Source organism: Paraburkholderia sp. MM5496-R1, assembly GCF_050436205.1.
In the GTDB taxonomy this organism is placed as follows: Bacteria; Pseudomonadota; Gammaproteobacteria; order Burkholderiales; family Burkholderiaceae; genus Paraburkholderia; species Paraburkholderia tuberum.
In genome coordinates this window covers 2,288,521-2,402,125 of the sequence record NZ_JBNDLT010000002.1, presented here as the reverse complement: position 1 = coordinate 2,402,125, position 113,605 = coordinate 2,288,521, and the positions used below count along the sequence as shown (strand labels likewise).

General features: G+C 64.2%; 103 protein-coding genes, 1 tRNA gene and 6 pseudogenes (2 of these 110 running past the window's edge). 49 read left to right on the top strand and 61 right to left on the bottom strand.

Features of this window, described 5'->3' with window-relative positions; genetic code table 11:
• On the bottom strand, positions 1 to 74 hold the start of the coding sequence (locus OKW38_RS18045) for an exonuclease (protein ID WP_090802665.1). 559 nt of this gene lie to the left of the window's left edge; only the first 74 of its 633 coding nucleotides appear in the window; it begins with the start codon at positions 72 to 74; its stop codon lies beyond the left edge, outside the window.
• Positions 71 to 715: an MBL fold metallo-hydrolase gene (locus OKW38_RS18040; protein ID WP_429335604.1), complete on the bottom strand. Its 645-nt coding sequence runs from the start codon at positions 713 to 715 to the stop codon at positions 71 to 73. The genes OKW38_RS18045 and OKW38_RS18040 overlap by 4 nt, the downstream gene beginning before the upstream one ends.
• Positions 716 to 1,364: 649 nt before the next feature.
• Between OKW38_RS18040 and OKW38_RS18035 the strand changes: the two genes are divergently transcribed.
• Entirely contained in the window at positions 1,365 to 1,970 is a 606-nt protein-coding gene (locus OKW38_RS18035; protein WP_429362557.1) for a septal ring lytic transglycosylase RlpA family protein, read from the top strand.
• 120 nt (positions 1,971 to 2,090) lie between these two features.
• Here the strand turns inward: OKW38_RS18035 and rsmI are convergent, their stop codons facing one another.
• Positions 2,091 to 2,975 (bottom strand): 16S rRNA (cytidine(1402)-2'-O)-methyltransferase, encoded by an 885-nt coding sequence (gene rsmI / locus OKW38_RS18030; RefSeq protein WP_429362555.1) that lies wholly within the window; start codon positions 2,973 to 2,975, stop codon positions 2,091 to 2,093.
• 88 nt (positions 2,976 to 3,063) lie between these two features.
• Between rsmI and OKW38_RS18025 the strand changes: the two genes are divergently transcribed.
• From OKW38_RS18025 to OKW38_RS17985, 9 genes are all read left to right on the top strand, one after another.
• Complete coding sequence (locus OKW38_RS18025; protein ID WP_187612055.1) at positions 3,064 to 3,486, top strand: YraN family protein; 423 nt, start codon at positions 3,064 to 3,066, stop codon at positions 3,484 to 3,486.
• Positions 3,487 to 3,628: 142 nt separating this feature from the next.
• Positions 3,629 to 4,216, top strand: coding sequence for a phosphoheptose isomerase (locus OKW38_RS18020; RefSeq protein WP_184068788.1), 588 nt, complete (start codon positions 3,629 to 3,631; stop codon positions 4,214 to 4,216).
• Between the two features lie 26 nt (positions 4,217 to 4,242).
• Positions 4,243 to 5,034: a BON domain-containing protein gene (locus tag OKW38_RS18015; protein ID WP_090802672.1), complete on the top strand. Its 792-nt coding sequence runs from the start codon at positions 4,243 to 4,245 to the stop codon at positions 5,032 to 5,034.
• A complete protein-coding gene (locus OKW38_RS18010; RefSeq protein WP_429362553.1) occupies positions 5,034 to 5,387 on the top strand; it encodes a c-type cytochrome in 354 nt (117 codons plus the stop codon). The genes OKW38_RS18015 and OKW38_RS18010 overlap by 1 nt, the downstream gene beginning before the upstream one ends.
• Before the next feature lie 64 nt (positions 5,388 to 5,451).
• Positions 5,452 to 5,527, top strand: a tRNA-Ala gene (locus tag OKW38_RS18005).
• Between the two features lie 1,153 nt (positions 5,528 to 6,680).
• Positions 6,681 to 7,094 (top strand): IS66-like element accessory protein TnpA, encoded by a 414-nt coding sequence (gene tnpA, locus OKW38_RS18000; RefSeq protein ID WP_090801995.1) that lies wholly within the window; start codon positions 6,681 to 6,683, stop codon positions 7,092 to 7,094.
• The gene (tnpB, locus tag OKW38_RS17995) at positions 7,091 to 7,438 is read left to right on the top strand and encodes an IS66 family insertion sequence element accessory protein TnpB (RefSeq protein ID WP_090801994.1); all 348 of its coding nucleotides are present in this window, start codon (positions 7,091 to 7,093) and stop codon (positions 7,436 to 7,438) included. The genes tnpA and tnpB overlap by 4 nt, the downstream gene beginning before the upstream one ends.
• Before the next feature lie 41 nt (positions 7,439 to 7,479).
• Positions 7,480 to 9,021 (top strand): IS66 family transposase, encoded by a 1,542-nt coding sequence (tnpC, locus tag OKW38_RS17990; protein WP_429361925.1) that lies wholly within the window; start codon positions 7,480 to 7,482, stop codon positions 9,019 to 9,021.
• 2 nt (positions 9,022 to 9,023) lie between these two features.
• Positions 9,024 to 9,617, top strand: a complete 594-nt coding sequence (locus OKW38_RS17985) for a plasmid pRiA4b ORF-3 family protein (RefSeq protein ID WP_429332306.1) — start codon at positions 9,024 to 9,026, stop codon at positions 9,615 to 9,617.
• 518 nt (positions 9,618 to 10,135) lie between these two features.
• On the opposite strand, the gene OKW38_RS17980 is transcribed toward OKW38_RS17985, so the two are convergent.
• Positions 10,136 to 11,122 (bottom strand): DNA-methyltransferase, encoded by a 987-nt coding sequence (locus tag OKW38_RS17980; protein WP_429362551.1) that lies wholly within the window; start codon positions 11,120 to 11,122, stop codon positions 10,136 to 10,138.
• Between the two features lie 60 nt (positions 11,123 to 11,182).
• On the opposite strand from OKW38_RS17980, the gene OKW38_RS17975 reads away from it, so the two are divergent.
• Positions 11,183 to 11,419, top strand: coding sequence for a helix-turn-helix domain-containing protein (locus OKW38_RS17975; protein WP_429362549.1), 237 nt, complete (start codon positions 11,183 to 11,185; stop codon positions 11,417 to 11,419).
• Complete coding sequence (locus OKW38_RS17970; protein ID WP_429362547.1) at positions 11,416 to 11,979, top strand: restriction endonuclease; 564 nt, start codon at positions 11,416 to 11,418, stop codon at positions 11,977 to 11,979. The genes OKW38_RS17975 and OKW38_RS17970 overlap by 4 nt, the downstream gene beginning before the upstream one ends.
• Positions 11,980 to 12,088: 109 nt before the next feature.
• On the opposite strand, the gene OKW38_RS17965 is transcribed toward OKW38_RS17970, so the two are convergent.
• The 5 genes from OKW38_RS17965 to OKW38_RS17945 all read right to left on the bottom strand — a co-directional run bounded on the left by OKW38_RS17965 (position 12,089) and on the right by OKW38_RS17945 (position 16,897).
• The gene (locus OKW38_RS17965) at positions 12,089 to 12,991 is read right to left on the bottom strand and encodes a PIN domain-containing protein (protein WP_429362545.1); all 903 of its coding nucleotides are present in this window, start codon (positions 12,989 to 12,991) and stop codon (positions 12,089 to 12,091) included.
• Between the two features lie 127 nt (positions 12,992 to 13,118).
• Positions 13,119 to 13,895, bottom strand: coding sequence for a GIY-YIG nuclease family protein (locus tag OKW38_RS17960; protein ID WP_429362543.1), 777 nt, complete (start codon positions 13,893 to 13,895; stop codon positions 13,119 to 13,121).
• 35 nt (positions 13,896 to 13,930) lie between these two features.
• On the bottom strand, positions 13,931 to 14,926 hold the full coding sequence (locus tag OKW38_RS17955; protein WP_429362541.1) for a restriction endonuclease: 996 nt from the start codon (positions 14,924 to 14,926) through the stop codon (positions 13,931 to 13,933).
• Between the two features lie 127 nt (positions 14,927 to 15,053).
• Positions 15,054 to 15,197: a hypothetical protein gene (locus OKW38_RS17950; RefSeq protein ID WP_429362539.1), complete on the bottom strand. Its 144-nt coding sequence runs from the start codon at positions 15,195 to 15,197 to the stop codon at positions 15,054 to 15,056.
• Between the two features lie 516 nt (positions 15,198 to 15,713).
• Positions 15,714 to 16,897, bottom strand: a protein-coding gene (locus OKW38_RS17945) for an IS3 family transposase (RefSeq protein ID WP_429359704.1) whose coding sequence is annotated in 2 segments (ribosomal slippage) — positions 15,714 to 16,642 and positions 16,642 to 16,897 — 1,185 coding nt in all. Because the reading frame shifts where the segments join, the coding sequence is not laid out codon by codon here.
• Between the two features lie 80 nt (positions 16,898 to 16,977).
• Here OKW38_RS17945 and OKW38_RS17940 point away from each other — a divergent pair.
• A pseudogene (locus OKW38_RS17940) lies at positions 16,978 to 17,316 on the top strand (plasmid mobilization protein); the annotation flags it as partial.
• A gap of 608 nt (positions 17,317 to 17,924) precedes the next feature.
• A complete protein-coding gene (locus OKW38_RS17935; RefSeq protein WP_429362537.1) occupies positions 17,925 to 18,272 on the top strand; it encodes a hypothetical protein in 348 nt (115 codons plus the stop codon).
• Between the two features lie 187 nt (positions 18,273 to 18,459).
• Here the strand turns inward: OKW38_RS17935 and OKW38_RS17930 are convergent, their stop codons facing one another.
• Positions 18,460 to 20,256, bottom strand: a complete 1,797-nt coding sequence (locus tag OKW38_RS17930; RefSeq protein WP_429362535.1) for a DNA methyltransferase — start codon at positions 20,254 to 20,256, stop codon at positions 18,460 to 18,462.
• Between OKW38_RS17930 and OKW38_RS17925 the strand changes: the two genes are divergently transcribed.
• The 3 genes from OKW38_RS17925 (at position 20,255) to OKW38_RS17915 (ending at position 23,349) form a co-directional block, all read left to right on the top strand.
• Positions 20,255 to 20,611, top strand: a complete 357-nt coding sequence (locus OKW38_RS17925; RefSeq protein ID WP_429362533.1) for a helix-turn-helix domain-containing protein — start codon at positions 20,255 to 20,257, stop codon at positions 20,609 to 20,611. The two genes, OKW38_RS17930 and OKW38_RS17925, sit on opposite strands and share 2 nt — an antisense overlap.
• Positions 20,611 to 22,095, top strand: coding sequence for a HEAT repeat domain-containing protein (locus OKW38_RS17920; RefSeq protein ID WP_429362531.1), 1,485 nt, complete (start codon positions 20,611 to 20,613; stop codon positions 22,093 to 22,095). The genes OKW38_RS17925 and OKW38_RS17920 overlap by 1 nt, the downstream gene beginning before the upstream one ends.
• Positions 22,096 to 22,425: 330 nt before the next feature.
• Positions 22,426 to 23,349, top strand: a complete 924-nt coding sequence (locus OKW38_RS17915) for a helix-turn-helix domain-containing protein (RefSeq protein WP_429362529.1) — start codon at positions 22,426 to 22,428, stop codon at positions 23,347 to 23,349.
• A 6-nt stretch (positions 23,350 to 23,355) separates the two neighbouring features.
• On the opposite strand, the gene antC is transcribed toward OKW38_RS17915, so the two are convergent.
• Genes antC through antA form a run of 3 tightly spaced genes read right to left on the bottom strand, consistent with a single transcriptional unit; the run spans position 23,356 to position 26,276 of the window.
• A complete protein-coding gene (antC, locus tag OKW38_RS17910) occupies positions 23,356 to 24,384 on the bottom strand; it encodes an anthranilate 1,2-dioxygenase electron transfer component AntC (RefSeq protein WP_429362527.1) in 1,029 nt (342 codons plus the stop codon).
• 15 nt (positions 24,385 to 24,399) lie between these two features.
• The gene (antB, locus tag OKW38_RS17905) at positions 24,400 to 24,888 is read right to left on the bottom strand and encodes an anthranilate 1,2-dioxygenase small subunit (RefSeq protein WP_184026235.1); all 489 of its coding nucleotides are present in this window, start codon (positions 24,886 to 24,888) and stop codon (positions 24,400 to 24,402) included.
• Positions 24,885 to 26,276 (bottom strand): anthranilate 1,2-dioxygenase large subunit, encoded by a 1,392-nt coding sequence (gene antA, locus OKW38_RS17900; protein WP_429362525.1) that lies wholly within the window; start codon positions 26,274 to 26,276, stop codon positions 24,885 to 24,887. Before antA ends, antB begins: the two co-directional genes overlap by 4 nt.
• Before the next feature lie 333 nt (positions 26,277 to 26,609).
• On the opposite strand from antA, the gene OKW38_RS17895 reads away from it, so the two are divergent.
• Positions 26,610 to 28,142: a sensor domain-containing diguanylate cyclase gene (locus tag OKW38_RS17895; protein WP_429362523.1), complete on the top strand. Its 1,533-nt coding sequence runs from the start codon at positions 26,610 to 26,612 to the stop codon at positions 28,140 to 28,142.
• Between the two features lie 149 nt (positions 28,143 to 28,291).
• Entirely contained in the window at positions 28,292 to 29,599 is a 1,308-nt protein-coding gene (locus OKW38_RS17890) for a solute carrier family 23 protein (RefSeq protein ID WP_090802728.1), read from the top strand.
• 62 nt (positions 29,600 to 29,661) lie between these two features.
• On the opposite strand, the gene OKW38_RS17885 is transcribed toward OKW38_RS17890, so the two are convergent.
• Positions 29,662 to 31,317, bottom strand: a complete 1,656-nt coding sequence (locus tag OKW38_RS17885) for a Na+/H+ antiporter (RefSeq protein WP_429362521.1) — start codon at positions 31,315 to 31,317, stop codon at positions 29,662 to 29,664.
• 314 nt (positions 31,318 to 31,631) lie between these two features.
• Here OKW38_RS17885 and OKW38_RS17880 point away from each other — a divergent pair, with 314 nt between their 5' ends.
• A complete protein-coding gene (locus OKW38_RS17880; RefSeq protein ID WP_090802732.1) occupies positions 31,632 to 32,918 on the top strand; it encodes an EAL domain-containing protein in 1,287 nt (428 codons plus the stop codon).
• 35 nt (positions 32,919 to 32,953) lie between these two features.
• On the top strand, positions 32,954 to 33,670 hold the full coding sequence (locus tag OKW38_RS17875; protein ID WP_429362519.1) for a copper homeostasis protein CutC: 717 nt from the start codon (positions 32,954 to 32,956) through the stop codon (positions 33,668 to 33,670).
• A 17-nt stretch (positions 33,671 to 33,687) separates the two neighbouring features.
• Here OKW38_RS17875 and OKW38_RS17870 read toward each other — a convergent pair whose 3' ends face one another.
• From OKW38_RS17870 to OKW38_RS17835, 8 genes are all read right to left on the bottom strand, one after another.
• Complete coding sequence (locus OKW38_RS17870) at positions 33,688 to 37,275, bottom strand: indolepyruvate ferredoxin oxidoreductase family protein (protein WP_429362517.1); 3,588 nt, start codon at positions 37,273 to 37,275, stop codon at positions 33,688 to 33,690.
• Positions 37,276 to 37,518: 243 nt separating this feature from the next.
• Positions 37,519 to 38,481 (bottom strand): ion channel, encoded by a 963-nt coding sequence (locus OKW38_RS17865; protein WP_090802736.1) that lies wholly within the window; start codon positions 38,479 to 38,481, stop codon positions 37,519 to 37,521.
• Between the two features lie 226 nt (positions 38,482 to 38,707).
• Positions 38,708 to 38,953, bottom strand: a complete 246-nt coding sequence (locus tag OKW38_RS17860; RefSeq protein WP_184051250.1) for a hypothetical protein — start codon at positions 38,951 to 38,953, stop codon at positions 38,708 to 38,710.
• A 77-nt stretch (positions 38,954 to 39,030) separates the two neighbouring features.
• The gene (locus OKW38_RS17855) at positions 39,031 to 39,261 is read right to left on the bottom strand and encodes a hypothetical protein (protein WP_018419210.1); all 231 of its coding nucleotides are present in this window, start codon (positions 39,259 to 39,261) and stop codon (positions 39,031 to 39,033) included.
• Between the two features lie 153 nt (positions 39,262 to 39,414).
• Positions 39,415 to 40,323, bottom strand: coding sequence for a carbohydrate kinase family protein (locus tag OKW38_RS17850; RefSeq protein WP_429362515.1), 909 nt, complete (start codon positions 40,321 to 40,323; stop codon positions 39,415 to 39,417).
• Positions 40,320 to 41,621 (bottom strand): AGE family epimerase/isomerase, encoded by a 1,302-nt coding sequence (locus OKW38_RS17845; protein WP_090802741.1) that lies wholly within the window; start codon positions 41,619 to 41,621, stop codon positions 40,320 to 40,322. The genes OKW38_RS17850 and OKW38_RS17845 overlap by 4 nt, the downstream gene beginning before the upstream one ends.
• A complete protein-coding gene (locus tag OKW38_RS17840; RefSeq protein WP_090805561.1) occupies positions 41,618 to 42,604 on the bottom strand; it encodes a LacI family DNA-binding transcriptional regulator in 987 nt (328 codons plus the stop codon). Before OKW38_RS17840 ends, OKW38_RS17845 begins: the two co-directional genes overlap by 4 nt.
• A gap of 369 nt (positions 42,605 to 42,973) precedes the next feature.
• Entirely contained in the window at positions 42,974 to 43,999 is a 1,026-nt protein-coding gene (locus tag OKW38_RS17835) for a bile acid:sodium symporter family protein (protein WP_429335642.1), read from the bottom strand.
• A 554-nt stretch (positions 44,000 to 44,553) separates the two neighbouring features.
• On the opposite strand from OKW38_RS17835, the gene OKW38_RS17830 reads away from it, so the two are divergent.
• The 4 genes from OKW38_RS17830 to icmF all read left to right on the top strand — a co-directional run bounded on the left by OKW38_RS17830 (position 44,554) and on the right by icmF (position 51,263).
• Positions 44,554 to 45,090: a hypothetical protein gene (locus OKW38_RS17830; protein ID WP_429362513.1), complete on the top strand. Its 537-nt coding sequence runs from the start codon at positions 44,554 to 44,556 to the stop codon at positions 45,088 to 45,090.
• A 504-nt stretch (positions 45,091 to 45,594) separates the two neighbouring features.
• Positions 45,595 to 46,680, top strand: a complete 1,086-nt coding sequence (locus OKW38_RS17825; protein ID WP_429335644.1) for a porin — start codon at positions 45,595 to 45,597, stop codon at positions 46,678 to 46,680.
• 151 nt (positions 46,681 to 46,831) lie between these two features.
• Positions 46,832 to 47,764: a LysR family transcriptional regulator gene (locus tag OKW38_RS17820; RefSeq protein ID WP_429362511.1), complete on the top strand. Its 933-nt coding sequence runs from the start codon at positions 46,832 to 46,834 to the stop codon at positions 47,762 to 47,764.
• A 118-nt stretch (positions 47,765 to 47,882) separates the two neighbouring features.
• Positions 47,883 to 51,263, top strand: coding sequence for a fused isobutyryl-CoA mutase/GTPase IcmF (icmF, locus tag OKW38_RS17815; RefSeq protein WP_429362509.1), 3,381 nt, complete (start codon positions 47,883 to 47,885; stop codon positions 51,261 to 51,263).
• A gap of 46 nt (positions 51,264 to 51,309) precedes the next feature.
• Here icmF and OKW38_RS17810 read toward each other — a convergent pair whose 3' ends face one another.
• Positions 51,310 to 52,269 carry an NAD(P)H-dependent flavin oxidoreductase gene (locus tag OKW38_RS17810; protein WP_429335647.1) on the bottom strand — a complete coding sequence of 320 codons (960 nt, stop codon included), beginning with the start codon at positions 52,267 to 52,269 and terminating at the stop codon, positions 51,310 to 51,312.
• Between the two features lie 285 nt (positions 52,270 to 52,554).
• Here OKW38_RS17810 and OKW38_RS17805 point away from each other — a divergent pair.
• Positions 52,555 to 53,446: pseudogene (locus OKW38_RS17805) on the top strand (alpha/beta fold hydrolase).
• Positions 53,447 to 53,495: 49 nt separating this feature from the next.
• Here OKW38_RS17805 and OKW38_RS17800 read toward each other — a convergent pair.
• Positions 53,496 to 53,966 (bottom strand): Lrp/AsnC family transcriptional regulator, encoded by a 471-nt coding sequence (locus tag OKW38_RS17800; RefSeq protein ID WP_090802753.1) that lies wholly within the window; start codon positions 53,964 to 53,966, stop codon positions 53,496 to 53,498.
• A 112-nt stretch (positions 53,967 to 54,078) separates the two neighbouring features.
• Between OKW38_RS17800 and OKW38_RS17795 the strand changes: the two genes are divergently transcribed.
• On the top strand, positions 54,079 to 55,017 hold the full coding sequence (locus OKW38_RS17795) for a DMT family transporter (RefSeq protein ID WP_429362507.1): 939 nt from the start codon (positions 54,079 to 54,081) through the stop codon (positions 55,015 to 55,017).
• A 298-nt stretch (positions 55,018 to 55,315) separates the two neighbouring features.
• On the opposite strand, the gene OKW38_RS17790 is transcribed toward OKW38_RS17795, so the two are convergent.
• From OKW38_RS17790 to OKW38_RS17710, 17 genes are all read right to left on the bottom strand, one after another.
• Positions 55,316 to 56,233, bottom strand: a complete 918-nt coding sequence (locus OKW38_RS17790) for an MBL fold metallo-hydrolase (RefSeq protein WP_429362505.1) — start codon at positions 56,231 to 56,233, stop codon at positions 55,316 to 55,318.
• On the bottom strand, positions 56,230 to 56,703 hold the full coding sequence (locus OKW38_RS17785; protein ID WP_090802757.1) for a MaoC family dehydratase: 474 nt from the start codon (positions 56,701 to 56,703) through the stop codon (positions 56,230 to 56,232). The genes OKW38_RS17790 and OKW38_RS17785 overlap by 4 nt, the downstream gene beginning before the upstream one ends.
• Positions 56,700 to 56,945, bottom strand: a complete 246-nt coding sequence (locus OKW38_RS17780; RefSeq protein WP_090802758.1) for a DUF1289 domain-containing protein — start codon at positions 56,943 to 56,945, stop codon at positions 56,700 to 56,702. Before OKW38_RS17780 ends, OKW38_RS17785 begins: the two co-directional genes overlap by 4 nt.
• A gap of 5 nt (positions 56,946 to 56,950) precedes the next feature.
• A complete protein-coding gene (locus OKW38_RS17775; RefSeq protein ID WP_090802760.1) occupies positions 56,951 to 57,472 on the bottom strand; it encodes a YbaK/EbsC family protein in 522 nt (173 codons plus the stop codon).
• A 34-nt stretch (positions 57,473 to 57,506) separates the two neighbouring features.
• Entirely contained in the window at positions 57,507 to 58,433 is a 927-nt protein-coding gene (locus OKW38_RS17770; RefSeq protein WP_429362503.1) for a hydroxymethylglutaryl-CoA lyase, read from the bottom strand.
• 116 nt (positions 58,434 to 58,549) lie between these two features.
• Positions 58,550 to 59,491 carry a 2-hydroxyacid dehydrogenase gene (locus tag OKW38_RS17765; protein ID WP_429362501.1) on the bottom strand — a complete coding sequence of 314 codons (942 nt, stop codon included), beginning with the start codon at positions 59,489 to 59,491 and terminating at the stop codon, positions 58,550 to 58,552.
• A 528-nt stretch (positions 59,492 to 60,019) separates the two neighbouring features.
• A complete protein-coding gene (gene bioB / locus OKW38_RS17760) occupies positions 60,020 to 61,120 on the bottom strand; it encodes a biotin synthase BioB (RefSeq protein WP_429362499.1) in 1,101 nt (366 codons plus the stop codon).
• Positions 61,121 to 61,172: 52 nt separating this feature from the next.
• Positions 61,173 to 61,913, bottom strand: a complete 741-nt coding sequence (gene bioD / locus OKW38_RS17755) for a dethiobiotin synthase (RefSeq protein ID WP_429362497.1) — start codon at positions 61,911 to 61,913, stop codon at positions 61,173 to 61,175.
• Positions 61,910 to 63,094 (bottom strand): 8-amino-7-oxononanoate synthase, encoded by a 1,185-nt coding sequence (gene bioF / locus OKW38_RS17750; protein ID WP_429335656.1) that lies wholly within the window; start codon positions 63,092 to 63,094, stop codon positions 61,910 to 61,912. Before bioF ends, bioD begins: the two co-directional genes overlap by 4 nt.
• Complete coding sequence (gene bioA / locus OKW38_RS17745; RefSeq protein ID WP_429362495.1) at positions 63,094 to 64,455, bottom strand: adenosylmethionine--8-amino-7-oxononanoate transaminase; 1,362 nt, start codon at positions 64,453 to 64,455, stop codon at positions 63,094 to 63,096. Before bioA ends, bioF begins: the two co-directional genes overlap by 1 nt.
• 351 nt (positions 64,456 to 64,806) lie before the next feature.
• Positions 64,807 to 66,114, bottom strand: a complete 1,308-nt coding sequence (locus OKW38_RS17740) for a dienelactone hydrolase family protein (protein ID WP_429362493.1) — start codon at positions 66,112 to 66,114, stop codon at positions 64,807 to 64,809.
• A gap of 618 nt (positions 66,115 to 66,732) precedes the next feature.
• Positions 66,733 to 67,188 carry a YchJ family protein gene (locus OKW38_RS17735; RefSeq protein WP_429362491.1) on the bottom strand — a complete coding sequence of 152 codons (456 nt, stop codon included), beginning with the start codon at positions 67,186 to 67,188 and terminating at the stop codon, positions 66,733 to 66,735.
• Between the two features lie 7 nt (positions 67,189 to 67,195).
• Positions 67,196 to 68,326 carry an acyl-CoA dehydrogenase family protein gene (locus OKW38_RS17730; protein ID WP_429335660.1) on the bottom strand — a complete coding sequence of 377 codons (1,131 nt, stop codon included), beginning with the start codon at positions 68,324 to 68,326 and terminating at the stop codon, positions 67,196 to 67,198.
• Positions 68,327 to 68,359: 33 nt separating this feature from the next.
• Positions 68,360 to 69,037 carry an SDR family oxidoreductase gene (locus tag OKW38_RS17725; protein ID WP_184026369.1) on the bottom strand — a complete coding sequence of 226 codons (678 nt, stop codon included), beginning with the start codon at positions 69,035 to 69,037 and terminating at the stop codon, positions 68,360 to 68,362.
• A gap of 28 nt (positions 69,038 to 69,065) precedes the next feature.
• Positions 69,066 to 70,274 carry an acetyl-CoA C-acetyltransferase gene (locus OKW38_RS17720; RefSeq protein ID WP_184051305.1) on the bottom strand — a complete coding sequence of 403 codons (1,209 nt, stop codon included), beginning with the start codon at positions 70,272 to 70,274 and terminating at the stop codon, positions 69,066 to 69,068.
• A gap of 72 nt (positions 70,275 to 70,346) precedes the next feature.
• Positions 70,347 to 72,164: a bifunctional isocitrate dehydrogenase kinase/phosphatase gene (gene aceK / locus OKW38_RS17715; protein ID WP_429362489.1), complete on the bottom strand. Its 1,818-nt coding sequence runs from the start codon at positions 72,162 to 72,164 to the stop codon at positions 70,347 to 70,349.
• A 39-nt stretch (positions 72,165 to 72,203) separates the two neighbouring features.
• Positions 72,204 to 72,608, bottom strand: coding sequence for a MerR family transcriptional regulator (locus tag OKW38_RS17710; protein ID WP_090802783.1), 405 nt, complete (start codon positions 72,606 to 72,608; stop codon positions 72,204 to 72,206).
• Between the two features lie 158 nt (positions 72,609 to 72,766).
• Between OKW38_RS17710 and OKW38_RS17705 the strand changes: the two genes are divergently transcribed.
• Positions 72,767 to 73,840 carry an MBL fold metallo-hydrolase gene (locus OKW38_RS17705; protein WP_429362487.1) on the top strand — a complete coding sequence of 358 codons (1,074 nt, stop codon included), beginning with the start codon at positions 72,767 to 72,769 and terminating at the stop codon, positions 73,838 to 73,840.
• Between the two features lie 100 nt (positions 73,841 to 73,940).
• Here OKW38_RS17705 and OKW38_RS17700 read toward each other — a convergent pair whose 3' ends face one another.
• From OKW38_RS17700 to argS, 9 genes and pseudogenes are all read right to left on the bottom strand, one after another.
• Complete coding sequence (locus OKW38_RS17700) at positions 73,941 to 74,384, bottom strand: lysozyme inhibitor LprI family protein (protein WP_429362485.1); 444 nt, start codon at positions 74,382 to 74,384, stop codon at positions 73,941 to 73,943.
• Between the two features lie 182 nt (positions 74,385 to 74,566).
• The gene (locus OKW38_RS17695; protein ID WP_429362483.1) at positions 74,567 to 75,910 is read right to left on the bottom strand and encodes an IS4 family transposase; all 1,344 of its coding nucleotides are present in this window, start codon (positions 75,908 to 75,910) and stop codon (positions 74,567 to 74,569) included.
• A 226-nt stretch (positions 75,911 to 76,136) separates the two neighbouring features.
• Complete coding sequence (locus OKW38_RS17690) at positions 76,137 to 76,691, bottom strand: hypothetical protein (RefSeq protein WP_429362481.1); 555 nt, start codon at positions 76,689 to 76,691, stop codon at positions 76,137 to 76,139.
• A 155-nt stretch (positions 76,692 to 76,846) separates the two neighbouring features.
• A complete protein-coding gene (locus OKW38_RS17685) occupies positions 76,847 to 78,433 on the bottom strand; it encodes an ABC transporter substrate-binding protein (RefSeq protein ID WP_429362479.1) in 1,587 nt (528 codons plus the stop codon).
• Positions 78,434 to 78,715: 282 nt separating this feature from the next.
• Positions 78,716 to 79,535, bottom strand: a pseudogene (locus OKW38_RS17680) (helical backbone metal receptor).
• 3 nt (positions 79,536 to 79,538) lie between these two features.
• The gene (locus OKW38_RS17675) at positions 79,539 to 80,312 is read right to left on the bottom strand and encodes an SDR family oxidoreductase (protein ID WP_429362477.1); all 774 of its coding nucleotides are present in this window, start codon (positions 80,310 to 80,312) and stop codon (positions 79,539 to 79,541) included.
• Between the two features lie 15 nt (positions 80,313 to 80,327).
• A complete protein-coding gene (locus OKW38_RS17670; protein ID WP_090802791.1) occupies positions 80,328 to 80,966 on the bottom strand; it encodes a thiol:disulfide interchange protein DsbA/DsbL in 639 nt (212 codons plus the stop codon).
• Positions 80,967 to 81,142: 176 nt separating this feature from the next.
• Positions 81,143 to 81,958, bottom strand: a complete 816-nt coding sequence (locus OKW38_RS17665; protein WP_429362476.1) for an SPOR domain-containing protein — start codon at positions 81,956 to 81,958, stop codon at positions 81,143 to 81,145.
• Between the two features lie 79 nt (positions 81,959 to 82,037).
• Positions 82,038 to 83,828, bottom strand: a complete 1,791-nt coding sequence (argS, locus tag OKW38_RS17660; RefSeq protein ID WP_429362475.1) for an arginine--tRNA ligase — start codon at positions 83,826 to 83,828, stop codon at positions 82,038 to 82,040.
• Positions 83,829 to 84,274: 446 nt separating this feature from the next.
• Here argS and OKW38_RS17655 point away from each other — a divergent pair, with 446 nt between their 5' ends.
• On the top strand, positions 84,275 to 84,601 hold the full coding sequence (locus OKW38_RS17655) for a DUF1840 domain-containing protein (RefSeq protein WP_018419249.1): 327 nt from the start codon (positions 84,275 to 84,277) through the stop codon (positions 84,599 to 84,601).
• A 131-nt stretch (positions 84,602 to 84,732) separates the two neighbouring features.
• Here the strand turns inward: OKW38_RS17655 and OKW38_RS17650 are convergent, their stop codons facing one another.
• The 7 genes and pseudogenes from OKW38_RS17650 to OKW38_RS17620 form a co-directional block, all read right to left on the bottom strand.
• The gene (locus OKW38_RS17650) at positions 84,733 to 84,930 is read right to left on the bottom strand and encodes an acid-shock protein (protein WP_429335670.1); all 198 of its coding nucleotides are present in this window, start codon (positions 84,928 to 84,930) and stop codon (positions 84,733 to 84,735) included.
• A 189-nt stretch (positions 84,931 to 85,119) separates the two neighbouring features.
• A pseudogene (metH, locus tag OKW38_RS17645) lies at positions 85,120 to 87,849 on the bottom strand (methionine synthase); the annotation flags it as partial.
• A 77-nt stretch (positions 87,850 to 87,926) separates the two neighbouring features.
• Positions 87,927 to 88,997, bottom strand: a complete 1,071-nt coding sequence (locus OKW38_RS17640; RefSeq protein WP_090802800.1) for a homocysteine S-methyltransferase family protein — start codon at positions 88,995 to 88,997, stop codon at positions 87,927 to 87,929.
• 293 nt (positions 88,998 to 89,290) lie between these two features.
• Positions 89,291 to 89,548 (bottom strand): BTH_I0359 family protein, encoded by a 258-nt coding sequence (locus OKW38_RS17635; protein ID WP_062125693.1) that lies wholly within the window; start codon positions 89,546 to 89,548, stop codon positions 89,291 to 89,293.
• Between the two features lie 118 nt (positions 89,549 to 89,666).
• Positions 89,667 to 90,455, bottom strand: coding sequence for an alpha/beta fold hydrolase (locus OKW38_RS17630; RefSeq protein ID WP_090802803.1), 789 nt, complete (start codon positions 90,453 to 90,455; stop codon positions 89,667 to 89,669).
• 150 nt (positions 90,456 to 90,605) lie between these two features.
• Positions 90,606 to 91,919, bottom strand: a complete 1,314-nt coding sequence (locus tag OKW38_RS17625) for a DUF3108 domain-containing protein (protein ID WP_187612534.1) — start codon at positions 91,917 to 91,919, stop codon at positions 90,606 to 90,608.
• Positions 91,920 to 91,961: 42 nt separating this feature from the next.
• Entirely contained in the window at positions 91,962 to 92,888 is a 927-nt protein-coding gene (locus OKW38_RS17620; protein ID WP_187612533.1) for an IclR family transcriptional regulator, read from the bottom strand.
• Positions 92,889 to 93,036: 148 nt separating this feature from the next.
• On the opposite strand from OKW38_RS17620, the gene OKW38_RS17615 reads away from it, so the two are divergent.
• The 6 genes and pseudogenes from OKW38_RS17615 to rfaE2 all read left to right on the top strand — a co-directional run bounded on the left by OKW38_RS17615 (position 93,037) and on the right by rfaE2 (position 98,674).
• The gene (locus OKW38_RS17615) at positions 93,037 to 94,020 is read left to right on the top strand and encodes a fumarylacetoacetate hydrolase family protein (RefSeq protein WP_090802809.1); all 984 of its coding nucleotides are present in this window, start codon (positions 93,037 to 93,039) and stop codon (positions 94,018 to 94,020) included.
• A 223-nt stretch (positions 94,021 to 94,243) separates the two neighbouring features.
• Positions 94,244 to 94,828, top strand: a pseudogene (locus OKW38_RS17610) (ABC transporter substrate-binding protein); the annotation flags it as partial.
• A gap of 54 nt (positions 94,829 to 94,882) precedes the next feature.
• Complete coding sequence (locus OKW38_RS17605) at positions 94,883 to 95,740, top strand: enoyl-CoA hydratase/isomerase family protein (protein ID WP_429362473.1); 858 nt, start codon at positions 94,883 to 94,885, stop codon at positions 95,738 to 95,740.
• A gap of 82 nt (positions 95,741 to 95,822) precedes the next feature.
• The gene (locus OKW38_RS17600) at positions 95,823 to 96,614 is read left to right on the top strand and encodes a PhaM family polyhydroxyalkanoate granule multifunctional regulatory protein (RefSeq protein WP_429362471.1); all 792 of its coding nucleotides are present in this window, start codon (positions 95,823 to 95,825) and stop codon (positions 96,612 to 96,614) included.
• Positions 96,615 to 97,152: 538 nt separating this feature from the next.
• The gene (locus OKW38_RS17595; RefSeq protein ID WP_184026492.1) at positions 97,153 to 98,031 is read left to right on the top strand and encodes a ferritin-like domain-containing protein; all 879 of its coding nucleotides are present in this window, start codon (positions 97,153 to 97,155) and stop codon (positions 98,029 to 98,031) included.
• 160 nt (positions 98,032 to 98,191) lie between these two features.
• A complete protein-coding gene (gene rfaE2, locus OKW38_RS17590) occupies positions 98,192 to 98,674 on the top strand; it encodes a D-glycero-beta-D-manno-heptose 1-phosphate adenylyltransferase (protein ID WP_187612530.1) in 483 nt (160 codons plus the stop codon).
• 67 nt (positions 98,675 to 98,741) lie between these two features.
• Here the strand turns inward: rfaE2 and OKW38_RS17585 are convergent, their stop codons facing one another.
• The 3 genes from OKW38_RS17585 to OKW38_RS17575 all read right to left on the bottom strand — a co-directional run bounded on the left by OKW38_RS17585 (position 98,742) and on the right by OKW38_RS17575 (position 100,915).
• Entirely contained in the window at positions 98,742 to 98,981 is a 240-nt protein-coding gene (locus OKW38_RS17585; protein ID WP_090802818.1) for a hypothetical protein, read from the bottom strand.
• A gap of 159 nt (positions 98,982 to 99,140) precedes the next feature.
• Positions 99,141 to 99,980, bottom strand: coding sequence for a type III pantothenate kinase (locus tag OKW38_RS17580; RefSeq protein ID WP_429362469.1), 840 nt, complete (start codon positions 99,978 to 99,980; stop codon positions 99,141 to 99,143).
• On the bottom strand, positions 99,977 to 100,915 hold the full coding sequence (locus OKW38_RS17575) for a biotin--[acetyl-CoA-carboxylase] ligase (RefSeq protein WP_429362468.1): 939 nt from the start codon (positions 100,913 to 100,915) through the stop codon (positions 99,977 to 99,979). The genes OKW38_RS17580 and OKW38_RS17575 overlap by 4 nt, the downstream gene beginning before the upstream one ends.
• 146 nt (positions 100,916 to 101,061) lie before the next feature.
• Here OKW38_RS17575 and OKW38_RS17570 point away from each other — a divergent pair, with 146 nt between their 5' ends.
• The 10 genes and pseudogenes from OKW38_RS17570 to OKW38_RS17525 all read left to right on the top strand — a co-directional run bounded on the left by OKW38_RS17570 (position 101,062) and on the right by OKW38_RS17525 (position 109,797).
• Complete coding sequence (locus tag OKW38_RS17570; protein WP_090802823.1) at positions 101,062 to 102,195, top strand: MlaE family ABC transporter permease; 1,134 nt, start codon at positions 101,062 to 101,064, stop codon at positions 102,193 to 102,195.
• Entirely contained in the window at positions 102,192 to 103,070 is an 879-nt protein-coding gene (locus tag OKW38_RS17565) for an ABC transporter ATP-binding protein (protein ID WP_090802824.1), read from the top strand. Before OKW38_RS17570 ends, OKW38_RS17565 begins: the two co-directional genes overlap by 4 nt.
• A 46-nt stretch (positions 103,071 to 103,116) precedes the next feature.
• Positions 103,117 to 104,085 carry an MlaD family protein gene (locus OKW38_RS17560; RefSeq protein WP_090802825.1) on the top strand — a complete coding sequence of 323 codons (969 nt, stop codon included), beginning with the start codon at positions 103,117 to 103,119 and terminating at the stop codon, positions 104,083 to 104,085.
• 30 nt (positions 104,086 to 104,115) lie between these two features.
• Positions 104,116 to 104,742, top strand: a complete 627-nt coding sequence (locus OKW38_RS17555; protein ID WP_429335678.1) for an ABC-type transport auxiliary lipoprotein family protein — start codon at positions 104,116 to 104,118, stop codon at positions 104,740 to 104,742.
• Positions 104,743 to 104,773: 31 nt separating this feature from the next.
• Positions 104,774 to 105,931: a VanZ family protein gene (locus OKW38_RS17550; protein WP_429362466.1), complete on the top strand. Its 1,158-nt coding sequence runs from the start codon at positions 104,774 to 104,776 to the stop codon at positions 105,929 to 105,931.
• 104 nt (positions 105,932 to 106,035) lie between these two features.
• Positions 106,036 to 106,361: pseudogene (locus tag OKW38_RS17545) on the top strand ((2Fe-2S) ferredoxin domain-containing protein).
• A gap of 26 nt (positions 106,362 to 106,387) precedes the next feature.
• Positions 106,388 to 107,032, top strand: a complete 645-nt coding sequence (locus OKW38_RS17540; RefSeq protein ID WP_090802833.1) for an alpha/beta hydrolase — start codon at positions 106,388 to 106,390, stop codon at positions 107,030 to 107,032.
• A 321-nt stretch (positions 107,033 to 107,353) separates the two neighbouring features.
• Positions 107,354 to 108,583 (top strand): D-alanyl-D-alanine carboxypeptidase family protein, encoded by a 1,230-nt coding sequence (locus OKW38_RS17535; protein ID WP_429362464.1) that lies wholly within the window; start codon positions 107,354 to 107,356, stop codon positions 108,581 to 108,583.
• Positions 108,584 to 108,596: 13 nt separating this feature from the next.
• Positions 108,597 to 109,556 carry a D-amino acid aminotransferase gene (locus OKW38_RS17530; protein WP_090802837.1) on the top strand — a complete coding sequence of 320 codons (960 nt, stop codon included), beginning with the start codon at positions 108,597 to 108,599 and terminating at the stop codon, positions 109,554 to 109,556.
• Entirely contained in the window at positions 109,528 to 109,797 is a 270-nt protein-coding gene (locus OKW38_RS17525) for a DUF493 family protein (protein WP_018419275.1), read from the top strand. Before OKW38_RS17530 ends, OKW38_RS17525 begins: the two co-directional genes overlap by 29 nt.
• On the opposite strand, the gene OKW38_RS17520 is transcribed toward OKW38_RS17525, so the two are convergent.
• Positions 109,781 to 110,800: a transcriptional regulator GcvA gene (locus tag OKW38_RS17520; protein WP_429362462.1), complete on the bottom strand. Its 1,020-nt coding sequence runs from the start codon at positions 110,798 to 110,800 to the stop codon at positions 109,781 to 109,783. The two genes, OKW38_RS17525 and OKW38_RS17520, sit on opposite strands and share 17 nt — an antisense overlap.
• A gap of 98 nt (positions 110,801 to 110,898) precedes the next feature.
• Here OKW38_RS17520 and OKW38_RS17515 point away from each other — a divergent pair, with 98 nt between their 5' ends.
• The 4 genes from OKW38_RS17515 to ugpQ form a co-directional block, all read left to right on the top strand.
• On the top strand, positions 110,899 to 111,225 hold the full coding sequence (locus tag OKW38_RS17515) for a DUF2917 domain-containing protein (RefSeq protein ID WP_090802839.1): 327 nt from the start codon (positions 110,899 to 110,901) through the stop codon (positions 111,223 to 111,225).
• Between the two features lie 119 nt (positions 111,226 to 111,344).
• Positions 111,345 to 112,070, top strand: a complete 726-nt coding sequence (gene lipB, locus OKW38_RS17510; protein WP_090802840.1) for a lipoyl(octanoyl) transferase LipB — start codon at positions 111,345 to 111,347, stop codon at positions 112,068 to 112,070.
• Positions 112,071 to 112,083: 13 nt separating this feature from the next.
• Complete coding sequence (gene lipA, locus OKW38_RS17505; RefSeq protein ID WP_429362461.1) at positions 112,084 to 113,091, top strand: lipoyl synthase; 1,008 nt, start codon at positions 112,084 to 112,086, stop codon at positions 113,089 to 113,091.
• Between the two features lie 111 nt (positions 113,092 to 113,202).
• A protein-coding gene (gene ugpQ / locus OKW38_RS17500; protein WP_429362460.1) for a glycerophosphodiester phosphodiesterase crosses the window boundary here: on the top strand, positions 113,203 to 113,605 show its 5' portion. The gene runs 350 nt beyond the window's last position; 403 of the gene's 753 nt are visible here — the first part of the coding sequence; its start codon is at positions 113,203 to 113,205; its stop codon lies off the right edge, out of view.

The following is a 113,605-nucleotide window of genomic DNA, read 5'->3' as shown; positions in this document are numbered from 1 at the left end:
CTCAGCATCGAGTGCGGGCCGGGGATCGGGCCGTCCGCTTCGACGTCGGTACTCACATAGATTTCGCTGCTCATGCGCCCACTCCGTCGGCGACGTAGGGATTCGTGCGGCGCTCGGCGCCGAACGTCGAGGTCGGGCCGTGGCCGGGCACGAACGTGACGTCGTCGCCGAGCGGCCAGAGTTTGTCGCGGATCGAGCGGATCAGGTCCGCATGATTGCCACGCGGGAAATCCGTGCGGCCGATCGAGCCGGCGAACAGCACGTCGCCAACTAGTGCAAGCCGGTGCGCGCGGCTGAAGAAGACCACATGGCCCGGCGTGTGGCCGGGGCAGTGGTAGACCTCGAGGGTTTCGTCGCCGAATTGCACGGTGTCGCCGTCTTGTAGCCAGCGGTCCGGCTCGAAGGCGTCGGCGGCCGGGAAGCCGAAGCGCGTGCTCTGGTCCGGCAGCATGTCGAGCCAGAAACGTTCGTCGGGATGCGGACCTTCAATCGGCACGCCGTAGTGGCTGGCGAGTGTCTTCGCGCCGGCGCAATGATCGATGTGGCCGTGGGTCAGCAAGACTTTCTCGACGGTCACGTTCTGCCGCGCGATCTCGCGCTGGATCATGTCGAGGTCGCCGCCCGGATCGACGACGGCAGCGCGCCCGGTGGCCTCGCAAACGAGCAGCGAGCAGTTCTGCTGGAACGGCGTGACGGGGATCAGGGTGACTTTCATGGCTGGACGACGCGCTGGAAAAACGTTGATTGTACCGGGCCTCGCGACAGCCTCCACCGCCCATGCGACGGGGCCGGCTCACGGCCCGTCTCGGTCTTTCGTATGTCCATTTTTGCGATAAATGTGAAGATTGATCAAGTTTTTGAGCAGCTCACCATCCCAAAAAAAAGTTTTGGGTATAATGGACTCCATGCACTAGGAATTGTGCTGCCACAAGGCGATGCGTTCCCACAAAAAGGGAATGCCGCTCGCCGTTCAAGTAAGGGCTGTCGGAATGCCGACGGCCATCCAGTATCGATGCGTTCGATGCACACGTCTTGCCCAGCCAGGCGCCGCGCGCCTGCTACGGAATTAATCTCCGTGACGCTGGGTGGGGCCTACGCCGCCGTTCCTGCGCGCTGAGTTGCGCGCGCAAGAACGTGTCATTGCCACGTTCAGTTGGCGGCATGTGGGGTCTGGTCAGGCTGCCGGGGACAGGTTGCGCCAGACGTGAAAATTAACCGTGCGGTAGCGGCTGAGTGAGCCGTATCCGGGCTTTGACGTACTGCGCATTTTCGCGCGGCGCGTTGTCGTCCCTACCGCCGGAGCCGCAAGCAACATACCCAGCAGTTTGCGGGTGACGCGGCTCGACAATGTGATTGCACGTCTTATGAAAACTCGGCTAACCCGTGGTGTAGGGACTCTTTTTGCCTTTTTTGTACTGGTCGGCTGTGCCACGCCTCCGGGCGCGCCCGATACGTCCGCGAACGACACGCCGCAAAGTACAAAGAACACGCACCTGAGCTCTTTCGGACCGCAATCGTTCGGTAGCGCGCCGGCCTCGAGCCCGAGCGCGTCGAACGCGCCCGCGTCGCCGCTGGCTGACGCGCAGCCGCTCACCGACGACGGCGTCGACGTCGCGGACTTCCATCAGATCGGACGCGCGTCATGGTACGGACGCTTCTTCCACGGCCGCCGCACCGCCAATGGCGAGCGTTACGACATGCATGCCCTGACGGCCGCGCATCGCACGCTGCCGCTCGGCTCGTACGTGCGCGTGACCAATCCGGCCAATTCGCGCTCGGTGATCGTACGGATCAACGACCGCGGCCCGTACGCCCGCGGCCGCGTGATCGACCTGTCGATGGCGGCCGCTGCCATGCTCGACATGCGCCACACCGGCACCGCGCGGGTCAAGATCGAAGGGCTCACGCAGCAGGAAGCGCGCGCCGAGCTGAACGAGACGCTCGCGTCGAACTCGGACTCGAACAAGTGATGTGACGTTACGTGGCGATGATGCCGCGTCGGCTGAACCAACCGTCTGCAGAAAATCGAAGGGCCGCGACATGCGGCCCGTTTTCTTTGCCTTCCGCCGTTTACCCGCCCGGCTTGGCTCTCAGGCGTCGGGCTTGTCTTCCTTCAGCGCCAGCGCGCGCGCGTACAACACGTTGCGCGATGCGCCCGTGAGCGCCGCCGCGACCTTCGCCGCGCTGCTCACCGTCAATTCTTCCAGCAGGATGCCGAGCAGCGCGTCGTGATCGTGCTCGCCGGCCGCTTCGGGCGCCGCGCCTTCGACCACTAGCACGAATTCGCCACGCTGCCGGTTCGCGTCGGCAGCGAGCCACGTTGGCCCTTCGGCCAGGGTGCCCTGGTGTAGGGCTTCGTGTAACTTCGTCAGTTCCCGCGCGATCAGCAGACGGCGTGTGCCGCCGAACGCATCGGCGAGCGCCTGGACCGTCTCGACGATCCGGTGCGGCGCTTCGTAGAACACCATCGCGTGAGGATGTTGCGCGAGCGCTTGCAAAGCGGCGGCGCGCGCCTTCGGCTTCGGCGGGAGGAAGCCGAGGAACGAGAACGTCGCGACCCAGTCGCCGGTCGCGCTGAGCGCGGTGGCGAGCGCACTCGCGCCGGGCAGCGGGACCACCACGAAGCCGGCCTCGCGCACGGCATCGACGAGCTTGGCGCCGGGGTCCGAGATGCCCGGCGTGCCCGCGTCGGACACGTAGGCCACGCGCTCGCCGGCCTGCAGATACTCGATCACGCGCTGCGCGGCGGTGCGCTCGTTGTGCTGATGCACGGCGACGAGCGGCTTCGAGATGCCGTAGCGCGCGAGCAGCTGACCGGTGTTGCGGGTGTCCTCGGCGGCGATGCGATCCGCGAGTCCGAGCACGTGCAGCGCGCGCAGCGTGATGTCGGCGATGTTGCCGATCGGCGTGGCCACCACATACAGCGCGGCGGCGGGGTACTGCTGCCCTTGCGCGAGTTCGGAGAGAGGAGTCATGAGACGGAAGACACAAACAGACGGAACGAGGCCGACATTGTGCCATGTGGGCTTGCGCGAGCAGGCCGCGCCGAAGACTGCGCAAAAGATGCCCATACACGCCGGTCCAAAAACCGCCCACAACTTTTCCTGCGCTCACCAGTCCAAATCCGTCGGCGCGGCTTTCGAAGCACGCGCGCGAGAATTTTTGCAGCGCCAGCGTCTGCGCTTCGTGGCGCGCAACGTCGCCTGTCGGGGCGGCGAGATCGATCTCGTGATGAGTGATCGTGACGGCGCGCTGGTGTTCGTCGAAGTTCGCGCGCGTGCGCAGCGGCATTATGGCGGTGCGGCTGCGAGCATCGGTTGGCAGAAGAGACAGCGCATCGTGCGAGCGGCGCGGCACTATCTCGCGACGCGCGCCACGACGAACCGCGGCCCGCGCGACGAACCCGCGTGCCGCTTCGACGTCGTCGCGTTCGAGAGCGGCAGGCTCGTGTGGTTGCGCGATGCGTTTCGCGCCGACGAAGTCTGACCGACAGCGCAGACAACGCGCGTGAGTGCGATAAACTTGCGCTCGCGTGCCGCGCGAACTCATCGGCGGCCACAGCCTGGCAGTATGACTTCACAACACGGCCGCGCAGTGCGGTCCATTCGCGGTAGAAGATAGAGACTCGATGTCAGTCGAACGCATCCAACAACACTTCCGCGACAGCGCGGCAGTCAAACTCGAAGCCCTCGAAACCCTGTCGATGCCGATCGCCGCCGCGATCGACACGATGTTCGCCGCGCTCGCCAACGGCAATCGCATCCTCGCGTGCGGCAACGGCGGTTCGGCCGCCGACGCGCAGCATTTCGCGGCCGAGCTGATCGGCCGCTTCGAGCGCGAGCGGCCAGGTCTGCCGGCCATTGCGCTCAGCACCGACACCTCCGTGCTCACCGCGATCGCCAACGACTATTCGTTCGAACAGATCTACGCGAAACAGGTCTGGGCGCTCGGTCAGCCCGGCGACGTGTTGCTCGCGATCACCACATCCGGCAATTCCGCGAACGTGCTCGCCGCGATCGAAGCCGCGCATGAGCGCGAAATGATCGTCGTTGCGCTGACCGGCAAGGGCGGCGGACGCGCGCAGCAAGTGCTGAGCGACACCGACATCCACGTGTGCGTGCCGTCCGACCGCACGGCGCGCATCCAGGAAGTGCACCTGCTGACCATCCATTGCCTGTGCGACGGCATCGATGCCATGTTGCTCGGCGAAGACTGAGACTGATTTCGAAGGAGAGCTAGTTGATGAGCGTTTTCCGCATCAAGAAGACACTGGTGAGAACCGTGCTCGTGGTCGGGGTCGCGGCGGGCCTGTCGGCCACGCTGCAAGGCTGCTTTCTCGCTGTCGGGGCCGCGGCGGGCGGCGGCGCGCTGATGGCGACCGACCGCCGCACGCTCGGCGCGCAGACCGAGGATCGCGAGATTCAGGTGAAGGCGCTGTCGCAGATCAGCCAGAATCTGCCGGACTCCGCGCACGTTAACGTCACGGTGTTCAACCGCCGCGTGCTGCTGACCGGCGAGGTCGCGGGCGAGGCGTCGAAGCAGCGTGCCGAGAGCATCGTGCGGAACATGAACAACGTGAATACGATCGTCAATGAACTGGCGATCGCGCCGGCGAGCTCGTTCTCGTCGCGCACCAACGACACCTACCTCGAAACGCGCGTGAAGACCGCTCTGATCGCGGAGAAGAACATTTCGGCGAACAATTTCAAGGTCGTGGCCGAGCGCGGCAACGTCTATCTGATGGGCCTCGTCACGATGAATGAGGGCAATATCGGCGCCGACGTCACGAGCCGCGTGCCGGGCGTCGTCGAGGTGGTCAAGGTGTTCCAGTACATCCAGCCGCAGGAAGCCGAAGCTGCTGCGGCCGCCGGTGCGACGGCGCCGGTGGCCGCCTCGCAGCCCGAGGTCAGCGAGCCGACGGTCGGCGCGATTCCCGATTCGTCGGTGAGCGCGCGGCCGCTCGATCAGCAGGCGCCTGCGCCTGTCAACTCGTCGACGTCGGTGCGACCGGGTAATCCGAAGGCGGTGCCTTGATGCGCGGTATGACGCGTGCGGGTGTCGTGTTCGCGTTGGCGGTGGGCGCGCTCGCCGGCACGATGGCGTCGGGTGCTCGCGCGGCCGAGGCGCCGCGCGGCCAGCAGGTCGCCGCCGCGAATGCATGCATGGGCTGTCACGCCGTCGATCGCAAACTGGTCGGTCCGTCGTTCCAGCAAATCGCCGCGAAGTACAAGGGCGACGCGCAGGCGCCGGCCAAGCTCGCGCGCAAGGTGAAGGACGGCGGCTCCGGCGTATGGGGGATGATTCCGATGCCGGCCCATCAATCGATGAGCGATGGGGATATCCGCGCGGTGGTCGACTGGGTGCTCGCGGGCGCGCCGTCCAGATGAGGTTTTCCCGGGGCTGGAGGCTTGGCAAAAGGGAAAATGGCTGTGCTAGAATTATTTTTGTGTTGGGGGGGTAGCTCAGCTGGGAGAGCGTCGCGTTCGCAATGCGAAGGTCGGGAGTTCGATCCTCCTCCTCTCCACCAAAAGTTTCTTTTAAAATCAGCCGGTTAGGCTGATTTTTTTTTGGTGCGCCAGGCATGGCGCGTAGCGCCGTGGCTGGCGCTGTCCGACCCGCTGTGGTGGCGAGCCGGATGACTTGGGGGTGAAAGTCCTCTGCACACCCGGCAAGGGGAAGTGCTAGCTGAACGGCAAGGCTGTCCGTCGTAAGGCGGAATCTGAAGGAAGCCGCAGGCAAAATGCTGGCCTGACGAACAGGAAGCGGATATCAGGCGGTGTGGCGGGGTGAGCAGTCCAAGATCTGTAAAGCCCAATACTTGCACGGAACGCCACGATGTAGATCCGACAGGCATAAGCAGGAAGGTCGCGCGCATTACCCTGGGAGCCCCGTCAGTCTGCCTTGTGCTACTGGCATCGCAAGGTGCCGGGATGGGCTGGCGGGAGTCAGCAGAGGCCATAGTAGCGGCTCGGAACCGGAGCAGTGAAGGGCCGAACCTGACGAGAGTGGATAGTCACGCGTGCTCTCTGAGCGTTTGGGCACAAGTCTCGGCACAGCCGGGAGCCTGCGATCAAACTTGACGGCCGGAAGCCTGAGAGAGGTTGGGGTGTCCATTGAACGACAGGCGACACGACGAACGAAACGAAGCTCGCTGGAGCAATCCAGTCGTCAGGAAACGCCGGATACGTGATCCGTACGTCCGGTGTTGTGGGAGGACGGCGGGGGCAACCCCGCCTCCTACCCGATTGCGTTGCTTCCGTCGTCGTCTGACTCGACACCCCGCAGGGTGACAGGATAGTTGCCTATCTTGACGGGATCCCATGCGCTTCAAGACGGGGTCAACAGTCGGGTCCGACCGTTGGCGGTTAGCTGAATGGCGCTGGGCTGTTGCGTCCCGGACTATTGGCAATGAATGGATCGTTAGAACCGACAGCCGTTACAGGCCGTTCAATGGTCGGCCAACGGCGGGATTGGCGGAAGGCCGACTGTCGGACAGTTGGTCGAATTCAAGTTGGCATCCGCCGCATTGACGATGTGATTGTCCCGCAATGGTCGGCAACGGTTGGACCGTCTCTACCATTGCATGGTGGGACGTAAGCGTCATTTGAAGGCCGTATCGACGTCGACGTTGAGAGTGTCCAAAGTGATGCCCATCACTTCGAGTAGTGGGGACCACTTTGATGACAGAGATCGACTGTGCCGGGAGCCGCAAGGGGCGGCCGAATTACGCGCCTCAATTCAGGCGTGAAGTTGCGATGGCAGCGTGCGAGCCGGGCATCTCGGTGGCAAAGCTCGCGCAGTCGCACGGTCTGAATCCGAACATGGTGTTCAAGTGGCGCAGGCAGTACCGTGCTGGTCTGCTGGACAACAGGACGGTGAGCGAGACGGCAGTGTTCGTTCCGGTGGCGATGTCGCCGGATGATTCGATGGCGGTTTCGTCGCTACCGGTGCCGACAGCGCAATTGCCATTGCGCGCACAGGAAGCCGCGACTTCAGGTATCGAGATCGAGCTCAATGGCGCACGCGTGCGAGTGAGCGGGAAGGTAGACCCAGCCCAGCTGCGACTGGTGCTGCATTGCCTGAGGCCGGCATGATCGCGCTGCCGACCGGCACCCGCATCTGGCTCGCCGCAGGCGTCACCGACATGCGCCGTGGCATGGATGGTCTGGCTGCACTGGCGCAGGTGGCCCTTGAGCAAGACCCGTTCTCGGGCCACGTGTTTGCCTTCCGTGGTCGCCGGGGCGATCTGGTGAAACTGCTGTGGTGGAGTGGCGATGGAATGAACCTGTACGTCAAGCGCCTGGAGCGAGGCCGTTTTATCTGGCCGCAGGCCGACGCGGGATGCATCCATCTGTCGGCGGCACAACTGTCGATGCTGCTCGAAGGCATCGACTGGCGACGCCCCGAACGGACGTGGAAGCCCACATGCGCCGCGTAAATTTGCCCCCACTTCTGAACGTGCCTGGTAAACTCCCAGACATGCCAGTCAACCGACTCCCCGACGACATCGACACACTCAAGCGCATGCTTGTTTCGCGCGAAGAAACCATCGCGCGCCTGCTCGCCGAGATCTCGCGTCTGAAGCGCTGGCAGTACGGGCGCTCGTCGGAACGCATGGCAGAACTGACGGGACAATTGCAGCTCGCACTGGGTGACGGGACACTGCCGCAACAAGGTGCCGTGCCCGCATCGGCGCCAGAAGCGGCGTCGGATGAACCCGTAGACACGGCAGCGCCGGTGGTTCCACTGCGCCGCCGCTCGCGCGAATTCCCTGCGCACCTGCCACGCGAGGTGGTGGAGCACCGGCCACAGGGCTGCGACTGCCCCGAATGCGGTGGCCGGCTGCGCAAGCTGGGTGAAGACGCCTCCGAGATGCTGGACTACGTGCCGGGGTACTTCCGGGTGATCCGCCACGTGCGCCCCCGGCTGAGCTGCAGCCGTTGTGCGAAGGTCGTCCAGGAAGCGGCGCCGTCGCGCCCGATCGCACGTGGCATGGCCGGTGCGGGTCTGCTGGCACAGGTGATGGTCGCCAAGTACGCTGACCATATGCCGTTATACCGGCAGGTAGGAATCTATCGCCGTGCCGGCATTGAACTCGATCGTGCCACGCTGGCCTCGTGGGTTCGCGAGTGCGCCGCACTGCTGCAGCCGCTGGCGGATGCCGTTGGCCGGTATGTGCGTGAGGCGCAGAAAATCCATACGGATGACACGCCCGTCCCGGTGCTGGAACCCGGACGCGGCAAGACACGTACGGCACGCTTGTGGACGTATGTACGCGATGACCGGCCGGCGGGCAGCCGGGCACCCCCGGCAGTCTGGTACCAGTACTCGCCCGACCGCAAGGGAGAGCGACCTCGTACGCATCTGCAGGGCTGGTCGGGCATCCTGCAGGCAGATGCCTTTAGTGGCTACGATGCGCTGTACCGCGATGGCACGATCATCGAGGCAGCATGCTGGGCGCATGTGCGGCGCAAGTTCTACGACCTGTACGAACTGGAGCGTTCGCCAGTGGCGCAGGAGGCACTCAGCCGCATCGCAGCCCTGTATGCCATCGAGCGCGAGGTGCGCGGCCACAAGCCGGAGGTCCGGCAGTCCGTGCGCATGGCGCGGGCATTGCCGCTCGCAGGTGCACTGAAGGACTGGCTGGAACATACGCTCGCGCAGGTCTCGGCGAAGTCAGGCCTTGGCAAGGCGATCCGGTATGCGCTGGGGAACTGGCCGGCGCTGGTGCGCTACTGTGAAGACGGACGCATCGAGATAGATAACAACACCGCGGAGCGATCGATCAGGCCGCTGGTTCTCGGCAGGCGCAACTATCTGTTCGCCGGTTCTGACGGCGGTGGACAGAGTGCGGCGGTCATCTACAGCCTGATCGGCACGGCACGCCTGAATGGCATCGAACCGTATGCGTATCTGCGTATGGTGTTCGAGCGCATCGCCGATCATCCCATCAACCGGATCGACGCGTTGCTGCCGTGGCATTTGATGCCGGTGGAGCAGCCATTCCAGCAGGCCGCATGACGATGGCATCGACTCGCAAACCCGCGTTACGCGCGGTCAATTCACAGGTACCGGTCTACCAGCTGCGCATCGAGCTGAAGTATCTGAAGCCGGCGGTCTGGAGACGGGTACTGGTCCCTGCCTCGATCAGGCTGCCGAAGCTGCACGTCGTGCTGCTGTGGGCGATGGGCTGGGATGGCGGCCACCTGCACGAATTCGTGTTCGGCGACATCAACTACGGGGTGCCCGATCCGGACTTCCCGAGTGACCCACCGATGCTCAACGAAGCGCGGGTGAGCCTGGGCAAGGCGCTCGGTGCACTGAAGTCATTCACCTACATCTACGATTACGGTGACAACTGGCAGCATCGTGTGAAGGTCGAGAAGGTCTTGCCACCTGACCCTCAGCTGCGCTCGCCCCTCTGCCTGGACGGCCGCAATGCCTGTCCACCGGAAGATGTTGGCGGCGTACCCGGCTACATCGAGTTCCTCGACGCGATCATCGATCCGGCTCATGACGAACACCAGCGGTTGCTCGACTGGTGCGGCGGTAGTTTCGATCCTGTTGCCTTTGACCTCCAGAGCGTCAACGAACGCCTCTTCGAAATCAAATTCTGATCGTCAAGGCGGCCTTCAAATGTCGCTTACGGTGGGACTGTTGGTTCGCGGTGTTGACTGTTGCTGTCTGCGGATGAGCCAATCCATTCCTTGTTCGAGCGTCAGGGACCGCTGGCGGGAATCGGGCTGCCTTGACGGCTTCCGTTTCGCCCATGGACCATACACGGTATATGATGAAATCTGACCGGTACCATATTGGTCGGTCAGTCAATTGACCGACTGATGGTAGACAACGGTACCACCACTGTGACCAATACCGCTGTGACATTGGTGGTACCCATCGGTACCGGTCAGTCAATTGACGACTGAGGGGCAACGGTGCCGACATTGCGCCAATACCCACTGTGACACTGGTTGCTATCGCGTGTCACGGTGGGTGATGGGCAAACAGTCGGTCCACTGTGCGGACGATAGCCGCAGCGACGCTACGTGACCGGTCTTCCCGCGTGGTTCAAGGTAATGCACTCTCGTCCTGATATGTAGCGGGACTATGTACCGCTGAGTTTGCAGTCAGAACCTCACACCGCCAAACTAGCCTGTTGCCGATACAGTTCAATCTCTACGGATTCTCTTTCCATTACGCGTTCGTGCACTGCACGCATCACGTCCGGTGATGTCCCTTTGTCTAGGAATCGGAAGGCGGACGCGGCTACATATTCTCGAAGTTCTTCGAACGCCATCCACCTTCGATTTTCAGCCTGCGCGACCTGTCCAGTAGTGTTGGAACCGCTGAAGATGTCCACAACGAGGTCGTTCTGGTCAGTGAGCATTCTAATAAAAAACTCGGGAAGCTTGGCGGGAAAGCGGGCCGGATGAGCTTTCATTCCAACGGCCTTACAGCCGGCGAGGTATTGTCCGTTCGATTCTGAATTGGGGATTTGAAGTAGGTTGGGTGGGATCGCGCCCCCATTGTCCTTCGCAAATCCTCGGCCAATATCGTGCCCCGAAGGCCGCACCTTAGGTGTGTAAAACTTCTCTGGGTCCTCAATAAGCTTTTTCATCCGGTCGCTGTAAGGCGCTAAAACCTTGGACACATCGGCCTTGGGCCATTCCGTCTTGCTGAACCACCAGACCGTATTGATGGAATCCTTCACACGCAATTTGCGCTTGTTGACCCATTCGATGGGACTTGGCAGCTTCGAGGAATTAAACCAATAGAAGTCCTCGGCCAAGAAAAATCCAATCTCATCGACCATCCGAATCATGACTCGGAAGTTGTAAAGGCTCCTGGCGGGGACCCCCTTCATGTAAGCCCCGCCAAAGTCAACCACAAAGCTTCCATCAGCTTTCAGCTTTCGGTGTACGAGGCTAGCAAACTCCAAAAACCAGTCGATGTATTCGTGCTGGTCCAGATTGCCATATTCCTTCTGACGCTGCAGGGCGAAGGGAGGACTGGTGATGACTAGGTTAACGCTGTCGTCTGGCAACTCTGCAAGCAATTTGCGGGAATCGCCAACGTATGCGGCGCCCTTGGACGTGTAGTACGCAGGAACTGTCTGGATCATCGGAAAGTGCTACTTATAGTCTGTAGATTCATCGGCATCATCGATGGAATTATCCCGCGGATGACAAGCATTTCAAACCCCTCCGCAACGAGAAAGCTGTTCGCTCGAAACGTGAGGACGGCGCGGGAGCGGCTTCATTTGTCGCAAGAGACTCTGGCTGATTTGGCTGGACTTCACAGGACCTACGTCGGTTCTGTGGAACGGGGTGAGCGAAACATCTCAATCGATAACATCGAACGGCTAGCTAAGGCATTGAACGTCTCTCCCGCGTCATTACTCGGAGAGACCAAAGAGTGACGACCCTACGACCGCACGACGACTATGACCGGCTGTTGGAAGCGTGGCCGGCAGTGCAAGAATATCAATCGCTTGCTACGCGACACGGCATTGACGACATCTTCCAAGATAACGGGGGGAAGCTGTTGCAGGTGCTGCTCTTGATGGGATTGAAGATCATTCCGGGAAGAGAGGGCAACGATGCCGTGGACTCTTCGGGACGTGAGTGGGAATTGAAATCCGTCAACATCGAGTTGACCAAGGGATTTTCAACCCATCATCACATGAACCCGGTCATCATCGCGAAGTACAGGCAAGTACCGTGGATGTTCGCTATCTATCGCCACATCACGCTTCAGGCGGTGTACGTGCTGGAACCCGCAGATCTCGAATTCTACTACACCAAGTGGGAGCAGAAGTGGCGAGACGATGGCAACAAGGACATCAATAACCCCAAGATTCCGGTAGCTTACGTGATGCGGCATGGGCGGCTGGTCTATGGTGAGCCGCCGTCGTTCGCCACGCGAGAGCGTCAACCTACCCCGCACGATCCAGCGGGATTTGCGCCAGACGACGAGTAGTCGCTGCCACTAGCTGCGCCATCGGCGGCGGAGCCGCTTTCCGGCCATGCGACCTAGTGAGGTCCGTCGTCAATAGTGGAGTGCACTGGGTTAAGCCGCGAGCTGCGTTTTATAAAATCGCTGGGTGAAGGCGGCAGGAGACAGATAGCTTTCGCTCCGCCTTCCTCGCCGCCTTCAGCGCACATGTCCAAATTTCCTCAACGGTATGGGTCTGGCCGTTCAGCTTTTTCTGGGTCCATTCCTCGCGACTGACGATCTTACGTGTGCCTTTCTCAACCTGCCAAGCAAGATACTTGTGGCGGTTGTACCAAACTTGCGTTGTCAGCCGGTCCATAGCTTCCAACATCTCCGCAAGTCTTCTCGGCTCTTGGTCCCATTCCCGTTCCCACATCGCATAGGTAACGCGCATTGGATCGATACGTCGCAAGCACTCGGCCAAATTGATAAAGTACATTGACTTGATCTTTGAAAACGAACCGGCCAAGTCAGGATGTGGCAGCTTCTGATTGCCGTTGGTGATGCCGAAATCGTGCTTGTTATGGGCGACGAAGGCGAACCGCTGACCCGCGCCGCCCATAGTCCGCACACACTCGAAGTACGTTTCGACCAGCACTGCGTCAGCCATCGAGTTCTTGTTTTCATGATGGCACGGAGCTTTTCGATGCAGCGCACGGTCTGCCGCCCGAACCTTTACCGCATCACTTGCTTCGATGACGGCTGATGCGGACAGGACTGCAGCGATCCGCGTCAGTACGCTTTCTGCGGCACCACCCCAAATGGGAATACGGCGGTCCAAGTCCGACAGGTAGTCCAGCACCCGTCCCTTTTGCCGCTTATCGCCCTGAGCCCTGCGGATGGCGCTCTCCACCCGATCGAAGTGTGCCGAAAGGCCCCTCGCGCTCGATTGGGCAACCCGAGCACGATTTTTATGGAATTCATCGACAACGATGCGCGGTACTAGCAGCGTCACTCGTCCATCCGAAAGAAGCCTCTCTATTAGGAGGTCGAGCAAAGGACTCTGCTTCGCATCTGCCGCAAGGTGCAGTCAAACGCTGGTGTCGATGAGCACATCAAACATGGCTGGTGAGCGTTATTGGAAGCGGCGGATCGGCGACAAGATGACCTCCTCGCGTCGGTCGTCACAACGATGCCAGTTCGATTGACGCCGGACCGACGACTCTCACCGTTACTGGCTGCATCTGTTCGAAATTCGCTTGAAACCAGTCCCTCAACGGCGAGTATCCATAAACGCGCGGCGTGCTGTTGGAGTTGGTCGTCCTGTCGAATCTCCCCTGAACGAGTGCTTTCTCAGGACCGCAATAGATGTCGATGCCAGTCCCCTGTGGTCCGAATAGATGCTGGTTCTCGACAGTGACGTTGAAGAAGCCGTTTTTGTAGTACGTCGGCTGTAGAATGAACTGGAACGACGGTGCAGATGCGGACATTTCGGCGTCAATGTCAGGCGCGACATCATCGGCATCCAACTCGGGGGCCTCCTCGTCATCTCCATCGTCTTTCGTGCTCTTGCTACGCATCCCGTTCCACGGCGGTGACAGCGTCCTGATGATGCTGTCTTCCAGCGCCGCAGCGAAGTTGATCTTGAACTCTCCGTAGCGGTGCAAGCCAAGATCCGGGAGCGCCAAAATATTGACCTCCCGGCCGGCAGAAAGCAAGTCTCGGATCGCACCATTGTTTCGGGTGTTGGTCCGCTGCGACTCGCGCGGCTTCAAGTAGGAAGCGAGACGGCCCCGCAAGGTCTTAGTGGTCTTCCCTACATACAGCACGTCGTCGCCGCTGATAAATGCGTACAGCACGTTCGCATGATCCACTTTGTCCGTAAGTTCAAGGTTCAGACTACCATCCCGCCGTCGCCAACATCCCACCGGGGCGAACCCTATATCGAAAAGGCGTTTCATCAGCGCTCCATCGGTCTTAACGTCGTTTCCTAAACTCAAGCGGGGAGATACGTACGCTTCAGCGGGACGAGACGCTTCGTCTCCGTATCAGTATCCTCATAGTGGTCGATCAACGCTCGGACAATGTGATCCGATGTCCATAGGGTAAGAGGAACCGATGCGCGGTCTGCTTCGTAGTACGCCTCTTTGCTGAAGCCACCGGTACTGACATACAGTCCCCGGTCGTCTGGATGACGCCCGCCAAGGAAGCTTCGAATTTCCTTGGTCCCCATCTGACCTTTGCGGTGCTTGACTTCCACAATGATCCGTGGATGTTCAAAGCCGAACCCATCGGGCGAGGCGATGATGTCCTTACCCCGATCACTACCAGCCGGAGAAACTTGCGTCTTATAGCCCATCGCGCGAAGAATGCCAGCAATAAGGTCTTGCATCTCTGCCCAATCCAACTTGCTAACTAGGTCCTTGATCCGCTCTAGGGCCAGCGCTTCCATGCCCGACAGTGGGTCGGCTTCCACTTGTTCTTCTAATACTTCCGGGGTCGGCTGCATCGGTTTTCCGGTAGCCTCGCCAAGAAGCTCTTGCATGGCGAATTCGGCAACAACGAACACAGTCAGTGTCGATCCCAAGCTTGTCTTCGTCGCATCAGACAGACTATCCCGCTCGACTTCCTTTTCTTGCCAAGCGACAGTCCGAGTCAATGCCATCCCTGAATCCGCTAAATCTGCCTTGAATTCGCAGTCGCCCGTCATCTTTCCGATAAGGTAGGTACGGTTAGCGGGCGAATACGTGACGACCCCGTCGCCAATCGCGACCTCATTCATGAAGCGCCACACCTGTGATGCGCCTGAAATCGCGGTTTTTTCCTTGGTCGCTGGCTCAACAGTCAGATAAAGCTCGACCAATTCTTTCCGCGTCATTCCGACCTTGGCGTGAGGAGCGATCTGCGCCCAACCGATTGCAGCAATGCCTTTCTCGCGGAATTCCTCGTAGAGGCTACCGCCATCAGCCCGGATCATCCACATTTTGCTCATACGCCCCCGTCGCTTTAGCTGTCGGACGCCGCACGGTGGCCCGCACAGCGTCAATCATTAAATTTTCGTGGCCCATAATACAAAAAACCGCCACCAAGTGGGCGGTATCGGCATTGATGACGGTCCGTCAGTGAAGCAGTTCGCCGCTGTTCAATCCCGATCCGGTGTCGGCCACGGCGGGCAGCGAGTCCAGCGCACCAAAGTCGATCAGGTGTTCGTCGTTGTGCGTCTCGCCAACAAATTCCAGCCGCGATGCGAACCGCGTGACCACCGCGACAAAGTTTCCAGCAATCAGACCACATCCATACGGCATAACTAGGCTATTGTTAGGTCTTCGTCAGCGTCCACCGTGAAGACAGGCAGAAACACGTCATCGTTGAGACGCCGCGCCAAAGCGTGCTTTTGTTCGATGGTTGCTTGCCGGTTCAGAGGAAGATAGGTCGCGACTCGGACGAATTTCCGATCTGCCGTTTCGACGGTCCGCTTTAATCGTCAGTATCGACTTCACGACACAACCGCCTGATGAAGAAACGTAAGGGCAGAGCTAAAGCTGATCGATCCACCGCGCAAGTGAACGATGGACCGACCGCCAGTGCTTTTCAGGCTTGGGTCAGCTGAGCTTCATTGCCAATTCGCCAGCGTCAATCGACACATATCGTTGAAGCATAGTCGGTTACCGCCGACACAAACAGCGAACTGAGGCCGCATCGACTGGACGCCAATGGAGAAGAAGAAACCTACGACGACTGACCTTGCCCCTGTTTCGCGAATCCCATAGCTGAGAGATTTATGCGGCTCGCCCCTGTTGAGCGGCGAACCAGTTTTTCTCGAACGTCATGGGGCTGACGTAATCGAGCGTCGAGTGTAGCCGGCGCGAATTATAAAAGCCAAGCCAGTCGACGATTTCATCCATTGCCGCACGCCGGGTCGCAAAGTGCCGGCCATGCAGGCGTGCAACTTTCAACGAACCCCACAGGCTTTCGGTCGGTGCATTGTCCCAGCAGTCGCCGCGCCGACTCATCGACGAGCGCATGCCGTAGGCCTTCAGCGTGTCCTGGAACAGCCCGCTGCAATACTGGCTACCCCGGTCGCTATGGACGATGACGCCAGCCTCTGGACGGCGCCGGAACCACGCCATACGCAGCGCATCGGTGACCAGTTCCGCTTTCATGTGTGGCTGCATCGACCAGCCCACCACCTGCCTGCTGAACAGGTCAATGATGACCGCCAGATAAACCCAGCCTTCAGCCGTCGCACAGTACGTGATGTCGCTCGTCCAGACCTGGTTCGGCGCCGTTGCTGTGAAGTTACGCTCCAACAAGTTCGGCGCCACCGGCAGGTTGTGATTCGAGTTCGTCGTCGCGATGTACTTGCGCTTGTGTCGGGCACGGATGCCATGCTGCGCCATCAGCTTGCGAACACGCTCCTTGCCCACGCGCACGCCGCGCGCAACGAGCTCTTTCCACATGCGCGGCCAGCCATATTCGCCCTTGACCTGCACGTGAATTGCCTTGATGTGCGCGAGCAGGGCATCGTTGCTGATACGGCATCTGTGCGGCTTGTCATCACCGCTGCGCTGCTGACGCTGATGATATCCACTGGGACTGATTCCCAGTACTTCGCACAGCATCGAGACTGGCCAGTGGCGTCGATTCCGGTCGATGAACGCGCACTTCACATCAATTCCCTTGCGAAGTACGCCGCCGCTTTTTTTGTGATGTCGAGCTCCATCTTCAGGCGAGACACTTCCGCCCTCAACCGCGCCAGTTCCATCTGCTCGGGACTGACCGGCTTCGCCCCGGCTCCGACCAGTTTGCCTTCCCTGTCCGCCTTGACCCAGTTGTGAAGGGTCTGCTGCACCACGCCCAGCGTCGCCGACACCGCAGCCAAACTCTGGCCGTTCTTTACCAGTCGGACCGCTTCCAGTTTAAATTCGAGCGTGTACTGCGCCCGCTTTGCCTTGACCGTCATCGTTTCCTCTCCTTGCTTGAGCTTACACACTCAGCAAGGGATTCGTTTTTCGGGGGCAAGCTCAGACCCGCAAAAGCGGGCGGCACTTGCGAGTGCCAGTGCTTCCCAACGAAGAGGAGGCCGTCAAGGAAAAGGCGCGGCAGGCGGGGCTCTCTGTCGCCGCGTATCTGCGTAATGGGGGTATGGGCTGCAGAATCCAGGGCGTCATTGACGCGGAACTGGTCGGCGAACTCGCAAAGATCAATGGGGATCAAGGGCGACTTGGCGGTTTGTTGAAGCTGTGGTTGACGAACAGTGAGAAGCTTGGAAACCAGGACCCGGACCATCTGCGCCGTCTCATTCATGGCGTCCTCGACCGGATCATTACGATGCAGAACACTTTACTCAGGCTTGTGACTGAATCAAGACCAAAAATTTAGCGGCTAAACATGAGCGAGCTGTAACCGAAAAAATTAGCCGCTAAACGCGAGAGGATCACGACGAAGATTTAGCCGCTAAATTTTTGAATGGCAAATGGTGCCCAGCACGGCCGAGGAAGCAATGGAGAAGCGTCTTTTCGATGAGTTGGTGGCGAGTCTGCGAGAAGCTGCTGACATTGCCAGGAGCTTTCGGAAGCTCCGAACCCGTCGGCGACTAGCCGAGCGTATCCGCGACGAACGGCTGGCGCGGCAGATGATTGGCCCTCGGGGCTTCAGAAAGAAACTGCCGCGTCAGAGACCCCTTCGCGCCCGGAGGCCGGCCAATCCGCTCGTCAGACAAAGAAAAGTCATAAGGAGATAGCCGCTTTGTGGCGACGGCGCCGGCCTGCCCCATGTCTTGGACGAACTCGTTGTATCGATGTGGGCAATACGCGCGTGGCATAGGTCATCTGTCACGCCGCGCAGCGTGACGGATGACCTATCAGCAGTGCTGTCGTGCGCCTGATGATGTGCACGATTTCTATCACGCGGCTTGTTTCCTGTCGCAGCAGAGCAGTCTATAGTTAGGTGTCTAAATCATTTTGCGTGCGCCGCCCACGCGTCCGGTCTTGTACGGCTCGGAGCGCTTCGGCAGGGCGTCGGTCTGTCTTTCGATCCGGTTTCACGCGATTCCGGCCTCGCGCTACCATGATCGAATCGTCTGCTTGCGAGGCTTTTCCATCTCCAACGATACCATCACCCTTGGTGGGGCTGGCTACGACTGCTTGCGCCAATGCGCGGGGCTGGCTGATGTGCTGCTCGACCAGCTCGAAGCGGTGTTGTGCTTGGACGATGTAGGCCGCACGGCCCGCGAGCTACTGCGGCTCGATGCGGCCCGCGAGACAGCAGAGCAGCTCGCCAATCTTGGTGGTACTCAGCCGGGCATCGAAGGCGTGGAAGCGGCGTTAGGGCATTGATCGGTCCGCGCACGCACAAGGCTCATGATGAATTCAGAACTGGCTGCCGAATTGGCTGACTAGGCACAAATGAAGGCCGCAATTCGCGAGTTGCGCAAGCTCAGAAAAGAAAGCGAGCCCCTCAACCGTGCATGGTCCTATACGCGGGTTGCCAGACTGAGGTACGAGCGGGGATACCTGTTCGCGGTCAAGCTCCTACAGGAGCGAAAGGACGGGATTTCCGCGGGCCAATAAGCAGACCGGATTTAGGGTCAATCGAGTAGCCCGCGTCGCGTAGGGCGATTAGTACATCGCTCAGATGGAAGCCGTCGAGAGGGAGATGCTGCTTGATGGCTCGCCTTAGAATGCGAGCGTAGACGTGGCTTGGGTTTTGGGCGTCTTCGATGCTAAGAGAGGCAATCGCGTCAGCAATACACGACCTAGGACTCGCTGCAGTGGCGAGGCGAATGGTCTGAATCTTCTCCCCTTCGCACGGCTTCCTAACCGTCAAAACGAGATCGACGGTAGCCACCCCTTCGGAGCCGGAGGCAAGACCCTTTACGGAGCGCTGACCCTTGTCTAGAACAGAGATATGCACTGGGGTCGGATCAAGGCCGGAGTCGCGCAAAGCACGCTGCATCAGGCCCCAAACGTTCCCGCTGCTGTTGCCAAAGACGATGGACATGTACTTCCCTGGTCGGAGTACGCGGAAGCCCTCGGAGAAAGCCGCCCGGAGTAGCCGCTCATATCGTTCGGCTGACCCAGGCTTGCGTTTCCCCGTCGTATGAACGACCGCTTCGTTCTCTGGGTTTGTCGCCTTGCCGATCCATGCCTCATGGAAGAGGTTCATGTCGCTGTAGAAAATATTGCTCCCGAACGGCGGATCGGTGAATACGTAATCGATCGATTCGTCTTTCAGATGTGCGAGGTTCGAAGCGGACGCAGTAATGTAGCTGGCAGCCACTTGGGTGGCAGGGGCCGCTGTGTCAAAGGAATCGCGCGGGCGATACAGCTCATCATCCGCGCGAATGGCGGCTGCCACCTTCCTCTCAAAAAGTTCGAAGATATTCCACTCGTAATAAATTGGCGCGATGTAGTACGTCTGGTTCTGGGCGTTTAATGGGCGCTTCGGGCCCCACTGGTAGCGTCGGGAAGCGCGGGGAAGCGTTGCGGTAAAGCAGAACCCTAGCTTCTGCCGGAGCTTGGAGTTTCGCGTCAGGTTGATTGCGCTCCATAACTCATATAGCGCGATCGCGTTGCGCGCTGAGAAGAAGCCTTTGGTTTCGCGTAGTCCGACCTTGCCGAGGCCGGAGCGGCTGAACATTTCGCGATGCTCTTCAATCGGTAGCGATGGTACCTTCACCTGCCTCGAATCAGTTCCGGCGCGTGCGATCCGTTCAAGATCGATCTCACTGACAAGTTGCTCACTCAGCTTGCCATCTTCGCCGCGAACGACAACTTGCACGGGGATGTCAGGACCGCGTTCCCAAAGTCGCTTCACGAATGCGTGATCGCACTTAGGGCAGTTCGTCGGAGGTGACCCAGTGGGAGAAATATGTTCGAAGTAGACGAGCGTATCAGAGCACGACGGGCACCGATAAGTGAATGACCAGACCGTGCGGACCATTTCCTCCGGCTTGGAGTCACTTACCCGGGCGGTTTGATAGAGATTGCCGAGCGCCTTGCGAGCGGCAGCCGTCGCCTGTTCAGCGCCCGCACGCAGCGTGTTCCGTTCGATCCTTGTAAGGTAGCCCGTCGCAATGTGCTTGCCCAACTCCGAGATGTCGCTCATTTCGGCGCGCCGGCCGGCACGCACGGCCGCCAAGCCCGTCATGCCGGAGCCGGCGAAGAAGTCAAGCACCGTGTCCCCTGGCTTTGTGAAAGTCTCGATAAACGGGACTATCGCGCCGATGGGTACCTTAGTTAGGTATGCGTGGCAGTTATAGACCGCGTCTGTCCGCGGCACGATGAGGTTCTCGGGAAGGTCGGCGGGCGTGTGAGACATGATCCTGAGTTATGCAAGTGGTAGACGCAAAGTCTGTAGACGCAAAGTCTGTAGACGTAAAAGTAACACGCTTCTAAAGTCCTGGGGAAATAAATATTGGGGGAGCGCCATAGTACGCCAGGACCCTAAGCGGATCGTTGCAGTCAACCTTCGTCGTCTTCGAACGGCGTCAGGACTGTCCCAGGAAGAGTTGGCCGATCGGGCCGGCCTACATCGAACTTATGTCAGCTCCATCGAGCGGGCACAACGCAACCTTTCGCTTGAGAATTTGTTCAGTCTCGCTGCCGGGCTGGCGGTGGACGTGCGCGAGCTGTTGGCCCCTCTGCCGGAAGACCAACAGGGTTGGAAAAAATAATGGGCTTCAAAGCCGATACGAGTTTTCTCCGCTTTCTGACAATGGGAGCCCTCGGCACCCTACACGTAGTTCACGAACTTCATGCGCGCGGTTTCGCGCCTATCGAGCTTGAGCGGTACTCGACCTCGAATAAGATTTGGTCTACGAAAATCAAGCGACTTCGGCTGCCGGATCTGCTTTGCGTGAAGACAGGCCTTCGCATTGAGGTGCGTGCTAAGGCGAGTCTGAATATCCGGATGAGCCACGCACCGAACAACCCTGAACGCCACTGGGATGCTGGGCTACGCGATGAGGATGTCATTGCACTGATTGCCTGCAAGGACGTGGACGGCATTTCAATCCCGGCAGGAGCGTCATCCTTCTTTGGGGTAAGGGACCTGCGAGATTCGGTGGACGCAAAGCAGCTCAGCGGGATGAAGGCCGCATCAGAAGGTTCCGAGCAGTACCTCACCTGGCCGTCCATAGTGTCAAACCGGCCGGGCACGGTGCTCGATTACGACGACGAGCGGCTCTTCGTAGGATGGGGAGGCGATGGCGCACCCGCGCGCCGCTATTGTTACGCCCTCAAGGGGAAACGCAGCTACCTTCTTAAGGGCCAGACTTTCGCGTCCGGCACTGAGTTCTTGGCGGGTACTCCAGCGACGTTTGCGGACATGCGCCCGTACCTTCGTCAGGCGTACCGGCCGCTTGACAACCTTCAAAGTGCCAACATCGTCGATCGGTACTCTGCCACAAAAGCGATTCCCTTCCGGCCGGACACTCATGCCGATGCGCTGCCGGTGCTTGCGGACATGCTCGGCGAAGAGGAAGACAAGCGCCTAGCACTTGAAGTTGCAGGTTCGGCAGCGGCGCTTGGGTTGACCGCGGGCGTTGAGTATCTCCGGCACGCAATTTGGAACGAAACCGAAGCGCCTATGCGCATGGAAGCCGCTTTCATCACGACGGAATTGGGCACACGCACCGGAGCACCTTTCAGTCGCGAGATCCTGTCGTCAGTGGCCGCGGATAGGAGCCGCTTTGACGGCGACGAGGTTCGGCAAGCCGCTGTATGGGGGTTGGGGCGTGCCGGGCTTCGCGCTTACCGAGAACTTTTGCCATACCTTGCGGACGACGACGACAACGTCGCGCTACACGCAATTGCTGCTTTTGGGCCAGACGCTGACCAGGATGTAGTCGGACAGCTTGTAAATTGCCTTCAGGATATCTCGCCGCGCCGTGTTGCCGCGGCGTCTGAGGCATTGCGCAACATTGGCAGTCGCACAGTTCTGCACGCCGTGATCGAAGCTGCGCGCGTGGCTAGCCCCAATCGTCCGTGGGTATTGGCAACACTCGGCAGACTCCCAGCGGAGATGGTTCGGGGTGCCCTAGCAGGTGATCGACTGCATGACGAGGTTGCTCCTCTGCTAATGATTTCGTCCGGAAGCTGGCTCTCGGCCGAAGACGCAGTTGTAAGCCTTCGCTTCTTGATGAAGCAAGCAGTCTAGGATTCACCTCGGTAACAGGTTTCCTCTACACGTTAAAGCTGGCGGCATCGCCTTTCGTTTGAATTTCGGTCTCTCTTCCATTTGGCAGCAATTCTCCATGCCAGCACAGCGGTGCTTTACCCGACGACAATGTCTCATTCATCCACCCGGAGCGGTCACGGTTGAGGTAGGCTTAGCCAAACCCATCATGTCCCCCGTTCTGCGCCCAGATGGACTGTCTCCCCTTGGGGCACGCACCTCAATAGCTCGTCTCCACGTATGTCAACACCGGACCCCAACAACCGCGACCTCCGTGCCGCCTTAAGCGACCTAGACGGCGCCCGCAACTGGATGGCGTCCATCTGCGGCCCCCACGGCCTGCAGGTCAGTCATCCAGAGCGCTTGCGCTTCCACCAGTCCGGCACCGTACTTCGTTCGATGGCGACGACGATAGGCTACGTCGAATACGGCACCGACGTGACGGTCGCGGTGAGCAAGAGCAGTCCGCTGAACTGCTACAGCGTGAGCCTGCCGATGGTCGGTCAGCAGGAGCTCGCAGCACACGGCAAGAGGTGGTTGTCGGATCAGGATTGCGGTCTGATCGTCAGTCCGCAGGAATCGCAGGATCTCGCGATCACCGGCAATTGCCGCAAGCTGCACGTCGCGATTCCGCGCTCCGCGCTCCAACAGGTACTGCAGACGATGCTGCAACGCCCCGTCGAAGCGCCGGTTGTGTTCCAGCCCGACATGGATGCGGCCGCCGGCGACCAAGCATCGTGGTGGCGCATGGTCAAGTTCCTGGCCGGCGAGATGGAGCGCTCGGGACCGTCGCTGGGGCAGCTTTACATGTCCAGCGAGTTCGAACTGACGTTGCTGAAGGGGCTGCTGCTGTCACAGCCGCATAACTATTCGGAACAGCTAACCAACGCGACCGCGCCGACGCCACCGCATTATCTGACCCGCGCGCGCCAGTTCATCCACGACAACGCGCGCGAGCCGATCACGCTCGAAGACATCGAGCGCGCGTCGGGTGTGTCGCGCTTCAAGCTGTTCGACGGCTTCCGTCAATATTTCGGCTGCGCGCCGATCGCGTATCTGAAACGCTACCGGCTCGAATCGGCGCGGCGCGATATTCTCGACGACCGCTCGGTGCGCAATATCTCGTCGGTGGCGTTGGGCTGGGGGATGTCGCATCTCGGCCGTTTTTCGACCGAGTACAAGGCATTGTTCGGCGAGTCGCCATCCGAGACGCTGAAGCGCGCGGCGCGGCGTTAGAACGTCCTATCGCGCGTTGCTTTCGCCGAACTTTTCGTAAAACAGCCGGTAATCCTGAATACCCTGCTCGGTGAGCCAGGTCTTGATCGCTTCGACCATCGGCGGCGGTCCGCACACGTACATGTCGAAGCCATTCGATTCGAGAAACGAGCGGTCGAAATGCTCGGGAATCAGCCCGGTCTTGCCCGACCATTCCGGCGCCGGATTCATCACGACCGTCTCGACCGCGAATCCTTCGATGCTCGCCTTGTAGCCGTCGATGCGCCCGGTCTCGCACAGATCGGCTGCATTCGTGACGCCGTAGTACAGATGCACCGGATGCGCGACATTGCGTTTCGCCGAGATGTCGTCGAGCATGCCGAGGAAGGCAGAGAGTCCCGTGCCGCCCGCCACCATCACGAGCGGACGCTCGACCTGGCGCAGATAGAACACGCCGAGCGGCGCCTCGAACTCGACCGTATCACCGGCCTTGCAACGTTCGCGCAGATAGTTGCTCATCATGCCGTCGGGCAGCAGACGGATCAGGAATTGCAACTCGTTGCGCGCGTTCGGATGATTCGCGAACGAATACGAACGCCATTCTTCGGTGCCGGGCACCTTCACGCGCGCATACTGGCCCGGCAGAAAATCGAGCTGACGCACATGCGCGCTCGCATCGACTCGCAGAATCGCGGTCGTCGCCGACACCAGCTCGACGCCGACCACGCTCGCGCACACGGTGCTCGTGCCGGCGCCTTCGCACAGCGTCGAGTCGAAGTCGAAATAGAACGACGCATCCGACTTCACGCGCGTCTGGCACGAGAGGATCTTGCGCTGCGCGAGGTCCTCTTCGCTGAGCGTTTCCTCGTCGACGTAATCGAGCGTGTAGTCGCCCGATTCGCAGCGCCCCTGGCAGGTGCCGCACACACCTTCGCGGCAGTCGAGCGGAATGTTCACGCCGTTCTTCAGCGCCGCGTCGAGCAGCAACTCGTTCGGGCTCACATCGAAGAACGCGGTTTTGCCATCGGCAAAGCTCAACGCGACTTTATGTTTCATCGTCGTGCTCCCGGCTTACAGATGGTAGAAATCCAGCACCGCGTTGATGTGGTCGTTCAGCAGCAGCACGTGCTTGCGCTTGATCTTCCAGCTATCGCCCGACGCTTGCAGGTCGTACACCGCGCGGCCGTAGAAGTAGTCGGTCGAGCCGTGACGCGTGTACAGCGTCGACCAGTTCACGTTCGCTTCGACGCTCGAATCTTCGCGCTCGCTCAGACGCACGTTGCTGATCTGATGCATCGTGCGCGGCAGCGGCGTCGACGCGGCCGACTTGCCGGTGCGCAGCCGGAACACGCGGTCTTCGAGACCGGCGCGATCCGAGTAGTAAATCAGCGACATGCCCTGCTTCGGATCGGTCGTGTACACGTGCTCGGAATCCCACTGCGGCACATGAAACACGCTCTGCGGATCGAATAGATCGAGGTATTCGTCCCATTGCTGCTTGTCGCACAGATCGGCCTTCAGATACAGAAACTGCTCGACGGAGTGTTGGAGTTGGCTCATGCCTGCTCTCCCTGCGATTCGATGGATTTGTCGAGACCCTTGAGGATCGTGTCGCGCCAGGTGCCGTGCTGGTTCACGTAAAGCCCTTCGTGGGTCAGCTCGGTGCCGGTCAGATTCGGCTCGATGCCGAGCAGCGTGGTGTTCGCGGTCGCGCCGCTGGCCCACTTGTGATGCCCGCGCGAGATGTCGCTCCAGCGTTCGAGGCGCGCCTGGAAGCCGCGCTGCTGCTCGCGGAACTCGACGAGATCGTCGGGCGTGCCCATGCCGGACACGTTGAAGAAGTCTTCGAACTGACGGATGCGGTTCTCGCGATCCTGCGCCGATTCGCCCTTCACGCCGATGCACTGGCTGATGACCTCGGTCTTGTTCCACGCGACCGGCCGCACGATGCGCAGTTGCGAACTGATCTGGTCCATGAAGAACAGACTCGGGTAGACATTCAGATTGCGCAGCCGGTGCATCATCCATTCGGCCTTGTTCTGGCCGTAGGCTTCGACGAGCCGCGGCATCACGCTCTCGTAGCCGGGACGCACTTGCGGGTTCGGCATGTCGCTGAACAGCACGCTGTGGCCATTCCTGAACGCGAACCAGCCGTCGTCGGTTTCGCTGTCGCCGGCGCCGAGCTTGCTGTAGTCGAGCGTGCCGCCGGGGTTATCCCCTTTCTTCGCATTCGCTTCGATGCGGTGCTGCACGGTCGCCACGTAGTTGTAGTGCACGGTGCTCACGTGATAGCCGTCGAGACCGTTCTCGTTCTGCAGCTTCCAGTTGCCGTCGAACGTGTAGGTCGACTTGCCGGGCAGCACTTCGAGCTCGCCGGTCGGCGACTGCGCGACCATCATGTCGAAGAAGATGCGCGCGTCGCCGAGATAGTCTTCGAGCGTGTCGATGCCGTCGACGTCGAGGCTCACGAACACGAAGCCCTTGTAGCTCGCGATGCGCGCTTTCTTCAGGCCGCGCACCGACTTGTCGAAGTCGTCGCAGTATTCGCCCGGCGCCTTCACCTTCACGAGCCGGCCGTCGTTCTTGTAGCACCACGCATGGAACGGGCACGTGAAGGTCGACTGGCTGCCCTTGGTCATACGCGTGAGCGTCGCACCGCGGTGCTGGCACGCGTTGATCATCGCGTTCAGGTTGCCCGCGCCGTCGCGCGAGATGATCAGCGGCTGGCGGCCCGCGCGCATCGTCAGGAAATCGTTCTTGTTGGGGATCTCGCTTTCGTGGCACGCATAGATCCAGGCCTTCTCGAAGATGTGCTCCATCTCGAGCGAGAACAGCTCGGGCTCCGTGAACATTTCGCGGGCAATCCGGTACACGCCTTCCGCGGGGCGGAAGTCCAGACAGCCGCTGACGAATTCGCGCCATTCCGAGGCGCTGCGCTTCTCGCTCATGATGTGTCGCTCTCCTTGTGTTCAATCGTTTGAACGTGACAGGCTCGATTGAATACCCAAGTGGCGAGGCCAACTATCCAGCCAATTCGCATTTGCTATCCGAATAATTGGACGGCGCCTGGATAATCTGGCGATCGGGCGCAACCCCCGCCGGACGGGACTTCTGGCGTGCCCTTCTGGCGCAAGCGGGCAAAAACCCGGCTACGCAAACGTTTGCCTGTGCGCCATGTCTGCTACGCTACCGTTTTCGTAGGTCGCGTTTTTGACGGTGATTGCCGAGACGCGGCCGCTTCTTCACGCGCGACGTTCAGCGCATGTCAGAACCAAAAACGCATGGTGACGCGCCGACCGAACAACGTGATTGCGATCAGTGTCTTGCTGGCTGGCGCGATCCTCGCGATCGCCGTATCGCTGCTCGCACAGATGCGCGAAGATGCGTTGCGGCGCGCGCAGGACTCCATCGCCAACATATCCCTGCTGGTCCAGCGCGACGTGTCGCGCAATCTCGAGATCTACGACCTGTCGCTGCGCGCCGCGATCGACGGACTGAAGCAGCCGGGCGTGCTCGATCTGCCGCCGGAGATCCGCCAGATGGTGCTGTTCGACGGCTCGATCAGCGCAAAGGACATGGGCTCGGTATTCGTGCTCGACGAGAACGGCAACGTGCGCTTCGATTCGCGCGCGTGGCCGCCGCGCGCAAGTAACCATGCGGACCGCGACTACTTCAAGTCGCAGCGCGCTTCACCCGACGTCGGCCTGTACATCAGCCATCCGTTCAGCCCGAGCGGCACCGACGACGACCTGCGCATCGCGCTGAGCCGGCGCATCTCGAGGCCGGACGGCAGCTTCGGCGGCGTGGTGGTCGGCACGCTGCGCCTCACGTATTTCCATCGGCTGTTCGACGGCATGAAGCTCGGGCCGAGCGGCTCGATGGCATTGATGCTCAGCGACGGCACGATGTTGATGCGCCGTCCTTACGATTCGAAAACGATCGGCATCAACCTGACCGGCTCGGCCAACTTCTCGCGCTTCATCAAGCAGCCGAGCGGCGACTTCTTCGGCACGGCGGCGATCGATCGCGTCGAGCGCTGGTATGCGTTCCGCCATATCGACGGCTTTCCGCTGATCCTCGACGTCGCGCTCTCGACGCGCGACGTCTACGTCGAGTGGCGGCGGCGCGCATGGATCATCGGCACGCTGATCGGCGCGCTCGACGTGACGATCATCGCGCTCGCGATCCTGTTCTCACGCCAGTTGCGTCTGCGCCGCGCGGCCGAGGAAGAGTTGCGCGAACTGGCGCGCACGGACGGGCTGACCGGCCTGAACAACCGCCGCGCCTTCGAGGAGCACGTGAACGACGAATGGCGACGCGCGCAGCGCACCGGCCGGCCGCTGTCGCTGCTGCTGATCGATGTCGACAACTTCAAGGGCTTCAACGACCTGTACGGCCATTCGGCCGGCGACGAAGCGCTGATCGGCGTCGCGCGCTGTATCGCGCAGAACGTGCGACGTCCGGGCGATACGGCCGCGCGCTTCGGCGGCGAGGAGTTCGCGGTGCTGCTGCCGGACACCGACGCGACGGGCGCGCAGCGGATCGCCGAGCAGATGCGCGCGGCGGTGCAGGCGCTGCAATGCCGCCATGTGGCGAGCACGCATCACGTGCTGACGGTGAGCGCAGGCGCTGCGACCGCGCAGGGCGCGGCGCTCGCGACGAGCCGCGCGCTCGTCGACGCCGCCGACGAAGCGCTGTATCGCGCGAAGGATGCCGGCCGCAATCGGGTGATGCTGTACGGCGCGCCGACGGACCACTCCGCGCGGGACGGCGCCGCGGTGACGCCGGACCCCGACCCGCGCCGCGCGAATTGACGCGCTTCCAGGGCTCGTTTCCCGAGCCACTCGTCGGCCCGCTTGCCAGCCCTTATTGCTCTCCGTAAACTCGCGCGTAACTTTTGCCGGACCCACGCCGCAGCGCGTGATCGGCACACACCACGCCGACCCTGAGGAGAATCCCCGCGATGGCCGCATCCTATTTCCCCCGCTGGCGCCGCCAGCCTGCCGGCGCCGAAGGCGGCATCGTCGGCATCGACGAACGGCTCGGGTGGCCGCAGATGTTCGCGATGGGCGTCCAGCACGTCGTCGCGATGTTCGGCTCGACCGTGCTCGCGCCGTTGCTGATGGGCTTCGATCCGAACCTGGCCATTTTCATGTCGGGGATCGGCACGCTGCTGTTCTTCGTGCTCGTCGGCGGGCGCGTGCCGAGCTATCTCGGTTCGAGCTTTGCGTTCATCGGCCTCGTGATCGCGGTGACCGGCTATGGCGGACACGGCGCGAACCCGAATATTGCGGTCGCGTTGGGCGGCATCATCGCGTGCGGCGTCGCGTACGGGGTGATCGGCCTGATCGTGGCGGCGGTCGGCACGGGCTGGATCGAAACGCTGATGCCGCCGGTCGTGACCGGCGCGATCGTCTGCGTGATCGGTCTGAACCTCGCGCCGATCGCCGTGCATGGCGTGAGCGGCAGCAATTTCGAGTCGTGGATGGCGCTCGTCACGGTGCTGTGCGTCGGCGCGGTCGCGGTGTTCACGCGCGGCATGCTCCAGCGTCTGCTGATCCTGGTCGGCCTGCTGCTCGCCTACGTCATTTACGCGATCGTCACGAACGGCCTCGGCATGGGCAAGCCGATCGATTTCTCGATCGTCGCGAACGCCGCGTGGTTCGGCATGCCGCACTTCATGTCGCCGGTGTTCGACCCGCACGCGATGACGCTGCTCGCGCCGATCGCGGTGATCCTCGTCGCCGAAAACCTCGGCCACATCAAGGCCGTCAGCGCGATGACGGGCCAGAACCTCGACCGCTATATCGGCCGCGCGTTTCTCGGCGATGCGCTCGCGACGGTCGTGTCCGGCTTCGCGGGCGGTACCGGCGTGACCACGTACGCGGAGAACATCGGCGTGATGGCGGTCACGAAGATCTATTCGACGCTGGTGTTCGTGATCGCCGCGTTGATCGCCCTCGTGCTCGGCTTTTCGCCGAAGTTCGGCGCGGTGATCCAGACGATTCCGGGACCGGTGCTGGGCGGTGTGTCGATCGTCGTATTCGGGCTGATCGCGGTGACGGGCGCGCGCATCTGGGTCGTCAACAAGGTCGACTTCTCCGACAACCGCAATCTGATCGTCGCGGCCGTCACGCTCGTGCTCGGCGCCGGCGACTTCTCGCTGAAGCTCGGCAGCTTCGGGCTCGGTGGCATCGGCACCGCGACGTTCGGCGCGATCATCCTGTACGCGCTGCTGAGAAGAAAGCCGACGCAAGGGCCGGTGGCCTGAGCGTCTTTTATCGGCACTGGCATGTCAAGCGCCGGTGCCGATGCCAATGCGGCAGCCAACTCCTACCTTTTGCGCGCGGTCAGCGCCGTTTCCGACAGATCCACTTCGCGCATCAGCTTGTACAGCGTCTCGTCGTTGATGCGCTGGGTGTCGCGCAGGTCGAGCAGCGTCTTGCGCTCGGCGCGCATCGCCGCGAGCTTCATGCGGAATTCGAGGGCATCGGCACGGCGCGCGAGTTCGCGTGGCGCCTGTTCGTCGTCGAGCGTCGCGAGGCGGCGGCGGTACAGGTCCATTACCCGCGCGGTTACATCGGTCGCGTACGCCTGAGCCGATTCCTCGAGGTCCGCGCATTCCGTGTCGTGCAGATGATCGATCGCGCGAATCGCCGACTGCGCGGCGAGCGTACGCGCGAGTGCTTCCTCGGCGGCGTGCGGGTCCTTGCCGCGCCGCCAGCCGCGCAGCAGCAGCGGCAACGCGGCCACCGCCACCAGCAGCGACACCAGGATCACCCCCGACGCGATGAAGATCGCGAGATCGCGTCCCGGCAGCGGCGTGCCGTTCGGCAGCACCTCCGGCAGCGACAGCACGCCCGCGAGCGTCACCGCGCCGCGCACGCCGGCCACCGTCGTCACCGACACCATGCGCAACCCGGGCACTGCGTTCGCGACGCCGTGCTTCGTCGCGCCGCGGCTCGCGAACCAGCGCAGCAGCCACACCCACGCGAAGCGCATCGCGTACAGCGCGAGCGCCACCGCAACGATATAGCCGATCAGCAGCGCGACCTGCGCGTCGTTGGTTTCGTGCGCGTCGAGCAGCGCGCGGCCGAGGATGTGCGGAAACTGCAGGCCGAGCAGGATGAACACCATGCCGTTGAACACGAACTCGATCATCGTCCACGTGCTCGAAGCCCGCACGCGCGAGGCGACCTGCCATTTTTCCGTGATGCTCGCGTAGTTCATCATCATGCCGGCGGAGACCGCGGCGAGAACGCCCGACAGCTCGAAGCGCTCGGCGGTCAGATAGGCGGCGAACGGGATCAGCAGGGTCATCACGACGCCCGGCGCGGGATCGCCTTCTTCGGTGAGATTCAGGAAGCGCGCGGACACGAAGCTGAACACCGCGCTCACCGCCGCGCCGACCGCGAGGCCGCCCACCGCGATGATCACGAAGCTCACCGACGCTTCGCGCAGCGAGAACGCGCCGGTCAGCGCGGCGGCGATCGCGAACTTCAGCGCGACGAGGCCTGACGCGTCGTTCATCAGCGCCTCGCCTTCGAGGATATGCATCAGCTGCACCGGAATCTTGCCCTTGCCGGCGATGCCGGACAGCGCGACTGCGTCGGTCGGCGACAACACGGCGGCGAGCGCGAATGCGACCGGCAGCGAGATCTGCGGCACCAGCGCGTGCACGAAGTGACCGACCACCAGCACCGTCATGAACACGAGGCCTAGCGCGAGCATCAGGATCGCGCGGCGCGCCATGAAGAACTCGCGCTTCGGGATGCGCCAGCCGTCCGCGAACAGCAGCGGCGGAATGAACAGCAGCATGAAGATTTCCGGATCGAACGCGACGTGCAATTCGAGGCGCGGCCACGCGAGCATCGCGCCGATCGCGATCTGCACGAGCGGCAGCGGCAGCTTGAACGGCAGCGCGCGGGTCAGCATGCCGGACGCGGCGACCGCGAGTAGCAGGATCAGGACGGTAAAGACAATTTCCATCGTGTTGTTTCGGGGGATGCAGGGGTTGTCCCGGGAGAGGGCGCGATGCGCAGGGTCGAGTGTAGCCCGGCGGCGCGCGCCGTTGCCGCGAGCTTCGCCGCGACGCGGCCTGCGAATCGGTGCACCGCAACGGTGCGCGCGACGCCCACGGGCGGCGCACGAGCGCTGTCGCCGGTGCAATGTTTCGGCCGAGTTACAGCGCAGTGTGCGCCAGCGTGCGCATGGACCTTGCTTAACCGGTAACGATGACGCACATTTTGAGAGCTCGTTGCCGGTCGCGTTCGGACCGGCCGGCTCTCGCGTGAGAGGATTGCATGACGATTGCGCAACAGGACAGGGCGGCGAGCGTGCCGCACGGCTTCGAGGTCGAGGTGAGCTCGGGCCTTCAACGCTATTCGGTGCAGCACGGCGAACTGACGCTTACCAGCGTGTTCCAGCCGATTTTCAGTCTGTCGCACCTGCGCGCGGTCGGCTATGAGGGCTTGCTGCGCGCGCACGACGCGCTCGATCGCGCGGTGTCGCCGCTCGATGTGTTCGGCGAGGCCGCGCGCCTCGGCGACGCGCTGCAGATCGACCGGCTGGCGCAGACGCTGCATCTGGAGAACTTCAAGGTGCTCGGCGCCGAGCGCGAATGGTTGTTCCTGAACGTGCACCCGGGCGTGCTGACCGACCCGTATCTCGCGGCCGCTTTGCTCGCCAATCTGCGGCGGCTCGATCTGTCGCCGCGGCGCGTCGTGCTCGAAGTGCTCGAGCAGAGCGCCGAAGATCTCGATCGACTCGCCGACGCGGTGCGCGAGTTTCGCGAGCGCGGCTTCCTGATCGCGCTCGATGATTTCGGCGCCGGCCATTCGAACATCGAGCGGATCTGGCAACTGAATCCCGACATCGTGAAGCTCGACCGCGTCATGCTGTCGCATGCCGCGCATCGCGCCGACATGGCGACGATCCTGCCGGGGCTCGTGGCGATGCTGCATGAAGCGGGCAAGCTCGTGCTGATCGAGGGCATCGAAACCGAGCACGAAGCGCAGATGGCGCTCGCCTGCAATGCCGACTTCGTGCAGGGCTTTTTCTTTGGCCGGCCGAATCCGGGTGTTGCCGATCCGATCCACGCGGCGGTTTGCATCGGCGAAGTCACCGAGCGTTATCGTGAGCAGGCCGAGGCACGCGAGCGGCGCAGCGCAAGTCGGCTCGCGCCGTATCTGCGCGCGTTCGAGCGCGCCGCGGAGCGTCTCGCCGCCGGTGAGCCGCTCGACGAGGTGTGCTGGAATTTCCTCGCGCTCGATCACGTGGCGCGCTGTTTTCTGCTCGACGCGAAGGGGCGCCAGGCCGGCCGCAACGTCGTGCTGCGCGCCGATCGCGCGGCGCACGAAACGCGCTTTCTGCCGCTCGCCGACGCGCAGGGCGCGAACTGGCTGCGTCGGCCGTACTTCAGCGTCGCGATCAATGCGCCGGAGCGGGTGCACGTGACGCGGCCGTATCTGTCGATCAACGAGGCGTTGCCGTGCGTGACGCTGTCGGTGGCAACGCGCGTCGGCAGCGAGACCTGCGTGCTGTGCGGCGATATCGACTGGGTCGAAGACGAACGCGACGCGCGCATCTGACATGATGTCGTTTTCAACGACACCAGGTTGCGCTCATGTCCGTGCTGCTCGAAGTGATTGCCACGACCGTCGCCGATGCGCGCGCTGCCGCGCAGGCCGGTGCCGACCGTCTCGAACTCGTGACCGCGATGGGCGAGGGCGGATTGACGCCGAGTGTGGGGTTGATCGAGGCGGTGGTTTCAGCGCTCGGCGTCCGGGCAGCCGGCGTCCCCGTGAACGTGATCGTGCGGCCGCATAGCCGCGCGTTCGTCTACGACGCCGACGACTACGCGGTGATGCTGCGCGACATCCGGGCCGTCAAGGCGGCCGGCGCGAACGGCATCGTGATCGGCATGCTCGATGCGGAGCGGGCGATCGACCGCGAAGGTCTCGCGCGCGCGTGCGAAGCTGCCGATGGACTCGCGATCACGTTCCATCGCGCGTTCGACGAGGCGCGCGATCTGCGCGAAGCGCTCGACGTATTGCTCGGTTTCGAGGCGGTGACGAATGTGCTGACGTCGGGCGGACAGCCGTCGGTGCTGCGGGCGCAAGCGACGATCGGCGAATTGCTGCGGCAGGCTGCCGGCTCGCATTGCACGGTGCTCGCCGGTGCCGGCTTGACGGTCGATGCGGTCGCGGAGTTCGTGAGCAAAACGCACGTCGAGGCCGTGCATTTCGGCTCCGGCGTGCGCGTGAACGGCAACGGACTCGCGCCAGTCGATCCGGCGAAGGTGATGCAGGTGAGGGCGCTGCTCGACGCGATGCAACGGTGAGCAGCGCAACGAACCACTTACTTCGCGACCACCACCGGAATGCCGCGCAACTGCCCGGCGCCCTTCATCTCCTCGAGCGACTTCTTCACCGCGACACCCGTCGCCGCATCGATGCCGAGGCGCGCGGCGAGGTCACGCTCACCACGCTTGACCCCCGCCAGATTCGCCAGCTTCACGTGCCCATACCCGCGCACGCGCGCATGCAGTTCAGCGAGTTTCGCGACGTCGTCGAAATGGCTCGCGTCGAGTTTCGCTAGCGCACGTTGCAGCGTGGCTTCGTAATCGCTCGCGAGCTCGCGCTCCATCTTGCGCTCGAGCGTGCGGCCGAACGGATCGAGCGCAGAGCCACGCAGACCGCGCCATTTCGCGAGCAGGCCGAGCACGGGCCACATCCACTGACCATAGGTTTTCTTCGTCGGCACGGCGCCGGGTTGCGCGCGCGTGAGCGTCGGCGGCGCGAGGTTGAAGCGGATCGTGAAGTCCTTGCCGGCGACGCCCTCGAACTGCGCTTCGAGCGCATCGCGGAACGCGGTATCCGTATGCAGACGCGCAACTTCGTATTCATCCTTTACCGCGAGCAGCCGGTAGAACGTGCTCGCGACCGCGCGCGTCACGCGCTCGCTCGCCGCATCGACGGCGGTTTCCGCGCGCCGTGCCGCATCGACGAGCGAGCGGTACCGCTTCACATAAGCCGCGCCGCCATACGCGAGCAGCCGTGCTTCGCGATGGGCGATCAGCTCGTCGAGCGTATCGACCCGCACGCTCGGCTTCGGTGCATGACGCGACTGCCACAGCGATTCGAGCGCGGCGGGATCAGCCGCGGCCATGCGCCCGATCGAGAACGCGAGCTGGTTCATCTGCACGGCGACGTTGTTCAGTTCGATCGCGCGCATCATCGCGGCGAACGACACCGGCACGAGACCGAGCTGCCACGCGAAACCGAGCATCAGAATGTTCGCGCCGATCGTATCGCCGAGAAAACGCGTTGCGAGCGCTTGCGCGTCGCACGTCGACATACGCTCTTCCCCGGCCGCGTGACGCATCTTGTCGATCAGCGCGTCGGCATGCAGCGTCGCATCCGGGTTCTGCACGAAGCTCGCGTTCGGAATCGCATGCGTGTTGACGACGATGCGCGTGCGGCCATGTCGCACCGTCTGCAGTGCATCGGCACTCGCGCCGACCACCATGTCACAGGCGAGCAGCACGTCGGCCTGCTGCGTGTCGATGCGGACCTGGTTCAGCCATTCGTCGCGGGCGGCAAAGCGCACGAACGACAGCACCGCGCCGCCCTTCTGCGCGAAGCCCATGAAGTCGAGCACCGACGCGCTCTTGCCTTCGAGGTGCGCGGCCATGCTGATCAAGGCGCCGACCGTCACGACGCCGGTGCCGCCGACGCCCGTGATGAGGATGTCGTACGGCGCGGCATCGAGTTGCGTCGCGGGAATCGGCAACGCGTCGACGTGGGTGGCGAGCGCCTGCGGATCGAACGCGTCGCCCGCGGCTTTTTTCAGCGTACCGCCTTCGATGGTGACGAAGCTCGGGCAAAAGCCGTTCACGCACGAGTAGTCCTTGTTGCACGACGACTGATCGATGCGGCGCTTGCGACCGAGCGCGGTTTCCACCGGTTCCACCGACAAACAGTTCGACTGCACGCCGCAATCGCCGCAGCCTTCGCAGACTTCCTCGTTGATGAAGAGCCGTTTGTTCGGGTCGGGGAATTCGCCCTTCTTGCGGCGCCGGCGTTTTTCGGCCGCACAGGTCTGGTCGTAGATCAGCACGGTCACGCCGTCGGTGTCGCGCAACTGGCGCTGCACCGCGTCCATCTCGCTGCGATGGTGAAACGTCGTGCCCTGCGGAAACTGGCCGTGATGGCCGTCGTATTTCTCCGGCTCGTCGCTGACCACGACGAAGCGCGACACGCCCTCGGCTTCGACCTGTCGCGCGATCTGCGGCACCGAGATGCTGCCGTCGACCGGCTGGCCGCCCGTCATCGCGACCGCGTCGTTATAGAGGATCTTGTAGGTGATCGTCGCGTTCGCGGCGACCGCCTGGCGGATCGCGAGAATGCCGGAGTGAAAGTAGGTGCCGTCGCCGAGATTCTGGAATACGTGGCGGGTTTTCGTGAACATCGAATGCGCGGCCCAGTCGACGCCTTCGCCGCCCATCTGAATCAGCCCGGTCGTGTCGCGCTCCATCCACGACGCCATGAAATGACAGCCGATGCCCGCCTGCGCGATCGAGCCGTCCGGCACTTTCGTCGACGTGTTGTGCGGGCAGCCGGAGCAGAAGTATGGCGTGCGCTTCACGCTGTCCGCCGCGTTCGACAGGATCTGCGGCGCGACCAGATCGACGACGCGTTCACGGCGATCGAGCGCCGGCTTGTGCTTCGCGAGCCAGTTCGCGAACACCGGGAGAATGCGCGACGGCCGCAATTCGCCGAGCGACGACAGCAGCAACGTGCCATCTTCGGCGTGCTTGCCGACCACGACCGGCCGTGTGCCTTGTGTGCGGTTGTACAGATAGTCCTTGATCTGTTGCTCGATGACCGGGCCTTTCTCTTCGATCACGAGCACTTCGGACAGACCCGACACGAACGCGTCGATGCGCGTCATCTCCAGCGGAAACGACAGCCCGACCTTGTAGATGCGCACGCCGGCCGCGTCGAGATCGGCGACCTTCAGATCGAGCCGGCGCAGCGCTTCCATCAGATCGAGATGCGCCTTGCCGCAGGTGACGATGCCGACATTGGCGTGCGGGCTCGGCGCGATCCATTTGTCGATGCTGTTCATGCGCGCAAAATGGCGCACCGCGTCGAGCTTCGCGTGCAGACGCGCTTCGATCGTCAGGCTCGGCAGATCGGGCCAGCGGTTGTGCAGACCGCCGGCTGGTGCTTCGAATTCCGGTGGCGGTGTCCATTCGGTTTGCAGCGCGTCGAGATCGACGGTCGAGCCCGATTCGACGGTCTCCGAAATGGCCTTGTAGCCGACCCACGCACCGGAGAAGCGCGACAACGCCCAGCCATACAGGCCGAATTCGAGCATGTCCGCGATGTTCGACGGATTCACGACCGGCATGTGCCAGCCGATCAACGCGAAGTCGCTCTGATGCGGCATCGACGACGACACGCAGCCGTGATCGTCGCCCGCGACTACCAGCACGCCGCCGTGCGGCGACGAGCCGTACGCGTTGCCGTGCTTCAAGGCATCGCCCGCGCGGTCGACGCCCGGGCCTTTGCCGTACCACATCGCGAATACGCCATCGACGGTGCGCTCGGGATCGGCTTCGACGCGCTGCGTGCCGAGCACGGCGGTGCCGCCGAGTTCTTCGTTGATCGCGGGCAGAAAGCGGATGTCGCTCGCGGCGAGCAGTTTTTTCGCCTTCCACAACTGCTGATCGACCATGCCGAGCGGCGAGCCGCGATAGCCGCTGATGAAGCCGGCCGTGTTCAGGTTGCGGGTCTTGTCGAGCGCGCGCTGCATCAGCGCGAGGCGCACGAGCGCCTGAGTGCCGGTCAGAAAGATCCGTCCGCGCGTCGCGGTGAGATTGTCGGAAAGCTTATAGTCGGCGAGTGCGGGCGTGCCGTCGATGGGCAGGCGAGCGGTCATGGGGGAGTCTCCAATGTTCTGGCTTCGCGCGCGGGCGGTGGGGTCACGGATGCCGCGCAGCGAAAGAGACTCTATTTTTTAGCGCTCGTGAGAGTGAATTATTTCTTCTTTAATCGGGCGTGCGCGAATGGGCGCGACGAGTCGCGCGTTTCGGCCCGCTTTTGAGCCGGATTTGCCACGCGGCGGCGCGCTTCGGGTATGCCCTGGGGTATCGTGGGGCGGCGAATGGGACGATGGCTGTTGCTATTGCGCCGTGTTCGCCGCGATGTCCGGTTGGAGCGGTGCCGCATCGAGCGGCACGATTTCGTCGAAGTGCGCGTAGTCGATGTGGCTCACGCCGTCGCGCTCACTCATGATGTCGACGAACCGGTGCTGCCAGACGATCTGGTCGCAGGTCCACATGTGGCGCGCCTGCATGGTTTGCGACGTCGATTCGTCGATGCCTTCGAGCGTGAGCAGCAGCGAAACGTCGCGGCCTTTCAACGATTCGGCGTTTTCGCCGAACAGCGGGCTCGCTTCGTCGATGATGTGCATCAGCGTCCAGCCGAGCTTGAAGACCGGGTGCTGGTCGCGCACCAGCGCGAGGTCGTAGAGCTTGCGCAGCGTAAAGCCTTCGATCGAGGTCTCCAGGCGCATGATGCGCAGCCGCGCGCGTGCCTCGGCGATCACGTTCTGACGCGCGTTGGCCGAACGCACCATCAACGTCATGCGGCCGTCGATCGGCCGGATCACCGCGTAGCGCGCGAACATGATCTTCGCGTGCGGCCGCGAAAAGCGCGCGAAGATCAGCCCGGTCGCCAACGCGATGCTCGACATGCCGATGAAGATTTCGAGCGTCGCGATCCAGTGCGCGTAGACGGTTTGCGGATGCATGTCGCCGTAGCCGACCGTCGCGAGGGTTTCGACGCTAAAGAAGAACGCGCCGGCGAAGCCCTTCGGAAACTGATTCGCGATCGGAGCGTCGCCGAGCATGTAGAGCATGGCGAACACGATGTTGAGCAGCAGGAACAGCAGCGCGAGCGACACGAAGAACCCCGGCCAGCGCACGCCGAGCGCCCGGTGATACAGGTCTTGCCACAGCGGCGTCGGCATGCCGTGCGCGATCACCACGCGATCGTCGAGACGCATTTCGCGACTGCCGCGCGCGCGGCGCCTCGCGTCGGTGTCGCCGAGCGTGGAAAAACGGTCTGACGGTTCGCTTGCCATCACGCGCTCGTGGGAGTGAAGACGTGGACAGCGTAGCATGGCGCGCTGCGCGAGTTTCCGCGCGGTGCGAAGGCAGCGCGGCGCGATGTATCGCCAGGGTGCGAGGTTGCGCCATGCCGTCGTTGAAATGCTTTCGGGCGCGTCCCGGAATTCAGGCTGGGTCAGGTCGCATCACGCGCGGCGAGCGGGTCGGGCGCAGCCGCGCGCCACACCCACCCATCCGCCGTCACGGAAACACGTGCGGCTTCGGAATTCCCGCGCCATGCTCGATATCGTCGACCGCCTGCCGATGCGCACTTTCCACCGCTTCGGCCTGCTCGGCATAACCCGCGTCGCCGCCGACCGTGGTCCACGCCTTGACGGCCTTCTCGCGATGACGGATTTCGTATTCCGCGTCCCAGCGCGCGCCACTGAGTTCGAGCGGACGAACGTGAATCGAATACACGCCGTATTGGAACAGCTGTTCAGCCATGATCGCCTCCAGCCGGCCGGTCCGGCAGCGGCGCGCCGATGCGCGAGGACGCGCGACGCGCTGCCCCTTGGTTCGGCCTACAGTTCGATTTCCCCGAGGATACGATGTGCGAGCGCTTTGGCTTCTTCGAGCGCTTCTCCCGGCGTCGACGACGTCGAGTCGACTTCGTAGAGCGTGGTTTCCTGATCGGCGCTGGGTTCGCCTTCGTCGCGCGCGAGGGTGACGACACCTTGCCAGGCGTCATGTGCGACTTCTCTTATCGACGCGGTGGCCGTGTAGAGCCCTTTGGTGTAGGTGACGTCCTCCATGGCCTCGCTCCTTTTCGCAAAGGTTTCGATGTTTTCATCCTAGCACGGCGTGGCGGGATCGGTTCCCGCCCGGGGCAGCTTCGCGCCGCGCGACGTGCTCGACATCCGTTACGCTACGCGCGCCCCAGGGCAGCAGAATTACAGCGCCGCGTGTTATAGCAGCGCGACCACCTCGTCGAGCGTCGGCGCGTGCGCACCGGCGTGGCCGCAAGCCGCCGCGCCGGCCGCGAGCGCGAACGCGAGATGCTCGGGCCACCTGCGTTGCGGCGCGCTCATCAGGCTGAACAGCAGACCGCCGATCGACGCATCGCCCGCGCCGACCGTATCGACCACTTCGACGCGCGGCGGCTTCGCCTCGATCACCGCGGCGCCGTCGAGCAGCATCGCCGCTTCGGGGCCGCGCGTGACGAGCACGGTGGCGGCGGGATTCATCGCGCGCAACTGCGCGAGCGCGGCGGCTTCGTCGCTGGTCTTGAAGATCATGCGCAGGTCTTCGTCCGATACCTTGATCAGATCCGCGAGCGCCGCCATCTTGCGCAGCGTCGGCTCGTAGCCGTGCTCCATCAGGTTGCGATAGTTCGGATCGAAGCTGATCTTCACGCCGTGCGAACGCAACTCGGCGGCGAGTTGCGCCAGTGTGTCGCCGAGCGGCTGACGCACGAGGCTGATGCAGCCGAAGTGCGCCCACTTCACCGCGTTCATCCAACCGGCGGGCAGCTTCGCCGGCTCGAACGCGAGGTCGGCGCCGTTCTCGCCCATGAAGAAGTACGCGGGCGGATGCGTCTGATGCACGATCGCGAGCAGCGGCGGGCGCTCGACGCGCTGCAGGAAGCGCATGTCGAGGCCGGCCGCGACGCTCGCGTCCCACAGCTCGTCGGAAAAGTTATCGACGCCGAGCGAGCCCGCGCACGCGGTCGGCAGGCCGAGCCGCGCGACGCAGCGCGCGGCGTTCCAGCCCGCGCCGCCCGGACGCGACAGCCAGTGCGATGCGCCGGTGCGCACGAGATCGGTCAGGATGTCGCCGGCGGATACGAAAACGGGGAGGTTGGTCGCCGCGCTCATTGTGCTTTCTCCGCGGAAGCCGCTGCGGCGGGAGCGGCTGATTCAGCCGCAGCGTTTTCGCCGAGCGCGTGGGCGAGCACTTCGTAGCACGCGCCCATCGTGTGATAGTCGGTCTTGCCGGCCGGGCTCTTTTCGTCGCTGTACTTGCGGTTGTCGCAGGTGAGGATGCGATACCAGGCGCCGTACTTGTGGTCGACGAAGTGCGTCCAGCCATAGCGCCAGATCTCGTCGTACCAGTCCCAGAAGCGCTCGTTGCCGGTGCGCTTGCCGAGCAGCGCGGCGGTCGCGAACGTTTCGGCCTGCACCCAGAAGTACTTGTCGTGATCGCACACGGTGCCGTCGGGGCCGAAGCCGTAGTAGAGGCCGCCGTGGTCTTCGTCCCACGCGTGCGTCATCGCGGCGTCGAACAGTTCGATCGCGCGCGGCAGCAGCCATGGCAGCGGACGGAAGCGTTCGAGAATCAGCAGCAGCTTCGCCCATTCGGTCTGATGACCGGGCTGGAAGCCCCACGGACGGAAGATGTTCGAGCTGTCTTCCTCGTTGTAATGCCAGTCGACCGACCAGTCCGCGTGAAAGTGCTCCCACACGAGCCCTTGCGACAGCTTCGCCTGGCGCAGCGTGATATTGGACGCCACGCGCTCGGCGCGATCGAGATACACCAGATGACCGGTCGCTTCGTGCGCGGCGAGCAGCGCCTCGGTGGTATGCATGTTCGCGTTCTGCCCGCGGTACGTGCTGACACGCCAGTCGGCCGACGCGTCGTCGGCATAGAGGCCGGCGGCGGCGTCCCAGAAGCGGTGCTCCATCAGCTCGAAGGTCGCGCCGATCATCGGCTTCGCTTCCTCGATGCCGGCCATCGCCGCGTGCGAGTACGCGAGCAGCACGAACGCGAGGCCGTAGCAGTGGCGCGTCGCGTCGAGCGTGCGCTGTTTGCCGTCGCGCCATTCGATTTCCCAGTCGTAGCCCTCGTGCTGCGAGTCCCAGTGCGCGTCGCGCAGAAAGCGCAGGCCGTGGCGCGTGTATTCGAGGTGCTTCGGGTCGCCGAACTGCCGGTACGCCATCGCGTAGTTGAACACGTAGCGGCAACTGCTGACCAGGTGGCGCGTGGTGCGGTTGTAGATCGAACCGTCGTCGCGCAAGAAGTGGTAGAAGCCGCCGCTCGGGTCGAGCACGTTCGGCGCATAGAAGCGCAGCGTGTCTTCGATGTGCGTGAGCAGAAACTCGCGCTTGCGGAAGCTGGCGAACGGCGGCGCCTTCGCGGCGTCGCTGGAAAGTTGAAGCGGATCGGTTAGCGTCATGGCGTTTTCACCAAAGTACTGGCACGGGCAACGAGTTGAACGGGCAAGCGGACTTCGAGTTCGGCGGGCGAGTCTTCGAGCAGCAGTTCGACGCCGCGTCGGCCGAGCGCTTCCTTGTCGACCGCGATCGTCGATAGCGGCGGGGTAGCGTGGGCGGCGGCGGGGATGTCGTCGAAACCGATGATCGCGATGTCGTCGGGCACGCTGAAGCCGCGCGCGAGACACACGCGCAGCGCGGCAAGCGCGGCGGCGTCGTTGAACGCGAATACGGCGTCGGGGCGCGGGCCCGGCGCGTCGAGCAGGCGCTGCATCGCGCGCGCGGCGCCGGTGTCGGGATCGAGCCCGGCGTCAATGTTCACTTCGAGCGACGGATCGAACAGCAGCCCCGCTTCGAAGAACGCGCGCCGGTAGCCGAGCGCGCGCTCGGCGATGCTGAAGTGCGCGAGCGAGCCGCCGATGAACGCGACGCGCTTGCGCTGCTGCGCGAACAGATGGCGCATTGCGAGCGTGGCGCCGCCGGCGTTGTCGAGATTGACCGAGCGCAAGCCCGGCGACCATAGATCGATCAGCACCAGCGGGCGTTGCATCGCGACCAGCGTGGCGAGCGTTTCGGGCTCGACGAAGCCGGCGATCGCGACGGCGTCGGGCGCGTGCAGGCGCATCTGGTGAATTACGTCCTCGGTCGGCCCGGCAGTCAGCACCGACGGCACGATGCCGCGCTCGCGGCACGCGTCTTCGACACCGTGCAGCACGTGCGAGAAGAACGGGCTCGCGGCGAAGTTGTTGTGCTGACGATGCAGCAGGAAAGTTAGCCGGCGGATGCGCGGACGCAGCTGCGCCGAGTCGTAGCCGAGCTGGCGCGCCGCTTCGACGACGCGTTCGCGCGTGGCCTCGGAAAGGCCCGGCTGATTCTTGAGCGCGCGCGACACGGTGCCGATCGAAACGCTGGCGGCGCGGGCGACGTCGCGGATGGTTGTGGCCATCGAATGAAGCTGCCGCGCGAGGCGAGGCAGCACGGGTTCAGGTCGGGCGATTGTATAGTAAAACGCAGCTAAAGCCGCTCGCAAAACACCAGCATGACACCAGTAAATACCCGTATTTTATGGACTTGTTGGAAATTAAGTTGTTTAGTAAAAATGCCTAAACAGTAGGCGGGCCGCCGTTTTCGACGGTTCGAGAATCGTCCTATGCCATCCGGCCGAGGCGACAGCGAGAGCGTTTGCGCGTGAAATAACGACAAGGGCCAGTGAAGAGCCAAAAAGAAAAGCCGCCCGAAGGCGGCTTGCTTCACACGATCAAAACGACGCTCAGGGAGGGCGCTTATGAATGTCCTGTTTGCATTGCGTGTGTTTTCAACGGCGCGCGACGGCGGCGGTGGGTCGCCGCGCCGCGGCATTGCTCTCGCCGCTGAGGTCGCGCGCGCCCCAGCGTTGCGCGAGCGCGGCGCAGACCATCAACTGGATCTGGTGGAACAGCATCAGCGGCAGCACCACGGCGCCGACCGCATGCGACGCGAAGATCACCTTGGCCATCGGCACGCCGGCGGCGAGGCTCTTCTTCGAGCCGCAGAAGATGATCGTGATCTGGTCCGCGCGGCTGAAGCCGAGCCGCTTGCTCGCGAAGATCGTCGCGGCCAGCGCGAGCGCGAGCAGCACGGCGTTTACCACGACGAGGCCGCCGAGCGCGGACAGCGGAATCGTGTGCCACAGGCCTTCGGTGACGGCCTCGCTGAACGCGCCGTAGACGACGAGCAGGATCGAGCCCTGGTCGACGAACTTCAGCACGCCGCGATTCTTCTCGATCCACTTGCCGATCAGCGGGCGCAGCAGTTGGCCGGCAACGAACGGCACGAGCAGTTGCAGCACGATGTTGCCGATCGTATGCCACGGCGACGCACCGCCGCTCGCGGCCTGATTCGCCACGATGACGCTGACGAGTGCTGGAGTGACGAAGATGCCGAGCAGGCTCGAGGCGGACGCGCTGCATACCGCGGCCGGCACGTTGCCTTTGGCAATGGACGTGAACGCGATCGACGACTGGACCGTCGACGGCAGCGTGCAGAGGAAGAGGACGCCGGCGTAGAGCGACGGCGTGACCAGCGGCGAAAGGACCGGTTTAAGCGCGAGGCCGAGCAGCGGAAACAGCGCGAACGTGCTCAGCAGCACCACGAGGTGAAGGCGCCAGTGCGTCGCGCCCGCAATGATCGCCTCGCGTGACAGCTTGGCGCCGTGCAGGAAGAACAGCAGGCCGACCGCGATGTTCGTCACCCAGTTGAACCCCACGGCGGCCTGTCCATGAACGGGCAGGAAGCTGGCGAGGATCACGGTGCCGACGAGGCACAGGGTGAAGTTATCGGGCAGGAATTTCGGGCGGGCCATGTCGCAATCTCGATTCAATGACGCGGTGTAAGCATGGGACGGGTCTGTCAGGCGTGGTCCATGCCAATGGAAAGCGGCTATTGTTGTCGAAAGCCGATTGAAAACGCAAATTCATTTGCCGAATCGATTAATGAAGTTTGCGCATTGACTCCCCAATCAGGCCGAGCCCATTCGTGCGACGCGCCAGGTTTCAGTATTGGCGAGGTGCTTTCTCGCGACAAACCGTTTAACCATTGACGTTGCAAGCGGCGTTTATTTGCAACAAACGGCGCCCGCGCGGGCTAGGCGAAAACGCCGGCCAGCAGCCGCCGAGGCGCGTCCGCAGGAGGCCTCCGGCGCGGAAAAACACCGCAGTAACAGGGTGTTACATCCACCGACGAGACCTAACACTTTTTGGCTCGACACCCTCTGCCCCCGACCATAAATTACTCGTTCAAAGGCCGCAGGGATGCCCTGCGCCGCGACAGGAACGCGGCGCTTTTCTCCTCCCGCAACAGGTCCATCGCAGCTCGAACGGTGGATTTCAGGCAAGTCTTCGGGCGTGAGAGTCACAGGTGGACGGGTTGTCGAGAACGAGGCACTGGGCGTGGGGCGCGGTCATCGCCGTGCTGTGCTCGTTCGCCTATGCGAAGGAGCCGGGTGGGCCGCATGGCGGCGGTGCCGCCGCGGGCGGCGCTTATTCGCGCGACACTGCCGGGCGCGCGCCGCGCATGGAGATGCGTGGTGTCGGCCGTGATGCCGGTGCGGGCGGCGCACCTGCTCCGCGCGGCTCGCGCAATGCGATGGCTTCTCGTGACGCACGCGCGCAGCGCGGCAACCCGAATATCGCGGACGCCAATTTCGGTTATGGCCTCGGCAGCTACGAGTCCGGCATGCGCCGTGTCGGCGATCCGTCCGGCTATGCGGGCGCGATCACGCCGGTCAGCGCGGAGTCGCGTCCGGTGCCGCATCCCCCGTCCAACATGCCGATGCGCAACGGCTCGATCCGCGCCGACGTCGCCCGCTACAACGAAGAGCGTGGCGCAGCGCGCCCGATGCAACGCCCAGCCGACGATCCGCGTCAGCCGGGCGGTTCACCGTACCGGAATTAGCTGAGCGCGATTTCGCAAACCACCGCACCGCCCCAACCGCAGTCCCGAAACCCGTCTTCCAGATCCTTCCCGCGATCCCTCGCGCGGCTTCGCGCGCCTTCGTCTGCGCCATAGCCCCGAATCTGACGTTTCGACGCCACACTTTTTTGAAAACACCCGGCATCGAATTACCGGTCAGCGTCAAATCTTGGCATTCTGCCGCGTCGCGTCATCGGCCCGTCATTTAAGGCGTTCACTCCCGCTGTGGCGCGCGGTTCGCCGCATGCCGCATTGCGTCCAGGGGGCGGCGCTAGTCCGCTCTGAAGCGTCATATCAAGCCGATAACCAACCAAACTAATCAGACCGATATACCCGCAATAAGCAGCGATATTTTTGTTTATAAAAATGGTCCGCAAAGATGGGACCCGCCCAGATTGACTCGACGATCGAACGGATAACAACGACGTTTCGTGCGAGCGCCCCCTTTCGCACAGCCACACCCTTTTGACAAAGAATGGAGAACCCATGAACACAAGCCTCAGCAGCGCGCTGAAGACTACTCTCAAGGCCACTGCATGCGTCGCCGCGCTGGCGGGCGCGTCGTCGGCGTTCGCGCAATCGAGCGTGCAGCTCTACGGCCAGGTCGACGAATGGGTCGGCTCGCAGAAGTTTCCGGGCGGCCAGACCGCGGTGGTCGTGTCGGGCGGCGGCATGTCGACGTCGTACTGGGGCTTCAAGGGGACCGAGGATCTGGGCAACGGCTACAAGGCGATCTTCACTATCGAAGGCTTCTTCCGCGCGCAAACCGGCGAGTACGGCCGCTTCACCGGCGACACGACGTTCTCGCGCAATGCGTACGTCGGCATCGAATCGCCGTACGGCACGGTGACGGCCGGCCGCCTGACGACGCCGCTGTTCGTGTCGACGATCCTGTTCAACCCGTTCGTCGATTCGTACGTGTTCTCGCCGATGGTCTATCACGTGTACCTCGGTCTCGGCACCTTCCCGACCTACACGACCGACCAGGGCGTGACCGGCGACTCGGGCTGGAACAATGCGGTGTCGTATACGTCGCCGAACTTCAACGGCCTTTCGGCGACCGCGATGTACGCGCTCGGCAACACGACCCAGAACGGCGCGAAGAAGTGGAGCGGCCAGGTGCTGTACTTCCATGGCCCGTTCGCGGCGACGGCGGTGTACCAGTACGTGAACTTCAACAACGTGCCGGGCGACCTCGGCAGCTTCGAAACGTCGGGCGTGCCGGGACTGCGCAGCCAGAGCGTCGCGCAGGCGGGCGTGTCGTACGACCTGAAGTTCGTCAAGCTGTACGGCCAGTACATGTACACGTACAACGACCAGCAGGTCACGAGCTGGCACGTGAACACGGGACAGGGCGGCGTCACGGTGCCGTTCGGGCCTGGCTCGGTGATGGCTTCGTATGCGTATTCGCGTAACGGCGGCGGTTCGAACCAGACGCGCCAGACGGCGGCGGTCGGCTACGACTATCCGCTGTCCAAGCGCACCGATGTCTATGCCGCGTACCTGTATGACCACATCACCGGTCAGTCGAGCGGCAATACATATGGCGCGGGGTTGCGCGCGAAGTTCTGATCTCGGCCCACGGTGTCACCGCAAAGCCCGCGTTCCGCCCGGAACGCGGGCTTTGTCGTTTTCGGGTGCCGCCGAATACGAGCGTTTGCTGCCGTCCTTTTGATAAACCCGGCAAAATGACGTCGATTGATTCCTGAAGCGAGCGACTGAGATGGACACCCTCGTCAGCATGAAAGTGTTTCGCCACGTGGTCGAAGCCGGCAGTTTCGTCGGCGCGGCGGAGAAGATGGAGATGTCGGCGGCGATGGCGAGCAAGCATGTGATGCATCTGGAGCAGCAGCTCGGCGCGCGGCTCCTGAACCGCACCACGCGCCGCGTCGCGCCGACCGAGGCAGGCCGCGAGTACTACGAGCGGCTGAGTCAGGCGCTCACCGAGCTCGACGAAGCCGGCCAGGCGGTCGGCGCGGCAAGCGTCGTGCCGCACGGGCGGCTGCGGGTGTCGTCGCTGTCGGCGTTCGGCCTGAATCACGTGATGGCCGCGGTCGCGGACTACGCCGCGCAGTATCCGCAGGTCACCGTCGATATGACACTGTCCGACCGCGTCGTCGAACTGATCGACGAGGGCTTCGACGTCGCGATCCGCGCGTCGCCGGGCGGGCTCAAGTCGTCGTCGCTGATCGCGCGGCAGATCGCGACCGCGCATCTGGTGCTGTGCGCATCGCCCGCCTATCTGCGCAAGCATGGCACGCCGAAGAGCGTCGCCGATCTCGCGCGCCACAACTATCTGCAGTACGCGGGCGTATCGGCGCTCGAAGTCGCGACCGGCGACGCGGGCTCGCGTGTGCGCCTGTCGGGCAACCTGATCGTCAATCAGCTCGAGGCCCAGCGCGTGGTCGTGCTGCATGGCGCGGGCATCGCGATGCTCGGCACCGAGGTGATCGGCAGCGATCTCGCCGAAGGGCGGCTCGTGCCGCTGCTCGTCGACGAGGTGCCGCCGCGGGAGCTGCCGATCCACGTCGTCTACACGAGCCGACGGCATCTATCCGCTAAGGTGCGCTCATTCGTCGATTTTCTGGCGGCGCGGTTCGCAAACGAATCGCTGTGGCCGTCGCTCGACCAAATCAAGGCGTTGGCGGTGCGGTAGCGTTTCGCGAAGCACCGAGCATACGTCGCCAATCGCCCGCCCCGTGCCGCGGCGCCGTGTTACCCCGTTTCTATATACTGATTGTGAGCACCCATCAGTTAAATGATCTGGGGGAGACATGACCGATCTGTCCACGCCGCAGCGTGCCGGCAGCCACGAACTGCCCGCGGGCCGGCGCCTGCGCTTCGTCACCGCCGCCGCACTGTTCGACGGCCACGACGCGTCGATCAACATCATGCGGCGCATCCTGCAGGCAAGCGGCGTCGAGGTGATCCACCTCGGCCACAACCGCTCAGTCGCCGAAGTCGCGACCGCCGCGCTCAACGAGGACGCCGACGGCGTCGCCGTGTCGAGCTATCAGGGCGGCCACAACGAATACTTCCGCTACCTGGTGGATTTGCTGCGTGCAAGCGGCGGCGAGCGCATCAAGGTGTTCGGCGGCGGCGGCGGCGTGATCGTCCCCGAGGAAATTGCCGCGCTCGAACGCGACGGCGTCGAAAAAATCTACTCGCCGCACGACGGTCAGCGGCTCGGTCTGCAAGGCATGATCGACGACATGATCGCGCGCTGCGTCGAAGGGGCGCGCGCGGCCGACGCGGCGCGGCCGACGCCGGTGCGCGAATGGCTCGCCGAGCTGGCCGGGCGGCCGTTGCCGCGTTGCGGTGAGGCCCATGCTCCGCACGCTGGCACTGCTGCTGGCTCGCACCCCGCCGATTCCGCCGTGCCGATCTTCCGCCGCCTCGCGCAACTGATCAGCGCGTTCGAAACGAACAGCGTCGACGCCGCCGCGCGCGACCAGCTAGCGACGCTCGCGCAAGCGCCACGCATCCCGGTGCTCGGCATCACCGGCACCGGCGGCGCGGGCAAGTCGTCGCTGACCGACGAGCTGATCCGCCGCTTCCGGCTCGACTACGGCGACACGCTGAACATCGCCGTGCTCGCGATCGATCCGTCGCGGCGAAAATCCGGCGGCGCGCTGCTCGGCGACCGCATCCGCATGAATGCGATCGGCGATTGGGGCGACGGCGCCCGCATTTATATGCGCTCGATGGCGACGCGCGAGGCATCGACCGAACTCTCCGATTCGCTACCCGCCGCGCTGATGCTGTGCAAGGTGGCGGGCTTCGATCTGGTCGTCGTGGAGACGTCGGGGATCGGTCAGGGCGATGCGGCGATCGTGCCGTTCGTCGACGAATCGCTGTACGTGATGACGCCGGAGTTCGGCGCCGCGAGCCAGCTCGAGAAGATCGACATGCTCGACTTCGCGAGCTTCGTCGCGATCAACAAGTTCGATCGCAAGGGTGCGCAGGATGCGCTGCGCGACGTCGCGAAGCAGGTGCAGCGCAATCGCGGGGACTTCGCGACATCGCCCGACGCGATGCCGGTGTTCGGCACGATCGCGGCGCGCTTCAACGACGACGGCGTGACCGCGCTGTACCGGCGCATCGCTAGTGCGCTGCGTGCGCACGGCCTGCGTGAGGGCGGCGCACGGCTCGGCGCGACCGAAGGCCTGCGCTTTTCGAGCAACCTGCATGCGATCGTGCCGCCCGCGCGCGTGCGCTATCTGGCCGACATCGCGCAGACGGTACGCGGCTATCGAGCGCGCGCCGACGCGCAGGCGCAAATCGCGCGGGAACGCTGGCAGATCGTCGAGACGCGCCGCATGCTCGGCGAGGCGGGCAGCGACGCCTCGTCGCTCGATGCGCTGATCGACCAACGCGGCGCCGCGCTCGGCGAGCGCGAACGCAAGCTGCTCGACGCGTGGCCGCAAACGGTGGCCGCCTATGCGGGCGACGAACATGTGGTGCGCATCCGCAAGCGCGAAATCCGCACCGCGCTGACGGTCACGACGCTGTCCGGCTCCGAAATCCGCAAAGTGTCGCTGCCGAAATTTGTCGATCACGGCGAGATCCTGCGCTGGCTGATGCTCGACAATCTGCCCGGCTATTTCCCATTCACCGCTGGCGTGTTTCCGTTTCGTCGCGAGAACGAGGACCCGACGCGCATGTTCGCGGGCGAGGGCGATCCGCAGCGCACGAATCGTCGCTTCAGGCTGCTGTCGGAAGGCATGCCGGCCAAACGGCTATCCACCGCGTTCGACTCGGTGACGCTTTACGGTGAGGAGCCGCACGAGCGCCCGGACATCTACGGCAAGGTCGGCAATTCGGGTGTGTCGGTCGCGACGCTCGACGACATGAAGACGCTGTATGACGGCTTCGATCTGTGCTCGCCGGATACGTCGGTCTCGATGACGATCAACGGCCCCGCGCCGACGATCCTCGCGATGTTCTTCAACGTCGGGATTGACCAGCAGATCGCGCTGGGCGAGCAACAACAAGGCCGCCCGTTGACCGAAGCCGAACTCGCCGCAACGCGCCGCGCCGCGCTCGAAAACGTGCGCGGCACCGTGCAGGCCGACATCCTGAAAGAAGACCAGGGGCAGAACACCTGCATCTTCTCGACCGAATTCAGCCTGAAGGTGATGGGTGACATTCAGGCGTATTTCGTCGAACACGGCGTGCGCAATTTCTATTCGGTGTCGATTTCCGGCTATCACATCGCCGAGGCTGGCGCGAACCCCATCTCGCAGCTCGCGTACACGCTCGCGAACGGCTTCACCTACGTCGAGGCATATCTCGCACGCGGCATGTCGATCGACGACTTCGCGCCGAATCTGTCGTTCTTCTTCTCGAACGGCATGGACCCGGAGTACACGGTGCTCGGCCGCGTCGCGCGACGCATCTGGGCGGTCGCGATGCGCGAGCGCTATGGCGCGAACGAGCGCAGTCAGAAGCTCAAGTATCACGTGCAGACGTCGGGCCGCAGCCTGCACGCGCAGGAGATCGATTTCAACGACATCCGCACGACGCTGCAGGCGCTGATCGCGATCTACGACAACTGCAACTCGCTGCACACCAATGCGTTCGACGAAGCGATTACGACGCCGACCGAGGAATCGGTGCGCCGCGCGGTCGCGATCCAGCTGATCATCAATCGCGAATGGGGGCTCGCGAAGAACCAGAATCCGAATCAGGGCAGTTTCGTGATCGATGAATTGACCGATCTGGTCGAGGAGGCTGTGCTCGCCGAATTCGAGCGGCTGACAGAGCGCGGCGGCGTGCTCGGCGCGATGGAAACCGGCTATCAGCGCGGACGGATTCAGGACGAGTCGATGCTGTACGAGCATCGCAAGCATGACGGTTCGTATCCGATCGTCGGCGTCAATACGTTCCTGAGCGCGCATCCGCATGAAGCGCCGCGGCCGTTGGTGCTGGCGCGTTCCACCGACGCGGAGAAGCAGAGTCAGCTGCGGCGGTTGCGCGACTTCCAGGCGCGCCACCGCGACGCCGCGCCTGAGGCGCTCGAACGCCTGAAGCGCGCGGTGATCGACGACGGCAACGTGTTCGCGGTGCTGATGGACGTGGTGCGCGTGTGTTCGCTCGGGCAAATCACCCACGCGCTGTTCGAGGTGGGCGGGCAGTATCGGCGGAATATGTAGGCCGCGAGCGAGCGAGCGGGCGCCCCGGCCCGCTCCGCTCTTCACCTCAGCGCGCGATGCCGAGCCGCGCCTTCGCGTCGTTGTATTCCTTCTTCAGACGCCGCACGAGCTCGGCGACGTCCGGCACGTCGTCCATCAGGCCGACGCCCTGGCCCGCGCCCCAGATGTCCTTCCACGCCTTCGCCTTGTCGCCGCCGAAGTTCATCTTGGTCTTGTCCGATTCGGGCAGCGCGTCGGGATCGAGCCCCGCGTTCGCAATGCTCTCGCGGATGTAGTTGCCGTGCACGCCGGTGAACAGGTTCGTGTAGATGATGTCCGACGCCTTCGCGTTGATGATCGCCTGCTTGTAGCTGTCGACAGCGTGCGCTTCTTTGGTGGCGATGAAGCGTGTGCCCATGTACGCGAGGTCCGCGCCCATCGCCTGCGCGGCGAGAATCGAGCCGCCGTTGGCGATCGAGCCCGACAGCACGATCGGGCCGTCGAAAATGCGCCGCACCTCGCCGACCAGCGCGAACGGCGAGGTGGTGCCCGCGTGGCCGCCCGCGCCCGATGCGACCAGAATCAGCCCGTCGACGCCGGCTTCCAGCGCTTTCTGCGCATGACGCAGATTGATCACGTCGTGCAGCACGATGCCGCCGTAGCTGTGCACCGCATCGACGATCTCGCGTGCCGGCGCGCGCAGGCTGGTGATGAAGATCGGCACCTTGTGCTCGACGCAGACGCGCACGTCGTGCTCGAGCCGCGCATTCGACTGGTGAACGATCTGATTGACCGCGATCGGGCCGATCACCGCATCCGGGTTCGCGGCCTTGTGCCTGGCGAGTTGCGCCTGGATCTGCGTCAGCCATTCGTCGAGCAGCTCGGCCGGGCGCGCGTTGAGGGCAGGGAACGAGCCGACGATACCGGCCTTGCACTGCGCCAGCACGAGTTCGGGATAGCTGACGATGAACATCGGCGAAGCGACGACGGGCAGCGCGAGGTTTTGCAGAACGGCGGGCAATGCCATGGTGCGAGTCTCCAGGTTGGGCCAACCGGTGCGACGTGCGCCCGGCGAATAGATGAATGAGTTTAGCGGCACACGGCTTGCGGCGTGTTGACCGGCGAATGCGTGTGGCAGTCGAACGATACCGGCATGCCGAAGTCGCGCCAAACATTTAAGAACGGTCGTTCGATTATAGGCGAAGTGGGTTCGAAGGAGTATTCAGGTTCCATGTCTGCGTGGGATATCCCACCTCGCACGGACCTGTTGGCCTTCTACAATGCACGGACCTCAAACGATCAACGAGACGTCATGGCCTTCGAAAATTTCACGTCTTTTCGCGTCGCCGTGGGCGATGTCGACATTTTCGGAGTGAAGGGCGGCGCCGGGCCGCCTCTGCTTCTGCTGCACGGCCCATCCGCAATCGCATCTGATCTGGGAACGCTGCGCCGCGCCGCTCGCGCAGCACTTCACGGTGATCGCAACCGATCTGCGCGGCTATGGCGCGTCGGGCAAACCGCCGAGCGATGCCGCGCACGCACCGTATTCGAAACGCGTGATGGCCGCCGACCAGGTCGCGGTGATGCGCCACTTCGGCTTCGAGCGCTTCCTCGTCTGTGCGCACGATCGCGGCGCGCGCGTTGCGCACCGGATGGCGCTCGATCACGCCGACGCGGTCGAGCGTTTGATGCTGCTCGATATCGCGCCGACACTCGCGATGTACGAAGCCACCGACCGCGCGTTCGCAACGCATTACTTCCACTGGTTCTTCCTGATCCAGCCCGAGCCGCTGCCCGAAACATTGATCGGCGCAAATCCGGCCGCCTATGTCGACGCGGTGATGGGCGGACGTCACGCGGGTCTCGCACCGTTCGATCCCACCGCGCTCGACGCGTATCGGGCAGCGCTCGCGCAACCGGGCGCGGTGCACGCGATGTGCGAGGACTATCGCGCATCGGCGAGCATCGACCTCGAACATGATCGCGCCGATATCGAGCGCGGCAACAAGATCGGCTGTCCGCTGCGGGTGCTGTGGGGCGACAAGGGCGTGATCGAAAAATGCTTCGATGCGCTCGACGAATGGCGGCATGTCGCGCGCGACGTGAGCGGCCGCGCGCTATCGTGCGGGCACTATCTGCCCGAGGAAGCGCCGGACGAACTGGTCGCCGAGATGCTGTCGTTTTTCGAGACGCTCGAACAATAAGCGCCGGGCTGCTTCGCGCGACCTTCGTTTGACCAGCGATGGACCTTCGTTAGCCGAGCGGCGGCAGCCGTCGCGCGACCGGCGTCGACTTGACGATCGCCGTGCTGGTCTCCGCGCGCTCGGTCACTTTCGACAGGATCTCGTCGAGCTGTTCGATCGAATGCAGGTACAGGCGGCAGATGAAACAGTCGTCGCCGGTCACCTTGTCGCATTCGACGAACTCCGGAATGCGCCGGATCACTTCCTCCACCAGATGCAGCTGCCCGGGCAACGGCTTCACGCGCACTACCGCCTGCAGCGTGAAGCCGAGCGCGCGCGGATCGATCTGCACGGTGAAGCGCTCGATCACGCCCTGCGCTTCGAGCCGCCGCACGCGTTCGGCCGTGCTGGGCGCCGATAAGCCGACGACGCGCGCGAGTTCGCTGACCGGCTGACGCGCGTCCTGCGCGAGCGCGGTGAGCAGTGCGCGGTCGGTGTCGTCGAGTGCGACCGGCGTGATCGATGCAAGGCGTTTGCTCATGACGGCCTTCGTTTATGAGGTGAAAATGCGCTAACGCTTAAGTTTAGCCATGTATTCGCGCGGGTGGATTAATTAGACTGCCAGTTATGCAGTCACAATCCGGGATCGAATCATGGCTTCAAACAAGGCTTCCATCACGACCTCGAGCAGTTCGCCCAGCGACATCCGCCGTGGCGCGGCGGAGATGAGCGTCGCGATGCTGATGTCGGGCACGATCGGCTGGCTTGTCGTGTCGTCGCAGCAAAGCCCCTTCAACGTGGTGTTTTTCCGCTGCATTTTCGGCGGCGCGACGCTCGCGCTCGTGTGCGCCGTACTCGGCCTGTTCCGCCGCGAGCTGTTTTCGTGGAAGATGCTCGGCCTCGCGTTGCTCGGCGGCGCGGCGATCGTCGTGAACTGGGTATTGCTGTTCGCCGCGTATTCACGCGCGTCGATTTCGATGGCAACGGCCGTCTACAACACGCAGCCGTTCATGTTGGTCGGACTCGGCGCGCTGGTGTTTCGCGAGCGCATCAGCGCATCGACGATCGCGTGGCTCGTGGTCGCGTTCGTCGGGCTCGTGTTCGTCGTGAAGGTCGAGCCGGCCGTGCTCGCGGTGCCGGGGCAGTATCTGGTCGGCGTCGCCTATGCGGTCGGTGCGGCGGCGATGTACGCGGTGTCGTCGATCATCACGAAGCGGCTGAAGGGCACGCCGCCGCATCTGCTCGCGCTGATCCAGGTATCGCTCGGCGTGCTGTTGCTCGCGCCGTTCGTACGCTTCGACGCGTTGCCGGCAAACGGCGCGCAGTGGCTCGAACTGGTCGTGCTCGGCGTCGTCCATACCGGTCTCATGTACGTGCTGCTATATGGCGCGATCCAGAAGCTGCCGACGTCGATGACGGGCGCGTTGTCGTTCATCTATCCGGTGGTCGCGATCATCGTCGACCGGCTCGCGTTCGGACAGACGCTCGCATGGATTCAGGTGCTCGGCGCCGCGCTGATTCTGCTGGCGGCGGCGGGCGTCAATCTCGGATGGCGGATCGTGCCGCAGAGAAAGCGCTTATCGTCCACGTGATGCCGATTCGACATTCAATCGGATATTGCTACGGATCCCGGAACAACGCGCAAGCGTTCAAGCGCCTAACGCCGTTTGATGACAGATCATGTATGCATTCGTAAAACGTGGCGTCTAATTTCTGTAGGGAAATCACCGATGCGATGCAAAAACCCACACGCGTATCATCGACAGCGACGCTGATCACGTCCAACAGATGTTCCGCCGCTCGCTTCGTCGAGCGGTTTTCTTTTTGGCAGCACGGTTTGCGTTCCGGTGCGCTTTTCCACCGCGCCGGTCAAACCGGTCACATCACAGTTCAATGCCGCGCGAGAATGCGTGTGCCGTCCACTTCGAGCGGTCCATCGTTCGCCGCGAGCTCCCCGATCATTCCCTTCAGCAACGCGGGCCATTCGCCGCGCGGCTTCAGCATCGAGGCGGCGGCGCGCATCACGGCCGCGTCGTCGAGCATGCGCAAAAGCGTGTCCACGCTCATCTCGCGGACTTCGAGCAGCTTGAATACGATCAGCACCTTCAGCGCGTTCCTTGCGTTGCGCGCGGGATCGGCGCGCAACCAGGCGACGCGCGACATCGCGCGTTCGAGCGCCGCTTCGACCTGCGTGAACGGCGCGCCGTGGCCTGGGATGACGACGCGCACGTCGAGCGTTGCGATCAGGTCGAGCACGGCTTGCTGCTCGGCGAAGCCGCTTTCGCCTTCGAGTTCGGGAAAGATCACGCCGAAGCCGTTTTCCCACAGCGCATCCGCGCTGATCAGCAAGCGTTCGTCCGCGCAATAGAGCATCAGCGAATGCGGATCGTGGCCGGGCGCGCCGAGCACCTGCCAGTCGAGCGCGCCCAGCCGCAAGCGTGCGCCGGGTGCCAGCGTGCCGGTGAAGCCGAAGCGCTCGCAGGTTTGACCAGTCGCGCGAAAGCTGAGGCGAGTTTCGTCCCAGCCGCGTACGGCATCGGCTTCGGATGACGGGATCAGCGTGTGGCACGGCCACGTTGCCTGCAACAGTGCGTTGCCGCCGCAATGATCCGAATGCAGGTGCGTGTTGACGATCAGATCGAGCGGCCGCGTGCGCAACGCATTGCGTACCAGCGCGACCGTTTGCGATGCGTGCGTCGCATAGCCGGTATCGACCAGCGCGGCGCATGTGTCGTCGACGAGCAGCACGTTGTTCGACGACAGCCAGCCGCGTTCGAAAACCCGGATCGATGCGGGCAGCGCGATCATGGCGTGGCCGTGCTCGCGTGCGCGTTTGCGACCGCGGGGGGCTTCGGCATCACGAGGATCGTCGAGGTACCCGTCAACATCAGCTCACCGCGCTGATTGACCACCGAACCTTCGAGATAGGTCAGATCGCCGTTCAGGCTCGGCTTCCAGTGAGCGTCGTGCACACGCCACGTGATCGTCAGCGTGTCGTGCGCCTGCACTGCCTTCTTCAGCTTGATATCGAATTCGAGGCCGAGCGGTTGCGCGTAAGTAGAGAAATGCGTGGCGAGCAGCGCCATGAAATACGCGGTGGGTTGCGTGCCCGACGCGATCAAGCCTCCAAAGCGGCTTTGCGCGGCATACGCTTCATCGTGATGCAACGGGTTCAGATCGACGACGAGCGTCGCGAACGATTTGATCGAATCCACCGACAACTCGAGCGTCGAACTGAACGTCTCGCCGGGCGTCACGATGCGCGGCGCGGCGTTCATTGCTTCTCCTTCGTCGTCGATGTCGTGCGCAGCGCCATTAACGTCGCGTGGCGCACTTCGATCGCGTCCCACACCGCGCGCTTCGCGTCGTTGTCGAGCGTCGACCAGCCGGCGATTTCGTCGATCGTGCGCAGGCATCCTTCGCACCAGCCGGTCGATGCATCCATCCTGCACACGCTGATGCACGGCGACGGCACGCAACCGCCGTCGTCCCTGTCGTCGTAATCGTTGCCGCTCGCCATCGTGTTCAGGCCGGCTCGCGCAACGCGACATCGACGACCGGCGCGCCTGTGAGCGAGATCAGCTCCTGCGCGGTCAGATTGAACACCGCGTGCGGATGACCGGCGGCCGCCCACAGGCTCTCCAGTTCGAGCAAATCCGCATCGATCAACGTGAGCGGCTCGGTCGCGTGACCGACCGGGCACACGCCACCGATCGCATAGCCGGTTTTCTCGCGCACGAACTTCGCGTCCGCGCGGCCGATCTCGCCGACCTGCGCGGCCACTTTCTTTTCGTCGACACGATTCGCGCCGCTCGCGATCACGAGCACCGGCGCGTCGTCTTCGCGGCGCCGGAACAGGATCGACTTCGCAATCTGCGCGACCGAGCAGCCGAGTCCGGCGGCCGCTTCGGCGGAAGTCTTGCCGGTTTCCGGCAGCATCACGATTCGCCCCGCGTGACCGCGTTCGCGTAGCAGCAGCGCGACGCGACGTGCCGAGTCGGGCAGCGCGGCGAGATCGTCGGAGTCGAAGGACGCGAGGTCGTTCATTGTTTGGGACCCTGAATGAAAATGGATGCTGCGGTTATACGCAGGTGTTTGCTTCGCTGCGCGCCTTCGCGAGCAGCGCTTTACCGGCGCGCGACACGTTGGACCGGCCGATCGCGTTCGAAATGAAGTCGCCGATTTCGACCACTTGCGCGAGGTCGATACCGGTCTCGATGCCGAGGCCGTTCATCAGATACAGCACGTCTTCGGTCGCGACGTTGCCGGTCGCGCCCTTCGCATACGGACAGCCGCCGAGCCCCGCGACCGATGCATGAAAAATCTCGACGCCTTCGAGCAGCGCCGCGTAGATGTTCGCGAGCGCCTGGCCATAGGTGTCGTGAAAGTGTCCCGACAGATGCTCGCGCGGAAACACTTCGGTCACGGCCTCGAACACTTCGCGGGTGCGCTTCGGCGTGCCGACGCCGATCGTGTCGGCGATATCGATCTCGTCGCAGCCGAGCGCCGCGAAGCGCTTGACGACGTCGACGACCGACGCGACCGGCACTTCGCCCTGGTACGGACAGCCGAGCGCGCATGACACGCTGCCGCGAATCCGCAGCTTATGTTGTTTCGCCGCCGCGGCGACTGGCGCGAATCGCTCGATGCTCTCCGTGATGCTGCAGTTGATGTTCTTCTGCGAGAACGCCTCGCTCGCCGCGCCGAAGATGACGATCTCGCCGGCGCGCGCGGCGAGCGCGCCTTCGAGACCGCGCAGGTTCGGCGTCAGCACCGAGTAAATCGTGCCGTCGCGGCGCTCGATGCCGGCCATCACGTCGGCGCCGTCGGCCATCTGCGGCACCCATTTCGGCGACACGAACGAGGCTGCCTCGACGTTGCGGAAGCCCGCCGCCGACAGACGGTTGATCAGCTCGATCTTGGTCGCGGTCGGCACGAATTCCTTCTCGTTCTGCAGCCCGTCGCGCGGACCCACTTCGACGATTTTCACTTGCTTCGGTAAGGCCATGATGTGTCTCCGATCCGATGCGGTTTGATCGCTGTCCCATCCAGGATGGGTGCTGCCGCGTTGCTGCAATTCAAGTCAGCCCGCACGCCTGCGACGCGTGCGGGCGCAGGTTTCACTCAGTAGCCGCGTTCCAGTTGCACTGCGCCGCTCACCTGCTCGCCGCGCATCATCGCGCCGATCTTGTCCGCGACCTGCGCGACGCTGTCCTCGCGTAATGTCAGCGCCGACGTGTGCGGCGTGATCGTGATGCGCGGCTCGCGCCAGAAAGGATGATCGGCGGGCAGCGGTTCCTCGCGGAACACGTCGAGCGTCGCGGCGGCGAGCTGGCCGCTCGCGAGCGCAGCGAGCAGATCCGCTTCGACGAGATGCGCGCCGCGCGCGACGTTGATCAGATATGCGCCGCGCGCGAGCTTCGCGAAGACTCGCGCATTCAGCACGCTTTCCGTGTCGGGTGTATGCGGCAGCAGATTGACGAGCACCTTCGCGCCGTCGAGGAAGCTATCGAATTGCGCGTCGCCGGCGAACGTTGCGATGCCATCGATCTGCTTCTCGCCGCGAGTAAAGCCGCGCACCGGCAGGCCGAACGAAGCGAGCGTTTGCGCGACCTGCGTGCCGAGCACGCCGAGCCCGAGCACAGCCACCGTGAACGTTGCGCGCGGATGCGGCTCGAGCACTTTCCAGCGGCGCTCGCCTTGCAGCACCTGATATTCGTCGAAGCGGCGCAGATAGCGCAGCACCGCATGCGTCACGTACTCGGCCATCTGCGCGCCCATGCCGGTATCTTCGAGGCGAATCAACGGCACCTCGGGCGGCAACGTGCCCGGATGCGCGTGTTCGAGCGCGAGAATCGCATCGACGCCAGCACCGAGATTGAAGATCGCGCGCAGCGTATTGCGTCCGGCCAGCATCTCGCGCGGCGGACGCCAGACCACCGCGAAATCGGCTGGGCCGGTGTCGCCGGGCTTCCATTCGCGCAGCTCGGCGGCGGGCAGAGCGCGCGCAAAGTCGTGCAGCCACGCGGCGGCTTCGGTGTGCGGTGCGTAGAAGAGTATTTTCATGCGGTCCGGAATGCGTCGGCGTCGATGTGGGCATGAGCGGGACGGACCCGGAGCGCGCGACGGCAATCGGACGACGCGTGCGGGATCGGGTCTCCTCCCGGTATGAATAGGCTTCATTCTACTTTTTCGACGCAAATCGCGCGCGTTTGCGCACGCACGTGCGCTTCGAGATGCATGCCGTGGTGGGTGTCGAGTTCGCGCGTACCCGCGCATTTCTTCGTTTGCCCGATAACGAAAGCACAAAAACCTGGTTCATCGATGCGCGACCGAGCGGGACAATGATTGCCTGGATTCCTTGCGCAGCGAGGCACGCACATGCTTTCATGCACCCGATCGATTGCGACAATTCCTAATTTGACGCAATTTGTATATTGATTAGGTTTCTTGAATTGCTGATTAAAGCTTCGCCATGAAAAACACCCCGAAGATTGGATCAACGTCCAACTTTCGGGGTGAATTTCGCCACTATGCGGCGACGCAGACCATTAGTTCGTGCACGCAGCGCATGCGGCTCAGCGGTTCCGCGACTCAATTCGCCACGCCGTGATCCCCATGCCCATGCGCACACCCATGCTCGCACTCGCTCTGCTCGACCGGCATCTGCTGCGCAGACTCAGCGCGAATCCCCAGGCGCGCGAGCAGCTTGCGATCCGCTTCCGCCTGCGGGTTGCTCGTGGTCAGCAACTGATCGCCGTAGAAAATCGAATTCGCGCCCGCGAGGAAGCACATTGCCTGCAACGCCTCATCCATCTGCTCGCGTCCGGCCGATAGACGTACCATCGCGCGCGGCATCGTGATGCGCGCAATCGCGATCGTGCGCACGAATTCGAACGGATCGATCGCTTCGGTCCCGCTCAGCGGCGTGCCTTGCACCTGCACCAGATTGTTGATCGGCACCGATTCCGGATACGGCTCCATGTTCGCGAGCTGCGCGATCAGCCCCGCGCGTTCGCGGCGCGATTCGCCCATACCGACGATGCCGCCGCAGCACACGTTGATGCCCGCGTCGCGCACGCGTTCGAGCGTGTCGAGCCGATCCTGGTACGTGCGCGTCGAAATGATCTGGCCGTAGAACTCCGGCGACGTATCGAGATTGTGGTTGTAGTAGTCGAGGCCCGCATCGCGCAGCGCCTGTGCCTGGTGCGTTTCGAGCATGCCGAGCGTCACGCAGGTTTCGAGGCCCATCGCCTTCACGCCGCGGATCATGTCCTTGATCGGCTCCAGGTGGCGGTCCTTCGGATTGCGCCACGCGGCGCCCATGCAGAAGCGCGTTGCGCCGTTCTGCTTTGCGACCTGCGCGGCGGCCAGCACTTCGTCGACCGGCATCAGCTTGTCGGCGGCGAGACCCGTGTCGTGATGCACCGATTGCGGACAGTATGCGCAATCCTCTTCGCAGCCGCCGGTCTTGATCGACAGCAGCGTCGACAGTTGCACCGCATTGGCGTCGAAATGCTCGCGATGCGTTTGCTGCGCGCGAAACAGCAGGTCGTTGAACGGCAGTTCGTACAACGCGACGATATCGGCGACGCGCCAACGCGCGAGCGGCTTCGCTTCAGTAGCGGCTGCGGTCGGATTGCTGTTGGCGGCGCTCGCTTCGGCGGTGCCCGCTGCGATATTCAGTTGTGTCATGTGATCGATCCTCGTAAACGGATGAATTTGGGTTCGGCGCTGCGGGGCAGCGCTATGCCGCGCGCAATTGGCGCAGCGTTTGCAGAAGCCGTCGAATGTGGAGCTGTTGCGCTGCAAGCTCGGGCGACGGCGGGCTGATATGCGGCACGACGCCGAGCAACGGCGCGTCGTACGCTTGCGCGAAATGCACGCGAATCGACGCGATGTTTTCGTCGGGAAAGGTCATGTCCGGGTCGATGCGATTCGCGACCCAGCCCGCGAGCGTTAGACCGCGCGCGGCGATCGCTTCGGCAGTCAGCAGCGCGTGGCTGATGCAGCCGAGCCGCATGCCGACCACCAGCACCACCGGCAGCTTCAGCGCGACGGCGAGATCGGCGGTGTCCTGCGTCGCGGTCAACGGCACACGAAAGCCGCCGACACCTTCGACAACGACCACCTCGGCGAGCTTCAACGCCTCGCGATGGCACGCGACGATGTGCTCGAGATCGAACGAGACGTTTTCCAGCGCCGCCGCGATGTGCGGCGCGGCCGGTTCCCTCAGCAGATACGGCGTGCGCATGGCGGGCGGCAGCAGCACGCTCGACGCGGCATCGAGCTGATCCGCGTCCTCGTTGTGCAGCACGCCGTTCACTTCGAACGCGCCCGCCGCGATCGGCTTCATCGCTGCTGCCTGCAGGCCTTCGCGCACGAAGCCGCGCAATAGCGCCGACGACACGAAGGTCTTGCCGATTTCCGTGTCGGTGCCGGTGACGAACAGCGACAGCGCGCCGTCATCGTTGATCATGTTGCTCATGCCGCGCGCGCTCCGACTTGTTGCAGGCCGGCCTCGAGCCGGTCGAGATCCGCATGCGAGTGCGCGGCCGACAGCGAGATGCGCAGACGCGACGTGCCGGTCGGCACGGTCGGCGGACGGATCGCGGGCACCCACAGCCCCGCGCGATCGAGCGACGCGGCGATGTCGAGCGTCGCATCGTTCGCGCCGATGATCAGCGGTTGCACGGCCGTATGTGAATCGACGGGCAGCCACGGCGTCGCCTTCAGCATCGCGCGCGTGCGTTCGATCAGTTGCTGCAGATGCGCGCGGCGCGCATCGCCTTCCTCGCCGCCGATGATGCGCAGACTCGCCGACACCGCATGCGCGGCCGCCGGCACCGACGCGGTCGTGAAGATATACGGACGCGCGCGCTGCACGAGCCATTCGATCACGGTCGCGTGCGCGACGACGAACGCGCCGGAGACACCCGCCGCCTTGCCGAGCGTGCCGATCGAGATCAGATGCGGCGAGCGCAGCGCGGCCTGCGCAATCGCGCCACGGCCTTGCGGACCCAGTACGCCGAAGCCGTGCGCATCGTCGACGATCAGCCATGCGCCGTGCCGCTCGGCGAGTTCGAGCAAACGCGGCAGCGGCGCGATGTCGCCGTCCATGCTGAACACCGTGTCGGACACGATCACCTTGACGTCCGCCTCCGACGCTTCGAGCATCGCGCTCAATGCATCCACGTCGCAGTGCGGATAGATCTGGACATCCGCGCGCGACAGCCGCGCGCCGTCGATCAGCGAAGCGTGATTGAGCGCATCGGAGAACAGCGTCGTGCCGCGGCCCGCGAGCGCGGTCAGCGTCGCGAGATTCGCCATATAGCCGGTGCTGAAATACAACGCGCGGGCATCGTCGAGAAAGCCCCCGGCAAATTCGGCGAGATCGTCTTCGAGTTGCGCATGCGCACGCGAATGACCGCCGAGCAGATGCGAGCCGCCGCTGCCCGCGCCATACAGGCGCGCGCCTTCGGCGATCGCGTCGATCAATTGCGGATGCGCGGCAAGGCCCAGATAGTCGTTGCTCGCGAAGCCGATGATTTCACGGCCGTCGACCGTCATGTGTGCGGCGCATGGTGTGTCGGCGGTGCGCCGGCGTCGGCGCAGGCCGCGCGCGTCGATTTCTTTCAGGCCTTCGGCGAGTGTGTCGAGCAGATGCATCAGCGGGTCTCCGCGAGCGTGGCGTCGAAGGTGTCACGCGTGCGCGTGGCGAGCAGCGCGAGTTCTTCGTCGTCGAGGATGTACGGCGGCATCAGATACACGGTGGTGCCGATCGGGCGCAACAACAGCTCGCGTTGCAGCGCGTTTTCGAAGAAGCGGCGCGAGAACGTTTTGGCTTGCTGAGGATCGTCGATCATTGCGTCGAACGCGAAGATCGTGCCGCGCTGACGCAGATTGCGCACCTGCGCGTGCTCGACGAGCGGCGCGAGCGCGGCCGCGAGGGTCGCCGATTTGTGTGCGTTGGCGGCGAGCACGTTGTCGCTCGTGAACAGATCGAGCGTCGCGAGCGCGGCGCGGCACGCGAGCGGATTGCCGGTGTACGAGTGCGAGTGCAGGAAGCCGCGCGCGGTGTCGTCGTGATAGAAGGCCGCGAAGATCTCGTCGCGCGACAGCACGATCGACAGCGGCAGATAGCCGCCGCTGATGCCTTTCGACAGACACAGGAAGTCCGGCCACACGCCCGCCTGTTCGGACGCGAAGAACGTGCCGGTGCGGCCGCAGCCGACTGCGATTTCGTCGGCGATCAGATGCACGCCGTACCGGTCGCACAACGCGCGCAATCCGGCGACGTACGACGCGTCGTGCATCGCCATGCCGGCCGCGCATTGCACGAGCGGCTCGACGATCAGTGCGGCGATGCGGTTCGCGCGCGCCTCGAACAGCGCGAGCACGTGGTCGAGCGCGCGGCGCGCGACGTCGGCGGCGTTTTCGCCCGCTTGCGCGAGCCGCGCATCGGGCGAGGCGACGACGTGGGCGTGACGAATCAGCGGATCGTACGCGTCCTTGAACAGCGCGACGTCGGTCACGCCGAGCGCGCCGATCGTCTCGCCGTGGTAGCTGTTGGCGATGCAGACGAATTCCTGCTTGTCGGCGTAGCCCCGGTTGCGCCAGCTGTGAAAGCTCATCTTCAGCGCGATCTCGACCGCCGACGCGCCATCCGACGCGAAGAACGCGTGGCCGAGCGTGTTGCCGGTCAACGCGTGCAGACGTTCCGCGAGTTCGACGGCGGGCTCGTGCGTGCAGCCGGCGAGCATCGCGTGTTCGAGCGTATCGAGCTGATCTTTCAGCGCCGCGTTGATGCGCGGGTTCGCATGACCGAAAAGATTGACCCACCACGAACTGATCGCGTCGAGATAGCGATGACCGGCGCGATCGTACAGCCACGCGCCTTGACCGCGCGCGACGGGGATCAGCGGCAGACGTTCGTGGTGCTTCATCTGCGTGCACGGATGCCACACCGCGCGCAGGCTGCGGGCGACCCAATCTTCAGGGGCGACCGGGGGGACTGCTGACTTTTCCAAAGAGTACTCCAGGGTGCTTTTTTGCCACGCACGCAAGCCTCGGCGAGTGCGCGGGGTCGAGATTAGCGGTTTATTTGGTCGCGCGCATCAACCGCGAAATGCTCGTATTTCGCGGTGGCGTCGAGGTTTAGCATCGTTCGATGCAGCTCGTTCGAGTTCGTGAGGGAAGCTCGCCAATCGACGGAGATAGCGACGTCAAAGTAGTGGGCTGTTACTGGCCAGAATTTGGGGTGACGAGGTGTTTTTTGCGGGGGAACTGAGCGCACAAGAAAAAGCCCGCCGATACGGCGGGCTTGCGGCACATCAGAATCAGGCGCGATTCACGCCTCGACTCACGCCTCTATTCGTACTTCACTCCCGGCTCGCAATCGCTTTGCGCCCATTGGCATCGGCATCGCTTGCATCCGCCGTCTGCGAGTTCTGATTGCCCCACACGACCGCGTTGTCGACCGCATACAACCGGCACGGATCGGAGCTCTGCTTCTGGCAATTCGTCACCGCCACCGACATCGGGTCGTCGCCGCCCTCGGCCCACGACCACGCGCCCGAATCCGACACCGCGAACGCGCGGCTCGGATACTGATGCAGGAAGTTGCGATAGCCATTGCGGCCCTCGTTGTCGAGGTACGGCACCGAGTCGACCGCGTCGAGCGCGGCGAATCCGGTTGCCTTCGGCGCGGCCGGATCGGCGACGTGATACTGCACGGCAGTCGGCATACCGGCGCGCGCGAGGAACGCTTCGACGGCCGGCCACCATACGTGCACGCCGTCGCGGTCGCCGACCAGCCGATGCGCGTCGTTCTTGTAGTGGCCGAAGTCGACCATCTTCGCGCTGGCGCCGTGTGCGCCGTACGCGGCGTACATGCCCGCGACGAGCCGTGCGTTCCACACCGAATCGTTATCGCCATAGAGCCACAGCGACGGCACCACAGCCTTCTCGCCGTACGCGCCGAATGCGCGCGTCAGATTGCCTTGCCAGTCTTCGCAGGCGTCCTGGCGCAGGCCGCCCGAGAAATTGATCAGCGCGCGCACGCCGGGCGCAGCTTCCGTGCCGTATGCGATCGTCGCAAGACCGCCATGCGAGGTGCCGGCCACCGCGATGTGCGTCGCGTCGACATAAGGTTGCTTCGACATGTAATTGATCGTCGCTGCGACGTCGCCGGCCTGGCCAAGGCCGTTGCGCTCGACGTCGCAGCCGTCCTGCTCGTACACGCCGTCCGAGTGACCGAAGCCCTGGCGGTTCGGCGCGACGACGACGTAACCGCGGCGCACGAATTCGCGCGCGAACGGCAGCGGGTCGCTGCGTTCCTGCGTGCGCGGGTCGCCCGGAATCTTGCCGTGGTTGAAGACGATCATCGGGAACGGGCCGGGGCCGTCCGGCTTGTAGATCGTGGTTTCAAGCGTGACCGTGCCGGTGGCGTCGACCGGCACGCGGATGATCTTTTCGTTCAGGTGAGCGGTGGGCAGGTAGACGTCGTCGTCCAGCGCGAGGCGCGGCACGCGGGCGCGCGACAGCGGTCCCTGGATGTCGCTCGACGGCGTCGCGTCGTGTGCGGAAAGGGACGAGTAGGCGAGCGGATCGGCATGCGCGATCGTGACAGCACACGTGGCCGCGGCGCAGATCGCCGCACACTTCGTCAGAACCTTGCTCAACACCATTGACGCACCTGCTTTAAAGACGTGTCCTGAACTCCGTGCTGTCCGGTTGCGCAAAACGCGGCTGACATTCAGCTTTCGTTCGCGATTTCGACACAAACAGACTCACTCGCGAACGTTGCGGGAAGCGCACGCACGCAAATCGAGATCGCACGGGATGAACCCAACGGCCGACGCGACCCCACGCGTCGAGGATGAACGTCACTTGATGCTGTCGGAGTCCGCGCGGCTCGCGTTCGATCAGCGGCCGGTCAGCCTTCCTTTGCATGTTGCGGAGCCGGTATGATCCGCTCTCGCAATGTGACGTCATGAAACTACGGACTCATCCTGGCACGACAATTTTGTTTTGTGCAATCAAGGAGAACCCGTGACGAAAAAATTGCTGCATGTGCGAACGAGGCTTCAAAGCCTTGCCGGGCAAGGGCCGGGGACATGTGGCGGGAAGCGGCGAGTACAGGTCGTGTCAGTGCTGTGGTGCGAGGCCAACGAAGAAGCCCGCGTGAAAGGAACGAAAAAAGGCCTATGCGAAGGCCTTTATAAAGTTTGTCGAGAGCGAGTGAAAGGCACGAGAAAGCTTCGGCGCGTAATGCAGCGATTACTTAATCGTCGCGTGCTCTTCATTTACTCATTGACGTCGCCATCGACATAACGCCAGCGGCCATCATCGCCGCGCACGAATCGACTCGATTCATGCAACCGATAAGCACGTCCTCCCACTTTGTAGCGGGCGATGAATTCGACGGTCGCGTGATCGGCATCGCTTTCGGCGATGCCTTTGATCTGCAGTCCGAGCCAACGGGGCGCGTCGGGCGCGGTGGGATCGACGTCGAGATCGGCGGGGCAGGTGCGGGGGTCCCACGTCGCGCGCAGGTAGTCGGTTGCACCGAGCACGTACGCGCTATAGCGCGAGCGCATTAGTTCGAGCGCGCGCGGCGCCGCTTCGCCGCCGTCGATATAGCGGCCGCAGCATTGCGCGAAACGCGGGGCTTTGGTCGCGGTGCCCCCGCGTGCGTCGGGCGCGGCGCCGCCGCACGGACAGTCGACAGGTCTTTGCAGTGACAACAATGGCTTGTTCATTGAAATTTCAATTGAGCGCGCGAGCGATCAGGATCTTCTGGATGTCGCTCGTGCCTTCGTAGATCTGGCACACGCGCACGTCGCGGTAAATCCGCTCGACCGGGAAGTCGCTCAGATAACCGTAGCCGCCGTGAGTCTGCAAGGCGGCCGAGCAGATGCGCTCGGCCGCTTCGGAGGCGAACAGTTTTGCCATCGCGGCTTCGGTCAGACACGGCTGGCCCGCGTCCTTCAGCGACGCCGCGTGCCAGATCAGTTGACGCGCGGCTTCGAGTTGGGTCGCCATGTCGGCAAGGCGAAACTGCACCGCCTGGTGCGAGAACAGCGGCGCGCCGAAGCTCTCGCGTTCTTTTGCGTAAGTCAGCGCCGCCTCGAACGCGGCGCGTGCCATGCCGACGCTTTGCGCGGCGATACCGATGCGCCCGCCTTCGAGACCCGACAACGCGATCCGGTAGCCTTCGCCTTGCGCGCCGATCAGGTTCGCGGCCGGCACGCGGCACGCCTCGAATACGATTTGCGCGGTATCCGACGAGTGCTGGCCGAGCTTGTCTTCGACTCGTGCGACCACGTAGCCCGGCGTGCCGGTGGGCACGATGAACGCGCTGATGCCGCGCTTGCCAGCGGCCTTGTCGGTGACGGCCATCACGATCGCGACGTCGCCGTTCTTGCCGCTCGTGATGAACTGTTTGACGCCATTCAGCACGTACGCGTCGCCGTCGCGTGTCGCGGTGGTGCGCAGCGCCGACGCATCCGAGCCCGCTTGCGGCTCGGTCAGGCAGAACGCGCCGAGCATCTCGCCGCGCGCGAGCGGCGTGAGCCAGTCGCGCTTCTGCGCGTCGTTGCCATAGGTGAGCAGGATGCTGCACACGGGGCAGTTGTTCACCGAGATCGCGGTCGACGTGCCGCCGTCGCCGGCCGCGATTTCTTCGAGGATCAACGCGAGCGCGAGCGCGTCCATGCCCGCGCCGCCATACGCTTCGGGCACCAGCACGCCATAAGCACCGAGCTCGGCGAGTTGCCGGTGCACGTCGCGCGGAAAGGTGCGCTCGCGGTCCCATTGCGCCGCGTACGGCGTGATCTCTTCGCGCACGAAGGTGCGCAGCGCGTCGCGCACCATCAGGTGATCCTGATCAAGCACCATGAGCGTGTCTCCGGTCCCATGCAACGTAGTTGTCTACCAGTCGAGCTGCGTGCCGTCGTGCTGAAAGAAGCGGCCGTGAAAAGCGTCGCGCGATGCCGCCGCCTGCGCCAGCACCTCGCGCATGCCAGCGACGCTGCGCGCGGGATCGAGCGCGGCCTGCGCGCCGCCCATGTCGGTGCGCACCCAGCCGGGATGCAGCGACACGCAGGTCGCGCGCTGCGCGTCGAGCGACGCGAGCTTCAGCACGGCGTTCAGCGCCGCCTTGCTCGCGCGATACAGCCAGCCGGTCGTGCCGCTTGCATCGGCGATGCTGCCCATGCGACTCGAAATCACCGCGAGCACGCCGTCCGTTTCCTCGACGAGCGGCAGCAGGATTGGCAGCAGTTGCATCGGGCCGCGCACGTTCGTGTGCATCACGTGATCGAAGTCCTCGGCGGTGATCGTTTCGATGCCTTCGGTGCGCGGACCGTACACGCCCGACACCAGGATCGCGGCATCGAGCCGTTCGCCGTCGAGCTTCCAGCCGAGCGCCGCGATGTCTTCGGGCGCGGTGACGTCGAGCGCGAAGGTTTCAGCGCCGAGTTCGCTGAGCGCGTCGAGCGCGGCGCCGTCGCGCGCGGTCGCGAGCACGCGCCAGCCGCTCTTTCTGTACTGCCGGACGAATTCCTGGCCGATGCCACGCGATGCACCGACGATCAACACTGTTTTCATCGTATTCCTCGAAGATTTTGTGGATGCGTCAGATCAGTTCGACACCCATCGCGGTCGCCTCGCCGCCGCCGATACACAGCGTCGCGACACCGCGCTTCAGACCGCGATTCTTCAGCGCGCCGATCAGCGTGACGAGAATGCGCGCGCCCGAGGCGCCGATCGGATGGCCTAACGCGCACGCGCCGCCGTTCACGTTGACCTTGTTGTGCGGTAAATCGTGCTCTTTCATCGCGGCCATCGTGACGACGGCGAACGCTTCGTTGATCTCGTACAGATCGACGTCGCCGGCGCGCCAACCGTTCTTTCCGAGCAGCTTGCGGATCGCGCCGACCGGCGCGGTGGTGAACTTCGCGGGCGCCTGCGCGAACGTCGAATGACCGACGACGCGCGCGAGCGGCGCCACGCCGAGCCGTTTCGCGGTCGACTCGCGCATCATCACGAGCGCGGCCGCGCCGTCCGAGATCGACGACGAGTTCGCCGCCGTCACGGTGCCGGTCTTGCTGAACGCGGGCTTCAGCGTGGGGATCTTGTCGAGGTTGGCCTTGAACGGCTGCTCGTCGCGCGCGATCGTGACGTCACCCTTTCGGCCCGCTACGGTGACCGGCGCGATTTCCCAGTCGAACGAGCCGTCCTCGTTCGCGCGCTTTGCGCGGTTCAGCGACTCGACCGCGAACGCGTCCTGCGCCTCGCGCGTGAAGTCGAACGACGCCGCGCACTCCTCGGCGAACGCGCCCATCAGACGGCCTTTGTCGTAGGCGTCTTCGAGGCCGTCGTAGAACATGTGGTCGAGCACCTGGCCGTGGCCCATGCGCATGCCGCCGCGCGCTTTCGGCAGCAGATACGGCGCGTTCGTCATGCTTTCCATGCCGCCCGCGACGATCACGTCGAGCGAGCCGGCGGCCAGCATGTCGTGCGCGAACATCGCCGCGCGCATGCCGGAGCCGCACATCTTGTTGACCGTCGTGCAGCCGGTGGCGAGCGGCAGACCCGCACCGAGCGCGGCCTGGCGCGCGGGCGCCTGGCCGAGGCCGGCGGGCAGCACGCAACCGATCACCGCTTCGTCGATCTGCTCGGGCTTCAGACCCGCTCGTTCTACGGCCGCCTTGATCGCGACCGCGCCGAGTTGCGGCGCGCTCAGCGACGCGAAGTCGCCCTGAAAGCCGGCCATCGGCGTGCGCGCCGCGCTGACGATTACGATTGGATCGGCGTTGATACCACTGTGGTTTGCGTCACTCATGTTCGAGCTCCTTGGTCATAGCTTGGATGGCTACCGCCGCGCGTTGCCCGCTGCGAACCCTTGTGGGATTCATCAAGCCACGCGCACATTTGGCTCGTCCGCCTGCGCATCGGGCGCTCCGGCGAACCGCTCCGGATAACGCACGCAAAAGCGCACGCTCCGGTCGTACGGGAAAAAATCGGGCAGATCGCCCTTCAACAGAAAATCTTTGTATCGCTGCCACAGCTCGGGCTCGAAGAAATCCGCGTGATGCCGCATGAACGAGCGCCGCACGCGTGGATCGCCGAGCAGGAACGTGCCGTACGTCTCCGGGAAAATATCGTGCGGGCCTACCGCGTACCATGGCTCGTCCGACATTTCGTCTTCCTCGTTGCGCGGCGCCGGCACCGCACGCACGTTGCAGTCGGTCAGGTATTCGATCTCGTCGTAGTCGTAGAACACGACGCGGCCGTGTCGCGTGACGCCGAAGTTCTTGTACAGCAAGTCGCCGGGGAAGATGTTCGCCTGGATCAGCTCCTTCACCGCGTCGCCGTATTCCTTGATGCCGCGCTCGACGTCGTCGTCGTTACCGTTCTGCAGGAACAGATTGAGCGGCACCATGCGTCGCTCTAGGTACAGATGGCGAATCACGAGGTTGTCGCCGTCGTACTCGATCAGCGACGGCACTTCCTTTTCGAGTTCGCGCAACAGCGTTTCGTCGAGCCGCGCGAGCGGCAGCGCGACGCTCGAATATTCGAGCGTGTCGGCCATCCGGCCGAGCCGGTCATGACGTTTGACGAGCAGATACTTCTGCTGGATCTGCGCGCGCGTGGTTTCCTTCGGCGGCGGAAAGTTGTCCTTGATCAGCTTGAACACGTAGGGGAACGACGGCAACGTGAACACCAGCATCACGAGCCCCTTGATGCCGGGCGCGACGATGAAGCGGTCGCTCGAATGCTTCAGGTGATGCAGCAGATCGCGATAGAACAGATTCTTGCCCTGCTTCTGCAGACCCACCGATGTATAGATTTCCGCCTTCGGCTTGCCCGGCATGATCGTGCGCAGAAACTCGACATACGCGGACGGCACTTCCATGTCGACCAGAAAATACGAGTGCGAGAAGCTGAAGGTGATCAGCAACTGCTCGCGCTTGAGCAGCACGGTGTCGAGCGCGAGCACGCCCGGTTTCACGTGACGCAGCGGCACCGCGAACGGCAGCAGCGCCTCGCCGTTGATGATGCGCCCGACGATATATGCAGCCTTGTCGCGATAAAACAGCGACGACAACACGTGAATCTGGAAGTTCGGCGCTTCGTCGAACACGCCGAACGCTTCGCGAATCGACTGCATCACGCAGGCGACGTCGCGCGTCAGATCCTCGAACGGCGGATCGAGCTGGAAGTTCGTGACGACCCGTTCGAGCGTTGCGGCAAGTCCATCGGTACCGGGGTAATACGCGCGATACGTCGGCTTCGCGGCCGGTTCGTCGTTCTCGATGTATTCGGTCGAGATCGCCGGGCGCACGAAAATGAAATCGTTGTTGAAGTACGAGCGATGCAGAATCTTGCAGGAAACCGAATTAAAGAAGGTTTCCGCGCATTCCGGCTGACGGTGCGTGGTCAGGAGGCCGATGTAGTGCAGCTTGATCTGCTGCCACACTTCGCTGTCGATGTTCTCCGCGTCGTACTCGTCTTCGAGCAACTGCACGCATTCCTGCACGCGATCGTCGTACGACGTGATGCGGTCGCGCGCGAGCTTTTGCAGGCCGTGCCAGTCGCCGGCTTCGAACAGCGTCTTCGCGTGGATCGCCGCGTCGCGAAAGATCCGGTAGTGACGGTCGAACCCATCGAGCATCGTCTGCGCGACGTCGAAACCGATTTGCGACGATAACAGCTTGGGGAAGTGATTCATCACGCGCGCTCCGCAAACGCCGGTCAGAGTCAGGCCGCTTCAGGCAGGCTTCGCGTCGTGCCTCGCGCCATCGAGCAGCGCGCGCGCCTGCGCTTCATACTGCGCGAGATCTTCGAGCGTCGCGTCGAGATCTTCTCGCTGACGTTCGAGCACTTCGCGATGACGCGCGACCGTCGCGAGGAACGCGTGCAACTGCGGTACGGTATCGGTCGGCGATTCGTAGACGTCGAGCAGGTCACGGATCTCCGACAGCGTGAAGCCGAGCCGCTTGCCGCGCAAGGTGAGCTTCAGACGCGTGCGGTCGCGGCCCGAATAGACGCGCCGCAAGCCGCTCGAACCCTCGCGGCTCGGTGAGAGTAAACCCTGGTCTTCGTAGAAACGGATCGCGCGTGGCGTGACGTCGAATTCGCGCGCGAGCTCGGTAATCGTGTATTGCGTATTCATCGGGACATCTCGTGGCCGCTTGGTCGGCACAAAACCGGATTGGACGATAGAATCGACGTTTACGTTATCGTCAACCTGAGCGGAAAGCAACCACAACCCGGCCGACCGGCATCGCACACCTCGCCATGCCGGAGGGTCGTCGGAGGAAGACAGTCCCCATGAATGCACTCGAACACCAGCTCGAATACCCCTTCAACGACACGATGCCCGACGCGGGCCGCACGATGGAAGTCGCGCCCGGCGTGCTTTGGCTGCGCATGCCGCTGCCATTCGCGCTCGACCATATCAACCTGTGGCTGCTGCGCGATGAGATCGACGGCCAGCAAGGCTGGACCGTGGTCGATTGCGGTATCACGTCGGACACGATCAAGGCGAATTGGGAGAGCGTGTTCGAATCGGTGCTCGACGGCCTGCCGGTGCTGCGCGTGATCGTCACGCATTGCCATCCGGATCACATCGGCCTCGCGCATTGGGTGTGCGGCGGTGGCGATAAAAAGCGTTGGGACGCGCGGCTGTGGATGACACTCGGTGAATACATGCAGGCGCGCGTGATGGCGACCGGCGGTGGCTCGAACGCGGGTGGCGAGGCCGCGGCGCGGCACTTCGCGCGGCACGGTCTGACCGACGCCGAATCGCTCGAAAAACTGCGCAATCGCAATAGCTACTACGCGAGCCTCGTGCCGGCGATTCCGGGGCAATACCGTCGTTTGCGCGAAGCCGAGGACGTGAGGATTGGCGGTAGGACGTGGCGCGTGGTGACGGGCTTCGGCCATTCGCCGGAACACTGTGCGCTGCACTGCGCGCAAACCGGCACGCTGATTTCCGGCGACATGGTGCTGCCGCGCATTTCGACCAACGTGTCGGTGTTCGATATCGAGCCTGAGGGTTCGCCGCTCGAACTGTATCTGGAGTCGCTCGGCCGCTACGAGACGATGCCTGAAGACACGCTCGTGCTGCCGTCGCATGGCAAGCCGTTTCGCGGCGTGCGCACGCGCATTGAGCAACTGCGCGAGCATCACGACGCGCGGCTCGCCGAAGTGCGCGAAGCATGCGCGGAAAAGCCGCGCAGCGCCGCCGATATCGTGCCGCTGATGTTCAAGCGCCAGCTCGATATCCATCAGATGACATTCGCGATGGGTGAGGCGCTCGCGCATTTGCATCTGCTGTGGCGGGCGGGGGATTTGAAGCGGACGCAGGATGCGGATGGGGTGATTCGGTTTGCGGCGGTGTGATCTCGGCCGTTGGCTGCGGGCGTAGAAGCGAGGACGAATAGGTCCGCGCTACGCGGAGGCACTGAGCGGCGCAACGATGCCAGGCGTCCTTTCGTGCGAACTACTTCAACGGCAAGTCAGAGGCAGCGTCGCGTAGTTGCTGGGCTCGCCGGTTGTTGAGTTCGGAAATGCAAGCCAAACGGCCCAATTCGTGCGAATTGCCAGCCCCACCACCACTTAGCGAAGCTGCGAATTCGCATTGAGCCTTGCGGTACTCCGCGAATTTCCTGTTTGATGCGACGAGTTTTGCCCTGGCCTGGTTGACGTACTTGTTGTCTTCATCCCATTTGGAGAGGGTGCCAGCCATCTTCTCCTCGGCTCGTTTGAGGGCCTTCAGACTGGCCTCTGCTTTCTCTGCCAGACAGTCCCGCATTCCCGCTTGCGAGAACGCGCTGCATTCCTCGCGCAGAGCCCGTTCGCTTGCAACGGGAGCAGTTGAGGCCGCAAGGACCATTGTTGGCAGGTAGGCGGTCAAACCGAAACAGATCAGCTTCATTGTGCGCATAGGGCTACCTTTCCTTTGCGCACCATTGACAAAGCGTAATCAAGCTTCCTGGCGTAGTTGGGGTCGCCCCCTCCGTTGTAACGCTCCGCTATCACTGGCGCGGACATGGGACGCCAGCTTGTAACAGCGTTTTGAACTGAAGCTTTCCGGTACTTCAACACCATAGCGTTATACATAAGTCCTTAGCCGAGCCCGTCGCGGAGCGCGCGTAGCGTGTCAGCGGCAGCGAGTACCTGATCGAGCCCTCGCCAGATGGTCTTGGCACCCGGTTCACCGTCGCTCTTTCGGCCGAGGAAACCACCGATTTGCGCAATCAGCCGCACGACCTCATTCACAGTGGGCGGCGGCGTCGGCATCTTCTTTTTGGCCAGCAGGTGGGCGCCACGAATTTCGTCCGGATCGAAGAACAAGGCGGCATCCAGATCCGGACAGGTCCGGCCTTTGCGCATCAGATACGTCACACGCCATGCCACTACCAGGAACAAGGCCAGCGCACGCTCGATCCGGTCGACAGCGGCCAATTGCAGGGTCTCGACTTCGCAGCCGTTCTTGAGCACATGGAAATAGATTTCGATTTCCCATCGGGCCCGGTACCAATTGATCAGTTCGACCGCGTCTTCCTGGGTTGCGACGGCTCGGTTGGTCAGCAAACGCCACTCAATCGGCTTGATGCCAGCGGGCGCCCCCACTTCGCGTGCGATTACGCAGTGAACCTTGAGCTTGCCGCGTTCGCCGTCCACTATCTCGACTTCGCGAGCCCACAGTTGCTGGCGTACGGTGCGGCTCTTCTGAGTCTCGCGGGCGCCGGTCATGAAGGTGATTTCACCCAAGGGCTCAGCGCTGGTTGTACTCGCCCACAGCCTGGCGCCGTCACCGCCGGGCAGGCAGCGGTCATGTTGGGCGCGCACCAGCCAGTCCGCTGGCGTGCCCAGTTCGTGCGCCCGGCGCATCATTTCCACCATGTCCGCCTCGCGGTCGGCCACGTACACCAGTCGCGTGTGCGGCATGTCCGGCGCCATTTCCGCCACGCGCTCGTAGCCTTCGATCCAGCGCGTGCTTTCTTTCGGCCCAGGACGTACACCATCGGCGTCAAGCTCCTCGCGCGCCCACATCCATGCATCGAGCACGCCCTGCGGTTCGCGTTCGGTCGTCACCGCATAGGTCGGGTGCAAGTACAGCCCGCGCCTTGCTTCGTAGTTCAACGGCCCCAGACCGTCGATGTCCTGGCCGTTAAAATCAAGCTCGGTGGTGTCCTGGATGCACAGCACGACCGACTGGCTGCGCATGCGTTCCTGCGTGCTCGCCCAATGCGGCTCCAGGATGGCTTCCCAGGCCACATCCGTATTGCGCAAAAATCGGTACGCCGCGCACGTCTCGCTCCAGCTATCGCACGCCTGGGGGATACTGGCCGTCGGATTGGCCGCAAGTCGTTCCATCAATTTCTTTGCCCTCCTGTCCAGGCGGGCGTCGCCAAGGTCCAGCCCCGCAAATTCCTGCTCGATCCACTGCTGTGCCGCCTTCGTCACCGCGTCCGCCCAAATTACGAGAGTAGACGCGATCCGGCCAAAGTTTACAAGCCCAGCCTCCAAGTCATTGAATGTAAACGGCTTGCTGGCGCGGGCGGCTGCCGCAGCGAGATGTGTATAACGCTATGACTTCAACACTTGTCCGGGGCGCAGAACAGTGGCGGTGGGATTCAGCTTTTTTAACGTGTCGATCGTGGTGCCCTGAGCCCTCGCCATCTTGTCGAGGCTATCTCCTGGCCTCACCGCGGATTTCGTAAACCTCAGGGTCAGCACCAAGTACGCTTCTGTACTTAAAATGTGCCATGCGCATTAGCAAATAACCAATACCAGCACGAATGTTATACGCCGGTATCGTTCTGACAGAGGCCATTGTCAGCCGTCCTATCCAGGCTGACGGCACAATCAAATCACCGCCTTCTTTGCGTGAAAGCAGCGATGCTAATCCAGGATCGCCTGCAACCCCGATTTGCATCGGCTTGGCGTTCCACTGCGGATCGTGGGCACCTGTTTCGACCCACAACATCGCCTTGATAAGCTGCCAGTCCAAGGGCACGTACCCGGAAGTGCCGTGAAGATGCCGGTTGTACTCATGGACTGCCATCTGGATCTCGCAGTCCCAGGAATTCCATTTGGCATCGCTTACAGCCTTGCTAACGCCATCCTGCCACCGTTCAAAACCTGTCCTCGTTGGAGCTTGCATTGCCATAACCATTCCTTCTGTCAAAGTGTGGGCGGCTACTTTGCAAGCAATTATCAGCTTCTTGCCTGAGGAAAATTGCATTAGGAATCGGTCTGGCGGGCGAAGGCCCGAGATCACGTCGAAAAAAGGTTACGCAGTGTCAGATGCAACCAGCCAATTCGCGCGTTGAAAAGAAAAAGCCCGGTTCAAAAACCGGGCTTTCTTGCAGGGCCGCCTGCGCTAACCGCAGCGCAAAATCACTGCACCACCACCGCCCCAAAATTCTGCCGACCAAACGGACTCACGTGATACCCGCTCACGTTCGTGCGCGTGATCGCGGCAGCGGTCGGATAGCCGAGCGGAATCCACAGCGCTTCGTCGTGGATGATCTGCTGCGCGGCTTCATACGCTTTCGTGCGCTTGGCGATATCGGACGTCGCTCTGCCGTCGGCGATCAGCTTGTCGAGGTCCTGATCGCAGAAGCGCGCGAAGTTGATGCCCGACTTCACCGCGTTGCAACTGAAGAGGGGCGACAGATAATTGTCCGGATCGCCGTTGTCGCCGGCCCATCCCATGAACAGCGTGTCATGCTGACCCTGCTTCGCCTCCTTGATCAGCTCGCCCCATTCGATCACCTTGACTTCCGCCTTCACGCCGATCTTCGCGAAGTCGGCCTGCAGGAGTTCGGCACCGGCCTTCGGATTGGGATTGAGCACGCTGCCATTCGGACGCACCCAGATCGTCGTTTCAAAACCGTTCGGATAGCCCGCGTCGGCGAGCAGCTTCTTCGCCTTCGCCGGGTCGTACGGCCAGCCCTTGATCGAGTGGTTGTAGCTCCACGTATTCGGCGGAAACGGGTTGACGGCCGGCGTCGCGGTGTTGTCGAACACGGTCTTCAGATATGTCGTGCGGTCGAACGCCATGTTCAGCGCGGCGCGCACCTTCTGGTTTTCAAGTGGCTTCTGCTGCGTGTTCAGCGCGACGAAGGCTGTCATGAACGCGGGCGTCTGCACGATCGCGAGCGACTTGTCGTTCTTCGCGTCGGCGAGATCCTGCGGCTTCGGCGACAGCGCGATCTGGCATTCGCCAGCCTTCACCTTCTGCGCGCGCACGGTCGCGTCCGGCGTGATCGCGTAGATCAGGCGCTCGATCTTCGGCTTCGGTCCCCAGTAGGTCGGGTTCGCGTCATAACGGATCACCGCGTCTTTCGTATAGCTTTTCAGCACGAACGGGCCGGTGCCGATCGGCTTCGCATTCAGATCGACCTGCTGGCCGGCCTTCAGCAACTGATCCGCGTACTCGGCCGAATAGATCGACGCGAAGCCCATCGTCAGGATCGACAGGAACGTCGCGTTCGGCTCGTTCAGCTCGAACTTGACCGTGTTGTCGTCGACCTTGGTAATCGACCTGATCAGCTTCGGCAGCCCCATCGATTGCGCATGCGGGAAGCCGCTCGCGCCCGCCACCTTGTGCCACGGATTGCTGTCGTTGAGCATGCGGTCGAACGTGAAGATCACGTCGTCGGCATTGAGCGCGCGGGTGGGCTTGAAGTAGTCGGTGGTTTGGAACTGCACGTTGGGGCGCAGGTGAAACGTGTACGTCAGGCCGTCGGGGCTCACTTCCCACTTGTCGGCGAGCGCGGGCACGACCTTCTTCGCGGCTTCGTCGAACGACACCAGCGAGTTGAAGATCACGTCGGCCGATGCATTCGTCGTGACGAGCGAATTGAACTGCACGACGTCGAAGCCGTCGGGGCTCGATTCGGTACAGACGGTCAACGGTTTGGCGAGCACGAGCGCGGGCGCAGTGAGCAGGATGGCGGCTGCGAGCAGTTTGAAGCGCATAGGATCTCCGGTAACGAGCGCAGTCAGGCAGTGCGTCTGGTTGTGTTTATGGCGGCGATGCGTGAGCGGGCAGGTCAGCGGTCCCGGCGCGCGCGTCGCCACGATTGTGATACGTTCCCGGCGCCGTCGTACAGGTCGGGCGATCCCGGCCTGAGGCCTGGGCGCCAGGCCTTCGAGGCCTGGCCGGCGGCGCGCCTTCGCGAAAGCTTATCGAAGGGCCATTTTGGCGACAACAATTTAATCGACATATCCATATGGGGGCGGCGCGGCCATGCTGCCGCCTCAGGCTGCGGCGGCCTGACGCAGCAGGTAGCCGATGCCACTTATTGCGCGCACGCCGTACCACGACGTCATTTCCCCATCGATCAGATCGATGCGCTTGCCGGTGAGACGCGGATCGCGCGCGAGCGCATCGCGATGCGCGGCCGTGAAGCGGTACGGCTCGCTCGACAGCAGCACGCGCTCGACCTGCGCGAGCCACGGCGCGTCGTCGAAGTCGAGCGTGGGGTAACGCGCGGCGCCCGCGCTGCCGCCGCGCACGTCGGGCAGCGTATGCCAGTTCACGAGGCGCAGCATCGCGGCGATATAGGTGTCGTGTGCGACGCTCATCCACGGTTCGCGCCAGATCAGGTACAGCACGCTCTGGGCGGCGAAGGCGTGAGCGCCGGCTTCGCGCAGACGCGCTTCGAGCGAGTCGCTCAAGCGCCGCGCTTCTTCTTCACGCCCCGAAGATCGCGCCGAGCAGCGCGAACAGCGCGAGGTTGTCGTGCGGCGTCTGCGGATGGGTGACGACGATGTGCGGCACGAACGCGCGCAGTTGCTCGACGGTGTCGCGTTCGTTCTCGTCGACATTGACGATCAGATGGGTGGGGCGCAGCGCGCGGATCGCGTCCAGTTTGACGGCCTTCGTGCCGCCGACCTTCGGCACCGCCCGGACCTTGTCGCGCGGATGCACGCAAAAGCCGGTGCGCCCGACGATCTGCCGTTCGAGGCCGAGCGCGAACAGCGTTTCGGTGAGGCTCGGCACCAGCGACACGATGCGTGCGTCGGTGCCCGCGGATTCGTGCGCGACGCCGGCTGCATCGACCGCACGGGACTGCATGGCTTACTCGGCGGCGGCGCGCGGCTTGCGCGGCGCGCGTTCGAACACGCGGTCGTAGAGCCAGCGCGGCAGCACATGCAGCAGCATCGCGGCCACGCGCATCTGCCACGGAAACACCCCGAACGACGTCTGCCGTTCGACCGCTCGCGCGACCTTCGCCGCGAAACGGTCGGGGTCCATCAGGAACGGCATGTTGTACGGATTGTGCTCGGTCATCGGCGTGCGGATATAGCCGGGCGCGATCGTGACGACCCCGACGCCGAACGGCCGCATCTCGACGCGCAACGCCTCGAGATACTTCAGGGCCGCCGATTTCGATGCGCTGTACGCGCCCGAACCGGGCAAGCCGCGCACGCCCGCGACGCTCGCAATGCCGACCAGCGTGCCGCGCTTCGATGCGGCCATCGCGGCGGCAAATGGCTCGAACGTCGCGACCATGCCGAAGTAATTGATGTCCATCACCTCGCGGAACGTGCGCAGATCGCCGTGACCCGTCAGCGCGCCGCGGCTGATGCCGGCGTTGGCGATCACGACGTCCGGCAGGCCGTGCGCGGCGATGAAGCGCGCGGCCGCATCGGCGAGCGCTTCCGCGTCGCGCACGTCGACTGCATAGATCGAGACGGTGTTCTGGGGATGGGACCGCTGGAACGCGGCGAGCGCGTCGCCGCGGCGGGCGACGAGGCCGAGAATCGCGCCGCGCCGTGCGTATTCGCCGGCGAGCGCGAGGCCGATGCCGCTCGAAGCGCCGGTAATGAAAACCTTCAGCGGAGAGCTCATACCGGCGCCTCGTGATTACATCTTCTTGGCGCGGACTTGCGAGACGAGGTAGTCGAGCACCTGGATCGTGCCCGGCAGGGTGCCGGTCGCGGCCGGGCCGGTTTCATACTTGCCCTGCACCGCGAGCGTCGGCACGCCGTCGATCTTGTAGTCGTCGAGCAGCTTCTTGTCCTTCTGCAGCGCGCTTTGCGTCGAGAACGAGTTGTACGCTTCCATGTACTTCTTCGGATCGACGCCGAGCGTCGCGAGGTATTTGCTCTGGTCTTCCGGCGTCAGCAGATAGTTCTTGTTGACATGGATTTCGTTGAACACCTTCGGCGTCAGTTCGTTCGCGACGCCGAGCGCGTCGAGCGCGTGGTACATCTTCGAGTGCGGGATGAAGTCGTCGCGGAAGGCGACCGGCACGCGGCGGAACACGACGTCCGGGCCCTGCTTCTTGACCCAGGCTTCGAGGAACGGGTCGAATTCATTGCAATGCGGGCAGCCGTACCAGAAGAATTCGATGACTTCGATCTTGCCGGCCGGCACGTCGGTCGGTTGCGGCGAGGCCAGCACGGTGTAGTCCTTGCCGGCAACCGGCGCGGTCGGCGACGCATGCGCGCTGGCCGCGATCAGGCCTAGCGAGAGAAACAGGATGCTCAGCAGCTTTTTCATGTTGTGTAGACCCAGATAAGGCGGTAGCGCGGCGACGCCATGCGAAGGGCCCGTCGCCGCTGGTCGGATTCGGTGCGGCCGCCCGCCACAATACAGGTCGAAGCGGCCATCGTGCTTGTGACTCGCGCGCCGCGCCGATAGTTCGATGCGCCGTGCGAGCCGGCATTACCGTTTATTTATTGTTTGGTGAAGCGGATCACCGCGGTATCGACACCCGCGTCCGACAGACGCTGACGACTCGAATTCATGTCCTCGAACTTCGAGAACGGCCCGATGCGCACGCGGTAGTACGTGACGCCGCCGGCATCGCGCTGCGTGACCTTCGATTCGAAGCCCTGGAACCCGAGGCGCGCGCGCTGCTGTTCGGCATCGGCGGCGGTCTTGTACGCGCCGACCTGCAGGAAATAGCCGGTGTTCGCCTCGCCCGGCGCCGGAGCGGCGGCCGGGCCCGGCTTGGCGTTGGCGAGCGTGGTCGCGCTCTTAGGCGCGGAGCCTGCCGCCGTGGCGGCCGGCGCGCTCGAGGTCTGCGGCTTCTTCGCCGGCGCCGGCGCGACGATGCCGCCGGTGCCGCCGGTGCCGCCGGTGCCGTTCTCTTGCGCGGGATTCGGCGCGACCGCAGTGCCGTTGTTATTCGCGTTGCCGCCCGACGGCGGCACTTCGACGATCTGCGGTTCTTCGAGCATGCCCGACTGGGTCTGGGCGTTGGTCTGGCCCGGCGCGGTGTTCGGCGGAGCCGGTTGCGCGGCCTGCGGCACCGGCTGGCCCGGCGTCTTGCCTTGCAGCGGACGGTTCGGATCGTATTGCGGCTGGCTCGCACCGTTGTCGGTCGCCGCTGGCGGCGCGACCTTCGACACGAACGGCGTAGGTGCACGGGTGATATACAGCGCCACCACTACCGCGATCGCCAGGCCGACGATCAGGCCCAGCACGATGCCGAGAAAAGTGCCCCCGGTTTGCTTCGATTGCTTTGTTGTGCGGCGTGGTTTTGCCATCGTACGAATCACCTGCAAAAAGAATCCAGGAACGGCCGCCGATTATAACGACGGCCGCGCGCATATTACGCTGGAGGAGTTACATCTTGACGGGAGCGGAGACGCCGATCGTCGCGAGACCGTTGGCCAGCACCTGGCGCGTGGCCGCGAGCAGCGCGACGCGAGCGTTGCGTTCGGCCGCATCGTCGACCAGCACGCGCTCGGCACGGTCATTGTAGAACGAGTGAAATTCGCCGGCGAGTTCGCGCAGGTAGAAGGCGACCGCGTGCGGCGCGAGTTCGTCGGCGGCGTGCTGCAGCATGTCCGGGAATTCGGCGAGCTTGTTGAGCAGCGCCATCGAGCGCTCGCTCGTGAGCGGCGCGAAATCCACGCTTGCGAGCGCGTTCTCGTCGAGGCCGTAGCGCGCGTTGCACTCGGCGATCACCGAGCAGATGCGCGCGTGCGCATACTGCACGTAGTGCACCGGATTCTCGTCGTTCTGCTTCAGCGCGAGGTCGATGTCGAACACGAACTCGGTGTCCGCCTTGCGCGAGATCAGGAAAAAGCGCACCGCGTCGCGGCCGCGGCGAATGGTTTCCTCGTCGATCAGATCGACGGCCGCTTCCGAGCCCGGCGTCGCGCCGCCCGACCATTCGATCAGGTCGCGCACCGTCACGTAGCTGCCCGCGCGCTTCGAGATCTTCACCTCTTCGCCGTTGCGCATGACCGTGACCATCTTGTGCAGGATGTAGTCGGGGTAGCCCTTCGGAATGCCGATGCCGAGACCCTGCAGACCTGCGCGCACGCGCGCGATCGTGCCGTGGTGATCCGAGCCCTGCACGTTGATGACCTTGGTGAAGCCGCGCTCCCACTTCGCGACGTGATAGGCGACGTCCGGCACGAAGTACGTGTAGGTGCCGTCGGTCTTGCGCATCACGCGGTCTTTGTCGTCGCCGTCGTCGGTGGTGCGCAGCCACAGCGCACCTTCCTGCTCGTAGGTCTTGCCCGCGGCGATCAGCGCGTCGACCGTTTTCTCGACGCGGCCTTCCGTGTACAGCGACGATTCCAGGTAGTACTGGTCGAACTTCACGCCGAACGCCTGCAGGTCCATGTCCTGCTCGCGACGCAGATACGTGACCGCGAAGCGGCGGATCGCCTCGAGGTCCTCGACGTCGCGCGCGCCGGTGACGGGCTCGCCGTCGCTCGCCTCGACCGTGATGCCGTTCAGATAGTCTTTCGCGATGTCGGCGATGTACTCGCCGTTATAGGCCGACGCGGGCCAGCCTTCGTCGCCGGGGGCGAGGCCGCGTGCGCGTGCCTGGGTCGACAGGGCGAGCGTGTGGATCTGCACGCCGGCGTCGTTGTAGTAGAACTCGCGGTGCACGTCCCAGCCCTGCGACGCGAGCACGTTCGCGAGCGCGTCGCCGAGCGCGGCCTGGCGGCCGTGGCCGACGTGCAGCGGGCCGGTGGGGTTGGCCGACACGAACTCGATCAGCACGTGCTTGCCGGCGTCGCGCCGTGAGCCGCCGTACGCGTCCTTCTCGGCGAACACGGCGGCGATCACGCCTTGCTTGGCGGCGGCCGTGAGCCGCAGGTTGATGAAGCCAGGGCCCGCCACTTCGGCGGTGTCGATCAGGCCTTTGGCCTGCGGATTGACGAGCAGCGCATCGACGATCTGTTGCGCGAGCTGGCGCGGATTGGCGCGCAGCGGCTTGGCGAGCTGCATCGCGACGTTGCACGCGACGTCGCCGTGCGCGGCGACTTTCGGGCGCTCCAGCGCGATGGCGGGCGAGACGAAGGCGGCTTCCGTCGCGCCTTGGGTGGCAGTCGCGACCTGCTTCACCGTCTCGGCGAGCAGTGTTTCGAGTGTGTGTTTGTGTGCGGGCAGCATGCTTGTTGCGAGTCCAGTGAGGCAATCCGGTAAGGCGGAAGAGGCGCCGGCCGAGGCCGGTGTCGCAAGCGTTGAACGCGGCAGCGCTTTGCGGCGCCGCCGGCAGAGTGTCCCCCAGGCGATGCGACGAGATGCAAGCAGCGCAACCCGGTGGACTCCGCTCGGCGGCCCGCCGGCACGCAGGCTCGCGCGGCATGCGGATCGCGGCCGATGGTTCGACGCCCCCGCTTGGCCCACGTGTGCGATGCTCGTCGAGCCTTGCCATACGTGGCGCTGGGCGGCGCGCTTTTCCGTTCAGACGGATTTTAGCAGGTGCTAATATGTTCAATGAGTTGCCCACGAGGGGCTGGGGCCGCCGCGCCTTGCAGGCGCCACGTCAGGCGCGCGCTGTTGCTGCCCTTGGGACGCTCATGCGTTAACCCGACATAACGAAAAAGGGAACAGTCATGCTGATTACTTTCAAGTGCCACGCCTGCCCTGACGTGATGATGCTGGAGAATCTGGCGCAGTATCTGGTCGGCATTGTCGGCAAACGCCTTGGGCAGCGGGGCGTCATTACTCACGACGAACTGGGCCCGGCCATCGAGAAGCTCGAAGCGGCGATCACCTCCGACAAGCAGGAGCGCGCCGAGCACGAGGGCCATTTCCACGAGGGCGAAGACGGCCGCGATCGTCACGAGATTCCGCCCGGTCTCGCGCAGCGCGCGTATCCGTTCCTCGACATGCTGCGCGCGGCGCAGAAGGAAAACGCGGATATCGTCTGGGGGCTTTGATTTCTGCTGGGTCCCGAGCGCCGCGGCCCGGTCTCGGAAGGCCTTCATAAGCGCTTTTGGGGCGCACTCAAAGAAAGGAGCCCGCTTGACGCGGGCTCTTTGTCATTCAGAGGGCTTGTCCGCCTTGCCGCTCACTGGCTCGCGGGGGCCGCCGACGCTGCCGTGCCTTTCTTCATCTTTTGCTTCTTCGCCTTTTTGACATGCGCCTCGGTGGGGGGCGAGTAGGAGCTGACCGCGCTCGATCCGCCCGGCGCGGCGGGTTGTGCGAGCGCCACGGAAGCGCCCGCGGCCAGCGAAACAGCGGTCAATAACAGTGTCAGCTTCTTCATACGATTTTTCTCCGTTGACGGTTGCAATTTCGGTGAGCCGGCGCGTTGTGCTCGCGCCTGACGGGATGAAAGCCGACTCAGTCTACAAAGCCGAAATTGCCGTGGCGCCAAATATTCTGTCTTTCGGACTCGATATAGTCGCGCACGCGCGGCTCGGGCCGCACGGCCCGGCCACGTATCGCTTCACGCTCAAAGCAACGGCGCCAACGCGCGCTCGGCGTCCGCTTTCGTGAGCGACATCCGCTGCGCGTAGTCGTCGAGCTGGTCCGCGCCGATCTTGCCGACCGAGAAATAGGTGCTGTCCGGATGCGCGAGGTAGAAGCCCGACACGCTCGCCGCCGGCAGCATCGCCAGCGATTCGGTCACGCTCATGTTGATTTCGTTCGCCTGCAGCACGTCGAACATGTCGCGCTTGACGAGATGGTCGGGGCAGGCCGGATAGCCTGGCGCCGGGCGGATGCCGCGGTATTTTTCGGCGATCAGCTCCTCGCTGGAGAGGTTTTCGCTGTTCGCGTAGCCCCACAGGTCGCGCCGCACGCGCGCGTGCAACGCTTCGGCGAATGCTTCGGCGAGCCGGTCCGCGAGCGCCTTCAGCATGATCGCGCTGTAGTCGTCGAGATCCTTCTCGAACTGCCTCTCCTTCACGTCGACGCCAAGACCCGCCGTCACCGCGAACATGCCGATGTAGTCGGCGACGCCCGAGTCCTTCGGCGCGATGAAGTCGGCCAGCGAGCGGTTCGGCCGCATCACCCCGTCGACCACCGGCCGCACGCTCTGTTGACGCAGATTGCGCCACGTCAGCGCGACTTCGGTGCGCGATTCGTCCGTGTAGATTTCGATGTCGTCGTCATTCACCGTGTTGGCCGGCAACAGCGTGATCACGCCGTTGGCCTGCAGCCAGCGGCCCTGAATCAGGCGCGCGAGCATCGACTTGCCGTCGGAGAACACGCGCCGCGCCGATTCGCCGACGATCTCGTCATTGAGAATCGCCGGATATGGGCCGGCGAGATCCCAGGTCTGGAAGAACGGACCCCAGTCGATATAGTTCGCGAGCTCGTTCAGATCGAAGTTCTTGAACACGCGCCGGCCGATGAACTTCGGCTTGACCGGCCGATAGCCTGCCCAGTCGATCTTCGTCTTATTGGCGCGCGCTTGTGCGAGCGTGACCATCGGCTGTGCTTTTTTGTTCGCATGCTGATCGCGGATGCGGTTGTAGTCGGCGTTCAGTTCGTCGATGTACTTCGCGGCGCCCTCGTCGGACAGCAGGCTCGAGGCGACCGATACCGAGCGCGACGCGTCCGGGACGTAGACCACCGGCCCGTCGTAGTGCGGAGAGATCTTCACCGCCGTGTGCACACGCGAGGTCGTCGCGCCGCCGATCAGGAGCGGAATCTTCTTGACGCGGAAGTAGTCGTCGCGCTGCATTTCCGATGCGACGTAGGCCATTTCTTCGAGACTCGGCGTAATCAGGCCCGACAGCCCGATGATGTCCGCGCCCTCGACCTTCGCCTTCGCGAGGATCTCGCTGCACGGGACCATCACGCCCATGTTGACCACTTCGAAGTTGTTGCACTGGAGCACGACCGACACGATGTTCTTGCCGATGTCGTGCACGTCGCCCTTCACGGTCGCGATGACGATCTTGCCCTTGGCGCGCACGTCGCCGCCGGCCGCCGCGAGCCGGCGCTTTTCTTCCTCGATGAACGGGATCAGATGCGCGACCGCCTGCTTCATTACGCGCGCCGACTTCACGACCTGCGGCAGGAACATCTTGCCCTGGCCGAACAGGTCGCCGACGATGTTCATGCCGTCCATCAGCGGACCTTCGATCACGTTGATCGGACGGCCGCCTGCAGCGGCGATCTTCGCGCGCACTTCCTCGGTGTCTTCGACGATGAACGTGGTGATGCCGCTCACGAGCGCATGCGCGAGACGCTTCTCGACCGGCTGCTTGCGCCACTCGAGGTTCTCTTCCTTCTTCGCGGCGCCGCTTTTGAACTTGTCGGCGATTTCGAGCAGGCGGTCGGTGCCGTCTTGACGGCGATTCAGCACGACGTCTTCGACGAGCTCGCGCAGTTCGGGATCGAGTTCGGCATACACGCCGAGCTGGCCCGCGTTGACGATGCCCATGTCCATCCCCGCCTGGATCGCGTGATAGAGGAACACAGTGTGAATCGCCTCGCGCACCGGATCGTTGCCGCGGAACGAGAACGACACGTTCGACACGCCGCCGCTCACCTTCGCGTACGGCAGGTTCTGCTTGATCCAGCGGGTCGCCTCGATGAAGTCGACCGCATAGTTGTTGTGTTCCTCGATGCCGGTCGCGATCGCAAAGATGTTCGGATCGAAGATGATGTCCTCGGGCGGAAAGCCGACTTCGTTGACGAGCACGTCGTACGAGCGCTTGCAAATCCCGGTCTTGCGCTGGAACGTATCGGCCTGGCCCTGTTCGTCGAACGCCATCACGACCGCAGCCGCGCCATAGCGGCGAATCAGCTTCGCATGATGAACGAACGCTTCCTTGCCTTCCTTCAGCGAGATCGAGTTGACGATCGCCTTGCCCTGCACGCACTTGAGACCCGCCTCGATCACGTCCCACTTCGACGAGTCGATCATGATCGGCACGCGCGCGATGTCCGGCTCCGACGCGATCAGATTCATGAAGCGGACCATTGCCGCTTTCGAATCGAGCATCGCCTCGTCCATGTTGATGTCGATTACCTGCGCGCCGTTCTCGACCTGATGGCGCGCGACGGCCAATGCTTCGTCGAACTGATTGTTCAGGATCATTCGCGCGAACGCTTTCGAGCCGGTCACATTGGTGCGTTCGCCAACGTTGATGAAGAGCGTCCCGGACGTGACGTTGAACGGCTCGAGGCCGGCAAGGCGCATGGTGTGATCGGTCATGGCGTGTGTACGAGTCGGGTGCGTGCGTTAAGGGACGTGCAGGACGTGCAGGACGTGCAGGGCGTCGGGGCGAAGTGTTTCAGGCGGGCTCAGGCCGCGTCGCGATACTGGCTCGGCCACTTGCGCGGCTTCAGCTCGGCGAGCGCCTTCGCGATCGCCGCGATGTGCTCGGGCGTCGTGCCGCAGCAGCCGCCCGCGATGTTCACGAGCCCCGCTTCGGCGAATTCCTTCAGCAGGCCAGAGGTATCCGCGGGCAATTCGTCGAAGCCGGTGTCGCTCATCGGGTTCGGCAGGCCGGCGTTCGGATAGCACGACACGTAGGTGTCGCACAGCTTCGCGAGCTCGGCGATGTACGGACGCATCAGCGCCGCGCCGAGCGCGCAGTTCAGGCCGAACGTGAGCGGCTTCGCGTGACGCAGCGAGTTCCAGAAGGCCTCGACGGTCTGGCCCGACAGAATGCGGCCCGACGCATCGGTGACGGTGCCCGAGATCATGATCGGCAGACGCTCGCCGGTGTTTTCGAACAGCTCGTCGAGCGCGAACAGTGCGGCCTTCGCATTCAGCGTGTCGAAGATCGTTTCGACGAGGAACAGGTCCGCGCCGCCGTCGAGCAGCGCTTTCGCCTGCTCGTAGTACGCGGCGCGCAGTTCGTCGAAGGTCACGTTGCGCGCGCCCGGATCGTTGACGTCCGGCGAAATGCTGGCGGTTTTCGGCGTCGGGCCGATCGCGCCGGCGACGAAGCGCGGCTTGTCCGGCGTTGCGTATTTGTCGCACGCGGCGCGCGCGAGCTTCGCCGATTCGATGTTCATCTCGACGGCGAGCGATTCCATGCCGTAGTCGGCCTGCGCGACCGTGGTCGCGCCGAACGTGTTGGTCTCGATGATGTCCGCGCCCGCCGCGAGATACTGCTCGTGAATCTCGGCGATGATCTGCGGCTGGGTAATCGACAGCAGTTCGTTGTTGCCCTTGATGTCGCGCGCGTAGTCCTTGAAGCGCTCGCCGCGATAGCTGGCTTCGTCGAGCTTGTAGCGCTGGATCATCGTGCCCATCGCGCCGTCCAGAATCAGGATGCGCGAGTTCAGCAGCGCGGGCAGCGCTGCGCCGCGGGTGTAGGCGGGCTCCGAACGGACTGGCGTGATGGATTGAGCAGGCTGGGTCATGGCGGACGAGGGCTTGCGCCGGCGTTGGCGGAAAGCCTGTCATTGTAGCCGCAGCCGGGCGGATGCGCCCGGCGCGGAGGAGAGTGCGAGGCGCGGCCGGCAAAATCGACCGATACGAACGCGTCGCGCCGGGAATTCAGAAACGCGCTAACCAACGAGGCAATAAAAAACGGCCCGGCAAGCCAAAGCCTGCCGGGCCGTTTCGCTGCCGCCGACCGCTTCATGGAACCCGCCGGCAAAGCCGCGCGGTGCGGTCGATCGATGTCGCCAGAGCGCCAGCTGAACACCTCCAGTCAATGCAGGACCACCGGTTGATGCATCAGACTGTCGAATTGACCGAGGAATTCATCAACCTCGTCGAGCGTCGGCTCGCCTTCGATCAGCTTTTGCACATGCTCGCGAAAACGCGCCGCCATTGCCCCGTCGATGTAGATTTCGCGCTGCATGTTCTTGTCGACAATCTCGTAGCCGCCCGACTTCATGGCAAGCAGACCTTCCTGCGGAGGAAACTCGACGACACAGTAGTTAGGGCTGTTATAGATCATTTGCATGGCGACACTCCTTATTTCCGTTGGGCTCCTGCCCTTTTCTGGACCGTAGGTGGAGCATGTGGGATGGAATTCAAGGGGTGGGTCCGGACGACGCAAGTAAAAACTCCGGACCTGACGGTTAGACTCGCCGCTCCAGAAACGATTCAAGCAAGGCGGCAAAACGCTGTGATTGCTCGATTGGCGCGAGATGCGCGGCGTCCAGCAACTCGAAGCGGGCGCCCTCGATCGCCTCCGCTATTGCCTGCGTAGCAGCAGGGGGCGTGCCAGTGTCGTGACGTCCGGCCACCGTCAGCGTCGGCGAGCGGATTGCGCCGTGCTGGCCGCGAAGGTCGAAATCGCGCAGTGCCTCGCAGGCCATCGCAAAACCTTCCGGCGAGGTGCGCGCAAATGTCTCACGGATCGGCTCGACCGCTTCGGGATGGCCGGCCTGAAAGTCGGGCGTGAGCCAACGCGCGATCGTCGACGGTAACAGCGCCTCCATGCCGTCGCTGCGCGCGGTGTGGGCGCGCTGATTCCACAACTCACGGTTCTCGGGCGGAGTGCCGCCGGTGCTGTCGGCAATCGTCAGCGTGTCGATGCGCGATGGATGGTCGAGCGCGAACTGCTGCGCAATCATGCCGCCGAGCGACAGGCCGACCAGGTGCGTCGTCCGCGCGCCGAGGGCATCGAGCAGTTTGGCGAGATCGTCGGCCAGATCGCGCATGGCGAACGGCTCGCGCGCAGCCGCGCTGTGGCCGTGGCCGCGCACGTCGTAGCGCAGCACCGTGTAATCGTCGCGGAAATAGCCTGCCATCTGATCCCAGATGGAAAGATCGCCGCCCAACTGATGGATGAACGTGAGCCACGGGCCGCCGCCTTCGTTGCTCAGCACGTAGCGTGTGTCGATACCGTTGATGTTCACTTGCATGCGGACTCCTTTGAAGGAAACGCAGTGAAAAAGCGCGGTGGGTCGCCTCGTTCGCGCGAACGGGGCTCCATTGACGTGCGAGTCAGCGTTGCAAAGGAAGTTTCGCCGATCTCGAGCAGATCTGCTCGTGACACTGTGTCACGAAAAGTGTCACGGTTTGATGATGGTCGGAGCGGTCGAATCGACCGGTGCAACTGGGGCGGCCTCGGGTGTTACTGCCGATGCGTCGGCCGGCGCCGGCGTTGCAGGGCCCGTGGCAGCGGGGGCTGCGGGTGCAGCAGGCGTGGCCGGCGCGCCACCATTGCCGCGGTCATCCGGCGACGTGCCATCGACATTCAGCTTGCCGCGCCACACCAGTTCGAACTGGGTACCGTTCGGCTCCGTCTGCAGTATGCGCGCCGGCAGCCAGCCAAGGGACGGGGCGAGCCACACATCGACGCGGCGCTGGTCGCCATCGTGGCGCGGCAGACGTTTGAAGTGACGCGTCTGCAGATAGCCTTGCGCGGCGCGGATCGTTTCGTCGCCGATCGTCTCGATCGGCCAATTCTCTCCGCTATCGGTATCGACGACGAAAAACTGTCGCGTCACGCCAGGCTTATAGGCATCAGGATCGCCGCGCACGAGGCTCGCGAGCTGCATCACGACACTGAAGCGATCCTGCGCGCCGTCGGGCAACGGCAACGAGGCGGGCGTGCGCGTAAAGCCCACCTTCTTGTCGTTGCGATTGAAGATCGCGATGTCTTCGGCGCGACGGCCACGCTTTTCGCTGTACTGCGCCGGCGCGAGGCCAAAGGCATCGATGCCGCCGTGGCTCGAAAACACGAACGGACCGACGAACGGCAGCGGCACTGATACGACCATTTCGTAGCCCTGCCCGTCGCTCGCCCAATGGATCGTGCCGGGCGCGTTGCGCACGCCGTTGTAGAACGTGTCGTAGTCGAGTTCGGCCGACGGCGGTACCGAAAACTTCACTCCCTGCGACGCTTGCGGCGCGCTGGCCGCGGCAGGGGCGCTCGCGACGGCGCCACTGGCATTCGCATGGGCCGATGCATTCGCGTTCGCGGTGGCGGGTGGCGCGCTAGCCGCCACCTCCGATGCCGGCGTGGCCGCGGGCTCGTTCGGTTTGGCCGGTTGCAACGCGGTCATCACATGCTGCTCGCGCGGCGGCCTCGCCGCGGGCTTGCGTGCTGGCGCGGGCGGATGCGGTGCCGGCACGGCGGGCTGTGGCGCGGGTTGACGCTCGACCCTTTCGGGCGTCAGCAGCACGACCTGCACCGGCACATGCTCGCGATTCGCCGGATTCAGATCCACGCGATTGCGCTCGAACCATTGCGCCGCGATCCAGTGCACAACCGCGACGGCCGCGAGGACGGCGATCCAGCGCCACGCGCGCGCGCCGCGTCCCGGCCCGCTACCAAAAGCGGGCAGGCGATCATGACGGCGGTTGGCGGAAGCAAAATCCATCGGCGCTTGAATCGGTGAGAGCGTGAAAGGATACGGTGCGTATCAACCGTTGTCACCACGCGGGGTCGCGCTATAGCCGAGTTCGTACGACAGCTTGTGCGCGCATTCGCGCAGCGCGGTATCGATCTCGCCGCCCCAGCGGATATCGAACGCCCCTTCATGGCCGAGCGCGACGAGACCGAGCGCGAGTTCGCCGGTCGAATCGAACACCGGCAACGAAAACGCGTGGATCGTCGGCAGCAGCATGCCTTCGACGCGCGCAGCCTCGTGCTCGCGCACCTCGGCGAGCACCTTGTCGACCTCTTCGCGGGTGCGTGGCGCGCCGCTATACGACGAGCGCCGCGAGTCGGCCAGCTCGCGCTCGAGCATCACGGCGGTCTTGCCGGACGGCAGGTAGGCGGCGAACAGCAGACCGGTCGCCGAACTGAGCAAGGGCATCACGTCGCCGAGCTTCAGCGACGCCTTGGCCGGATAGCTTGACTCCATCCAGTGCACCATCGTCGGTCCCTGATTGCCCCACACCGCGATGCCGACGGTCAGGTCGAGCCGGTCGCGCAGTTCGGCGAGCGCGATGCGCGCGAGCTTCACACCGTCGACGCGAGCAAGCCGCGCGAGCCCCAGCTGCAAAGCGAAGCCGCCGAGTTCGTAACGGCCCGACAGCGGGTCCTGCGCGACCACGCCGAGACGCAGAAAGCTGACCAGATAGCGATGCGCCTTCGCCGGACTCATGCCCGCGCGCTGCGCGAGATCGCGCAGCATCATCGCGCGCGGCTCGTGGGTCAGCACGTCGAGCAGCCTGAAACCGACCTCGATCGACTGGATGCCCGAGCGCAGTTTTTCTTCGCCGGGTTCGCCGGGTTCGTCATCGGCGCCGGTTGCGTCGGTTGCATGGGCGGGATCGAGCAGATCGTCGGCGGACGCGGGGTCGGTGCGGGTGCGGATCGTGCCGGAGCGGGCGTTGGCGGACATGTGCAAAAGGCGCGGGCAGCGCGTTCGGTGATCGTAATTGGAGACGGCTACGGTGACACGACGACGAACACGCAGATATTGGGCCGCGCCGATTCACCATCGTAGAATACATTCCTTCCATCGTCACTAATACACGGTTCACAGCTCTATGAAACTTGCCTCGCTGAAGGACGGCACGCGCGACGGTCAACTGATCGTCGTGTCCCGCGACCTGCACACGGCGGCCATCGCCGACGCGATCGCGCCCACGCTGCAGCGCGTGCTAGACGACTGGGCCTTCTACGCGCCGCAACTGCACGACCTTTACGATGCGCTGAACCAGGGCCGTGCGCGCAACAGCTTTTCATTCGACGCCAAAGAGTGCATGGCGCCGCTGCCGCGCGCGTTCCAGTGGGCCGACGGCTCGTCGTACGTGAACCACGTCGAGCTCGTGCGGCGCGCGCGCGGCGCGCAAATGCCGCCCGAATTCTGGACCGACCCGCTGATGTACCAGGGCGGTAGCGACGACTTCATCGGCCCGCGCGACGACGTGGCGTGCGCATCGGAAGAGTACGGCATCGACTTCGAGGCCGAAGTCGCGGTCGTCACCGGCGATGTGCGGATGGGCGCGACGCCCGAGCAGGCCCTGCGCGGCGTGCGGCTGGTCACGCTCGTCAACGACGTGTCGCTGCGCAACCTGATCCCCGCCGAACTCGCGAAGGGCTTCGGCTTTTTCCAGAGCAAGCCGGCCACCTCATTCGCGCCGGTCGCCGTGACGCCCGACGAGCTCGGCGAACACTGGCGCGAAGGCCGCGTGCATCGGCCGATGATCGTCCACTGGAACGGCAGGAAGGTCGGCCAGCCCGACGCGGGCACCGATATGGTGTTTCACTTCGGTCAGCTGATCGCGCATGCCGCGAAAACGCGCAATCTGCGTGCTGGTGCCATCGTCGGTTCGGGCACGGTGTCGAACAAGGACGCGAAACGCGGCTACTGCTGTATCGCCGAGAAGCGCTGCCTCGAAACGATCGAGCACGGCGCGCCGCAAACGGAGTTCATGAAATACGGCGACACCGTGAGGATCGAAATGTTCGACGATGCGGGCAAGTCGATTTTCGGTGCGATCGAGCAGAGCATCGCGCCGCTCGAATGAAGCGCGGCGCTCACGCGGCAATGCTGTGACGCGGGCGGCACGCGCGAAAGGGTTTCGCCCGATGCCGCCACTTGCGCGCGCGGCTACACTGCGGCAAACATCACAACTAAAACCCCGACGTGAGGAGGAAGACAGCATGCCGCGATTGGACTTCTCCGCAGCTGGACGTCGGCGCGCTTGCGCGTCGCCCGTTGAAGCGCGCACGAGCGCGCGTGGCTTGCGTCAACGTTTCAATCGCACCGATCCGAGCGTGACCGGCCAGGTGCTGAAGATTCTCGCGACCCACCCCGACGCGGTAGTGGTCGGCGCGGCCGGCACGCCTGCCGCGTTGCCGCCGAAAACGCTGCGCGAGCGAGGCTACAAGGGCGTCATCTATCACAACCACGGCGTCGGCAATAACGACTTCCTGCGCGTGTGCGGCGCCGATTGCAACGGCACCTTCCTGCCCGCGAGCCCGGTGCTGGTCGCCGCGCAATTGCCGGCCGATCATCCGGCGAAGGGTCTCGCCCGCGATTACATCGCACGCTTCGAGGCGCGGCACGGGGCGGGCAGCGTGTCGGCATTCGGTTCGTACACGTCGGACGCGGGCGCGTTGCTCGAGCATGCGATTCCGCTCGCGCTGAAAGCCGGCGCGCCCGGCACGACGCCGTTTCGCCGCGCGCTGCGCGAGGCGCTCGAAGGAACACGCGGTCTCGCGGACACCAATGGCGTCGTCAACATGAGCGAGGCCGATCATCTCGGGCTCGATCAGCGCGCCCGCGTGATGGTCGAAATCACCAATGGCAAGTGGCTTTATCAGCCGCATTGAACGGGGCGCGGCGTTGCGCGCGCGACTGAACGAATCTCCTCCGGACTGCTCACCATGCCTCAGCCATCGCAACCGAACGACGCGTACTACGCGCACTACCAGTCGCTGCGTTTGCAGCGTCATCAGCATGGCGTGCTCGAAGTCGTGATGAGCGGCGAGGGCGCGAATAAAAGCGGCCTCGCGACCGCGAACGCACGCATGCATTACGAGCTCGCGGAAATCTGGCGCGATATCGATCGCGATCCCGATACGCGCGTCGCGATCATTCGCGGCGAGGGTAAAGGCTTTTCGGCCGGCGGCGATCTGCAGCTCGTCGAGGACATGGCGAACGATTTCGAGGTGCGCACGCGTGTGTGGCGCGAAGCGCGCGATCTCGTCTACAACGTGATCAACTGCGGCAAGCCGATCGTGTCGGCGATGCACGGGCCGGCGGTCGGCGCGGGGCTCGTCGCGGGGCTGCTCGCCGATATCTCGATCGCGGCGAAGACGGCCCGCATCATCGACGGACACACGCGCCTCGGCGTCGCCGCGGGCGATCATGCGGCGATCGTCTGGCCGCTCCTGTGCGGCATGGCAAAGGCGAAGTACTACCTGCTGCTGTGCGAGCCGGTGAGCGGCGAGGAGGCGGAGCGCATCGGGCTCGTGTCGCTGGCCGTCGACGAAAGCGATCTGCTGCCGAAGGCGTTCGAAGTCGCGCGCAAGCTGGCCGACGGTTCGCAGACCGCCATCCGCTGGACCAAGTACGCGTTGAACAACTGGCTGCGCACGGCGGGGCCGGCGTTCGATACGTCGCTCGCGCTGGAATTCATGGGCTTCGCGGGACCCGACGTGCGCGAGGGCCTGAGCTCGTTGCGCGAGCGGCGCGCGCCCGATTTTGGCGCGGGCGGTCCACGTAACGACCAACGATCGTGATGTCATACCCCACACGGTATGATCGAATCGACGCGCGCGGCATCGCGCGCTCCACCTATCATCCAGCACCGAGGCGACAACCATGACCGACACCACTGGCTCCGCGCCGCCCTTTCCCGGCTTCCCCGGTTTTCCGCCCGCTGAAATGCTCGATCGCATGTGGAGCATGATTCGGCTGTCGCCGTTCGGCGCCGCCATGACGGGCGCGCAGCCGGGTGGGGGCACGAGTCCGTCGCTGTCGATGATGTCCGACATGATGGCGCCGCTCACGAGCGTCGAGGAGCTCGACAAGCGCATCACCGACATGCGCGCGGTCGAGCAATGGCTGAAGCTGAATCTGAGCATGCTGCAGTCGGCGATCCAGGCGCTCGAAGTGCAACGTGCGACGCTCGCGACGCTGCGCGCGTTCGGCGCGTTCGCGCAATCGTCGATGTCGCACGCCGCGGCTGCTGCGTCGGGTGCCGCCGCGAGTGACGCGCCGAACACCGCCCCGAGCCCCGCCCGGGCGCCGAGTTGGACGAAGCCGGCCGCGCCCACGCCCGAAAGCGCCACGCAGGCCGACAGCGACGAAGAGGAGGCGCCCGCGGCGCCCGGCTTCGATGCGTCCGCGTGGTGGAATCTGCTGCAATCGCAGTTCAACCAGATCGCGCAGTTCGCGATGACGCAGCCGTCCGTGGCGGTCGCCGCGGCGGGCGGGGGCACGCAGGGCAAGCCGGAACCGTCGAAGGCCGCGGATGCGTCGGGCGCCGATGCGTCGGGCGCCGCCGCCCAAAACGCGAAGCCCGCCGTCAAACGGCCGGCGGCGAAGCGCGCCGCGCCGTCGGCCAAACGCGCGGCTGGAACGAGCGCGGCAACGCCGAAAAAGTCGACGTGAGCCGGACGGCGCGCCGGGAATCAGTGGCCGATGATGACGGCGACTGATCGGCTGCGTTTTTCCCTATTCCAGCGCCGGCGGTTTCCGCCCGCGCGAATCGCCGACTTTATTGAGAGAAGTCAATGCCACAGTGCGCTCGCGCCGCTTCTGTCACGGGTTTCGTGGGAGGCGCGTGCTATCATTGTGTAAGCTTGATCTGGCTTTGGGGTGTGCGCCGAAAACAACCAATCCCGCCGCCCTCGCGTCATTCGCCGCCGGCGCTACCGGTGCAGGGCGGGACGGTGCGGTTGTCGACCCAGACTGGCTCGACCTCAGGCAAAGGGTATCCCTCCCCCACGGTTGGCCACGGCGCCTGATTCACGCTTCAGGCGCCAATACAAAAGCCCGGACTTCTTTGCTGCCCGATGCTTCTGGGCGGCTGATTAACGCGTAAAATTGAATGCTTGGCCGATAAACGGCGCGTCCGTTCGTCGTAGATAAAACGGCTACACGTAGCAGCAACAGACACACACAGTATGTGCAGAACAGGGGTGGGACTATGAACACCATGCTTTATCCGGAACTTTACAAATCGCTCGAATCCGTTCGATGGGACATGGAGAAGGACATTCCCTGGGACAAATTCGATGCATCGCTGTTGACCGATGAGCAAGCCGCGACGATCAAGATGAACGCGATCACGGAATGGTCGGCGTTGCCCGCCACGGAAATGTTTCTGCGTGACAATCATCACGACAGCGATTTCTCCGCATTCATGAGCGTGTGGTTCTTCGAGGAGCAGAAGCACTCGCTGGTGCTGATGGAATACCTGCGCCGCTTCAAGCCGGAACTGGTCCCGACCGAAGAGGAACTGCACGCAGTGCGCTTCGAGTTCGATCCCGCACCGCCGCTCGAAACGCTGATGTTGCACTTCTGCGGCGAAATCCGCCTGAATCACTGGTATCGCCGCGCCGCCGAATGGCATACCGAGCCAGTCATCAAGCACATCTACGAAACTATCTCGCGCGACGAAGCGCGCCACGGCGGCGCGTATCTGCGCTATATGAAGAAGGCGATGGCGCAAACCGGCGACATCGCGCGTGCCGCGTTCGCGAAGATCGGCGTGCTGATGGCGTCGGCGCGTCGCACCGAAAAGCCGCTGCACCCCACCAACCTGCACGTGAACCAGGCGCTGTTCCCGCGCGATACGATCCAGTCGCGTCTGCCGGATCCGGAATGGCTCGAGCGCTGGCTCGACGAGCAGATCCGTTTCGACGACGGCTGGGAAAAGAAGGTCATCGAGCGCATTCTGCACAACCTGTCGCTGCTGTTCGAACGCACGTTCAACACCGCGCAGGAACTGAACCGTTATCGCAAGGAAGTGGTCGCGCGTCTGCAAGCCGCTGAACAAAACCCGGCGCAGCAGCAGCCGGCGTAACGACTCAGGCGTTTCAGCACCGTATCAAACGGCGGTCCGGCAAGCGTGAGCTTGCCGGACCGTTTTGCTTCGGGCCGTCCAGCGTGTATCGTGACGGCACTTGGCATTCCTGTTCCCGTCACGCCCCAACTCCCTAATTCCCCAACTCTGTGACCGTGCGATGACCGCCATCTTTGAACGCAAGATTCTGACGCGCGATGCCCTGGTGAAGCTTCGTCCTTCGCTGCGCGCGCCCGTCGTGTTTACGAACGGCGTGTTCGATATCCTGCATCGTGGTCACGTGACCTATCTGGCCGACGCAAAGGCGCTGGGCGCGTGCCTGATCGTTGGTGTCAATAGCGACGCGTCGGTGCGGATGCTCGGCAAAGGCGACGACCGGCCGATCAACAACGAGGCCGACCGCATGGCTTTGCTAGCGGCGCTGGAAAGCGTCGATTACGTGGTGGGCTTCGGCGAGAAGACGCCGGTCGAGCTGATTTCCGCGCTGCGCCCGGACGTGCTCGTGAAGGGCGGCGACTACGACATGGACGCGCTGCCCGAATCGGCGCTCGTGCGCGGTTGGGGCGGCAAGGCGCTCGCGATTGCGTTCGAGCACGATCGCTCGACGAGCGCGCTGTTGAAGAAGGTGCGGACGCAGGGTTGATGCCGCCCGTTACCGCAACACGCGCGGCGCACTGCCGAACTTCTAACCGATCGCGTCGCTCACCTGATTACTGCGGCAACTCCGATGTCGAAATCGGCGCCTGCGGCGCGGGTCCGCCGACCACCGCCTGGTCGGCCGCATCGGCGGCGCTGACCGGCCGCACCTTCAGCCAGTCCGGATGAATCTGGCGGTTCAGATGATTCGGCTCGCGTCCGCTGGCGGTGGGTGTGGGGCCGAAGGCGCCAAGCAGCGCGACGAAAGCCAGCACGTTGACAACAATCAGAATGGCGATCGGCCAGCGAAGCATTGTGGGTGTTTCCAATTCAGAAAGAAGTTGAGCCTGGGGCGTGCGGGAGAAACTCGGGTTCGGAAAATGGGCGGCGAATTGCGCGCAACTCAGGCGCAGGTTCTACACGTACATCACGCGCCACCCGGTCGTGAATCGAACGTTAGCCACGGCAGGCAATCAGCCGCTTTGCCGCGCCGTATCCTCGGCTGCGATCAGCGCAAGCCCTGACAGCACCAGCGAATCGTGGCGAGTATGCGGCACTTTCAGGGCGCTCGCCACTTCGTCGGCGGCGCCGCCGCCGACTACGAGACGCACCGGCACCTGCCACTCATCCTGCAGGTCCCGCCACATCCGCTCGATCAATCCGGCCTGCGCCAGCGTGCAGCCCGCCGACAGCGAGCGCGGCGTATCCGTTGCGAAGAACGGACCGCGACGGACCGCGCCGGTGGTATCGGCGGCGTCGAGCAGGCCGCGCGCGCGCGCGGCGTCGAGCGTCGGCAGTTGCGCGGTGTGCTCACCGAGCGAGCGCATCATCAGCGTCCAGCCCGGCGCAATCAATCCGCCGATAAACGCGCCATCGGCGCGCAAGGCCTCGAGCGTCGTCGCGGTGCCGAAGGTCGCGAGCAGCAGATGCTCGCCGGGAAAGGTCGCGTGCGCGCCGATCATGCCGGCCCAGCGGTCGCTGCCGAGCGAGTCCGGTGTCGTGTAGCAATTGGTCACGCCGCATCGACGAGCACTTGCGCGGATCGTCGCGAGCGGCAGTCGCGGCCAGTGCGCGTCGACGAGCGCCGCGATGTGCGTCGCGACCTCCGCGCCCGCGACGTTGGAGAGCCACGCGCCGCATGGCGCCGGCCAGTCAGTCCAGGCGGGTTGCGCACCCGACCGCGCGCGTGGCCCGGCAAGGTCCTCATGCGCGAGCGCGCCGCTCGCCAACTGCGTCCCATCGGGCTGCACCAGCGCCCACTTGATCCGGCTATTGCCCGCGTCGATCAGCAGATATGGCGCGCGCTGACTCATGCGACACCGTGGGCGAGGCGCAGCGACACGTCGCCGGTCGCGATGCTCTGGCGGCCCTCAGCCGTATCGAGCAGCAACTGGCCACGCTCGTCAACGCCCGCCGCCACGCCGCGCGCGAGCTCCTGGCCTTGTTCGAGCAGCACGACGTCGCGGCCCGCGTAAGCATGCACCGCGTTCCAGCGCGGCTGGAACGGCGCGAAGCCTTCGGCGCCGAAGCGCTGCAGCATCGGTTCGAGCGCGTTCAATTCGGCTGCCAGCGTATCGGTCAGATTCGCGTTCGGCAGCGCCCGTTGCAACGCGGTCGGCACGGTGCCGAGCGCCTGCGGCGGTACCTCGGCGTTCAGCGCGCCCACCTTCGCCGCGAGTTCGTCGGCGCCTTTCACGTTGGTGCCGATGCCGATCACGACCGCGCTCGCGTCGTCGGTGCTCCACGCGGTTTCGATCAGGATGCCGGCGAGCTTGTCGCCTTCGAGCAGCACGTCGTTCGGCCACTTCAGCGCGATCTGTCCGGGACCCGCGACCGGCAGCGAGCGCAGCCCGTCGACGAGCGCGACGCCCACCGCGAGACTCAAGCCCCCGAGCCCTTCGAGCGGTCGCGGCAAGACGCACGCGACCGAAAACAGCAGCGCGTTGCCGGGCTCCGCGTACCACGGCCGCCCACGGCGGCCGCGCCCGGCGGTCTGCAGATACGCGACGCGCACGATCGGCCGCGGCAGCGCGTTCGCGCGGCGCGGCAGGGCTTTCACGTGGGCCATCAGGTCGGCGTTGGTCGAGCCGGTTTCTTCGACGATTTCGATCGGCCAGTCATGCGCATGCGCGCCGAACAGCTTGACCGCGCGTTCGCGATCGATGCGCCAGTCGGTCGAAGCCGACGACGAGGCTGGTGCCGCGCTTGTCGCTGCGGACGGGGAGGCGGGAGTCTTGGAGGCATTCATGTCCCATATTGTAGCCACAGCGAACCCGCCCGGGACTCGAATGCGCAGCGGTGAACGGCGACGCCGATCGATGTGCATCAGTGCGGACCGGCGGCCGAGCCTTCGTTACAATGGCCGCTAATCCGATAACCAGATTCACGCGATCCTTGAACAATGACACTCCGCCCGGCCTTGAAGTCGCGGCCGGCAGCCAAGGCAAGATCGTCCGTCTCTCGGGCCAGTGGACGGCGCTCGCGCTCGCGCGCGATCGCGACACCGGGCACGTGATTCCGGAACTGCGTTCGCTGACCGGCGCGCAGGGCATCGGCGAGTGGGACCTGTCGCGCGTCGACCGGATGGACCACGTCGGCGGCCAGGCGCTGTGGCGCGTGTGGGGCCGCAAGATGCCGCCGGGCACCGCGCTCACGGACACGCAGCGCGACATCTTCGAGCGCATCGCGCTGCTCGACACGGTGCGCGAGAGCGCCGAGCCGGTCACGCGCCTCGATCCCTTTACGCGTCTCGGCCTCGGGCTCTTCTCGTTCGTCGAGCACATGCAGGGCGGCGTCGCGATGCTCGGGCGCTTCGTGCTCGATCTGCTCGCGATCGTGCGCAAGCCGAAACTCACGCCGTGGACCGAAATCTCCGCGAACATCTACAACGCCGGCGCTCGGGCGCTGCCGATCACCGCGCTGGTCGCGTTCCTGATCGGCATCGTGTTGAGCTATCTGTCGGCACAGCAATTGCGCATGTTTGGCGCGAACCAGTTCATCGTCAATATTCTCGGCCTCGCGGTGATTCGCGAACTCGGCCCGGTGCTGTCGGCGATTCTGGTGGCGGGCCGCTCGGGCTCGGCGATCACCGCGCAGATCGGCGTGATGCGCGTGACCGAGGAGCTCGACGCGATGCGCGTAATGGGCATCCCGCACGGCCTGCGGCTGATCCTGCCGCGCGTGATCGCACTGGCCGTCGCGATGCCGCTGCTCGTGATGTGGACCAACGTGATCTCGTTGACGGGCGGCGCGCTCGCCGCGAAGCTCGTGCTCGGCATCGACATGAGCTTCTTCGCGCGCCAGCTGCCGAACGTCGTGCCGATCGCGAACCTGTGGATCGGGCTTGGCAAGGGCGCGGTATTCGGCATGCTGATCGCGATCGCGGGCTGTCATTTCGGCTTCCGTATCAAAGCCAATTCGCAGAGTCTCGGCGAAGGCACGACGACCTCGGTGGTCACGTCGATCACCATCGTGATTCTCGCGGACGCGGTGTTCGCGATCCTCTTTCAAAACGTGGGGCTAGGATGATCGCGCCACTCACCGAAGCCGTACGCGGCCAACCCGTACCGTCGATCGCCGAGCCGGTGATCGAGGTGATCGACATCACCAAGCGCTACGGCCGCAACATCGTGCATCAGCATCTGAGCCTCGAGGTGCGGCGCGGCGAGATCGTGTCGATCGTCGGCGGCTCGGGTTCGGGCAAGACCACGCTGGTGCGGCAGATTCTCGGCCTCGAGCGCCCGTCCAGGGGCACGATCAAGCTGTTCGGCGAAGACCTCGCAACGATCTCGCCCGACACCGCGCTGCTGATGCGCAGCCGCTCCGGCATGCTGTTCCAGCGCGGCGCGCTGTTCTCGTCGCTGTCGGTGTTCGACAACGTCGCGCAACCGGTGCGCGAACTCGGCAAGGTGCCCGAAGACCTGCTGCGCGACATCGTGATGCTGAAGCTCGAAATGGTCGGGCTGCCGTGCAAGCACGCGTCGAAGATGCCATCGGCGCTGTCGGGCGGCATGATCAAGCGGGTTGGCATCGCGCGCGCGATCGCGCTCGAACCCGAACTGCTGTTCCTCGACGAACCGACCGCCGGCCTCGACCCGGAGGCGTCCGACGAATTCGTCGAGCTGATCTCAGGGCTGCATCGCGCGCTCGGTCTGACGGTCGTGATGATCACGCACGATCTCGATACGATGGTCGCACTGTCGACACGCGTGGCCGTGCTGGCCGATCGCAAAGTGCTCGTCAACGCGCCGGTCGAGGAGGCCGCGGGCGTCGACCATCCGTTCATCCACGAATATTTCCTCGGCCTGCGCGGGCGCCGCGCGCTGCAGGCGCTGCCGCCGGAGCGCCGCGCGAAGCTGCCGCAGGCGGCGCTCGAGCCGGCGTCGTCCGAGTTGCCGCTGTGAGGCGGGCCGCCATGAACCGGGCCGCTATGAACCAGGGAAACTGACAATGGAAAACAAAGCGCATGCGTTCTGGGCCGGGCTCTTCACGGTCGTGCTGACGGCGGCGATCGCGCTGGCGGCGTATCTGTTCAACGTCGACCGCACCGTGCGGGTGCCGTACGACCTGATCGCGCGCACCAGCGTGAACGGCCTCTTTGCGGACGCGGCGGTGCGCTTTCGCGGGCTCGACGTCGGCCGTGTGCAGTCGATCAAGTTCGATCCGAAACATCCGGGGGAGATCCTGATCCGCATCATGGTCGACGAGCACGCGCCGATCACGCATTCGACGTTCGGCAGCCTCGGCTTGCAGGGCGTGACCGGCCTCGCGTTCATCCAGCTCGACGATACCGGGCGCGATCTGACGCCGCTGCCGTCGTCAGCCCAAAAGGTCGCACAATTGCCGATGCGCCCGGGTCTGTTCGACCAGTTGCAGCGACGCGGCGACGTGCTGCTGCGCAAGCTCGAAAAAGTCACCGACAACGTGAACAACATGCTCTCGCCGGAAATGGTCGCGCAGCTGCACGACACCGCGGCGAGCATCGCGCAGGCGGCCTCGGGCGTCGCGACGCTGACTCGTGAGATGGCGCCCGTCGCCAGCAAGCTGCCCGGCACGGTCGACCAACTGAACCACACGCTCGCGTCGACCAACCAGATGATCACGAACCTGAACCGTCCGGACGGGCCCCTCGAGCGCAATCTGGACAAGGTCGGCACGGCCGCGCAGCAGGCGGGCGATGCGCTCACGCAGATGAACATGTCGCTGCAGGACCTGTCCGCGCGGGTCGGCTACGAGACGCTGCCGCGCGTCAATTCGCTGACCGAGGACGTGCGCGCGGCGGCGCAATCGATCGACCGCGCCGCCGACACCTTCAACACCAATCCGCGCAGCGTTCTGTTCGGCGCGCCGCGCCCGGCGCCGGGTCCGGGCGAGGCCGGCTTCGCGTGGCCCGCCGCTACCGCGCCCGCAGCTCACTGAATCCGCAGGCTAGAACAGAGGAAGATGCCCATGTCACGCTCGATTCACCGACTGTTGTCCGCGCGCGCCGCGCTCGCGGCGCTGCTTGCGTTCGGCGTGCTGGCGGCGGGCTGCGCGGGCACGTCCGCAGTGGTGTCGGACATCCGCTACGACTTCGGACCACCGCCGCAGGCCGTCGCGGCGAGCCGGCTGCCGGCCGTCAAGGTGCTGGAGGTCAGCGCGCCGTCCGTGCTCGAATCCGATCGGATGACTTATCGGCTGAGCTACGCCGACGCGCAGCAGACGGCCGCCTACGCCAACAGCCACTGGACGATGATGCCGTCGCAACTGCTGACGCAGCGCCTGCGCAATGCGCTGAGCGAGCGCGGCACCGTGCTGACGGGCGCGGACGGCGTGACCGCGCCGGTGCTGCGGGTCGATCTGACCGAGTTCGAGCAGGTGTTCGACAGCCAGACGGACAGCCACGGCGCGATCACCGCGCGTGCGACGCTGATGCAGGGCGGCAAGGTGATCGGCCAGCAGACCTTCGTCGCGCACGTGCCCGCGCATTCGGCGGATGCGGCCGGCGGCGCACGGGCGCTCGCCGCGGCCAGCGACGACCTCGTTGCGCAGATCACCACGTGGCTCGGCTCGCAGGCGCTGGTCGCCGCGCAATGACGGGCGGGCCGCGCACGCAACGGAGCGCTGCATGAGCGAACGCCCCTGGCTGCGCCGCCCGTCGACGCTGGCCCGTCAGGCGCTGCTGCTTTACACGGCGCTGATCGTCTACGGGTCGTGGTATCCGTTCTCGGGCTGGCGCTCGCTCGGCATCACGCCGTTCGCCTATCTGTTCGATCCGATGCCGCAGTACCTGACGGCGTTCGACGTCGTCACCAACGTGCTCGGCTATATGCCGTTCGGCGCGCTGGTGGTGCTCGCGGTGTACCCGCGTTGGCGCGGCACGCTGGCCGTCGCGCTCGCGTTCGTGTTGGGCGGTCTGCTGTCAGGCACGATGGAAGCCGTGCAGACCTATCTGCCGACACGCGTCGCCTCCAATCTCGATCTCGCCGCCAACACGCTGGGCGCGCTCGTCGGCGCGGCGGTGATGTCGCCGTTGACCGGCGCGCTGCTCGACCGCGGCCTGCTCAGGCGTTTGCGGTTGCTGTGGTTCGAGCGCGGCCATGCGACGCTCGCGTGCCTCGTCGCCGCGTGGCCGTTTGCGACGATGTATCCGTCGCCGCGTCTGTTCGGTCTCGGCAACTGGCCGCGCGCGCTGTGGCTGAGCGTCGATCCGGCCACCCAGGACGCGCTGCTCGCGTGGACGCCGTCCGCGTGGCATGTCGGCGCATGGCCGGCGGCGGCCGCCGCGTGGCTGGACGACGACACATGGGAAGCGCTGATCACGGCGCTAAACCTGTTCGCGGCGCTCGCGCTTGCATCGCTGCCGGCGCGCCGTCATGCGCCTCGCGTGCGCCTGCTGTTCGTGTTCATCGTCGCGACCTTGTGCGTGAAGGCCGGCGCGACGTTCCTGCAATCGCAATCGGGCCTCGCGTTCGACTGGGCGACGCCCGGCGCGCTAATCGGACTCGTGTGCGGCACCGTCGCGGCGCTCGTCGCGCTGCCGCTGCGGCGGCGGTTGCGTGCGACGCTCGTCGGGGTCGCGCTGGTCGTCGCACTCGTGTTCGTCAATCTGCTGCCGGTGAACCCGTATTTCGACGCCGTGCTCGCCGACTGGCGGCAGGGACGCTATCTGCATTTCAACGGGCTCGCGCGCTGGCTCGCATGGATATGGCCCTATGCGGCGCTGGTGTGGCTCGCGTTCGCGGTCGAGCGGGCGTGGCTCAAGCGGCGCGCGAGGCGGGCGTGACGTGCTTGCGCGCCGGCCGCCAGGTCCCGACGCCTGCACAGCCCGGTCGCTATAATCGTCCGCACCGCCATTGCACTTCCTTTCAGGCTCGCCTCCCGAACATCATGGATTCCTTCTACAAGCACCACGTTTTCTTCTGTCTGAATCAACGCGACCCCGGCGCCGAGCGTCCGAGCTGCGCGAACTGCAACGCACAGGCGATGCAGGAATACGCGAAACAACGCGTGAGAAGCAACTCGGCCTCGCCGGGCCCGGCCAGGTGCGCATCAACAAGGCCGGCTGCCTCGATCGCTGCGAACTGGGCCCGACGCTCGTCGTGTATCCCGAGGCGGTCTGGTACACCTACGTCGACGAGAGCGACATCGACGAGATCGTCGAATCGCATCTTGCGAACGGCAAGATCGTCGAGCGTCTGAAGATCGATCAATAACGCGAATCACAAAACGATCCATCCCGATGAACGTCAACACGAAGAAGTATCTGATCGACGGCCCGGTCGGCAAGATCGAGGTCGCGCTGGACCTGCCCGACGGTGTGCGCGAAAAAGGCGCCGCGCCACGCGGCATCGCGCTCGTCGCGCATCCGCATCCGCTGTTTGGCGGCACGATGGACAACAAGGTCGCGCAGACCCTCGCGCGCACGCTCGTGCAGCTGAACTACGTCACTTACCGGTCGAATTTCCGCGGCGTCGGCCAGACCCAGGGCGAGCACGACGCGGGCGTCGGCGAGCGCGACGATCTGCGCGCGGTGCTCGAGCACATGCGCGCAGATCCGGACTACGGCGATCTGCCGCTCGTATTGGCGGGCTTTTCGTTCGGCACCGTGGTGCTGTCGCACGTCGCGGCGAAGCTGCGCGATGAAGGCCGGGAAATCGAGCGCATCGTGTTCGTCGGTACCGCGGCGAGCCGCTGGGACGTCGCACCCGTGCCCGAAAGCACACTCGTGATCCACGGCGAAGTCGACGAGACCGTCCCCGTCCAGTCCGTGTTCGACTGGGCGCGGCCGCAGGAACTGCCGGTCGTCGTGATTCCGGGCGCCGAGCACTTTCTGCATCGCAAGCTTCACATCCTGAAGCGGATCATCGTCGACGCCTGGCGCTGAAAACGCGCGACGCGCATTTTGCGGGGGACAGGTGCGCGCAAACGTGTGCAAATCGACGACACGCGCGCGAAGCTGACCAGGTAGCGCGCGTATAATGGGCGCTCTTTTTTTGGGCACAGCGCCGTCCAGCCGGCAGAATCGCGCGCCGCGGAATCATTTCGCGGGAGGGCGCGGCCGGGTGCGCAGCGCTGCGCTCGCGAACCGATTGCGTCGCCATCAGTCCAACGGGCGCCCGCCGTTTTACGGCCAGATGCCCCGCCGACCGGCTCCCCCAACTCCGCGCGCTGTCGCGCAACGAATTTTTCTGCACGAATCGATCCTATGCGTTTCTCCTCCTCTGGCCGCATGTCATTCCCTTCACTCGCTTCTTTCGTTCCCGCTTCGCTCAATCGCGCCGTCGCCGTCGGCCTCGTGCTGCCGGCCACGCTCGTCGCCGGCACCGCGTTCGCGCAGGTGCCGCCGCCGGGCGTCAGCGCGCGCTCGTGGGTGCTCGTCGACGCGACCAGCAACCAGGTGCTCGCGTCCGCCAATGCCGACGAGCGCGTCGAGCCGGCGTCGTTGACCAAGCTGATGACCGCGTATCTCGTGTTCGAGGCGCTCGACACGAAGAAGATCACGATGGATCAGAGCATCGAGCCGAGCGAAGCCGTGCGGCGCGTGCGCAACGACGAATCGCGCATGTTCATCGAGGCGCTCAAGCCGGTGACCGTGCATGACCTCGTGTACGGCATGATCGTGCAGTCGGGCAACGACGCGGCAATTGCGCTCGCCGAACTGGTGGGCGGCAGCGAGGCGCAGTTCGTCGACATGATGAACAAGGAGGCGCAAAAGCTCGGCATGACGCACACGCATTTCGCCGACGTGAACGGCATGCCCGACCCGCAGCACTACACGACCGCGGGCGATCTCGCGATCCTGTCGGCCCGCCTGATTCGCGACTATCCCGAGTACTACAACATCTTCTCGGTCAAGGAATTCACGTACAACAAGATCAAGCAGCCGAACCGCAACCGTCTGCTGTGGATCGACCCGACCGTCGACGGTCTGAAGACCGGTCACACGCAAGCGGCCGGCTACTGCCTGATCGCGAGCGCGAAGCGTCCGCTGCCGGGCACGACCGACGCGTCGCGCCGTCTCGTCTCGGTGATGATGGGCGAGACCAAGGAGCACGACCGCGTGCAGGACAGCCTGAAGATGCTGAACTACGGCTACACCGCCTACGACACGACGCGTCTGTACAAGGCGAACCAGGTCGTGGCCACGCCGCGCGTCTACAAGGGTTCGCAGGACAGCGTGCAGGTCGGCGTGAAGAGCGACCAGTACATCACGCTGCCGAAGGGCGCCGCCGACAAGGCGAAGCCGCAGATCGAACTCAACGATCCGCTCGTCGCGCCGATCGCCAACGGCCAGCAGATCGGCACCGCCAAGCTCGTCGCCGACGGCAAGGTGCTCGCGCAATTCCCGGTGGTCGCGCTGCAGCCGGTGCAGCAAGCCGGTGTGGTGGGCCGCGTGTGGGATTCGCTGATGCTGATGTTCAACAAGAAAAAGTAAGGGCTACGTCGCAATGACCGTTGTCTCCGAGGTTTCGCCGGACCCGATCGTTCATCTGAACGGCGAACTGGTGCCGTTGTCCGAAGCGCGCGTGCCGGTGCTCGACCGCGGCTTCATTTTCGGCGACGGCATTTACGAAGTGGCGCCGTTGTACGCGCACGCGAGCGGACGGCGCACCGCGTTTCGTCTGAAGCAGCATCTGGCGCGTCTCGCGCGCTCGGTCGGCAAGATCGGCATCGCCAATCCGCTCGACGACGCTGGCTGGCGCGAGCTGATCGGACGCGTGGCCGAGGCCAACGAAACGGACGGCGGCTTGCGTGCCGATCAGGACGCGATCGCATACATCCAGGTCACGCGTGGCGTCGCGAAGCGCGCTCACGCATTTCCGGCCGGCGTGAAGCCGACCGTGTTCGTGATGGTCACCGCGCTGAACCTGCCCGCCGCCGCGCAGCGCGCAAGCGGTGTCCCGTGCGTGAGCGCCGAGGATCGTCGCTGGCTCAATTGCGACATCAAGTCGGTGTCGCTGCTCGGCAACGTGCTGATGGCGCAATACGCGGCCGAAAACGACGCCTTCGAGACGCTGCAGTTCCGCGATGGTTTGCTGACCGAAGGGTCGTCGTCGAACGTGTGGATCGTGAAGGATGGCGTGCTGGCCGCGCCGCCGCGCAGCAACAGGATTCTCGAAGGGATCCGCTATGGGCTCATCGAGGAGCTGACGGCCGAATGCGGTATCCGCTTCGAAGCGCGCGACATCACCGAAGCTGAAGTGCGCGCGGCCGATGAAATCATCGTCAGCTCGGCGACCAAGGAAGTGCTGCCGGTCACGCGGCTCGATGGCGCGCCGGTCGGCGCGGGCCGCCCGGGCGCGGTGTTTGCGGAGCTGTATGCGGCGTATCAGCGAGCCAAGGCGGCTGAAGCCGCCGCGGCGGAAGAAGGAGTAGAGAATGAATCCCGAGAACGACTCACTGTTTGAATTCCCCTGCGATTTCCCGATCAAGATCATGGGCAAATCGCATCCCGAGTTTGCCGCGACGATCGTCGAAGTGGTGCGCGTGTTCGATACCGAGGTCGATGCGTCGCGCGTCGAGACGCGGCCGTCGAGCAGCGGCACCTACACGGGGCTGACCGTCCACGTGCGGGCGACGAGCCGCGCGCATCTCGACGACATCTATCGCGCGCTGACCGGCCATCCGATGGTCAAGGTCGTGCTGTAACACCGCGCGGTTTTTCACCTTGCGGCGCGACGCGCAACGCGTCCGCCGTCACTCCCTGCGCCGCCAGGCGCGCGCGCGCCGCGGGACCCGCCTCGCAGGCGAGATCGAACAGCAGCCTGAAGCGCGCCACCTCGTCGAACACCCAGTCGCGAAACGCCTTGACCCGCGCGGTCCCCAGCGTCTGCGGCAGGCAGACCAAATAGTATTGCCACGGGCTCGGCCCATCCACATCAAAGAGCCGCACGAGCCGGCCCGCCGCGATCTCGTGCATCGCGAGCGAGCGGCGCGTCAGCGCGACCCCCTGGCCGTCGACGGCCGCCTGCAACAGATTCGACGAATCCTGATACAGCACGCCGCGCTTCGGCTCCGGCCAGTCGGTGAGGCCGGCGGCGTCGAACCATGGGCGCCATAGCTCGTCGTCGGAGCGCAGCAGCGGGACTTTGGCGAGATCGGCCGGGGTTTGCGGCAGCTTGCCGCCGTTGAAGTTGGGCGAGCAGGCGGGGAAGAAAATCTCGTCGAGCAGCAGCTCGGCGTGCAGCCCCGGATATTTGCCGAAGCCGAAACGGATCGCGACGTCGACGTCGTCGCGCGCGAAGTCCGTCAGCGCATTGGTGGTCAGCAACTCGAGATCCCACTGCGGATTTGCCTCGATAAAGCTGCCGATGCGCGGCGTCACCCAGCGGGCCGCGAACGACGACAGCATCGATATCACGAGGCGCCGCTCGCGGTCGCCGGCACGGATCGCGCGAGTCGCGTCGGCGAGCTCCATCAACGCGGCGCGCACCTGGGTGGCGTAGCGACGGCCGGTTTCGGTGAGGCGCACGCGCTTGCCGTCGCGCGCGAACAGCGACACGCCGAGCTCGGCCTCGAGCGCGCGGATCTGGTGGCTGACCGCGCCGTGCGTGACGAACAACTCGTCGGCGGCGCGCGAAAAGCTTTCGTGGCGGGCGGCGGCTTCGAACGCCTTGATCGCGTTCAGGGCGGGGAGTTGACGCAGGTCCATCGCAATATTTCTCACATAGACGTGAAAATTGATCGTTTTGCCCAAGTCCTTGCTGCACCTAGGATTCTAGTCATGAAACGATTTTTGGCGAGGGCCTCATGCGAGAAATTTCCTCTAGTATTGCATATGAAATCCGCACCGGCGACACGCTGCCGCTGAAGGTCGCGCGCAGCACGAAGTTGCGCGTGCATGGCGGCGCGGTGTGGGTCACGCGCAGCGACGATACGAAGGACTACTGGCTGCAGCCCGGGCAGACGCTGCATCTGCGGCGCGGCGAGCGGCTCTGGCTCAGCGCCGAGGGCGCCACGTTCGCGAAGGTTACGTTCTCGGTGCCGACGCGCTGCGACGAGCGCGCGCTGAACTGGCTCGCTCGCATCGGCGAGCGCTGGATGATGCGTGTGCGCGGCGGCTGGCACACCGTTTGACGGTGGCGCGGCGCAAAAGCCGTGCGTGACGCCGGGGCCGGCAGGGTACCGGCCCCGGCTGTGCAGGTTCCTGGTGGCCGCGGGCGCGGTTTCCGAGATTTCGGTAAACTCCCGGAATCATGTGCGCCACCCCGGTCTCTCCGTCTCCGCTACCTGCCATCGAGCCGCCCATGCTGCGCTGGCTCGGCCGCGAACCCTACGAAGCCAGTTTCGACGCGATGCGCGCCTTCACCGACGCCCGCACCGCCGACACCGCCGACGAAATCTGGCTCGTCGAGCATCCGCCCGTCTTCACGCTCGGCCAGGCCGGCGATCCGGCGCACCTGCTCGCGGCAGACAGCAACATTCCGCTCGTCAAGGTCGACCGCGGCGGGCAGATCACGTATCACGGGCCCGGCCAGGTGGTCGCCTATCTGCTGCTCGACCTGCGCCGGCGCAAGCTGATGGTGCGCGAGCTGGTCACCCGGATCGAGCAGGCCGTGATCGACACCCTCGCGGCGTATAATCTCGCCGGAGAACGCAAGGCGGGCGCCCCCGGCATCTACGTGGCGCCCGGGCCCGACGCCGGGCTCCATGCCGGCGCCAAGATCGCGGCGCTTGGCCTGAAAATCCGCAACGGCTGCAGCTATCACGGCGTGAGTCTGAACGTGAACATGGACCTGCGGCCGTTTCTCGCGATCAATCCATGCGGCTACGCGGGGCTCGAAACAGTCGACATGGCGACGCTCGGCATCGCCGCGGGCTGGGACGACGTGGCCCGTACCCTCGCAGCAAGTCTCACCGCAAACCTCGACGGCAATCCCGCGGCCGTCGCCCAACCGCAGGCCGGTGCGCTCACCGCCTGACTGGATCGAACGAATGACTGACGTAACCGCGAATTCCGCAGCAGCCACCCCCGCGCCCGAAGGCGTGCCGGCCCCCGCCGCCTACGACGCCACCGCGAAGCAGAAAGCGCAAGCCAAGACCGCGCGCATCCCGATCAAGGTCGTTCCGATCGAAAAGCTGAAGAAGCCGGACTGGATCCGCGTGAAGGCGGCCACCGGCAATTCGCGCTTCTACGAGATCAAGCAGATCCTGCGCGAGCACAATCTTCACACGGTGTGTGAAGAGGCGAGCTGCCCGAACATCGGCGAATGTTTCGGCAAGGGCACCGCGACCTTCATGATCATGGGTGACAAGTGCACGCGCCGCTGCCCGTTCTGCGACGTCGGCCACGGCCGTCCCGATCCGCTCGACGCCGACGAACCGGCCAACCTCGCGCGCACCATCGCTGCGCTGAAGTTGAAGTACGTGGTGATCACCAGCGTCGACCGTGATGATCTGCGCGACGGTGGCGCGGCGCACTTCGTCGAATGTATCCGTCAGACGCGCGAGCTGTCGCCGCAAACGCGTATCGAAATCCTGACGCCGGACTTCCGTGGCCGCCTCGACCGCGCGCTCGGCATCCTGAATGCGGCGCCGCCCGACGTGATGAACCACAACCTCGAAACGGTGCCGCGTCTGTACAAGGAAGCGCGCCCGGGGTCGGATTACGCGCATTCGCTGAAGCTGCTGAAGGACTTCAAGGCGCTGCATCCGCACGTCGCGACCAAGTCCGGCCTGATGGTCGGCCTCGGCGAAACCGAAGAGGAAATCCTGCAAGTGATGCGCGATCTGCGCGAGCACGACGTCGACATGCTGACGATCGGCCAGTACCTGCAGCCGTCGGAGCACCATCTGCCGGTCCGCGCTTACGCGCATCCGGACACCTTCAAGATGTACGAGGAAGAGGCGTACAAGATGGGCTTCTCGCACGCCGCGGTGGGCGCGATGGTTCGTTCGAGCTATCACGCCGACGTGCAGGCGCATGGAGCCGGCGTGGTCTGACGCGCTCGCACCTCGCCGCTGTTGCCTCGCTTCACGCCCGCAGAAACGAAAAGCCCGCCGATGTGCGGGCTTTTTTCATAGACCGCTCTTCTATCAGCAAGGAAACGACACGTGGCAACCCCGATGGATCGCGGGACCTCCGCACAATGGCCTTATCCGCGGCTGATCGCGCACCGCTGCGGCGGTACGCTTGCGCCGGAAAACACCTTGGCCGGTTTCGACGCCTGCGTGCGCTACGGCTATCGCATGGTCGAATTCGACGCGAAGCTGTCCGCCGACAACGCGCTGTTCCTGCTGCATGACGACACGCTCGATCGCACGACCAACGGCCACGGGCCGGCGGCCACGCACACATGGCAGCAACTCGCCGCTCTGGATGCCGGCGCGTGGCGCGGCGCGGAGTTCACCGGCACGCGGCTGCCGACGCTGGCCGACGCGGCCGAGCGTTGCGCGCGCGACGGCATCGCGGCGAACATCGAGATCAAGCCGTGTCCGGGCCGCGACGTCATCACCG

Bases quoted from the DNA above. Each gene is read 5' to 3' on its own strand.
- OKW38_RS17685 (WP_429362479.1), bottom strand. From the start codon at position 78,433: ATGCGCTTCAAACTGCTCGCAGCCGCCATCCTGCTCACTGCGCCCGCG.
- OKW38_RS17740 (WP_429362493.1), bottom strand. From the start codon at position 66,114: ATGGTGTTGAGCAAGGTTCTGACGAAGTGTGCGGCGATCTGCGCCGCG.
- aceK (WP_429362489.1), bottom strand. From the start codon at position 72,164: ATGAATCACTTCCCCAAGCTGTTATCGTCGCAAATCGGTTTCGACGTC.
- OKW38_RS17530 (WP_090802837.1), top strand. From the start codon at position 108,597: ATGACCGTTGTCTCCGAGGTTTCGCCGGACCCGATCGTTCATCTGAAC.
- OKW38_RS17550 (WP_429362466.1), top strand. From the start codon at position 104,774: ATGAGCGAACGCCCCTGGCTGCGCCGCCCGTCGACGCTGGCCCGTCAG.
- OKW38_RS17720 (WP_184051305.1), bottom strand. From the start codon at position 70,274: ATGAGTGACGCAAACCACAGTGGTATCAACGCCGATCCAATCGTAATC.
- OKW38_RS17985 (WP_429332306.1), top strand. From the start codon at position 9,024: ATGGCATCGACTCGCAAACCCGCGTTACGCGCGGTCAATTCACAGGTA.
- OKW38_RS17675 (WP_429362477.1), bottom strand. From the start codon at position 80,312: ATGAGCTCTCCGCTGAAGGTTTTCATTACCGGCGCTTCGAGCGGCATC.
- bioF (WP_429335656.1), bottom strand. From the start codon at position 63,094: ATGCATCTGCTCGACACACTCGCCGAAGGCCTGAAAGAAATCGACGCG.
- OKW38_RS17565 (WP_090802824.1), top strand. From the start codon at position 102,192: ATGATCGCGCCACTCACCGAAGCCGTACGCGGCCAACCCGTACCGTCG.
- OKW38_RS17885 (WP_429362521.1), bottom strand. From the start codon at position 31,317: ATGGAAATTGTCTTTACCGTCCTGATCCTGCTACTCGCGGTCGCCGCG.
- OKW38_RS17770 (WP_429362503.1), bottom strand. From the start codon at position 58,433: ATGGCCTTACCGAAGCAAGTGAAAATCGTCGAAGTGGGTCCGCGCGAC.
- argS (WP_429362475.1), bottom strand. From the start codon at position 83,828: ATGCTGCCCGCACACAAACACACACTCGAAACACTGCTCGCCGAGACG.
- tnpB (WP_090801994.1), top strand. From the start codon at position 7,091: ATGATCGCGCTGCCGACCGGCACCCGCATCTGGCTCGCCGCAGGCGTC.
- OKW38_RS17810 (WP_429335647.1), bottom strand. From the start codon at position 52,269: ATGGCATTGCCCGCCGTTCTGCAAAACCTCGCGCTGCCCGTCGTCGCT.
- OKW38_RS17790 (WP_429362505.1), bottom strand. From the start codon at position 56,233: ATGATCGCGCTGCCCGCATCGATCCGGGTTTTCGAACGCGGCTGGCTG.
- OKW38_RS17785 (WP_090802757.1), bottom strand. From the start codon at position 56,703: ATGAACGCCGCGCCGCGCATCGTGACGCCCGGCGAGACGTTCAGTTCG.
- OKW38_RS17765 (WP_429362501.1), bottom strand. From the start codon at position 59,491: ATGAAAATACTCTTCTACGCACCGCACACCGAAGCCGCCGCGTGGCTG.
- antC (WP_429362527.1), bottom strand. From the start codon at position 24,384: ATGAAACATAAAGTCGCGTTGAGCTTTGCCGATGGCAAAACCGCGTTC.
- OKW38_RS17955 (WP_429362541.1), bottom strand. From the start codon at position 14,926: ATGAGCAAAATGTGGATGATCCGGGCTGATGGCGGTAGCCTCTACGAG.
- OKW38_RS17835 (WP_429335642.1), bottom strand. From the start codon at position 43,999: ATGGCCCGCCCGAAATTCCTGCCCGATAACTTCACCCTGTGCCTCGTC.
- OKW38_RS17855 (WP_018419210.1), bottom strand. From the start codon at position 39,261: ATGGAGGACGTCACCTACACCAAAGGGCTCTACACGGCCACCGCGTCG.
- OKW38_RS17600 (WP_429362471.1), top strand. From the start codon at position 95,823: ATGACCGACACCACTGGCTCCGCGCCGCCCTTTCCCGGCTTCCCCGGT.
- OKW38_RS17960 (WP_429362543.1), bottom strand. From the start codon at position 13,895: ATGAAACGCCTTTTCGATATAGGGTTCGCCCCGGTGGGATGTTGGCGA.
- OKW38_RS17735 (WP_429362491.1), bottom strand. From the start codon at position 67,188: ATGAACAAGCCATTGTTGTCACTGCAAAGACCTGTCGACTGTCCGTGC.
- tnpC (WP_429361925.1), top strand. From the start codon at position 7,480: ATGCCAGTCAACCGACTCCCCGACGACATCGACACACTCAAGCGCATG.
- bioB (WP_429362499.1), bottom strand. From the start codon at position 61,120: ATGACACAACTGAATATCGCAGCGGGCACCGCCGAAGCGAGCGCCGCC.
- OKW38_RS17980 (WP_429362551.1), bottom strand. From the start codon at position 11,122: ATGATCCAGACAGTTCCTGCGTACTACACGTCCAAGGGCGCCGCATAC.
- OKW38_RS17640 (WP_090802800.1), bottom strand. From the start codon at position 88,997: ATGACCCAGCCTGCTCAATCCATCACGCCAGTCCGTTCGGAGCCCGCC.
- OKW38_RS17525 (WP_018419275.1), top strand. From the start codon at position 109,528: ATGAATCCCGAGAACGACTCACTGTTTGAATTCCCCTGCGATTTCCCG.
- tnpA (WP_090801995.1), top strand. From the start codon at position 6,681: ATGACAGAGATCGACTGTGCCGGGAGCCGCAAGGGGCGGCCGAATTAC.
- rsmI (WP_429362555.1), bottom strand. From the start codon at position 2,975: ATGACTCCTCTCTCCGAACTCGCGCAAGGGCAGCAGTACCCCGCCGCC.
- OKW38_RS18040 (WP_429335604.1), bottom strand. From the start codon at position 715: ATGAAAGTCACCCTGATCCCCGTCACGCCGTTCCAGCAGAACTGCTCG.
- OKW38_RS18015 (WP_090802672.1), top strand. From the start codon at position 4,243: ATGAGCGTTTTCCGCATCAAGAAGACACTGGTGAGAACCGTGCTCGTG.
- lipA (WP_429362461.1), top strand. From the start codon at position 112,084: ATGACTGACGTAACCGCGAATTCCGCAGCAGCCACCCCCGCGCCCGAA.
- OKW38_RS17515 (WP_090802839.1), top strand. From the start codon at position 110,899: ATGCGAGAAATTTCCTCTAGTATTGCATATGAAATCCGCACCGGCGAC.
- OKW38_RS17670 (WP_090802791.1), bottom strand. From the start codon at position 80,966: ATGAAAAAGCTGCTGAGCATCCTGTTTCTCTCGCTAGGCCTGATCGCG.
- OKW38_RS17880 (WP_090802732.1), top strand. From the start codon at position 31,632: ATGACGATTGCGCAACAGGACAGGGCGGCGAGCGTGCCGCACGGCTTC.
- OKW38_RS17535 (WP_429362464.1), top strand. From the start codon at position 107,354: ATGCGTTTCTCCTCCTCTGGCCGCATGTCATTCCCTTCACTCGCTTCT.
- OKW38_RS17635 (WP_062125693.1), bottom strand. From the start codon at position 89,548: ATGCAAATGATCTATAACAGCCCTAACTACTGTGTCGTCGAGTTTCCT.
- OKW38_RS17930 (WP_429362535.1), bottom strand. From the start codon at position 20,256: ATGTCTCACACGCCCGCCGACCTTCCCGAGAACCTCATCGTGCCGCGG.
- OKW38_RS17595 (WP_184026492.1), top strand. From the start codon at position 97,153: ATGAACACCATGCTTTATCCGGAACTTTACAAATCGCTCGAATCCGTT.
- icmF (WP_429362509.1), top strand. From the start codon at position 47,883: ATGACCGATCTGTCCACGCCGCAGCGTGCCGGCAGCCACGAACTGCCC.
- OKW38_RS17975 (WP_429362549.1), top strand. From the start codon at position 11,183: ATGACAAGCATTTCAAACCCCTCCGCAACGAGAAAGCTGTTCGCTCGA.
- OKW38_RS17650 (WP_429335670.1), bottom strand. From the start codon at position 84,930: ATGAAGAAGCTGACACTGTTATTGACCGCTGTTTCGCTGGCCGCGGGC.
- OKW38_RS17725 (WP_184026369.1), bottom strand. From the start codon at position 69,037: ATGAAAACAGTGTTGATCGTCGGTGCATCGCGTGGCATCGGCCAGGAA.
- OKW38_RS17845 (WP_090802741.1), bottom strand. From the start codon at position 41,621: ATGACGCTAACCGATCCGCTTCAACTTTCCAGCGACGCCGCGAAGGCG.
- OKW38_RS17865 (WP_090802736.1), bottom strand. From the start codon at position 38,481: ATGGCAAGCGAACCGTCAGACCGTTTTTCCACGCTCGGCGACACCGAC.
- OKW38_RS17560 (WP_090802825.1), top strand. From the start codon at position 103,117: ATGGAAAACAAAGCGCATGCGTTCTGGGCCGGGCTCTTCACGGTCGTG.
- OKW38_RS17820 (WP_429362511.1), top strand. From the start codon at position 46,832: ATGGACACCCTCGTCAGCATGAAAGTGTTTCGCCACGTGGTCGAAGCC.
- OKW38_RS17690 (WP_429362481.1), bottom strand. From the start codon at position 76,691: ATGCAATTTTCCTCAGGCAAGAAGCTGATAATTGCTTGCAAAGTAGCC.
- OKW38_RS18025 (WP_187612055.1), top strand. From the start codon at position 3,064: ATGCCCATACACGCCGGTCCAAAAACCGCCCACAACTTTTCCTGCGCT.
- OKW38_RS17800 (WP_090802753.1), bottom strand. From the start codon at position 53,966: ATGAGCAAACGCCTTGCATCGATCACGCCGGTCGCACTCGACGACACC.
- OKW38_RS18020 (WP_184068788.1), top strand. From the start codon at position 3,629: ATGTCAGTCGAACGCATCCAACAACACTTCCGCGACAGCGCGGCAGTC.
- OKW38_RS17615 (WP_090802809.1), top strand. From the start codon at position 93,037: ATGAAACTTGCCTCGCTGAAGGACGGCACGCGCGACGGTCAACTGATC.
- OKW38_RS17540 (WP_090802833.1), top strand. From the start codon at position 106,388: ATGAACGTCAACACGAAGAAGTATCTGATCGACGGCCCGGTCGGCAAG.
- OKW38_RS18035 (WP_429362557.1), top strand. From the start codon at position 1,365: ATGAAAACTCGGCTAACCCGTGGTGTAGGGACTCTTTTTGCCTTTTTT.
- OKW38_RS17870 (WP_429362517.1), bottom strand. From the start codon at position 37,275: ATGACCGCTCGCCTGCCCATCGACGGCACGCCCGCACTCGCCGACTAT.
- OKW38_RS17780 (WP_090802758.1), bottom strand. From the start codon at position 56,945: ATGGCGAGCGGCAACGATTACGACGACAGGGACGACGGCGGTTGCGTG.
- OKW38_RS17895 (WP_429362523.1), top strand. From the start codon at position 26,610: ATGGTGACGCGCCGACCGAACAACGTGATTGCGATCAGTGTCTTGCTG.
- OKW38_RS17850 (WP_429362515.1), bottom strand. From the start codon at position 40,323: ATGAGCGCGGCGACCAACCTCCCCGTTTTCGTATCCGCCGGCGACATC.
- OKW38_RS17700 (WP_429362485.1), bottom strand. From the start codon at position 74,384: ATGCGCACAATGAAGCTGATCTGTTTCGGTTTGACCGCCTACCTGCCA.
- OKW38_RS17710 (WP_090802783.1), bottom strand. From the start codon at position 72,608: ATGAATACGCAATACACGATTACCGAGCTCGCGCGCGAATTCGACGTC.
- OKW38_RS17585 (WP_090802818.1), bottom strand. From the start codon at position 98,981: ATGCTTCGCTGGCCGATCGCCATTCTGATTGTTGTCAACGTGCTGGCT.
- OKW38_RS17925 (WP_429362533.1), top strand. From the start codon at position 20,255: ATGATCCTGAGTTATGCAAGTGGTAGACGCAAAGTCTGTAGACGCAAA.
- OKW38_RS17620 (WP_187612533.1), bottom strand. From the start codon at position 92,888: ATGTCCGCCAACGCCCGCTCCGGCACGATCCGCACCCGCACCGACCCC.
- antA (WP_429362525.1), bottom strand. From the start codon at position 26,276: ATGAGCGAGAAGCGCAGCGCCTCGGAATGGCGCGAATTCGTCAGCGGC.
- OKW38_RS17775 (WP_090802760.1), bottom strand. From the start codon at position 57,472: ATGAACGACCTCGCGTCCTTCGACTCCGACGATCTCGCCGCGCTGCCC.
- OKW38_RS17520 (WP_429362462.1), bottom strand. From the start codon at position 110,800: ATGGACCTGCGTCAACTCCCCGCCCTGAACGCGATCAAGGCGTTCGAA.
- lipB (WP_090802840.1), top strand. From the start codon at position 111,345: ATGTGCGCCACCCCGGTCTCTCCGTCTCCGCTACCTGCCATCGAGCCG.
- OKW38_RS17705 (WP_429362487.1), top strand. From the start codon at position 72,767: ATGAATGCACTCGAACACCAGCTCGAATACCCCTTCAACGACACGATG.
- OKW38_RS18010 (WP_429362553.1), top strand. From the start codon at position 5,034: ATGCGCGGTATGACGCGTGCGGGTGTCGTGTTCGCGTTGGCGGTGGGC.
- OKW38_RS17795 (WP_429362507.1), top strand. From the start codon at position 54,079: ATGGCTTCAAACAAGGCTTCCATCACGACCTCGAGCAGTTCGCCCAGC.
- OKW38_RS17920 (WP_429362531.1), top strand. From the start codon at position 20,611: ATGGGCTTCAAAGCCGATACGAGTTTTCTCCGCTTTCTGACAATGGGA.
- OKW38_RS17915 (WP_429362529.1), top strand. From the start codon at position 22,426: ATGGCGTCCATCTGCGGCCCCCACGGCCTGCAGGTCAGTCATCCAGAG.
- OKW38_RS17580 (WP_429362469.1), bottom strand. From the start codon at position 99,980: ATGAGTCAGCGCGCGCCATATCTGCTGATCGACGCGGGCAATAGCCGG.
- OKW38_RS17630 (WP_090802803.1), bottom strand. From the start codon at position 90,455: ATGCAAGTGAACATCAACGGTATCGACACACGCTACGTGCTGAGCAAC.
- OKW38_RS17825 (WP_429335644.1), top strand. From the start codon at position 45,595: ATGAACACAAGCCTCAGCAGCGCGCTGAAGACTACTCTCAAGGCCACT.
- OKW38_RS17655 (WP_018419249.1), top strand. From the start codon at position 84,275: ATGCTGATTACTTTCAAGTGCCACGCCTGCCCTGACGTGATGATGCTG.
- bioD (WP_429362497.1), bottom strand. From the start codon at position 61,913: ATGAGCAACATGATCAACGATGACGGCGCGCTGTCGCTGTTCGTCACC.
- OKW38_RS17665 (WP_429362476.1), bottom strand. From the start codon at position 81,958: ATGGCAAAACCACGCCGCACAACAAAGCAATCGAAGCAAACCGGGGGC.
- OKW38_RS17555 (WP_429335678.1), top strand. From the start codon at position 104,116: ATGTCACGCTCGATTCACCGACTGTTGTCCGCGCGCGCCGCGCTCGCG.
- OKW38_RS17875 (WP_429362519.1), top strand. From the start codon at position 32,954: ATGTCCGTGCTGCTCGAAGTGATTGCCACGACCGTCGCCGATGCGCGC.
- antB (WP_184026235.1), bottom strand. From the start codon at position 24,888: ATGAGCCAACTCCAACACTCCGTCGAGCAGTTTCTGTATCTGAAGGCC.
- rfaE2 (WP_187612530.1), top strand. From the start codon at position 98,192: ATGACCGCCATCTTTGAACGCAAGATTCTGACGCGCGATGCCCTGGTG.
- OKW38_RS17840 (WP_090805561.1), bottom strand. From the start codon at position 42,604: ATGGCCACAACCATCCGCGACGTCGCCCGCGCCGCCAGCGTTTCGATC.
- OKW38_RS17605 (WP_429362473.1), top strand. From the start codon at position 94,883: ATGCCTCAGCCATCGCAACCGAACGACGCGTACTACGCGCACTACCAG.
- OKW38_RS17890 (WP_090802728.1), top strand. From the start codon at position 28,292: ATGGCCGCATCCTATTTCCCCCGCTGGCGCCGCCAGCCTGCCGGCGCC.
- OKW38_RS17575 (WP_429362468.1), bottom strand. From the start codon at position 100,915: ATGAATGCCTCCAAGACTCCCGCCTCCCCGTCCGCAGCGACAAGCGCG.
- OKW38_RS17625 (WP_187612534.1), bottom strand. From the start codon at position 91,919: ATGGATTTTGCTTCCGCCAACCGCCGTCATGATCGCCTGCCCGCTTTT.
- OKW38_RS17730 (WP_429335660.1), bottom strand. From the start codon at position 68,326: ATGGTGCTTGATCAGGATCACCTGATGGTGCGCGACGCGCTGCGCACC.
- OKW38_RS17860 (WP_184051250.1), bottom strand. From the start codon at position 38,953: ATGGCTGAACAGCTGTTCCAATACGGCGTGTATTCGATTCACGTTCGT.